Below are 114,072 nucleotides of genomic sequence, written 5' to 3' on the forward strand. Positions count from 1 at the left end.
GGCGACCCTGTTACCCAGTTGCACTCGCTGCTTGCGCAGCAATTCATCCACAGCCTTGAGCTTTGGCGGACGATAGAAAATGATCGGTTTGCACTGGCTGCAATAGAAGTGGTTCAACACTTCCCAGTTGCCGAGGTGGCTGGTGATGCCGACCACACCTTTGCCGGAGGCGAGGGCGTCTTTCAGGACGTCGAGCCCTTCAACTTCGCGCACCAGATCGATGGAACGCTGCGCCGGCCAGATCCACGCGCAGGCACTTTCGGTCAGCGACTTGCCGATGTCTTTCAGGCTCTGGCCGACCAGACGCTCGCGCTCGGCAGGGTCCATCTCCGGAAAACACTTGGCCAGATTGATCCGCACCACGTCGCGGGAACGGTTAGGGGTTTTCCACATTACCCAGCCAATGGCCGAGCCAACCACCTGCACTGCTCGCCAGGGAAGCAGGGCAAACAGCCGCAGAGCGCCTACCAGCAAGGCGCCTTTCAACTTATCCACAGGTCACTCCTGATCTTGTGCTGTGCGCGAGGCGGCTATTCTAACCGCCGATCGACAAGGTCGCGTAGCGATCGCAATCCTTGGTGTGGTCCATGACCATCCCCGAGGCCTGCATCAGCGCGTAGCAAATGGTCGGGCCGACGAAGGTGAAACCGGCTTTTTTCAGGCCTTTGCTCATCTCCACCGCGACTGGCGTGACCGCCGGGACTTCGGTGCGATCCTTGAAATGATTGATCACAGGCTTACCGCCGACGAAAGACCAGAGAAACTCGACCGGGTCTTCAAGTGCCAGCCAGGCCTGGGCATTGCGCCGGGCGGCGTTGAGTTTGAGGCGATTGCGGATGATCCCGGGGTCGAGCATCAATTCATCGATTTCGGCGTCGCTCATCTGCGCCACGCGCTGTACATCGAAGCCGAACAGCACCTCGCGATATCGCTCGCGTTTACGCAACACGGTGATCCAGGAAAGGCCGGCCTGGAACCCTTCGAGCAAAAGCAACTCGAACAAACCCTGCGCATCGCGTAGCGGCGTGCCCCACTCCTGATCGTGATAAGCCATGTACAGCGGATCTTCGGAACACCAAAAGCAGCGTGGCATAAGGCTCCAGGGGGCGTGCGCAGCAATGAATCGGGTATACTCCCGCTCTTTAAATCGCAGCCCAAGAAACAGGTGAATTTCGTGAGCCAGCCTACGCCAGCCGTGCGTACCTTCCAAGACTTGATCCTCGCCCTCCAGCAATACTGGGCCGAGCAAGGTTGCGTGGTACTTCAGCCCTACGATATGGAAGTAGGCGCCGGGACTTTCCACACAGCCACGTTTCTGCGCGCCATCGGCCCGGAAACCTGGAACGCCGCTTATGTGCAGCCCAGTCGTCGCCCGACTGACGGCCGCTACGGCGAAAACCCGAACCGTCTGCAGCACTACTATCAGTTCCAGGTGGTTCTGAAGCCGAACCCGGACAACTTCCAGGAACTGTACCTGGGCTCCCTCAAGCATGTCGGCCTGGACCCGCTGGTCCACGACATTCGCTTCGTCGAAGACAACTGGGAATCGCCGACCCTGGGCGCCTGGGGTCTGGGCTGGGAAGTCTGGCTGAACGGCATGGAAGTGACGCAGTTCACTTACTTCCAGCAGGCGGGCGGCATCGAGTGCTACCCGGTGACCGGTGAGATCACTTACGGCCTCGAGCGTCTGGCCATGTACCTGCAAGGCGTGGACTCGGTCTATGACCTGGTCTGGGCTGACGGTCCGTTCGGCAAAGTGACCTACGGCGACGTTTTCCACCAGAACGAAGTGGAGCAATCGACCTACAACTTCGAACACGCCAACGTCGAGAAGCTGTTCGAACTGTTCGACTTCTACGAAAGCGAAGCCAAGCGCCTGATCGAACTCGACCAGCCGCTGCCGTTGCCGAGCTACGAAATGGTGTTGAAGGCGTCCCACACCTTCAACCTGCTGGATGCACGCCGGGCGATCTCGGTGACTGCGCGTCAGCAATACATCCTGCGTGTGCGCACCCTGGCGCGTTCCGTTGCGCAAGCCTACCTGCTGGCTCGCGCCAAGCTGGGCTTCCCGATGGCGACCCCGGACCTGCGTGATGAAGTACTGGCCAAGCTGGAGGCTGCACAATGAGTGCTCAAGATTTCCTGGTTGAACTGGGCACCGAAGAACTGCCACCCAAGGCCCTGAACACCTTGGCCGAAGCGTTCCTGGCCGGTATCGACAAAGGCCTGCAAGCGGCTGGCCTGAACTACGAGACCAAAACCGTCTACGCCGCGCCGCGTCGTCTGGCTGTGCTGATCACCGCGCTGGCTACCCAGCAACCGGATCGCAGCATCAACCTCGACGGCCCGCCACGTCAGGCGGCGTTCGATGCCGAAGGCAACCCGACTCAAGCGGCACTGGGTTTCGCCAAGAAGTGCGGCGTAGAGCTGAGCGAAATCGATCAGAGCGGTCCGAAACTGCGTTACAGCCAGAGCATCGCCGGCAAGCCGACTGCGAGCCTGCTGCCGACCATCGTCGAAGACTCCCTGAATGACCTGCCGATCCCGAAGCGCATGCGCTGGGGTGCGCGCAAGGAAGAATTCGTTCGTCCGACCCAATGGCTGGTCATGCTGCTCGGTGACCAGATCATCGATTGCACGATCCTCGCCCAGAAGGCCGGCCGCGATTCTCGTGGTCACCGCTTCCATCACCCGGAAAGCGTACGCATCACCTCGCCAGCCAACTACCTGACCGACTTGCGTGCCGCTTACGTTCTGGCCGATGCCAACGAGCGTCGCGCAATTATCAGCAAGCGCACCGAAGAACTGGCGACGATGCAGGAAGGCACGGCGATCGTTCCGCCAGCCCTGCTCGACGAAGTGACTGCGCTGGTTGAATGGCCGGTGCCGCTGGTGTGCTCGTTCGAAGAGCGTTTCCTCGACGTGCCGCAAGAAGCGCTGATTACCACCATGCAGGACAACCAGAAGTATTTCTGCCTGCTGGATGCCGACGGCAAGTTGCTGCCACGTTTCATTACCGTGGCCAACATCGAAAGCAAAGACCCGCAGCAAATCATCGCCGGTAACGAGAAAGTGGTTCGCCCACGCCTGACCGACGCCGAGTTCTTCTTCAAGCAAGACAAGAAGCAGAAACTCGAAGACTTCAACCTGCGCCTGCAAAACGTGGTGTTCCAGGAAAAACTCGGCAGCGTCTACGACAAGGCCGAGCGCGTATCCAAGCTTGCTTCGTTCATCGCGCAACGCATTGGCGGCAACGCGGCATGGGCTTCCCGTGCCGGCCTGCTGTCCAAGTGCGACCTGGCGACCGAGATGGTCGGTGAGTTCCCGGAGATGCAAGGCGTCGCCGGTTACTACTACGCCCTGAACGATGGCGAGCCGGAAGAAGTCGCGCTGGCGCTGAACGAGCAATACATGCCGCGCGGTGCCGGTGCTGAACTGCCGACCACCCTGACCGGTGCGGCCGTGGCCATCGCTGACAAACTCGACACGCTGGTCGGTATCTTCGGGATCGGCATGCTGCCAACCGGTAGCAAAGACCCGTATGCCCTGCGCCGCGCTGCGCTGGGCGTATTGCGCATCCTGATCGACAAGAAGCTCGACCTCGACCTGAACGACGCCGTGGCCTTTGCCGTGAATGCGTTCGGCGCCAAGGTCAAGGCTGCTGGCCTGGCCGACTCGGTTCTGGAATTCGTGTTCGACCGTCTGCGTGCCCGTTACGAAGATGAAGGCGTGGACGTTGCGACTTACCTGTCGGTTCGTGCCCTGAAACCAGGTTCGGCACTGGACTTCGATCAGCGCGTACAAGCGGTGGAAGCGTTCCGCAAATTGCCTGAAGCGGCCGCCCTCGCTGCAGTGAACAAGCGCGTTTCGAACTTGCTGAGCAAGGTCGAAGGTTCTGTTCCTACAGTCGTTGAAGCCAAGTACTTCGACAACGCCAACGAATTCTCCCTGTACTCGGCGATTCAACAGGCAGACCAAGCGGTTCAACCGATGGCAGCTGCGCGTCAGTACAGCGAGTCGCTGGCACGTCTGGCAGCCTTGCGCGAGCCTGTGGATGCTTTCTTCGAAGCCGTCATGGTCAACGCTGAGGATGCCAAGGTCCGTGCCAACCGCTATGCGCTGCTGGCGCGTCTGCGTGGCTTGTTCCTCGGCGTCGCCGATATTTCGTTGCTGGGGTAAGACTGTTTGAAACTGCTGATTCTCGATCGGGACGGGGTGATCAATTACGACTCCGACGCTTACATCAAGTCGGTGGAGGAGTGGAAACCGCTCCCCGGTTCGATCGAAGCCATCGCGCAGTTGAGCAAGGCCGGCTGGACGGTAGCAGTCGCTACCAACCAGTCCGGCATCGCTCGCGGCTATTACGACGTCGCCACCCTGGACGCCATGCACGAGCGCTTGCGCTCGTTGGTCGCGGAGCAGGGCGGTGAAGTCGGGCTGATCGTCTATTGCCCGCACGGGCCGGACGAAGGCTGCGATTGCCGCAAGCCAAAACCCGGGATGCTGAAAACCATCGCCACGCATTACAACGTATCGCTGACTAATCTATGGTTCGTCGGCGACAGTCTTGGTGACCTGGAAGCCGCCAAAGCCGTCGATTCTCAGCCAGTTTTGGTAAAGACCGGGAAAGGCGAAAAGACTTTGGGCAAAACCCTACCGGTAGGCACTTTGATTTTTGACGATCTCGCGGCGATTGCCGCAGAACTTATCCACAATTAGAGCGTTTTCGAGATTCCTGACCAAGGATTGATCGGGAGTGCGCTTTATATAGACGGGCAGAGCCCGCACGGTAAACGTCGCCATGTCGATATTGCAGGCCATCAGAACCTTCCTCTTTTACCTGCTGCTGGGCACCAGCTCCTTGCTTTGGTGCAGCCTGAGCTTTTTTATCGCGCCTTTTCTGCCGTTCAAGGCGCGCTATCGTTTTATCAACGTGTACTGGTGCCGTTGCGCCTTGTGGCTGAGCAAAGTCTTTCTGGGCATCAGCTACGAAGTGAAAGGTGCCGAGAACGTGCCAGACCAGCCCTGCGTGATTCAGTCGAACCACCAGAGCACCTGGGAGACGTTCTTCCTCTCGGCCTATTTCGAGCCGTTGAGCCAGGTACTGAAACGCTCATTGCTGTTTGTACCGTTCTTCGGTTGGGCCATGGCCATGCTGCGGCCGATCGCCATCGACCGCGACAATCCGAAGGCTGCGCTCAAACATGTAGCGAAGCAGGGCGATGAACTGCTGAAGGATGGCGTCTGGGTACTGATATTCCCTGAAGGAACGCGGGTCCCTTACGGCACCATCGGAAAATTCTCACGAGGTGGTACGGCGTTAGCCGTCAACGCCGAACTTCCGGTGCTGCCGATTGCGCACAATGCCGGCAAGTTCTGGCCGAAAACCGGTTGGGCCAAGAAGCAGGGTGTCATCACTGTGATCATCGGCGAGCCGATGTACGCCGAAGGCAGCGGGCCCCGTGCGATTGCCAACCTCAATGACCGGGTTCAGGCCTGGAACGAGCAGATGCAACGGGAAATGGGCTCGCTCCCACCCGCTCCGCAAGCGCCGGCTGCCAATGATCAGATGGCTGTCTGAGATTCTGTGGATAACCTGTGTACCGTTTCGCTGAAAAGTAGCATATTTAGTTTGTAGGCTTATGATTTATATACATATTTCCTAAGCTCATAAAATATGGAAAAAGGTGCATAAGTTTTTTTCGGACGTAAAAAAACCGGCTGATATAGCCGGTTTTTTTATGCCTGCGAATTGAGCAGCGAGGCTTAGCTGATAATCGGAGCACGCCAGTCATCAGAACCGGAAGTACCGCAGGCTTCGTGAGTCCAGGTGATTTTTCGATAGGTGAAATACACGTCTTCGAGATGCGTAAAGTGGGCCATATTGGGATCCTGGCAGCTTGGCATTCTTGTCTGCACATCTACGATCACTGCGTCTTCCAGCTCGATGCTGAAGTAATGTTCCTGTTTCCCCGCCGACGAAGTCCGATACCAAGCGATATGGCAGCTATTCAACACTTCTCCGCTCGTTAACGCGTTAAAAATCAACGGTGATGATTTATCAAATACCTTTGAGATCATCAGCGGCTTATGCACACGCTGGCCCGTTGGCTGACCCGATTGGGGATCTCTCGGAATGATAATTTGGTGACTGAATGCCTGGACCAGGATTTGGTCTTCGTGCCCCTCCTGATAGACGTTACCAACCGACTCCGGAGTAAATGTCCCGGCAGTAATCATCCCTTGCCGATTTCCATTTATAACTAAATACGCGGGTGTTGGCATAACTGCATTCCCTGTTCGATATCCCAAAAATGATAGCTCCCGTCAGTCATACACTTGACGAAGAGGCTGTAGGATAAAGAGCACTCGGGATAGCGTATGTAGGACTTATCTGTGAGGATCCGAGGCAAAACGCCTGCGTTCCATACGATTTGGCACCGCCGCTGAAGGGCGAGATAGCGCAATAAAAAAGGCCAGCGCATTGCGCTGGCCTTTTTTATTGTTGGCAGAACCGCTGGATCAGAAGTCCAGGTTGGAAACCGCCAAGGCATTGCTTTCGATGAAGTCACGACGAGGTTCGACCGCATCACCCATCAGGGTGTTGAAGATCTGGTCCGCGCCAATGGCGTCTTCGATGGTCACTTTGAGCATCCGGCGCTGGCTTGGGTCCATGGTGGTTTCCCACAGCTGATCCGGGTTCATCTCACCCAGACCTTTGTATCGCTGGATGGTGTGACGCTTGGTGCTTTCAGCCATCAGCCATTCAAGGGCTTCCTTGAACTCGGTGACCGGCTTCCTGCGTTCGCCACGCTGGATGTACGCGCCGTCGTCCAGCAGGGTGCTCAGCTGAGCGCCCAGGGATACGACAGTCCTGTAATCGTTGCTGCCGAAGAAGTCGCGGTTGAACGTGACGTAGTTCGACAGGCCGTGGGAGATCAGTTCGACCTCTGGCAGCCAGACGTTACGCTCACGGTCTTCACGCAGGCTGGCCTTGTAGACCAGGCCAGACTTCTCGACGGTGCGCAGACGGACTTCATACTTGGCCAGCCAATCCTGCATCGCTGCGTGATCGGACAGTTGCTCCATGCTCACCGCTGGCAGGTAGATGAAGTGCTCGGTCAGTTCCTGTGGGTACAGGCGCGACAGACGCTTGAGGGTCTTCATCACCAGACGGAAGTCGTTCACCAGGCGCTCAAGGGCTTCGCCGGAGATACCCGGGGCTTCCTCGTTCAGGTGCAGGCTCGCATCTTCCAGGGCCGACTGCGTCATGTACTCTTCCATGGCGTCGTCGTCTTTGATGTATTGCTCTTGCTTGCCTTTCTTGACCTTGTACAGCGGTGGCTGAGCGATGTAGATGTAGCCACGCTCGATCAGCTCCGGCAGCTGACGGAAGAAGAACGTCAGCAGCAGCGTACGGATGTGCGAACCGTCGACGTCAGCATCGGTCATGATGATGATGTTGTGGTAGCGCAGCTTGTCGATGTTGTATTCGTCGCGACCGATACCGCAGCCCAGTGCGGTGATCAAGGTGCCCACTTCTTGCGAAGAGATCATCTTGTCGAAGCGCGCCTTCTCGACGTTGAGGATCTTGCCCTTCAACGGCAGGATGGCCTGGGTTTTACGGTTACGCCCCTGCTTGGCGGAGCCGCCAGCAGAGTCACCTTCCACGAGGTACAGTTCGGAAAGGGCAGGGTCTTTTTCCTGGCAGTCAGCCAGTTTGCCCGGCAGGCCGGCGATGTCCAGCGCGCCTTTGCGGCGGGTCATCTCACGGGCCTTGCGTGCTGCTTCACGCGCACGTGCCGCGTCGATCATCTTGCCGACGACCAGTTTGGCTTCGTTCGGGTTTTCCAGCAGGAAGTCGGAGAAGTACTTGCCCATTTCCTGTTCGACCGCGGTCTTCACTTCGGAAGAAACCAGCTTGTCTTTGGTCTGGGAGCTGAACTTCGGATCCGGCACCTTCACCGAGATGATCGCGGTCAAGCCTTCACGGGCGTCATCACCGGTGGTGGCGACCTTGTGCTTCTTGGCCAGGCCTTCAGCTTCGATGTAGGTGTTCAGGTTACGCGTCAGTGCGGAACGGAAACCCACCAGGTGAGTACCGCCATCACGCTGCGGGATGTTGTTGGTGAAGCACAACAGGTTCTCGTTGAAGCTGTCGTTCCACTGCAGGGCGATTTCCACGCCGATGCCGTCTTCACGCTGGATGTTGAAGTGGAACACCTGGTTGACCGCAGTCTTGTTGGTGTTCAGGTATTCAACGAACGCACGCAGGCCGCCTTCGTATTTGAACAGCTCTTCCTTGCCGCTGCGTTCATCCTTGAGGACGATGCCGACACCGGAGTTGAGGAAGGACAGTTCACGAATCCGCTTGGCCAGGATGTCCCAGCTGAAGTGGATGTTCTTGAAGGTTTCAGCCGATGGCTTGAAGTGAATCTGGGTGCCCGTGGTTTCGCTCTCGCCAACGATTTTCATCGGCTCTTGCGGGACGCCATGGACGTAAGTCTGTTCCCAGATCTTGCCGCTGCGGCGAACGGTCAGGACCAGTTCCTTGGACAGTGCGTTCACTACCGAAACACCTACACCGTGCAGACCGCCGGATACTTTGTAGGAGTTGTCGTCGAACTTACCGCCGGCGTGCAGCACGGTCATGATGACCTCGGCTGCCGAAACGCCTTCTTCTTTGTGTACGTCTACCGGGATGCCACGACCGTTGTCGCGAACGGTGATGGATTCGTCCGGGTGGATGATGATGCTGATGTCGTCGCAATGGCCGGCCAAAGCTTCGTCGATCGAGTTATCGACCACCTCGAACACCATGTGGTGCAGACCGCTGCCATCGTCGGTGTCACCAATGTACATACCGGGACGTTTGCGTACGGCATCCAGGCCTTTCAGCACTTTAATGCTCGTTGAGTCGTACGTATTTTCTTCGCTCAATGCCTTCACTCCCGATGGTCGTGGGTCTGGGTGATACGGCCCTGTTCCACGTGGAACAAGGCGACTGGCGTTTCCGTCTGCCAGCCTTCCCTCAATAATTCGTGATCTACACAGGTGATAAACACCTGGCAGCGTAAGTCTTCCAACAAGCGGCAAAGCGCGCGGCGGTGCTGCTCGTCCAGTTCGGACGGCAAGTCATCCACCAGATAAATACACTGGCCGCGTCGGGCCTGGCTGACCAGGTGCCCTTGGGCAATCCGCAATGCACAGACCACCAACTTCTGCTGACCGCGGGACAAGATGTCCGCGGCGTTATGTGCGCCCAATCTGAGGCGCAAATCAGCGCGTTGTGGTCCGGCCTGGGTATGACCCATCTGCTGGTCTCGCTGAACGGACCCAGCGAGCACTGCACTCAATTCGCGGTCTTTGTCCCAGCCTCGGTAATAGCTGAGCGTCAAACCTTCAAGCTCAACCAGTTCGCTCAAGGTCTGTTCAAAGACTGGTTTCAAGGCTTTGATATAGGCACGGCGGTATTCATCAATTTCAGCGCTGGCCTGGCACAGTTCCCTGTCCCAAACCGCTTGCGAAACGGCGTCAAGTGTACCATGCCGCAGCCAAGAGTTTCTCTGGCGCAGGGCCTTCTGCAAGCGCTGCCAGGTGGACATGAACCGCGGTTCCACGTGGAACACGCCCCAGTCGAGAAACTGCCGGCGAATCTTCGGTGCGCCTTCAAGCAGGCGGAAGCTATCAGGGTTGATCAGTTGCAGCGGCAGGATCTCCGCCAGCTGTGCCGCGCTGCGCGCGTTCTGCCCGTCAATACGGATCTGGAACTCGCCTTGGCGGTCCCGTGATATCCCCAGTGCGCTATGCCCGCCCTCAGCCAACTCAACCTGACCGAATACGGTACAGGCCAATTGCTCGTACTGAATAACCGGCAAAAGGCGGGTACTACGAAACGAACGGGCAAGCCCCAGCAGGTGAATGGCTTCCAGAACACTGGTTTTGCCGCTGCCGTTGGCGCCGTAAAGAATGTTGATTCGGGGGGAGGGGGAGAAGGTCACCGGGTGCAGATTGCGCACCGCGGTGACCGAGACGCGACTTAATGACATCTAGCTTCTGCTGAGCATGATTACAGACGCATCGGCATGACAACGTAGGCCGAGTCATCGTTGTCGGACTCTTGCACCAGCGCACTGCTGTTGGAGTCGGACAGGATCAGACGAACCTGCTCAGTGGTCATCACGCCCAGCACGTCTAGCAAGTAGCTCACGTTGAAGCCGATTTCCAGATTGCCGCCGTTGTACTCAACGCCCACTTCTTCTTCCGCTTCTTCCTGCTCCGGGTTGTTGGCCTGGATCTTCAACTGACCGCTGGCCAGTTGCAGACGGATACCGCGGTACTTCTCGTTGGACAGAATCGCGGTACGGCTGAAAGCTTCACGCAACGCCTGACGATCGCCGAGCACCAGTTTGTCGCCGCCCTTCGGCAGAACACGCTCGTAGTCCGGGAATTTACCGTCGACCAGTTTAGAGGTGAAGGTGAACTCGCCAGTGGTGGCGCGGATGTGATGCTGACCCAGGACGATGCTGACATTGCCGTCCGGCTCGGTCAGCAGGCGCGCCAGCTCAAGGATACCCTTGCGCGGCACGATGACCTGGTGGCGATCCGGCTGACCGATGTCGGCCTGCATCGAGCACATGGCCAGACGGTGACCGTCGGTGGCCACGGCCCGGATGATCCCGGCAGAGACTTCCAGCAACATGCCGTTCAGGTAATAACGCACGTCCTGCTGGGCCATGGCGAAGCTGGTGCGTTCAATCAGACGACGCAGTTTGCTTTGCTCAAGGCTGCAAGTCAGCGAACCCGGGCCTTCTTCAACGGTCGGGAAATCGTTCGCCGGCAGGGTCGACAGGGTGAAGCGGCTACGGCCAGCCTTCACCACCAGCTTCTGCTCGTCGACCTTGATGTCGATCAGCGCGTCGTTCGGCAGGCTTTTGCAGATGTCCATCAGCTTGCGCGCAGGCACAGTGATGGAACCCGGGTCAGCAGGCTCTTCGAGTTGTACACGACCGACCAGCTCGACTTCCAGGTCGGTACCGGTCAGCGACAGTTGCTGGCCTTCGACAACCAGCAGCACGTTGGAGAGCACCGGCAAGGTCTGTCGGCGCTCGACGACGCCTGCGACCAGTTGCAGGGGTTTCAACAGGGCTTCGCGTTGAATGGTGAAATGCATGGTCTAGTCCCTTGCCTTAATAAGCTGCGCTGGTGTTCATCAAGTTGTCAGAGTACGCAGCAGGTTCTTGTAGTCCTCGCGGATGTCCGCGTCGGATTCCTTAAGTTCGTTGATCTTGCGGCAGGCGTGCAAAACAGTCGTGTGGTCGCGGCCGCCAAACACATCGCCGATTTCCGGCAGGCTGTGGTTAGTCAACTCTTTGGACAACGCCATGGCAACCTGACGCGGACGAGCGACCGAGCGTGAACGACGCTTGGACAGCAGGTCGGAAATCTTGATCTTGTAGTATTCGGCGACAGTGCGCTGAATGTTATCCACAGAGACCAGTTTATCTTGCAGCGCCAACAGATCTTTCAGGGATTCGCGAATCAGCTCGATGGTGATATCGCGGCCCATGAAGTGCGAGTGGGCGATTACGCGCTTAAGCGCACCTTCCAGCTCACGGACGTTGGAGCGAATACGCTGGGCGATGAAGAACGCCGCGTCGTGGGGCAGATCGACTTTGGCCTGGTCGGCCTTTTTCATCAGGATCGCGACACGGGTTTCCAGCTCCGGCGGCTCGACGGCTACCGTCAGGCCCCAGCCGAAGCGGGATTTGAGGCGCTCTTCAAGACCTTCGATTTCTTTAGGGTAGCGGTCACTGGTGAGAATGACCTGCTGGCCACCTTCGAGCAGGGCGTTGAAGGTGTGGAAAAACTCTTCCTGCGAACGTTCCTTGCGGGCGAAGAACTGAATGTCATCGATCAGCAATGCGTCCACCGAACGGTAGAAGCGCTTGAACTCGTTGATCGCGTTCAGTTGCAGAGCCTTGACCATATCGGCCACGAAACGCTCCGAATGCAGGTACACGACCTTGGCATTCGGGTTCTTCTTTAATAGATGGTTACCCACAGCGTGCATCAAGTGAGTTTTACCCAAGCCAACACCGCCATAAAGGAAGAGCGGGTTGTAACCGTGCTTGGGGTTGTCCGCCACCTGCCAGGCCGCAGCCCGGGCCAGTTGGTTGGACTTACCTTCGACGAAGTTCTCGAAGGTGAAAGTGCGGTTCAGGTAACTGGTGTGCTTGAGCGCACCCTCGACCTGCACCGTGCGCTGCTCGGAACGCACCGGGGCCTGTTGAGAACTGGCGCCGGCCATTGGATCGAAGCTGTCGCGCGATGGCTCTTCACTGACTTCGGCAACTTTCTGGGTCGAACGCTTGCTCGGTGTGGCCGTCGGGGCAGGTGCCGGAGCACTGACAGGCGCTTGAGCCGCCTGTGCCTGAGACGCGGCGGCAGCCAGTGGCGCATTCGGGGCAGCCCGTGGAGCCGAACTGCGTTTGCTGCCTATTAATAAGGAAAGCGCCGGCGCCATGCCATTGCCATGCTCATCCAGCAGTTCAAGGACGCGGCCCAGGTACTTTTCGTTGACCCAGTCGAGAACAAAACGATTCGGTGCGTAGACACGCAACTCGTCGCCTTCGGCTTCGACCTGTAGTGGACGGATCCAAGTGTTGAATTGTTGGGCAGGCAGCTCATCGCGCAAAAGCTCCACGCACTGCTGCCAAAGTTCCACTGACACGGATATCCCCTAAGTTGAAAGCCGGTGAGGCAAAAACAAGCGGCCATTGTAGCGACCAGACGCCGACTTATCCACACGTAGGTGGGTCACTGACCAAGAAGAATCAACGTTTTATAGGTAAAAAAGACGACCAGTGGTCTGTGCATAAGCTCTGTGGATAACCGCCCTTGAGGTCGTTGCACAAGTGGGGGCGAAACTCGGTGGATAACCTGCCTGTGGATAACAGCCCCTTTCACACACAGCTTATCCGACAGCGCAGCACAGGCTGACCACCGTTTTCCACCGTAGTTGTCATTCTCTGTACATCACGTGATATAAGGCCTGAAGGTAGTTATCCACAGATGATCGGTGTCCTAGCTTTTATAAGCTTTACAGAAAAGCTTTAAATACTTTCCTTCTTTATTTTTATATTTGGCTGGAGGTGAAGACGAGCAAAACGTCTGGAGATCTATTTATAAGGAAACGTTGGTTGGAAATTGACCTAGAGGCTTGCTTTCTCTAGAATCCCCGGTCTCTTAAAACGGGGGCCATTCCGGCCCGTTGTGGACGAACCAGGTAACACGACAATGAAACGTACTTTCCAACCAAGCACTATCAAACGCGCTCGTACCCACGGTTTCCGTGCTCGCATGGCTACCAAGAACGGTCGTGCCGTTCTGTCGCGTCGTCGCGCCAAAGGTCGTGCGCGTCTGGCAGTTTGATAAGCCGGCACTGGAGGTGAGTCAGGACTTCAGTCGGGAAAAGCGTCTGCTTACTCCCCGGCATTTCAAGGCAGTCTTTGACTCCCCTACCGGCAAGGTTCCGGGGAAAAATCTCCTGCTCCTTGCGCGCAACAACGATCTTGATCACCCCCGTCTCGGGCTGGTTATCGGGAAAAAGAGCGTAAAGCTCTCCGTCGAGCGCAATCGCCTCAAACGTCTGATGCGCGAATCGTTCCGTCTGAACCAGGATTCACTGGTCGGCTGGGATATCGTTATCGTCGCGCGCAAAGGTTTGGGTGACGTAGAAAACCCCGAATTGATTCAGCATTTCGGCAAACTCTGGAAGCGTCTGGCACGCAGCACGCCGGTACCAGCAGTCAAAACCGAAACTGTAGGGGTAGACAGTCCCGATGCGTAAACTGGCACTCGTTCCGATCCAGTTTTATCGCTATGCCATTAGTCCCCTGATGGCCAGTCACTGTCGTTTCTACCCCAGTTGTTCCTGCTACGCGTTAGAAGCCATAGAAAATCATGGCCTTCTGCGCGGTGGCTGGCTGACCTTTCGTCGTTTAGGTCGCTGTCATCCGTGGAATCCCGGTGGTTATGACCCGGTTCCACCTATCCCTACCTCCCGTTCTTCTTCGATGGCCGAGTAATCATGGATATCAAACGCACGATCCTGATCGTCGCCCTGGCAATCGTGTCCTACGTTATGGTTCTTAAATGGAACCAGGACTATGGCCAGGCTGCCCTGCCGACTCAGAATGTTGCTTCCAGTACTTCCGCACCGGGCCTACCGGATACGGCGACTGGCAATAATGCTTCTGTCAGTGACGACATTCCGCGCGCCGCAAGCGATACCAGTGCCACTGCACCTGCTGAAACACCAGTAGCTGCAAGCAAAGACCTCATCCAGATCAAAACGGATGTGCTCAACCTGGCTATCGATCCACAAGGTGGCGATGTTGCACAGTTGACGCTGCCGCTGTATCCACGTCGCCAGGACCATCCGGAAATTCCATTCCAGTTGTTCGATAACGGCAACGAGCGGACTTATCTGGCTCAAAGCGGTTTGATCGGTACCGATGGTCCGGACGCAAGTCCTGCCGGTCGTCCGGTTTACTCCTCCGAGAAGAAGATCTACCAACTGGCCGACGGTCAGAACCAATTGGTTGTAGACCTGAAGTTCAGCAAGGACGGCGTCAACTACATCAAGCGTTTCACACTGAAACGTGGGCTGTACGACGTAACCGTTTCCTACGTGATCGACAACGAAAGCGCCAAGCCTTGGTCGGGTGCGATGTTCGCCCAACTGAAGCGCGACGCCAGCTCCGATCCTTCTTCCAGCACCGCCACCGGCACCGCGACTTACCTGGGCGCTGCCCTGTGGACAAGTAACGAGCCGTACAAGAAAGTGTCGATGAAGGACATGGACAAGGCTCAGCTGAAAGAAACCGTGAACGGTGGTTGGGTTGCCTGGTTGCAACACTACTTCGTGACCGCATGGATTCCGGCGAAGGGCGAAAACAACGTCGTCCAGACCCGTAAAGACAGCAAAGGCAACTACATCATCGGCTACACCGCCCCGGCAATGACTGTTGCGCCAGGTGCGAAAGCCGAAACCAGCGCTGTTCTGTACGCCGGTCCGAAAAGCCAGGCTGTGCTGAAAGAGTTGTCCCCAGGTCTGGAATTGACCGTCGACTACGGCATTCTGTGGTTCATTGCCCAGCCAATCTTCTGGCTGCTGCAACACATCCACGCGCTGGTCGGTAACTGGGGCTGGTCGATCATCTTCCTGACCATGCTGATCAAAGGGATTTTCTTCCCGCTGTCGGCAGCCAGCTACAAATCCATGGCCCGCATGCGCGCAGTGGCACCGAAACTGGCCGCGCTGAAAGAGCAACATGGCGATGACCGGCAGAAAATGTCGCAAGCCATGATGGAGCTGTACAAGAAAGAGAAGATCAATCCGCTGGGTGGTTGCTTGCCAATCCTCGTGCAGATGCCGGTTTTCCTCTCGCTGTACTGGGTTCTGCTGGAAAGCGTTGAAATGCGCCAAGCGCCGTTCATGCTGTGGATTACTGACCTGTCGATCAAGGATCCGTTCTTCATTCTGCCGATCATCATGGGTGCAACCATGTTCATCCAGCAGCAGTTGAACCCGACTCCTCCGGATCCGATGCAGGCCAAGGTGATGAAGCTGATGCCAATCATCTTCACCTTCTTCTTCCTGTGGTTCCCGGCTGGTCTGGTGCTGTACTGGGTAGTGAACAACTGCCTGTCCATCGCCCAACAGTGGTACATCACTCGTAAAATCGAAGCGGCTACTAAAGCAGCTGCCTGATTTACACTGTGGATAACCACTCAAAACGCCCCCTAGTGGGGCGTTTTGCTATCTGTCACTTTTGTCTGGATACCGGTTTATGAGCGCTCCTCGTGAAACCATCGCCGCCGTCGCCACCGCTCAAGGTCGTGGTGGCGTAGGCATCGTCCGTATTTCCGGGCCGCTGGCGAGCGTTGCGGCCAAGGCCTTCAGCGGTCGTGAACTCAAGCCGCGATTCGCCCACTACGGCCCGTTTTTCGATCAAAACGAAGAGGTGCTGGACCAGGGCATTGCCTTGTATTTTCCGGGCCCGAACTCGTTCACCGGCGAAGATGTGCTGGAACTTCAGGGTCATGGCGGCCCGATTGTTCTCGACATGCTGCTCAAGCGATGCCTTGAACTGGGGTGCCGTCTGGCACGACCAGGTGAATTCAGCGAGCGTGCGTTCCTCAATGACAAACTCGACCTGGCACAGGCCGAAGCAATCGCCGACCTGATCGAGGCCAGTTCTGCACAGGCCGCCCGCAATGCATTGCGCTCCTTGCAGGGGGCATTTTCCGATCGTGTGCATAACCTCACCGAGCAACTGATCGGCCTGCGGATTTATGTAGAAGCGGCCATCGACTTCCCGGAAGAAGAAATCGACTTCCTTGCCGATGGCCATGTACTGAGCATGCTCGACAAAGTCAGGGAAGAGTTATCCACCGTGCTGCGCGAAGCCGGGCAGGGTGCGTTGCTGCGTGACGGCATGACGGTGGTGATCGCCGGTCGGCCAAATGCCGGTAAATCCAGTTTGCTCAACGCACTGGCGGGTCGTGAAGCAGCGATCGTGACCGAGATTGCCGGCACCACCCGTGACATTTTGCGCGAACATATCCACATCGATGGCATGCCGCTTCACGTGGTGGATACCGCTGGTCTGCGAGATACCGATGACCATGTGGAAAAAATCGGTGTTGAACGGGCGTTGAAAGCCATTAGTGAAGCTGATCGAGTGCTGTTGGTGGTCGATGCCACTGCACCGGAAGCGCTTGATCCGTTTGCGTTGTGGCCAGAGTTCCTGGAAACCCGCCCGGATCCGGCGAAAGTCACGTTGATCCGTAACAAGGCCGACCTCACGGGCGAAGCAATTGCCCTGGAAGTCAGTGAGGATGGCCATGTGACCATCAGTCTGAGTGCCAAGTCGGCCGGCGAAGGCCTGGAACTGCTGCGTGATCATCTCAAGGCCTGCATGGGCTATGAGCAGACGTCGGAAAGCAGCTTCAGTGCTCGCAGGCGTCACCTTGAGGCGTTGCGTCATGCCAGTGCATCCCTCGAGCACGGCCGTGCGCAGCTGACTCTGGCGGGTGCCGGTGAGCTACTGGCCGAAGATTTGCGCCAGGCTCAACATGCCTTGGGCGAGATCACCGGTGCATTCAGCTCCGACGACCTGCTGGGACGGATCTTTTCCAGTTTCTGTATCGGCAAATAGCCCTATCGTTGTCCACAGACAGGCCATTCGCGCCTGTCTGTTCTCACCCCTTTTCCTGAATTGCCTCCAGTGCCGAGCAGATTCTTTCTGCCTGGGCGGATTTTCTGCGCCCGGGATTTGATCAATCGGCGCTTTTCTGTGGATTAAGCCCTGTGAATAACTGCCGCTAAGGGCAGTTGATAACAGGGCCTCAAAACTGAAGATAATCGCCTCTGTGGATAACCACCCCTTTCATCCACAGGCTTACACCGGTTATCCAAGGGCCTCATTGGCACATGACCACAGGGTTTTGATTCTCTGTACATATTGAAAACAAAGGGCTGTACGAATCTATCCACAGAAATGGTGCTCAGTAGAAATAAACATAAAAACAAAGATTTAATAAATTTCTTTCTTTTTAATTTCTATAACCCCGACTTCTCCACAGCTGGTTAAATTTTGTGCAAAGGGTTCTTTAGGAAGGGCGAAGTCCCTATACTTGTCGACCAGGTCCAAAAACCTGAGCTCAAACTATTCCTGAATTACCTACTTAAGCAGGCACGAGGTGCGTGGTGGATTTCCCTTCCCGTTTTGAAGTGATCGTCATCGGCGGCGGTCATGCCGGTACCGAGGCAGCACTGGCCTCAGCACGTATGGGGGCAAAAACCCTGTTGCTGACGCATAACGTGGAAACCCTCGGTGCCATGAGTTGCAACCCGGCCATCGGCGGGATCGGCAAAAGCCACTTGGTAAAAGAAATCGATGCCCTCGGCGGCGCGATGGCCATGGCTACCGATAAAGGCGGCATTCAGTTTCGCGTGTTGAACAGCCGCAAAGGCCCGGCCGTGCGTGCAACCCGCGCCCAGGCAGACCGGGTTCTGTACAAGGCCGCTGTCCGCGAAGCACTGGAAAACCAGCCGAACCTGTGGATATTTCAACAAGCGGCTGATGACCTGATCGTTGAACAAGAACAAGTGCGCGGTGTTGTCACCCAAATGGGCCTGCGTTTCTTCGCTGACTCCGTGGTGTTGACCACTGGCACCTTCCTCGGTGGACTTATCCACATCGGAATGCAGAATTATTCCGGTGGTCGTGCCGGTGATCCGCCGTCGATCGCCCTGGCTCGCCGTCTGCGCGAATTGCCACTGCGTGTTGGCCGATTGAAAACCGGTACGCCGCCGCGTATCGACGGTCGGTCTGTGGATTTCTCGGTGATGACCGAGCAAGCAGGTGATACGCCGATCCCGGTGATGTCGTTCATGGGTTCCAAAGAGCAGCATCCGAAACAGGTCAGCTGCTGGATTACCCACACCAACGCCCGGACCCACGAAATCATCGCAGCGAACCTCGACCGTTCGCCGATGTATTCCGATGCAGGGTTGATCGAAGGTATCGGCCCGCGTTACTGCCCGTCGATCGAAGACAAGATCCACCGCTTTGCCGACAAGGAAAGCCACCAGGTCTTCATCGAACCGGAAGGTTTGACCACTCACGAGCTGTACCCGAACGGGATATCCACATCCCTGCCGTTCGACGTGCAATTGCAGATCGTGCAATCGATTCGCGGCATGGAAAACGCGCACATCGTGCGTCCGGGCTACGCCATCGAGTACGACTACTTCGACCCGCGTGACCTGAAGTACAGCCTGGAAACCAAAGTTATCGGCGGTCTGTTCTTCGCCGGGCAAATCAATGGCACCACCGGTTACGAAGAAGCCGGCGCCCAGGGTTTGCTGGCCGGGGCCAACGCTGCACTGCGTGCGCAAGGCAAAGACGCCTGGTGCCCGCGTCGCGACGAGGCGTACATCGGCGTGTTGGTTGACGACCTGATTACCCTTGGAACTCAAGAGCCATACCGGATGTTCACATCCCGCGCCGAGTACCGTCTGATCTTGCGTGAAGACAACGCGGACCTGCGCCTGACCGAAAAAGGTCGCGAGCTGGGTCTGGTGGATGACGCGCGTTGGGCGGCGTTCTGCACCAAACGCGAAAGCATCGCGCTGGAAGAGCAGCGCCTGAAAAGTACCTGGGTTCGCCCCGGCACCGAGCAGGGCGATGCGATATCCGAGAAATTCGGCACGCCGCTGACTCACGAATACAACCTGCTCAACCTCTTGAGCCGTCCGGAAATCGACTACGCTGGTCTGATCGCCGTGACTGGCGGGGGCGCAGAAGATCCACAAGTCGCCGAGCAGGTCGAAATCAAGACCAAATACGCCGGTTATATCGATCGTCAGCAAGATGAAATCGCGCGTCTGCGGGCGAGCGAAGACACGAAACTGCCTGTGGATATCGATTACACGAACATTTCCGGTCTCTCCAAAGAGATCCAGAGCAAGCTCGGTGCGACCCGTCCAGAAACACTGGGCCAGGCGTCACGCATTCCGGGTGTTACACCGGCAGCCATTTCGCTGTTGATGATTCATTTGAAAAAACGCGGCGCTGGCCGTCAGTTGGAGCAAAGCGCTTGAGTTCGTTGGTCACCTCGCAACACGCCGAAGAGTTATCCACAGGTGCTCGCCAGCTCGGTGTCACATTGACCGAAACCCAGCACGCGCAGTTGTTGGGTTATCTGGCCCTGTTGATCAAATGGAACAAGGCCTACAACCTGACCGCCGTGCGCGATCCGGACGAAATGGTCTCGCGTCACCTGCTCGATAGTTTGAGCGTGATGTCGTTCATCGAAAACGGTCGCTGGCTGGACGTTGGCAGTGGCGGCGGCATGCCGGGCATTCCACTTGCAATCCTGTTTCCAGAGTCCCAAGTGACCTGCCTGGACAGCAACGGCAAGAAAACCCGCTTCCTGACCCAGGTCAAACTCGAACTCAAACTGGATAACCTGCAAGTTATCCACAGTCGCGTCGAAGCCTTCCAGCCTGCACAGCCTTTCAACGGGATCATTTCCCGGGCGTTCAGCAGCATGGAGAACTTCAGCAACTGGACGCGCCACCTTGGCGACGCCGATACACGTTGGCTGGCAATGAAGGGCGTTCATCCGGCCGATGAGCTGGTAGCATTGCCGGCAGACTTCCACCTCGATAGCGAACACGCCCTGGCCGTACCTGGTTGCCAAGGCCAACGCCATCTGCTGATACTGCGCCGCACGGCATGATTGGGAACACAAGCAAGAATGGCTAAGGTATTCGCGATAGCGAACCAAAAGGGTGGTGTGGGCAAAACCACCACCTGCATCAACCTCGCAGCTTCCCTGGTTGCTACCAAGCGCCGGGTGCTGTTGATCGATCTCGATCCACAGGGCAACGCCACCATGGGTAGCGGTGTGGATAAACACGGCCTGGAAAACTCGGTCTACGACTTGCTGATCGGCGAATGCGATCTGGCCCAGGCCATGCACTTCTCCGAGCACGGTGGTTACCAGCTGTTGCCGGCCAACCGCGACCTGACCGCGGCTGAAGTGGTTCTGCTGGAAATGCAGATGAAGGAAAGCCGCCTGCGCAGCGCGCTGGCGCCGATCCGTGAAAACTACGACTACATTTTGATCGACTGCCCGCCGTCGCTGTCGATGCTCACGCTGAACGCTTTGGTCGCGGCTGACGGGGTAATTATCCCCATGCAGTGCGAGTACTTTGCGCTCGAAGGCCTGAGCGACCTTGTGGATAACATCAAGCGCATCGCTGAACTGCTGAACCCGAACCTGAAAGTCGAAGGCCTGTTGCGCACGATGTATGACCCGCGCCTGAGCCTGATGAACGACGTATCGGCGCAGTTGAAAGAACACTTCGGCGAGCAGCTCTACGACACGGTTATCCCGCGTAACATCCGCCTGGCCGAAGCGCCAAGCTATGGCATGCCGGCGCTGGCTTACGACAAGACTTCGCGGGGCGCCATTGCCTATCTGGCACTTGCCGGCGAGATGGTTCGCCGTCAGCGCAAAAACTCACGCACTGCCGCTGCTCAGGCAACTTAAGGAATCCCCATGGCCGTCAAGAAACGAGGTCTCGGACGTGGACTGGATGCACTGCTGAGCGGTCCGACTGTCAGCTCGCTGGAAGAGCAGGCTGTACAAGCCGATCAGCGTGAGCTGCAGCATTTGCCCCTAGACCTGATCCAGCGCGGCAAGTATCAGCCGCGTCGGGACATGGACCCGCAAGCGCTGGAAGAACTGGCGCAATCGATCAAGGCCCAGGGCGTGATGCAGCCGATTGTGGTTCGCCCGATCGGCAGCGGCCGCTTCGAAATCATCGCCGGCGAACGTCGCTGGCGTGCCAGCCAGCAGGCTGGCCAGGAAACCATCCCGGCGATGGTGCGCGATGTGCCGGATGAAACCGCCATCGCCATGGCGCTGATCGAGAACATCCAGCGCGAAGACCTCAATCCGATCGAAGAAGCGGTGGCCCTGCAGCGTTTGCAGCAGGAATTCCAGCTGACTCAGCAACAAGTGGCCGAAGCGGTGGGCAAATCCCGCGTGACTGTGGCCAACCTGCTACGCTTGATCGCATTGCCGGAAGTTATCAAGACCATGCTGTCGCACGGTGACCTGGAAATGGGTCATGCCCGTGCTTTGCTTGGTTTGCCGGAGAATCAACAGGTTGAAGGGGCGCGACATGTTGTCGCACGGGGGCTGACTGTGCGCCAGACTGAGGCACTGGTTCGCCAGTGGTTGAGTGGCAAACAGGAGCCTGCCGAACCGGTAAAACCGGACCCGGATATCGCCCGACTCGAGCAGCGTCTGGCTGAGCGCCTAGGCTCTGCGGTGCAGATCCGACACGGAAAGAAGGGGAAAGGGCAGTTGGTCATTGGTTACAACTCCCTCGATGAGCTTCAGGGTGTGCTCGCACACATTCGCTGAAACATTTCCTCATGTAGCGTGCAGTCGGAAATCACTACCTGACAGTTGAATAGGGGCAGAACCGCCCCTATACTCTGCGCGCATTTTGTCGGCACAAATTATGCCAAGTTATTGAATTCTGGCAGCCGACCATTGGGGAGTATTAGTGATGGAAACCCGCACGCCAAACCGCTTGCCGTTCCATCGCCTGGCAGTTTTTCCGGTGTTGATGGCTCAGTTTGTCGTGTTGCTGATCGCCGCTTTGGCGCTGTGGCAATGGCACGGAGTCGTTGCCGGGTACTCAGGACTCTGCGGAGGCCTGATAGCCTTGCTACCCAATGTTTATTTCGCTCACAGGGCATTTCGGTTTTCCGGCGCCCGAGCAGCTCAAGCCATCGTCCGGTCTTTTTATGCCGGCGAGGCGGGCAAACTGATTTTGACGGCAGTGCTTTTTGCATTGACGTTTGCAGGTGTGAAGCCATTGGCGCCGCTAGCTGTATTCGGCGTCTTCGTGTTGACCCAACTGGTCAGCTGGTTCGCGCCCCTGCTGATGAGAACAAGACTTTCGAGACCTTAGGGCGTTTGAGGCAACCATGGCAGAAACAACCGCTTCGGGCTATATCCAGCACCACTTGCAGAACCTGACCTTCGGTCAGCACCCAACCGGCGGGTGGGGTTTTGCCCACACCGCAGCAGAAGCCAAAGAAATGGGCTTCTGGGCTTTCCACGTCGATACCCTCGGCTGGTCGGTCGCTTTGGGTCTGATCTTCGTTCTTCTTTTCCGCATGGCGGCAAAGAAAGCGACTTCCGGTCAGCCTGGTGCTTTGCAGAACTTCGTTGAAGTATTGGTCGAATTCGTCGATGGCAGCGTGAAAGACAGCTTCCATGGCCGTAGCCCGGTGATTGCACCGCTGGCACTGACCATCTTCGTCTGGGTCTTCCTGATGAACGCCGTCGACCTGATCCCGGTCGACTGGATTCCTCAGCTGGCCATCCTGATCACTGGCGATGCGCACATTCCGTTCCGTGCCGTATCGACCACTGACCCGAACGCTACCCTGGGCATGGCCCTGTCGGTGTTCGCGTTGATCATTTTCTACAGCATCAAGGTCAAGGGCATCGGCGGCTTCGTCGGCGAGCTGACCCTGCACCCGTTCGGCAGCAAGAACATCTTCGTTCAGGCCCTGCTGATTCCGGTGAACTTCCTGCTGGAGTTCGTGACGCTGGTAGCCAAGCCAATCTCCCTGGCACTGCGTCTGTTCGGCAACATGTACGCCGGCGAGCTGGTCTTCATTCTGATTGCTGTGATGTTCGGCAGCGGTCTGCTCTGGCTTAGCGGCCTGGGCGTAGTTCTGCAGTGGGCGTGGGCTGTGTTCCACATCCTGATCATCACCCTGCAGGCGTTTATCTTCATGATGCTGACCATCGTTTACCTTTCGATGGCGCACGAAGAGAACCATTAAGGCCAGTCTCGACTAGTCTGATGTCCCATCCGGTCAAACGGGTGGGGGCCCGAACAGGGCTATGAAACGATTTGTTTTACCGCTTTAAAATCTAAAAAACCTAAACCATACGACGTAAAAGTCGGGAGGAAAGATGGAAACTGTAGTTGGTCTAACCGCTATCGCTGTTGCACTGTTGATCGGCCTGGGCGCACTGGGTACCGCAATTGGTTTCGGCCTGTTGGGCGGCAAGTTCCTGGAAGGCGCAGCGCGTCAGCCAGAAATGGTTCCAATGCTGCAAGTTAAAATGTTCATCGTTGCCGGTCTGCTCGACGCCGTAACCATGATCGGTGTTGGTATCGCTCTGTTCTTCACCTTCGCGAACCCATTCGTTGGTCAACTCGCTGGCTAATCACTCGAACCTTCGAGTGATTGGTTTGATGTGCAACGAACGAGCGAGGTGTTGGCGTGAACATTAATGCAACCCTGATTGGCCAGTCCGTTGCGTTCTTCATTTTTGTACTGTTTTGCATGAAGTTCGTGTGGCCTCCGGTCATCGCGGCTTTGCACGAACGTCAGAAGAAGATCGCGGATGGACTGGACGCTGCCGCCCGAGCAGCTCGCGACCTGGAGTTGGCCCAAGATAAAGCGGGTCAACAACTGCGCGAAGCTAAGGCTCAGGCAGCTGAAATCATTGAGCAAGCCAAGAAACGCGGTAATCAGATCGTTGAAGAGGCTGTTGAAAAAGCCCGTATCGACGCTGACCGTGTGAAGGTTCAGGCTCAGGCCGAGATCGAGCAGGAACTGAACAGTGTCAAAGACGCGCTGCGTGCCCAACTGGGTGCACTGGCCGTTGGCGGCGCCGAGAAGATCCTGGGTGCCACAATCGATCAAAACGCGCACGCGGAGCTGGTAAACAAACTGGCTGCTGAAATTTAAGCGAGGGCGATCATGGCAGAATTGACCACGTTGGCCCGACCTTACGCTAAGGCAGCCTTCGAGCACGCCCAGGCCCACCAGCAACTGGCCTCTTGGTCAGCCATGCTCGGCCTGGCTGCAGCAGTGTCGCAAGACGACACCATGCAGCGCGTGCTCAAGGCCCCGCGACTGACGAGCGCAGACAAGGCCGCCACGTTTATTGACGTGTGCGGCGACAAGTTTGATGCCAAGGCACAGAACTTCATCAACGTCGTTGCCGAAAACGACCGTCTCCCGCTGTTGCCGGAGATATCCGCTCTGTTCGACCTGTACAAGGCCGAACAAGAGAAGTCGGTAGACGTTGAAGTGACCAGTGCTTTTGCATTGAACCAAGAACAGCAAGACAAACTCGCCAAGGTTCTCAGTGCACGACTCAACCGGGAAGTGCGCCTGCAAGTCGAGGAAGACAAATCCCTTATTGGGGGCATTGTCATCCGCGCCGGCGACCTGGTTATCGATGGCTCGGTTCGCGGCAAACTCGCGAGCCTTGCCGAAGCATTGAAATCTTGAGTTTGAAGGGGCAGCAGAGCAATGCAGCAACTCAATCCTTCCGAAATAAGTGAAATTATCAAGGGCCGCATCGACAAGCTCGATGTGACCTCCCAAGCCCGTAACGAAGGCACTGTCGTCAGCGTATCTGACGGTATCGTGCGGATTCACGGTCTGGCCGACGTAATGTACGGCGAGATGATCGAGTTTCCGGGCGGCGTCTTCGGTATGGCCCTCAACCTGGAGCAAGACTCTGTAGGTGCCGTTGTATTGGGCGCATACCAGACTCTGGCTGAAGGCATGAGCGCCAAGTGCACCGGCCGTATCCTCGAAGTTCCGGTTGGTAAGGAACTGCTGGGTCGCGTAGTCGACGCACTGGGTAACCCAGTTGATGGCAAAGGTCCGCTGAACAACACCGAGACCGACGCGGTCGAGAAAGTTGCTCCAGGCGTGATCTGGCGTAAGTCGGTAGACCAGCCTGTACAGACTGGCTACAAGGCTGTCGATGCCATGATCCCTGTCGGCCGTGGCCAGCGTGAGCTGATCATCGGTGACCGTCAGATCGGTAAAACCGCTCTGGCGATCGACGCGATCATCAACCAGAAAAACAGCGGCATTTTCTGCGTCTACGTAGCGATCGGTCAGAAACAATCGACCATCGCCAACGTGGTTCGCAAGCTGGAAGAAAACGGCGCACTGGCTAACACCATCGTCGTGGCAGCGAGCGCTTCGGAATCTGCAGCACTGCAATTCCTGGCACCGTACTCCGGTTGCACCATGGGTGAGTACTTCCGCGACCGCGGTGAAGACGCGCTGATCGTTTATGACGATCTGTCCAAGCAAGCAGTGGCTTACCGCCAGATTTCCCTGCTGCTGCGCCGTCCACCAGGCCGTGAAGCTTACCCAGGCGACGTGTTCTATCTCCACTCCCGTCTGCTGGAGCGCGCATCCCGCGTTTCGGAAGAATACGTAGAGAAGTTCACCAACGGTGCAGTGACCGGCAAAACCGGTTCCCTGACCGCACTGCCGATCATCGAAACCCAGGCTGGCGACGTTTCCGCGTTCGTTCCGACCAACGTGATTTCCATCACCGACGGTCAGATCTTCCTGGAATCGGCCATGTTCAACTCCGGGATCCGTCCTGCTGTGAACGCCGGTGTTTCGGTATCCCGTGTGGGTGGTGCCGCTCAGACCAAGATCATCAAGAAGCTCTCCGGTGGTATCCGTACCGCTCTGGCTCAGTACCGTGAACTGGCGGCATTCGCCCAGTTCGCTTCTGACCTGGACGAAGCGACCCGTAAGCAACTTGAGCATGGTCAGCGCGTTACCGAGCTGATGAAGCAGAAGCAATACGCACCAATGTCGATCGCTGACATGGCGCTGTCGCTGTATGCCGCTGAGCGTGGGTTCCTGACTGACGTTGAAATCGCCAAGATCGGCAGCTTCGAACAAGCGCTGATTGCTTTCTTCAACCGCGATCACGCCGAATTGATGGCGAAGATCAACGTGAAGGGTGACTTCAATGACGAAATCGACGCTGGCATGAAAGCCGGTATCGAGAAGTTCAAGGCCACCCAAACCTGGTAAGCCGCAGCGGGAGCCGCAAGGCTCCCGCTTGCTAACCTGATAGGTGTTACATGGCAGGCGCAAAAGAGATTCGCAGTAAGATTGCGAGCATCAAAAGCACGCAAAAGATTACCAGCGCCATGGAAAAAGTGGCGGTCAGTAAAATGCGCAAGGCACAAATGCGCATGGCTGCTAGCCGTCCTTACGCGGAGCGCATCCGCCAGGTTATTGGCCATTTGGCCAACGCTAACCCGGAATATCGCCACCCATTCATGATCGACCGTGAAGTAAAGCGCGTTGGTTATGTCGTGGTGAGCAGTGACCGTGGTCTGTGTGGTGGCTTGAACACCAACCTGTTCAAGGCTCTGGTCAAGGACATGGCGGTAAACCGCGAAAACGGCGTCGAGATTGATCTGTGTGTTGTTGGTAGCAAGGGTGCGGCTTTTTTCCGCAACTTCGGCGGTAACGTCGTAGCAGCTATCAGCCACCTGGGTGAAGAGCCGTCGATCAATGACCTGATCGGCAGCGTCAAGGTGATGCTGGATGCCTACCTGGACGGCCGTATTGACCGCCTGTCCGTGGTATCCAACAAGTTCATCAACACCATGACGCAAACGCCTACCGTGGAGCAGTTGATTCCACTGGTGGCAACCCCGGATCAAGGACTCAAGCACCACTGGGATTATCTGTACGAACCGGACGCCAAAGAGCTGCTTGACGGCTTGATGGTCCGTTACGTGGAGTCGCAGGTCTACCAGGCGGTGGTCGAGAACAACGCGGCTGAACAAGCTGCGCGGATGATCGCGATGAAGAACGCTACCGACAACGCCGGTGATTTGATCAGCGATTTGCAGCTGGTCTACAACAAGGCGCGTCAGGCTGCGATCACCCAAGAGATCTCGGAAATCGTCGGCGGCGCTGCCGCGGTTTAACGGTTCAAATATTCAGAGGATCCAGCTATGAGTAGCGGACGTATCGTTCAAATCATCGGCGCCGTTATCGACGTGGAATTCCCACGCGACAGCGTACCGAGCATCTACAACGCTTTGAGTGTAAAAAGCGATGCAGGCACCACTCTCGAAGTTCAGCAGCAGCTGGGCGACGGCGTGGTTCGTACCATTGCGATGGGTTCCACCGAGGGCTTGAAGCGCGGTCTGGAAGTCACCGACTCTGGCGCAGCCATCTCCGTACCGGTCGGTAAAGCGACTCTGGGCCGGATCATGGACGTACTGGGCAACCCGATCGACGAAGCTGGTCCGATCGCCACCGAAGAGCGCTGGGGCATTCACCGTCCTGCGCCAACCTTCGCTGAGCAAGCGGGCGGCAACGACCTGCTGGAAACCGGCATCAAGGTTATCGACCTGGTTTGCCCGTTCGCCAAGGGTGGTAAAGTTGGTCTGTTCGGTGGTGCCGGTGTAGGCAAAACCGTAAACATGATGGAACTGATCCGTAACATCGCCATCGAGCACAGCGGTTATTCCGTGTTCGCCGGTGTGGGTGAGCGTACTCGTGAGGGTAACGACTTCTACCACGAGATGAAGGACTCCAACGTTCTGGACAAAGTGGCACTGGTTTACGGTCAGATGAACGAGCCGCCGGGTAACCGTCTGCGCGTAGCACTGACCGGCCTGACCATGGCCGAGAAGTTCCGTGACGAAGGTAACGACGTTCTGCTGTTCGTCGACAACATCTATCGTTACACCCTGGCCGGTACTGAAGTATCCGCACTGCTGGGCCGTATGCCTTCCGCAGTAGGTTACCAGCCGACCCTGGCCGAAGAGATGGGTACTCTGCAAGAGCGTATCACTTCGACCAAAAACGGTTCGATCACCTCGATCCAAGCGGTATACGTACCTGCGGATGACTTGACTGACCCGTCGCCAGCGACCACCTTCGCCCACTTGGACGCCACCGTCGTTCTGTCCCGTGACATCGCTTCCCTGGGTATCTACCCAGCGGTCGATCCACTCGACTCGACTTCTCGCCAGCTGGACCCGAACGTAATCGGCCAGGACCACTACGATACCGCTCGCGGTGTACAGTACGTTCTGCAGCGTTACAAAGAACTGAAGGACATCATTGCGATCCTGGGTATGGACGAGCTGTCGGAAGCCGACAAGCAGTTGGTAAACCGTGCTCGTAAGATCCAGCGCTTCTTGTCGCAGCCGTTCTTCGTGGCTGAAGTCTTCACCGGTGCCTCGGGTAAATACGTTTCCCTGAAAGACACCATTGCTGGCTTCAAAGGCATCCTCAACGGTGACTACGACCACCTGCCAGAACAAGCGTTCTACATGGTCGGCGGCATCGAAGAAGCGATCGAGAAAGCCAAGAAACTGTAATCCCGGCGCCCGGCAACGGGCGCTAATTTAGGTTGAGGCAATCAGATGGCTATGACAGTCCATTGCGATATCGTCAGCGCGGAAGGAGAAATCTTTTCCGGCCTGGTCGAGATGGTGATTGCGCACGGTGCACTGGGTGATCTTGGTATCGCCCTGGGCCACGCGCCGCTGATCACTAATCTCAAGCCTGGCCCGATCCGCCTGGTCAAGCAGGGCGGGGAAGAGGAGGTGTATTACATCTCCGGTGGTTTCCTCGAGGTTCAGCCGAACATGGTCAAGGTTCTTGCCGACACCGTGCAACGAGCTGCCGACCTGGACGAAGCCTCCGCTCAGGAAGCCGTTAAGGCTGCCGAGAAGGCCTTGCATGAGCGGGGCGCGGAATTCGATTACGGTTCTGCTGCCGCACGTCTGGCCGAGGCTGCAGCTCAGCTGCGCACCGTCCAGCAGATCCGCAAGAAGTTTGGCCACTAACAGGCCATCACTTGTTGCGCGATTGATTAAAAAGGGTAGCCTCGGCTACCCTTTTTTCTTTTCCGATTTTCATAACCTGGTCGCAGCCGCTGACCATCCAGGATTGGTAGCCAGTCATGTCTCTTGAAATTGTTATCCTCGCTGCCGGCCAAGGCACTCGCATGCGTTCGGCACTGCCGAAAGTCCTGCATCCGATTGCCGGCAACTCGATGCTTGGCCATGTTATCCACAGTGCGCGGCAACTTGATCCACAGCGCATTCACGTGGTGATTGGCCATGGGGCCGACGCCGTACGTGAGCGACTGGCAGCCGATGATCTGAATTTCGTCCTGCAGGACAAACAGCTGGGTACTGGCCACGCGGTTGCTCAGGCAGTTCCGTTCATTGAGTCCGACACCGTCCTGATTCTTTACGGCGATGTGCCGTTGATCGAAGTCGAGACCCTTCAGCGTTTGCTCAAGCAGGTTGCGCCGCAGCAATTGGGTTTGCTGACCGTTCAGCTGGATGATCCAACCGGCTATGGCCGCATCGTTCGTGATGCTGCCGGCAAGGTGACGGCTATCGTCGAGCAGAAAGACGCCAACGAAGCCGAGCGTGCGATCACTGAAGGCAACACCGGTATTCTCGCGCTGCCGTTCGCGCAACTGGGCGGCTGGATGAGCCGTCTCTCCAACAACAACGCCCAGGGCGAGTACTACCTGACTGACGTGATTGCCATGGCAGTCAGTGATGGTCTGGTGGTGGCGACCGAGCAGCCTCACGATGCGATGGAAGTGCAGGGTGCCAATGATCGCAAGCAGCTTTCCGAGCTCGAGCGTCATTATCAACTGCGCGCGGGTCGTCGGCTGATGGCCCAGGGCGTGACCCTGCGCGACCCGGCACGTTTCGATGTCCGCGGTGACATCACTGTTGGTCGCGATGTGCTGATCGACATCAACGTGATTCTCGAAGGCAAGGTTGTCATCGAAGATGACGTGGTGATCGGCCCGAACTGCGTGATCAAGGACAGCACTTTGCGCAAAGGTGTGGTGATCAAGGCCAACAGTCATATCGAAGGCGCGATCATGGGCGAAGGCAGTGATGCCGGTCCATTCGCACGCTTGCGTCCCGGCTCCGTGCTTGAGGCTCGCGCGCATGTGGGTAACTTTGTCGAGCTGAAAAACGCTCACATGGGCGAAGGCGCCAAGGCCGGTCACTTGGCCTATCTGGGCGATGCCGAGATTGGCGCACGCACCAACATCGGTGCAGGCACCATCACGTGCAACTATGACGGTGCCAACAAGTGGAAAACCGTGTTGGGTGAGGATGTGTTCATCGGTTCCAACAACTCGTTGGTGGCGCCTGTGGATATCTCTAGCGGTGCGACCACTGCGGCCGGATCGACCATCACGCAGAATGTGGATAAAGAGCAACTGGCCGTCGGACGTGCGCGCCAGAAGAATATCGATGGCTGGAAACGGCCAGTGAAAATCAAGAAAAGCTGAGTTATCCACAGGCGTCTGCGGTGTTCGTTAGATCGCCTTCGCGGGCAAGCCTCGCTCCTACAGATAAAGTCGTACACATTATGTGGATTGACTACGATCCCGTAGGAGCGAGCGGTGCGGCGATCCGACTTGCCCGCGAAGCTTTTATCCACAGACCTTTTTATCGCCTTTAGCTTGACGAAGTTTCGCCAATAGGTTTTGATTGCTTCCGTTATCTTTCGAATCGAAACTTACCAGGTCATGTCGAAGCGCAATACACCTCAACGCCGTCACAATATCCTCGCCTTGCTCAATGAGCAGGGCGAAGTCAGTGTTGATGAATTGGCCAAGCGCTTCGAAACCTCGGAAGTTACGATTCGCAAGGACCTGGCGGCGCTCGAAAGCAATGGTCTTTTGTTGCGCCGGTATGGCGGTGCGATCACCATGCCTCAGGAACTGGTTGCCGATATCGGGCAGCCGGTTTCCAGGTACAAACAGGCGATCGCCCGTGCTGCCGTTGCGCGGATCCGCGAGCATGCCCGGATCATCATCGACAGCGGAAGCACCACGGCAGCGATGATTCCGGAACTCGGTCAACAGCCGGGCCTGGTGGTGATGACCAACTCGCTTCATGTCGCCAACGCCTTGAGTGAACTCGAGCACGAACCGGTGCTGCTAATGACCGGCGGTACCTGGGACCCGCATTCCGAGTCTTTCCAGGGGCAGGTCGCCGAGCAAGTGCTGCGCTCCTACGATTTCGATCAGTTGTTCATCGGTGCCGACGGCATCGACCTGGTACGCGGTACCACCACCTTCAATGAATTGCTGGGACTCAGCCGCGTCATGGCGGATGTTGCCCGTGAAGTGATTGTGATGGTGGAGTCCGACAAGATAGGCCGCAAGATTCCCAACCTGGAGCTGCCATGGAGCAGCGTCCATACCCTAATTACCGATGATCGCCTGCCGCTGGAGGCACGCGATCAGATACAAGCCCGCGGTATCACGCTGATATGCGCGGCTGTCAGTCAGGAGAAATAGCATGTGTGGAATTGTCGGTGCAGTCGCAGAACGTAACATCACTGCCATCCTCCTCGAAGGCCTCAAGCGCCTGGAATACCGTGGCTATGACAGCGCCGGTGTGGCGGTCTATACCAATGACCAACAGCTCGAGCGCATGCGTCGTCCGGGTAAAGTCAGCGAACTGGAACTGGCGCTCGAAGCCGAGCCGCTGGCCGGTCGCCTGGGCATCGCCCACACTCGCTGGGCCACTCACGGTGCGCCGTGCGAGCGCAACGCTCACCCGCATTTCTCTGGTGATCTGGCGGTGGTGCACAACGGCATCATCGAGAACTACGAAGCCCTGCGCGAACAACTCAAGGCATTGGGTTACGTGTTCACATCGGACACCGACACTGAAGTCATCGCCCACCTGCTGAACCACAAACTCAAAGATCTGAACGACCTGACCGTGGCCCTCAAGGCCACCGTTAAAGAGTTGCACGGTGCTTACGGCCTGGCCGTGATCAGCGCTCGGCAACCGGATCGTCTGCTCGCCGCTCGCAGTGGCAGCCCGTTGGTTATCGGCCTTGGCCTGGGTGAAAACTTCCTCGCTTCCGACCAGTTGGCCCTGCGCCAGGTCACTGACCGCTTCATGTACCTGGAAGAAGGCGATATCGCCGAAATTCGTCGCGATAGCGTGCAGATCTGGGACGTTAGCGGCAAGGTCGTCGAGCGCCAAACCGTGCAGTATCGTGACGGTGCCGACGTGGCTGACAAGGGCGAATTCCGCCACTTCATGCTCAAGGAAATCCACGAACAACCGGCTGTGGTGCAGCGTACCCTCGAAGGTCGTCTGAGCCCGGAAGGTGTGTTGGTACAAGCTTTCGGCCCACAGGCTGCCGAGCTGTTCGCCAAAGTGCGCAACGTGCAGATCGTCGCCTGCGGCACCAGCTACCACGCCGGCATGGTCGCCCGTTACTGGCTGGAAGAGCTGGCCGGCATCCCGTGCCAGGTCGAAGTCGCCAGCGAATTCCGCTATCGCAAAGTCGTGGTGCAGCCCGACACCCTGTTCGTGACCATTTCCCAGTCCGGCGAAACCGCCGACACCCTGGCCGCGCTGCGCAACGCCAAGGAGCTGGGCTTCCTCGCCAGCCTGGCGATCTGCAACGTCGGCATCAGCTCGCTGGTGCGTGAGTCCGACCTGACCTTGCTGACCCAGGCCGGTCGCGAAATCGGCGTGGCCTCGACCAAAGCCTTCACCACTCAGTTGGTTGGCCTGCTGTTGCTGACGCTGTCCCTGGGTCAAGTGCGCGGCACTTTGGCCAAAGGCGTCGAAGCCACCCTGGTCGAAGAACTGCGTCGTCTGCCGACCCGTCTGGGCGAAGCCCTGGCCATGGACAGCACGGTGGAGAAAATCGCCGAGCTGTTCGCCGAGAAACACCACACCCTGTTCCTCGGTCGTGGCGCGCAATTCCCGGTAGCGATGGAAGGTGCCCTGAAACTCAAGGAAATCTCCTACATCCACGCTGAAGCCTACCCGGCCGGCGAACTGAAACACGGCCCGTTGGCGCTTGTGGATAACGACATGCCGGTCGTGACCGTGGCGCCCAACAACGAACTGCTGGAGAAGTTGAAGTCCAACCTCCAGGAAGTGCGCGCCCGTGGCGGCCAGCTGATCGTCTTCGCTGACGAACAGGCCGGCATGACCAACGGCGAAGGCACCCACGTTGTGCACATGCCGCACATCCACGACATTCTGTCGCCGATCCTCTACACCATCCCGTTGCAGTTGCTGTCGTACTACGTCGCGGTGTTGAAAGGCACAGACGTTGACCAGCCGCGCAACCTGGCGAAGTCAGTCACCGTGGAATAAGTTATCCACAGCTGAATCGAGGGGCAGGGCTCCTGTTGTTCACAGGACCTTGCCCCTTTTACATTCAGCTCAGAATTTTTCCTCTATCAATCGCAGTGGATAATTCGGCTCTCGATAGCTGCCTGGTTTCTGGCGTTTGGGCAACTTCACAGGCTCCCTCGGAACATCCTTATAGGGAATGCGGCTGAGCAGGTCGGTGATGATGTTCAGGCGAGCCCGTCGCTTGTCATTGGAGTTGGCCACGAACCAGGGGGCATGTTCGGTGTCGGTCATCTTGAACATGTCGTCACGGGCGCGTGAATAGTCGTACCAGCGGCTGTATGACTTGAGATCCATGCCGGTGAGCTTCCAGATTTTGCGTCCATCCTTGATGCGTGCCTGAAGACGTCGTGTCTGTTCCTCTTGGCTGACCTCCAGCCAATATTTGATCAGGATGACGCCTGAATCGACGATTGCACGTTCCACCAACGGAATCGACTTCAGGAAACGGTCAACCTGCTCTTGGGTGCAGAACCCCATCACGCGTTCAACGCCCGCACGGTTGTACCAACTGCGATCGAAGATCACCACTTCGCCAGCCGCCGGCAGATGCGGCAGGTACCGCTGGACATACATCTGGGTTTTCTCACGTTCGGTCGGCGCGCTCAACGCCACCACCCGAAAGATGCGCGGGCTCACCCGTTCAGTCAGGGCCTTGATTGTCCCTCCCTTGCCGGCACCGTCGCGGCCCTCGAAAACAATGCACACCTTGATCCCTTTTTGCCGTACCCACTCCTGCAACTTGACGGTTTCGACGTGCAGTCGGCGCAGTTCTTCCAGGTAGTCCTTGTTAGTCATCTTCGAGCTGTCGGCAGCGTTCTGCTTAAGCGGGCGCTTCTTATCCTTTGCCATAATCAAGACCTCGCAAATTCCCGGTTATGTCAGACTAGATTGTTTTGAACGCCGTATTGGATTCGCAGCCTGACGGTAGCGATTATCTGAGTAGAGGACATACCCAGTGGACCGATTCCAGGAAATGCAGGTCTTCGCCGCCGTCGCCCAGGACCAAGGTTTCTCGGCTGCGGCGCGGCGTTTGGGCCTGTCGGCGGCCAGTGTTACCCGTGCCGTGGCCGCGCTGGAAAAACGCATTGGTGCACGGTTGCTGACGCGCACCACCCGCAGCGTGCATTTGAGCGAGGCGGGTCAGCGGTATCTCGAAGACTGCAGGAGGATTCTTGCCGAGGTGCAGGAAGCGGAGGATTCAGCTGCGGGCAGTCATGCCGAACCCCGTGGGCAACTGACGATCACCGCGCCAGTGTTATTTGGCGAGTTGTTCGTTACGCCGGTAATGGTGAGTTATCTGAAGCAGTTTCCTGAAGTCTGCATCAACGGCTTGCTGGTCGATCGGGTAGTGAGCATGGTCGAGGAGGGGATTGATGTGGCTGTGCGCATCGGTGAATTGCCCGACAGCAACCAGCACGCGATCCGCGTCGGCGAAGTACGGAGGGTGATTTGCGCTGCTCCGCCATTTCTGGAGACGCAGGGCAGGCCGGTGCATCCTCAGGATCTGGCGCGTGCACCGGTTATTTCGACGTCCGCTATTGGTCAGCTTAAAAGCTGGCCTTTTCAGGATGCGCGCGAGCCACTTAGCGTGCGGGTTGAATCGCGATTGGTGGTGACGGCGAATCAGGCAGCCATTACGGCTGCGTGTCTCGGGCTGGGATTCACCCGTGTCCTGTCTTATCAAGTCGCCAGTAAAGTCGCTTCCGGCGAACTGGAAATCGTATTGGCTGACTTCGAACTGCCGCCATTGCCCATCCATGTGGTGTATCAGGGCGGCCGCAATGCGCCGGCCCGGATTCGCAGTTTTGTCGACTTCACGGTGAAAGCGCTGCGGGAACACCCGGCCTTGCAGGGCTGATGGGTTATTGCACTGGCTGAAATAATTGATTGCGTTTGCTGGTTATTCTGTTGTTTTGGTTGGGAGTGGAAGATGGCTCCCATCGGCGCTGATCGTTTCAGAACGGCGCCACCACCCAGCGGAGTCGACCATGCAAGCGATCAAACTCTACAACTTCCCACGTTCCGGCCATGCTCACCGTGTGGAGCTGATGTTATCCCTGCTGCAACTGCCGACCGAGCTGATCCTGGTCGATATGGCCAAGGGTGCGCACAAACAGCCGGATTACCTGGCGATCAACCCGTTCGGACAGGTCCCCGCCATCGACGATCAAGGCGTGGTGCTGGCCGATTCCAACGCGATTCTGGTTTACCTGGCGAAAAAATACGGTAACGGTCGCTGGCTGCCAGACGACCCGCTCGGCGCCGCCAAGGTTCAACGCTGGTTGTCAGTGGCGGCTGGACCGATTGCCTTTGGCCCGGGCCGGGCCCGGTTGATCACGGTGTTTGGCGCGCCTTACAGGGCTGAAGAGACGATCGCTTACGCCCACGTCTGGCTCAAACTGATCGATCAGGAACTGGCGGATACGGTTTACCTGACCGGCAGCGAGCCGACCATTGCCGACGTGGCCGCCTACAGTTACATCGCCCACGCACCGGAAGGCAACGTGTCGCTCGAGGACTACGCCAACGTGCGAGCCTGGCTGGCGCGCATCGAAGCCTTGCCAGGGTTTGTCGGCATGCCGCGCACCGTCGCCGGCCTGCAAAAAACTGCCTGATACCTGCGGCCCGGCATTGTCGGGCCGTTCACACTGCGCCTGGCGCGCACGGGAGAAGCCGTAATGGACCAGTCACCTTGGCACGCGGGCGAAAAACAGTTGCAGGCACACGTCGGTGTTGCCCAGCGAATGGAGGAGTTGGGTCGTAGGGTGGTTCGCACTGAGATGCCGGACCAACACCGCAAATTCTATGAGCAACTGCCGTTCATGCTGTACGGCGCAGTGGATGCCGACGGCAATCCTTGGGCGAGCATTCTTGAAGGGCAACCGGGCTTCGCTCACTCGCCCGCGCCAGGTGCGCTGCAATTCAACAGCTTGCCGGGGGCGGATGACCCGGCGCAATTGACTGATGGCGCGGCGATCGGCTTGTTGGGGATCGAACTGCACACGCGGCGGCGCAACCGCCTCAATGGTCGCGTCGGCGCCGTGACGGCGAATGGCTTCGGCGTAATGGTCGAACAGTCCTTCGGCAACTGCCCGCAATACATTCAATTGCGGCAGTTTCGTTCGGTGCCGCTGGCGGATCCCTCGACGCGCATCGCGCAGCACCTGGGCGCTCTGGATGACGCTGCCAAAGCCATGATTGCCGACGCCGATACCTTCTTCGTCGCCAGTTATGTGGATGTCGACGGTCGGCGCTCAGTGGACGTTTCCCACCGTGGCGGTCAGACCGGTTTCGTACACGTGGAAGGTAATCGTCTGACCATCCCGGACTTCGCCGGCAATCTGTTCTTCAATACCCTGGGCAACCTGTTGATCAATCCACGGGCGGGTTTGCTGTTCATCGATTTCAACTCCGGTGACCTGCTGCACCTCAGCGGTCGTACCGAAATCATTCTTGAAGGCCCCCAAGTCGAAGCCTTTCAAGGCGCCGAGCGTCTGTGGACATTCGAGGTGGAGCAGGTGGTGCGTCGGCCCGCAGCACTGGCTCTGCGCTGGCGCTTCGACGGCGTATCGCCCACCAGTTTGCTGACGGGCAACTGGGAGCAGGCCAACGCACGCCTGCAAGCCCGGGCGCTGGGTGATCTTTGGCGGCCGCTGCGGGTGGTTCGCATCGAAGCGGAAAGCCACAACATCCGCTCGATCTATCTGGAGCCCGCCGATGGCGCCGGGTTGCCGCTGTTTCAAGCGGGGCAGCATCTACCGCTGCGGTTCAACATTGGCGGCGAGGTGCATATCCGCACCTACAGCCTGTCGAGCGCGCCGTCCGATGACTTTTTCCGCATCAGCGTGAAGCGAGAAGGGCGGGTGTCTTCGCATCTGCATGAGCAGGTTCGTGTCGGTGATCTGCTGGAAGCCCGCGCGCCGCAAGGGCACTTCACCGTGGCAACCCATGAACGTCGGCCGCTGGTGTTGTTGGCCGCCGGCGTAGGCATTACGCCTTTGCTGTCGATGGTGCGGGAGGTGGTGTATCAAGGCCTGCGCACCCGGCACATTCGGCCTACATGGTTTTTCCAGAGTTCGCGCACGCTGGCTGATCAACCGTTTCGCTCCGAGCTGGATCGTTTGCTGGATGACGCCGGTGATTCGGTGCGGGTGCTGCGTCTGCTCAGTCAGCCGGAGGCCGATGCTCACGAGGGTGAGGACTTTGACCTGACCGGACGGATAGACGCCGCGTTGCTGAAGAACATCCTTGAAGTGGAGGACTACGATCAGCTCGATTTTGTACTCTGCGGGCCGGGCAGTTTTACTCAAGGGCTGTACGACAGCCTGCGGGAACTGGACATCCGTGACAGCAGGATTCACGCCGAGACCTTCGGCCCGTCGACCTTGCGTCGCCGGCCGGACCCCGACGCGGTGGTCATCGAGCAACCGCCCGCCGCGACCACGTCAGTGCCGGTGGTGTTCGAGCGTTCGGCCAAAGAAGCCCGCTGGCAACCCGAGGGCGGCAGTTTGCTGGAGTTGGCGGAAAGCCGCGGTTTGCGCCCGGAGTTCAGTTGCCGCGGCGGTTCCTGCGGGACCTGTAAGACTCGCCTGATCAGCGGTCAGGTGAATTATCCACAGCCACCAGCGGAAGTGCCGGAAGTAGGACATGTCCTGATTTGTTGTGCGATTCCGGCGCAGGGCTCGCAGCCTTTGGTGCTCGACCTGTAGCATCTGACGCGGCGTGTAGGAGCGAGCGATGCGGCGACCCGACTTGCCCGCGAAGGCGTCCTAAACTCCGCCAAAAGCTTCGCGGGCAAGCCTCGCTCCTACAAATATGAGATTCAGGCTTAGGAGTTTTATGGTTTTTCTCGCTCGCCTGTCAGGCTTGCTGGTGATGCTGGCTTTGCTTAGCGGTTGCGAACAACAGGACGCACCGCCGCTCGATCAGCAACTTTATGTATGGCAACGACAATGGGCGCCGGCCCACGAAGCCGCACTCAAAGACAGCCGTGCGGATTTTTCGGCCTTGCGGGTGTTGGCCTTGCAAGCATTCCCCAAGGCGGGCTGGAACCGGGCGCGAATCGACCCGGTGCTGCTCAAACGGGATGGCCGGCCGCTGATTGCGGTGATTCGTCTCGATGGCCAGCTCAAGTCGCTGGATCAGGACGAGGTCGCTGCGCAGATCCTGCAAGTGCTCAGCGATTGGCAGGCGCAGGGGCTGGTGCTCTCCGGCGTGGAAATCGACCACGATGCGGGGAACGCTCGGCTACCGGCTTATCGGAAATTCCTCACGGATTTGCGCGCGGTGCTGCCGGCTTCCATGCCGTTGAGCATTACTGCGCTGCCGGCGTGGCTCGACAGTTCCGAACTGCCTGCATTGTTATCCACAGTCGATAGCAGCGTGTTGCAGGTGCATGCGGTGAGCGACCCGCGCATGGGATTGTTTGATCCGGATCAGGCTAGAAAATGGGCCAGCGCCTGGAGCCGCATCACTTCGAAACCTTTTTATCTGGCGCTGCCGGCCTATGGCGTAGCGTTGTTGCCGCAGGTCGGCGGCGCACTCGACGTGGAAAGCGAAGTGCCCATTGAGCGCGTCGGCGAGCGCCGGGAATTGCTGGCCGATCCGCAGCAACTGAGCACACTTGCCACCCAGTTGCGCAACGATCCACCGGCTCATCTGGCCGGGCTGATCTGGTTTCGCCTGCCATTGGCCAATGATCGCCGGGCCTGGAGCCTGACGACCTTGCGCGCCGTGGCCCGTGGCGATGCCCTCGATAGTCGCCTGACGCTGAAACTCTCGGCGCAGGATGGCCTCTATGACGTCAGCATCAGCAATCAAGGCAACCTCGACAGCGCCTGGCCCGAACGCCTGACGCTCGCCGCACGAGGTTGTGAGGGCGCCGATGCGCTGGCCGGTTATGCGTTGCAACAAAGCCCGGATCTGCTTACCTTCACCCGCCTGCGCGACGGTCGGATCCCGGCCGGTGGGCAGCGCGCCATTGGTTGGGCACGCTGCACAAACATTGATCAAGGAGGTTCGAATGTTCACCCGTAACTGGCCCCGCCATTTGCTTTGCCTGAGCCTCGGTTTTCCACTGAGTTCGGCAGTGGCCTGCGGGCCGGATTTCCCTATGCGCCTGCTCGATAACCGGGGTCAGTCGCTGGCGGAGCTGCCGGAAGGCAACTTCCGGTTCGAGATCAGTCGTCTCGGGCAGGCGATTACGGGTTTGAAGAACGTCAGCGAAATCGTCTACAGCATGGACGCGCCTGACTATGCCGTGCAGCGGGGCGACGCCGAACAGGCTGGTTTGACGGTGCCGCAGCAGGCGTTGGTCAAAGAACTGCGCACGCTGAGCGATGCTCATCAGGTCGAGGCGCAGGGCGCAAGCCTGCCGACCGAGCTCAGGCTCTATCTGGCGGGCGCCGTGGCGTTCAGCGCCGGTGACCATGGATTGGCCGCCGATTACTTCCAGAAAGTGCTCGCATTGCCGGCGGATCAACGCGCGTTACGCAGCACCTGGGCCGCTTACTCGCTGGGCCGGGCGCTGTTTGCCATGAGCAGCGAAGCGGACGCCGCGCCCGATCTGCTGACGCAGTCGCGCAAGGCCTTTGAGCAGGCGCGCCAGTTGAGCATCGACGGCTTCAGCGATCCATTGGAGCTGGGCGTCGCCAGCCTCGGTGAAGAGGCGCGTGTCGCTCGCACGGCGGGCGATTGGGACAGTGCCATCGGACTCTACGCCACGCAAAACCTCCACGGTTCCGCAGTGGGTTACACCTCATTGAAGCTGTTGATGGCCGATCTGGCAGCGATGCCCGACGAGCAACTGGCCGCGTTGCTTAAAGGCAAACCGGTGCAGCAGCTGGTCACGGCATCGTTGATCAGCCGGTTGGGTTGGTCATTTGGTGATCAACCGCCGAACGAGCAAAAACTGATCAAGCTGCTGCAAAACAGCACGCGCGGCAGCCTCGACAATGCTGATCGACTGGCGGCCGTGAATTATCAACAGGGCGATTACGCCAGCGCCAAGGCGTTCCTTGAACACGCCGGTGACGGTGGCCTGGCATGGTGGCTACGGGCGAAACTGGCGATGCGCGAGGGTGATAAAACGGCTGCCGCCGCCGCGTACGCCAAGGCTGCCCAGGCCTTCCCGCAGAACGAATCCTGGGGCGAGCGACGGACACCGGACTGGGATTTCGAAACGCTTCAGCCCAAGTGCCGCGTCGAGGGGGAAAGCGCGATCCTGGCGTTGCAACGTGGGGATTATTTGCAGGCATTCGATCAGCTTTATCGCAGCAACGACATTTACTGGTTCGACGCCGCGACCGTCGCTGAGCGTGTGCTGACCGTCGATGAACTCAAGCATTACGTCGACACCCAGGTGCCGGCGCCGCCAGCACTGACTCAACAGGATCGCGATAACTACGTGCCGTTATCGGTGGCGGCGAAGTTGCGCAACCTGCTGGGGCGGCGCTTGTTGCGTGAGGGCCGTTATGACGAGGCGCCCGCGTACTTCGACAGCGAGACGTTGCACCATCAGGCCAAGTCGTACGGGGAGTTGCGCCACGACGCCGAATCGAAATGGTGGCCGAGCAAACGTGCCTTCGCTTACTACAATGCCGCGACGCTGGCCCGTTTCAGCGGGATGGAGCTCTTGGGCTACGAGATGTCCCCGGATTACGCGACGTTCGGGGGCAATTACAGCCTTGAAAGCAACGAACTCAAGGTCGGTCCATTGGTGGCTGAAGAGGAGGTCAGGCGCCAACAGGCCAGTGCCGCTCAACCCGATCAGCGTTTCCATTACCGTTATGTCGCGAATGCCTTGGCCAGTCGCGCCGCTGATTACTTGCCACATACCAGTCAGGCCTTTGCGGCGGTGCTTTGCGCGGCGGCGGGATGGAACACGGGTCAGGAGGAGAAAAGCGCTTTCTATCAACGCTATGTCAAAGAAGGTCCCTACGTGGATTGGGCATTATTCTTCGGCGAGCGGTGCCCTTATCCGGATTTCCATAATGCAGACAAACGCTATGTCACCCAGGCATTGAGTCCGATCCGCGCGACGTTGCGACCTTACAAAAAGTGGCTGGAAATGGGCGCTGTCGTGGCAGCTACAGGCATTGCGCTGGTGCTGATCAATCGTCGCAAGCGTAGGCTGCGTCAGTAATCACGCCTGTTGAACAAAGGTCAGTCGCAGGGCAAAACCAATCAACAGGCTGCCAAACAACCACTGCTGTACGCGCTGGGCCGAAGGACTGCGTTGCAGCCAGCGGCCAAGCGCGGCGCCGGCCAAGGCGTACGCGCTGTCGAACAACAAACCGACACTGACCAGCACCACGCCCAGGGTCGCGAATTGTGCGAGCACCGGTCCTGCATGCGGATCGATAAACTGCGGCAGCAGCACCGAGCAGAACAGCAGCGCCTTGGGGTTCAGCAGGTTGGTCAACAATCCGCGCTGAATGGCTTCGCGCCAACGAGGTTTTCCACAGGTTGAATCTGCGCCGTTCAGGCTCGGGAGCATCGTGGTCCGCAGGCATTGAATGCCGATCCACAACAGGTACGCGGCCCCGGCCAGGCGCACCATATCGAACGTCCAGGGCGCGGCTTTGAACAGTGCCGCCAGCCCCAGTGCCGCCAACGCCACATGACAACCCCGGGCAATGCCCAAACCCACCGCCGTGGCCAGCGCCGCGCCTTTGCCCTGACGAGCGCCGGTTTGCAGCAGCAGAATCATGTCCGGGCCTGGGAGCAGGTAAACCACTGCCAGCGCCATGAAAAACAGCCAAAGCCCCGCCATGCTGCACCCCTTTCGTTGTCGATTCGGTAGCGCCAGTCTAGGGCTGAAACACAGGGCAGGTGGTTGCGTAGTTTGCTTCTAAACAGTCTTGAATTGGCATAACCTGCCATTCTCTGACGCCTATACCATCAGGATCTGCCAAACATGAAACTGGACGCTTACGACCGAAAAATTCTCGCGGCCCTGCAACGTGACGGTCGTTTGAGCAACGTACAACTGGCAGACGAGATTGGTCTGTCCGCGTCCCCCTGTTTGCGTCGGGTGCGGATGTTGGAGGAGGCCGGGGTGATTCGCGGCTATCAGGCCAATCTGGATCGCGATGAAGTCGGGTTGGGGCTGACGGTGTTTGTCGGGGTCAAGGTCGAACGCCACAACGACGAACAGGCCGAAGCCTTCCGCGTGGCGGTGATGGCGTTGCCCGAGGTGATTTCGGCGTTTCTGGTGTCAGGGGAATCGGATTTTCTGTTGCAGGTGGTGGTGCCGGATTTGCGTGCTTATGACCGCTTTCTCACCGGGCGGTTGCTGAAGTTACCGGGCGTGAGCGACATCCGCAGCAACTTTGCGATTCACACGGTGAAAACGCCTGGGGCTTTGCCGTTGGAACACTTACCGCTCTAGACCGGGTTGCCCCCTTCGCGAGCAAGCCCGCTCCCACATTGGTGTTGTGTACGCCACAGATCTAATGTGGGAGCGGGCTTGCTCGCGAAGGCGGTAGGCCCGGCACCGAAAATCTCCAGCCCTACATCTGCGTCGCCATCCCCTCAACATTCATCGCCGCCTGGCGCAACGCCTCGGAGCGGGTCGGGTGTGGATGACAGGTCAGGGCAATATCTTCAGCCGAAGCACTGAACTCCATAGCCACGCAATATTCGCCAATCATTTCACTGACGCTCGGGCCTACCAGGTGCACGCCGAGAATCTCGTCGGTGCGCTCATCGGCCAGCACTTTGGCGAAGCCTTCAGTCTCGTGGTTGATCTTCGCCCGGCTGTTGGCGGTGAAGGGGAATTTACCGACCTTGTACGCGCGGCCCTCAGCCTTGAGTTGCTCTTCGGTCTTGCCGACGCTGGCCAGCTCCGGCCTGGTGTAAATGACGTTGGGGATCAGGTCGTAATTGACCTCGCCTGCCTTGCCGACGATCTGCTCGATACAGGCCATGGCTTCATCTTCGGCCTTGTGCGCGAGCATCGGCCCCGACGTGACATCGCCGATGACCCATACGCCTGCCGCTTCAGTGCGATGACCCTTGTTGGCGAGCATGCCGCGTTTATCCGTGGCGAGGCCGACGTTTTCCAGCCCCAGCCCCTCGGTGTAAGGCCGGCGCCCGATGGCGACCAGCACGTAATCGGCTTCGAGTAGTTCGGCAGTACCGCCGGCGGCCGGTTCGACGCTGAGTTGAACGCCGTTCGCCGAGGATGTGGCGCGGGTGACTTTCGAACTCAGCTTGAAGCTGATGCCTTGCTTGCTCAACGAGCGTTGCAGGGTTTTGCCCGCCTCACCGTCCACACCAGGGCAGATCCGGTCGAGAAACTCGACCACGGTTACCTGTGCACCCAAACGCCGCCACACCGAGCCCAATTCCAGGCCAATGACCCCGGCGCCAATCACCACCAGATGCTTGGGTACTTCGGACAAAGAAAGCGCACCTGTGGAATCGAGGATGCGCGTGTTGTCGATGTCCACGCCGGGCAGGGGAGTGGGCTCGGAGCCGGTGGCAATGATGATGTCCTTGGCGCTCAGCTCAGTCTTGCCGCCCTGGCTGTCCGTCACCGTGACTTTGCCCGGCCCGTCGATATGGCCCCAGCCCTTGATCCAGTCGACCTTGTTTTTGCGGAACAGAAACTCGATGCCCTTGGTCAGCCCGGCAACACTGTCATCCTTCTGCTTCATCATTTGCGCGAGGTTCAGCGTGGGTTTGACCTCGATGCCTAAGTTGGCAAATTCCGCACCCATGGCTGCGTCATACAATTCAGAAGCATGCAGCAATGCCTTGGACGGCATGCAACCGACGTTCAGGCAAGTGCCGCCGAGGGTGGCGCGGCCTTCGACACAGGCGGCTTTAAGGCCCAACTGGCCGGCGCGAATCGCCGCGTTATAGCCGCCGGGGCCTCCGCCCAGTATCACGACGTCATAGTTGCTCATGGAGGTACTCCTGAATTGGATGGGAATCGGGCTGGATAAACGTAGTTCCTGAATAAAATTACGAGCGTAATATGTGCGCAGCCATGCCTTTCGGTCAAGGCTTCAGCCAAGTGACAGGTTGAGCGTCTTTAGATAAAGAGATTTAGTACGAAAATTTCACGGCTTTCGTTATATCGTAACGAATTGCGACGTGAGCAAAGAAAATCACTGGGGTGGTATGCAAGTCGATCTCGAGATTGAGGGCGCAACGGTAGCCGGGCTGCCGCGCTTTCAGCAGGCAGTCTTTCAAGGGCGGCGATTGCGGCAGTTGGCAATCGGCCTCGGCGCGCTCGCAGGGGCAGGCTGGGTGCTGGCGTTTTTCGTCGGGCTGTTTGCGCCGCAGTCGCTTTGGCCTGCGGTGCTGGTCAATCAGAGCGCCGGTTTGCTGGTGCTGGTCGCCGGGCTGCAATCGGCGTGGTGGGTGACGCAGTGGCGTGAAAGGGCGATGAACCCGGCGATGCTCCCTGTGGAAGTCGTCGCTGAATCGCCGCCGGAGGGCTGGTATGAACGGCTGCTGGAGCGGATCAGCCAGCGATGGTTGCGGCTGCTGGCGCAGATCGGCGCCTCGACGCTGTGGCTTGGCGCTTGGGCGCTGCTGGTAGTGTTCAGCATCAATCAAGTCTGGAACCTGGCCCTGCCTCCCGCTGCGCTCGGTTTTTCCGCGAGTGTCGCGGCGGCATTGTCGTTACTGTTGGCCTTCGGTTTGCTGGTGCTGGAACGGCAACTTGCCCAGGAAAACGTGGCCCAGTGGCCCGAAGCAGGTTCGCTGGCGCAGCTGACGCGCGTGGCAATCATCTGTCTTGTGCTGAGCGCGCTGTGCCTGTTGTTCGGCAGCGAAGCGTCGGTTTGGCCGGTACGTCTGGCTGTACTGATTGGCCTGCTGCCGGGTCTGGTCGCGGTCGAACTGCTGCTACGCGCGGTGTTGTCACTGTTCAGTCCGCAGCGTGAACAACTCGAACCTGCGTTGCTGGCGCGAAGTTTCGTCGCTGACATGCTGCGCTGGCCGCCCCAACCGTTGCTGGCGCTGCAACACGAATTACATAACCGCTTCGGCATCGATCTGCGACAGATCTGGGCCTTCACTTACATGCGCCGGGCATTCGTTCCGGTACTGGCGGTGGTGGCACTGGTCGGTTGGTCGCTCACCGGCATTCACGAAATTTCCCTGCAAGGGCGGGGCATCTATGAGCGTTTCGGCAAACCGGTGGAGGTCTTCGGCCCCGGTTTGCACGCAGGTCTGCCGTGGCCTCTGGGTCGAGTGTTGAGTGTCGAGAACGGCGTGGTCCACGAGTTGGCCACCAGTGTTGGCGAAGCGACGGCGCCGATTGTGGCTGAACCGGCTGAAGGTCCGGCGCCGGCGACGGCCAATCGCTTGTGGGACGCCAGCCACGTGAACGACAAGTCTCAGGTGATTGCCAGCAGTCGCGCCGACAAACAGAGCTTCCAGATCGTCAACATGGACGTGCGTTTTGTCTATCGCATCGGCCTCACGGATCAAGCGGCGTTGGCCGCGACGTACAACAGCGCCAACGTGCCGGCACTGATCCGCAGCACCGCCAGCCGGATTCTGGTGCACGACTTCGCGTCTCGTACCCTCGACGGACTACTCGGTGAGGACAGGGTAGGGCTCGCCGAAGAGATTGGCCGCGCGGTGCAAGCGGACCTGGAAAAACTCGACAGCGGCGTGGAAATTCTCGCGACCGTGGTTGAAGCGATTCACCCACCGGCCGGCGCGGCCAACGCTTATCACGGTGTGCAAGCGGCGCAAATTGCTGCGCAGGCCTTGATCTCGCGTGAGCGCGGCGCAGCCGCAGAGGCCACCAATCAGGCGCAATTGCAGGCCAGCATTGCACGGGATCAAGCGACAGCCAGCGCGCGTGAAATCAATGCAGCTGCGCAAGCTGCCGATCTGAAATTCAGCGCCGAGCAAAAAGCCTACGCCAGCGCCGGCCAGGCGTTTGTGCTGGAACAGTATTTCAGCCAGCTCTCCCAAGGCCTGACCAACGCCAGGTTGCTGGTTCTCGATCATCGTCTGGGCGGCAGCGGCAACGCGCCGACCATCGACCTCCGTACTTTCACGCTGCCGGTTGACCCTGCATCGGCGCGTAAAACTGCTCAGCCAGGAGCTGCCAATTGAGCCAGTCGCATACTCACGATCATGACGACCACGCCGGCCACGATCACGGCCATGGCGGGCATCACCACGGGCATCACCATCACCACCACGGCGATCCGCAGGAAGCGGGTCCATTCCCGTGGCGGCGCATGGGGTGGGCGGCGTTGCTGGTGGCGTTTGCCATCGCCGCCGCGAGCCTGGTGCAGGTGCGCTCCGGCGAAGCCACGGTGATCACGCGCTTCGGTAATCCGTCGCGGGTGTTGCTGGAGCCGGGGCTGGGCTGGCGTTGGCCAGCGCCTTTTGAAGCGGCGATTCCGGTCGATCTGCGTTTGCGCACCACGTCCAGTGGTTTGCAGGATGTGGGTACGCGCGACGGTTTGCGCATCATCGTTCAGGCTTACGTGGCGTGGCAGGTGCAGGGCGATCCGGACAATGTGCAGCGCTTCATGCGCGCCGTGCAGAATCAGCCGGACGAAGCGGCGCGGCAGATTCGCACCTTCGTCGGCTCGGCACTGGAAACCACGGCCAGCAGTTTTGACCTGGCCAATCTGGTGAACACCGATGCCAGCCAGGTGCACATCGCTGATTTTGAAGCGCAGTTGCGTCAGCAAATCGATCAGCAGTTACTCGCCACTTATGGCGTTCGTGTGCTGCAAGTCGGCATCGAACGATTGACCTTGCCGTCGGTAACCCTGACCGCCACCGTCGATCGCATGCGCGCCGAGCGTGAAACAATCGCCACCGAACGCACGGCCATCGGCAAACGTGAAGCGGCGCAAATTCGCTCTGCTGCCGAGCGTGATGCGCGAATCGTCCAGGCCGATGCGACAGTAAAAGCTGCCGACATCGAGGCTCAATCCCGGGTCGAAGCCGCACAGATTTACGGCCGCGCTTACGCGGGTTCGCCGCAGCTGTATAACTTGCTGCGCTCCCTCGACACCTTGGGCACCATCGTCACACCTGGCACCAAACTGATTCTGCGAACCGATGCCGCGCCGTTCCGGGTGTTGGTTGACGGTCCGCCGACGCTCGATAACAAGTCCGGATCGCAGCCATGAGTTTGGTTCCACGTGGAACAAATGAGTTAAGCAGCCCCTGGATTCAGGCCGGGCGATTGGCTTTTCTCGCCCTGTATGCGGTGACAGTCTTGGCCGCGTTGGCGTGGGCATTCTCCAACGTGCGGCAAATCGACCCGCAAAATCGCGCGGTGGTGTTGCACTTTGGCGCGCTGGATCGCATTCAGAATGCCGGTCTGCTGTTGGCGTGGCCGAGGCCGTTTGAGCAGGTGGTTTTGTTGCCGGCGGCGGATCGGGTGATCGAGCGTCGGGTCGATAATCTGCTGCGCAGCGATGCCGCGTTGCAGGCCGACCGAGCAGCCACTTTCGCCACGCCGCTCAGTGATGCGCTGGCAGGTTCCGGTTATCTGCTGACGGGTGACGCGGGTGTGGTGCAACTGGATGTGCGGGTGTTTTACAAAGTCACCGAACCGTATGCGTTCGTTGTTCAAGGTGAACACGTGCTGCCGGCACTGGATCGCCTGGTGACTCGCAGCGCCGTGGCACTCACCGCCGCACGAGATCTGGACACCATCCTGGTGGCGCGCCCGGAGTTGATCGGCGCGGATAATCAAGCGGCGGAAAGACGCGAGCGCCTGCGCGGGGATTTGGTACAAGGCATCAATCAACGACTCGCGCAATTGACTGCAACGGGGCAGGGACTAGGGATCGAAGTGGCGCGCGTGGATGTGCAGTCGAGTCTGCCAGGACCTGCGGTCAATGCTTTCAACGCCGTTCTGACGGCAAGTCAGCAAGCCGACAAAGCCGTTGCCAATGCTCGCACTGAAGCCGAGAAACTCACTCAGGCCGCCAACGAGCAAGCCGACCGTGCGCTGCAAGTCGCCCACGCTCAAGCCAGCGAGCGGCTGGCCAAAGCCTCCGCCGACACAGCCACGGTATTGAGCCTGGCCAAGGCGCAACAACAAGGTACCGACCCGCAAATGCTGTTGCGCATTTACCGCGAACGCTTGCCGAAAATCCTCGGTCAGGCCGGCTCGGTGACCACGGTCAATCCGAAAGACGATTCCCGCCTGATCATTCAGGGAGCTGCACAATGACCGCCCAAACAGCCGCCGCACCGAGCATGTTGTCCTCGGCCGAACAACGCAGCGCTGCACGCCAGCTGACCCTGGCCATGCTCGCGCTCGGCTTGCTGGCGCTCGGTTTGATCTGGCGCTGGTGGTCGCCGGAGCAGACGGGCGTCAGCCAATTGCTGCTGGGTTTTGCCTCGTTGCTGGTGGCCGTGCCGGTGATGCGTTCGGCCTGGTACAGCCTGCGTTATCCCAGCTTGCACGGGATCACCGATCAGTTGATTGCGTTGGCGATGTTGGGTGCCTGGGCGACTGGCGATCTGCTGACCGCTGCGTTGTTGCCGATCATCATGATCTTCGGTCATGTGTTGGAAGAGCGCAGCGTGATCGGTTCTCAGGAGGCGATTCACGCACTCGGCAAACTGACACGCAGCCATGCGCGCAAGGTTCAGGCGGATGGCTCCATCGTCGAAGTCGACAACGGCACGCTCAAGGCTGGCGACCGCGTGGAGGTCCGCGCCGGTGATCGAGTGCCGGCCGATGGTCGTGTGCTCTCCGGTCAGGCGAGTCTCGATACCGCATCGATCACGGGCGAGTCGGTGCCGGTGGAGGCGGGTGTCGGCATGACGGTGTTCGGCGGGGCGATCAACCTTGATGGCCTGCTGCGCATTGAAGTGACCCGTACCGGCAATGAATCGACACTCGGCAAAGTCATCGCGCTGATGCAAAGCGCCGAGCGTTCCAAGCCGCCAATCACCCGTTTGCTGGAGCGCTACGCTGGTAGCTATATGGTGCTGGTGTTGTTGCTGGCCGCAGTGACCTGGTTCATCACCAACGATGCGCAAGCGATGCTCGCGGTGTTGGTGGCAGCCTGTCCGTGTGCGTTGGTGTTGTCGGCACCGGCCACGGCGATTGCCGGCGTCGCGGTTGCCGCACGACACGGGATTCTGATTCGCAGTTCGGCGTTTCTCGAAGAGCTGGCGGATTTGACGTCGCTGGTGGTCGACAAGACCGGGACGCTGACCTTCGGCACCTTGCGCCTGCAATCGATCGACAGTCCGCTGGAAGATCGCAATCACGTGCTGAAACTGGCTGCCAGCCTGGGCTCCGCCAGCAGTCACCCGGTCAGTCGCGCGCTCGCCGGGTTGGTTAGCCAGGAACATTTTCTGCTGCTCACGGACATTCACGAACGTCAGGGCCTGGGCGTGGTAGCGATGACCGAACAGGGCGAAGCAGCACTCGGGCGGCCGGAGTTGTTTGCGCAATTGGCGATCGTCACTTCTGCTGTTCCCGAACACGATGGTCCGATTGCCGGGTTGGCGCTCAACGGTGAATTCCTGGCCTGGCTGTTGCTCGCGGACAGCGTGAAGCCTGAAGCGCGATTCGCCTTGAGTGAATTGCGAGAACTCGGGTTGGGCCGGCAATTGTTGCTCACCGGCGATCGCCAAAGCGTCGCGAATACGTTGGCCCTGGATGTCGGGATCAGCGATGTCGAAGCCCAGGCCTTGCCCGAGGACAAACTCAACCGAGTGCTGAAAGAAATCGGCAGCGGCTTCCGGCCGATGGTGGTCGGGGATGGCATCAATGATTCGCTGGCACTCAAGGCCGGTGTGGTGGGCGTCGCCATGGGGGCGGGCGGTGCGGATATTGCCTTGGCTTCAGCCGATATCGTGCTGATCGGCAGCGACCTGCGTCGGCTCGGCACTTGCGTACGTTTGAGTCGCCAATGCCGACAGACCTTGCAGGTCAACGTGATCATCGGTCTGGGCTGGACACTGGCAATTGTTGCTTTCGCTGCCTTCGGCTGGCTCGGTGCGGCAGGGGCGATGATTGCTGTGCTGCTGCATAACCTGAGTACGTTGCTGGTATTGGGCAACGCCGGGCGGCTGCTGCGTTTCCAAGAGCCGTTGCTCAAGATGAAGGATGACGTCTAAGCGATGTGAACATTTCAGAACTGTGCGCGAAATTCGCAGTCATCTAGTGTGAGGGCAATCACTTCTGTGATTTTGCGGCGCTTTTTTCCAGCGCTGCAAATCATAGAAAACGGCTATTAATTCGATAGCCTGCTATTTTTCAAGGATGGTCTACCCTCACATCAGACGTCTGAAACAAGGGGGATATTCCATGCTCGCGCAACTTCCACCGGCCTTACAGAATCTGCAGTTACCGCTACGCCTGCGACTCTGGGACGGCCATGAATTTAATCTGGGGCCGACGCCCAGCGTCACGATTGTGGTCAAAGACCCACAAATGGTTACCCAGTTGACTCATCCCAGCCTCGATGCGCTCGGAGCGGCATTCGTCGAGGGCAAACTTGAGCTGGAAGGCTCCATCAGCGAGGTGATCCGCGTCGTTGATGAATGGAGTCAGGCCTTGCTGGGCGACATCGACAGTCAGCCTGTTCGCACCGCTCACGACAAGGAAACCGACGCCAAGGCGATTTCCTATCACTACGACCTGTCCAACGCGTTTTATCAGCTGTGGCTCGACAGTGACATGGCGTATTCCTGCGCCTATTTCGAGACCGGCAGCGAAACGCTTGAGCAGGCCCAGCAAGCCAAATTCCGCCACCTGTGTCGCAAACTACGCCTGCAACCTGGCGAGTATCTGCTGGATGTAGGTTGTGGCTGGGGCGGTTTGGCGCGCTATGCGGCGCGGGAGTTTGGCGCGAAGGTATTCGGGATCACACTGAGCAAAGCGCAACTGGCCCTGGCCCGTGAGCGGGTGAAGGAGGAAGGCCTCGACGATCTGGTCGAGCTGCAACTGCTTGATTACCGCGATCTGCCTCAAGACGGGCGCTTCGATAAAGTGGTCAGCGTCGGCATGTTCGAACATGTGGGGCACGAGAACCTGGCCGAGTACTGCAAAACCCTGTTCGGCGCGGTGAAAGAGGGCGGCCTGGTGATGAACCACGGCATCACCGCCAAGCACACCGATGGCCGGCCAGTGGGACGCGGCGCGGGTGATTTTATCGAGAAGTACGTGTTCCCCAACGGCGAGCTGCCGCACCTGTCGATGATCTCTGCCGAGATCAGCGAAGCGGGGCTGGAGATCGTCGATGTCGAGAGTTTGCGCCTGCACTACGCGCGCACCCTGGACCATTGGAGCGAGCGCCTGGAGGACAACCTGGAAGCGGCCGCCCGGCAGGTGCCGGAGCAGGCCTTGCGAATCTGGCGGCTGTACCTGGCGGGATGTGCTTATGCATTCGCCCGGGGCTGGATCAACCTGCACCAGATCCTCGCAGTGAAAGCCCACCCCGATGGCAGCCATGAACTGCCCTGGACCCGCGACGACATCTACAACCCTTAAAGTATCGGTGAAATTAGCCGGGCGATCCGCATGCCGACCTGTTGCAGGCGGTGGGTCTCCCGGCTTTCTTCTTTGGCGACTTCATGCGCCTGGTCGAAGTCGTCGTTGAGCATCTGTTCCACCTCGCCGGCAAACACTCTGTCGACAGTCAGCAACATCACTTCAAAATTCAGCCGGAACGAGCGGTTGTCCATATTGGCGCTGCCGATGGCGCAGATTTCGCTGTCGATCAACACCACTTTCTGATGCAGGAAACCGGGCTGGTAGCGAAATACCCGCACACCGGCGCGCACGGCTTCGAAGGCATACAGGCTGGAGGCGGCGTAGACGATGCGGTGATCCGGTCGTGAAGGCAGCAGCAATCGCACATCCACGCCGCGCAGAACCGCCAGCCTCAAGGCGGCAAACACCGCTTCATCGGGGATGAAGTAGGGGCTGGTAATCCACACCCGCTCGGTCGCCGCGTGAATGGCTTCGACGAAGAATAACGAACAGGTTTCGTAGGAATCTGCCGGCCCACTGGCAAGCAATTGGCAGAGCACACCGTTGTCCGGATACGCGTCCGGCAGTATTAACGGCGGCAAGGAGCGCGCTGCCCAAAACCAGTCTTCGGCGAAGGACTCCTGCATGCACGCCACCACCGGCCCGCGCACCCGCACGTGGGTATCGCGCCAAGGGGCGAGGGGTGGTTTCTCGCCCATGTATTCGTCGCCTACGTTATGCCCGCCAACGAAGCCCAACACGCCGTCCACCACGACGATCTTGCGATGGTTGCGGAAGTTGACCTGAAAGCGATTGAGCCAGCCGCTACGCGTCGCGAAGGCTTTGACCTCGACACCGGCATCGCGCAACGGCTGCACATAACTGTGGGGCAGGGAGTGGCTGCCGATGCGGTCGTACAGTAAATAAACGGCGACGCCTTCGGCAGCTTTTTTCAGCAACAAGGTTTGCAGGCGTTGGCCCAGACGGTCGTCGTGGATGATGAAAAACTGGATCAGCACGGCTTCCTTAGCCTGGCTGATGGCCGCGAAGATCGCCTCGAAAGTGGCGTGGCCGTTGATCAGCAGGCTGACTTCGTTGTTCGCCAGGCAGGGCATTCGGCCCAGTTTTGGCATCGCCCTCAATGATGCGTAGGCGTTGGAGGCACGGGCGGTCAGTGCTTCTTCGACCCACGGGCGCCAGTTCAAATCGGAGATGGCCTTGCGCATTTCCTCGTTGGCCTGTCGCCGTGCCTTGATGTAGCCATCGAAGGTGCTGCGGCCGAAGACCAGATAGGGAATGAGCGTGAAGTAGGGAATGAACAGCAGCGACAAGGCCCAGGCGATCGAGCCCTGAGCGGTCCGAACGGTCAACACGGCATGAATGGCGGCGATCATGCCTAACGAGTGCAGCAGGGCGATCAGGTAACCGAAAATGTGCGGTCCAAAGTAATCCATGGGGGCAGCCTTGCTCCTGAAGATTCAGTGCTTAACAGACCATGTTCCGTGCAGAATGTCGCTATTTAATTGGCCCATGAACCGAAGCTCGTGGCTGACGTCTAACGGCCACTATCGATCAGGAGTTACTCAATGAACGTTCGTCTGCTGGGTTTGGCCGTAGCTTTAGGTTTAGCACTTCCGGTGGCCGCTCAGGCGCAGATGCTGCAGCCGGGTTTGTGGGAATTGACCTCGAGCAACATGAAAGTCGATGACCAGAACCTGCCGGATCTGCAACTGATCCTCGGTCAGATACAGAGCCAGATGACGCCTGAACAGCGCGCGCAGCTGGAGAAGCAGGGCATCACCATGGGCGGCAAGGGGATCCGGGCTTGCCTGACGCCGGAGCAAGTGAAGACTGACAACATTCCGCTGACGGATCCGCAATCGGGCTGCAAGCAGGAAATCACCGAGCGCACCGGTAACCAGTGGAAATTCCGCTTCAGCTGCCCGAAAGCGCAGGGTGCGGGTGTGGCCACATTCCTCAGTGATCGTGAGTTCACCACCAAGGTGAATGGCACGTTCAACGCTACCGGCATTCAGCAGAAGGGTAGCCTTGATACTCGCGCGGTGTGGTTGGGGCAGGATTGCGGGACTGTTAAACCAAGAGCTTAAAAGCTTCGCGGGCAAGCCTCGCTCCTACAGTGCACACAACCTGTAGGAGCGAGGCTTGCCCGCGAAGGCGTCCGTTCAGACACCCGCAATCCCCGTTGATCTCAGCCAATCACACACCGCCTCAATGGCCATCCGGCCAAAATCCTCCCCGGTGCGACTGCGCACGCTGACAAACCCGCCTTCTTTTTCTTTCTCCCCGATTACCACCAGATACGGCACTTGCTGGCTGTGTTCGCGAATCTTGTGGCGGACCTTCTCGTTGCGCAGGTCCGCACGGGCGCGTACGCCGCTTCGGCGCAAGGCCTCGGTCACCCACTGTGCGTAATCCGTTTGGCGATCATCCATGCTCACGACCATCACGTGCGGCGGTGCCCGCCAGTCGTCCAGTTCCTCCTGGCAAGACCAGCACGTGCCATAGATCCGCTGTGGCGCAAGGCCGCTGATGTGATCGAGCGCGAATGCCTGCAACACTCTGGTTGCCGGAGCATGCGGGCCCATCGACACACATTCGAAGTCCCCGAGCAGGTAGGTCGCAAGTTTTTCCATGTACTTGGAACGCGGTGACGGCTCGCGCCGGCGGATCGAATGATTGGTCGCCGCCAGGGTCTTCATGCGCGCTTCGATGCCCGCAAGGTCGTCCAGGTTTAACGGTCGTTCAAAGGCAAACTCGTAATAGAACCCGTCACCCAGTGCCGATCCGGTCTGCAATTGCGCTTTTGGATAGAGCTGTTTCACGGCCATCGCCAGCATCAACGCGCAGGAGCGGCGCAGTATCTCCAGGCCATCGGGCTCTTGGGGCGTGACGATGCTGACCCGGGCATCGGCCTCGATCAAGAACTGACAGTCCACCAATACGCCGTCCACCCGGCCGGCGACGGCTGCTTTGGCAAGCCCGGGACCAATGCTCGCGGCGAACTCGTACACCGACAACGGTTGGTCGTATTCACGCAATGAACCATCGCTCAGAGTGATGTGGATCATGTCGGTGCTCTCGAGTGCTGCACTAGCGTGTAAACCGTAGCGGTAAACCCTGGCAGCTGTCATTAAGACATTTGTCGTGCCACGCCATTTGCCCCGATACCAACGTAGTGCTCACGCTGTGGCGAAAGCGTCGTTGCGCGAAGGGCGTCCAGCCGCATTGAGACAGGATCGGCTGTTGGGAGACGGCAACGCCACCAGGTTCGGGTTTGATCAACACCAGGTCGGCCCAATACCCTTCGCGCAAATAGCCTCGGTCGGGAATCGCAAACAGATCGGCGACACGGTGACTGGTCTTGGCCACAAGGGTGGTGATCGGTAGAACGTCATCCGCCACCAACTCCAGCAGGGCGGGCAGGGCGTGTTGCACCAATGGCAAGCCGGACGGTGCCTGGCAGTAGGGACGTTGCTTTTCGTCCCAGGTGTGAGGCGCGTGATCGCTGCCGATGACGTCCAGTCGATCACTCATCAGGGCCCGGCGCAAGGTGTCTCGGTCGGCCTGAGTCTTGATCGCCGGGTTGCATTTGATCAAGTTGCCGAGCGTTGCGTAGTCGCGATCGTCGAAGAGCAGGTGGTGCAGACAGACTTCGGCGGTAATGCGTTTTTGTGTCAGTGGCTTGTCTTCGAACAACGCCAGTTCGCGGGCGGTGGTCAGGTGCAACACGTGTAGCCGGGTGCCATGCCGCTTGGCCAGATCCACGGCCATCGAGGACGAACGGAAGCAGGCCTCGGCATTGCGGATCAGCGGATGGGCTGCTGCGGGAATGTGCTCGCCGAACAGCTCTCGCAGGTTCACCGCATTGGCGTCGATGCTGGGCGTGTGTTCGCAGTGGGCCAACAGAATCGTCGGCACTTCAGCGAATAGCCGCTCCAGGACCTTGGGATCGTCTACCAGCATGTTGCCCGTGGACGCGCCCATGAACACTTTTACGCCGGCCACTTCGCAAGGATTGAGCGCGGCGACGGTGTCGAGATTGTCGTTGCTCACGCCGAAGTGAAAACCGTAGTTGGCCACCGAATTGATCGCTGCACGGCGCTTCTTGTCGGCCAATGCTGCCAGCGTCAGGGTCGCCGGGTTCGTGTTGGGCATGTCCATGAAACTGGTGATGCCGCCGGCCACCGCTGCTCGCGATTCGGTGTAGAAACTGCCCTTGTCGGGCGAACCGGGATCGCGGAAGTGCACCTGATCATCGATCATTCCAGGCATCAACCACTGGCCGTCAGCATCGATTTCGACGGCAGCATTTTCCCCTTCGATGCTGCTCGCGATCTTGATGATGCGACCATGGCCGACCAACAGATCACCGTCAAACTCACGTCCTTCATTCACCAGCCGGGCATTGCGAATCAGCACGTTGTTCATGGTCAGAACTCGTTTTGCAGGGCTTTGTAGCCACGCACCAGATCGACGTTGGTGCGCGCCACGTCTTCGGAAAACTCCGAGGCGCTGACGCTCACCGGCGGGAATTGCGACAGGTCGGTGTTGGGCCCGATGCGGGTGGTGGAGGGCACGTAGAAGTCGGCGGGCAAGTCGCGACCGTCGACCACCGAGTTGTGCCGCACCACGCAGCCATCACCGACGGCGCAGTTGAACAGCACGCTGTTGAACCCGATGAACACCCGGTCGCCCACGGAGCACGGACCATGAACGATGGAGCGGTGGGCGATCGAGCTGAACTCGCCGATCGTTACTGCTGCACCGGACTTGGAGTGGATCACCACGCCGTCCTGGATGTTCGAGTTGGCGCCGATGGTGATCGGCTCCATCTCACCCGAGGCGTCAACTTCGTCCGCGCGAATCACCGCGTAGGGGCCGACGAAAACGTTCTCGCCGATCACCACTTTGCCGCAGATGATCGCGGTCTTATCGACGTAGGCGGACTCCGCAATCAGTGGCAAATCACCTGAGGGATTCTTGCGGATCATGGCTTGCTCAAAGCCTCGTACAAGGTGTTGAGGTTGTACTCGAACAACCCGGTAAAGGTGCTCGCCGGACCGCTGGCGGCGAGCGCATCGGAGTACAGCGTGCCGCCAATGTGTGCACCGCTTTCATCGGCAATCTGCTTGAGCAGGCGGGCATCCTTGATGTTCTCCATGAACACCGCTTTGACCTTGGCCTGGCGAATCTGGGTGATCAGCGCAGCGACTTCGGCGGCGGAAGGTTCGCGCTCGGTGGACAGACCTTGTGGCGCCATGAAGTCGATGCCATAGGCCTGACCCAGATAACCGAATGCATCGTGGGACGTGACGATCTTGCGGTTGCCCGGTGGCAGCGAACCGAGCTTGGCTTTGGCTTCGGCGAGCAGCGCGTAGATCTGTTTCAGGTAGGCCTGGCTGTTGCGTACATAGTCGGCTTTGTTCGCCGGGTCGGCGGCGATCAGCGCCTTGGTGATGTTGCTGATGTACAGCTCGGTGTTCGCCAGGTTGTGCCAGGCGTGAGGGTCGGGGACGGTCTCGCCATCTTCATCCAGCGAGCGTGGGATGACGCCGTGGCTCGCGCTGATGACCGGGGCTTTGGTCTCGGTGCTGGTCACCAGGCGGTCCAGCCACGGCTCGAAACCCAAGCCGTTTTTGATGATGAGTCTGGCCTTGAGCAATGCCTTGGCATCGTCCGGAGTCGGCTCATAGGTGTGAGCATCGGCATCGGGGCCGACCATGTTGGTGATCTGGATGTGCTCGCCACCGACCTGATGGGTCATGTCGGCGAGGATGCTGAAGCTGGTGACCACCTGCAGTTTTTCCGCCGCAGACAACGACATCGACAGCATCAAACTGAACAGCACGAGTAAAGCGCGCATCGGGAAACACCTCATTGGGATGTGAGCAAGGGCGGGCGGCGCAGCAAGCCGTGCACCGGTCCGAACACCACGGACAGCAAATACCCACCGCCAGCCACCAGCACGATCGCCGGGCCGCTGGGCAGCGAGTAATAGAACGACAGCAACAAGCCGAGCCACACCGAGAGGCAGCCGAGCAGCCCGGCGATGGCCATCAACACGGGCAAGCGTCGACTCCAGAAACGCGACGCGGCGGCGGGCAACATCATCAGACCGACGACCATCAATGCACCAATGGCTTGAAATCCGATCACCAGATTCAGCACCACCAATGTCAGGAATACGCCGTGTGCCAGCGGACCAAGACGGCTGACGGTTTGCAGAAACAGTGGATCGAGGGTGTCCAGCAACAACGGTTTGTAGATGAGCGCCATGGCGATAAGGCTGAGCCCTGAGACCCACAACATGCCGGTCAACGTCGGGCCGTCGACCGCCAACGCCGAGCCAAAAAGCAGGTGCAGCAGGTCCAGGCGTTTGCCGGCGATGCCGAGGATCAGCACGCCGCTGGCGAGGGAGATTGGGTAGATTGCGGCGAGGCTCGCGTCTTCTCTCAGACCTGTTCGGCGAGTGATCCATGCCGCGAGCCCGGCCATGCTCAAGCCCGCACCGAGGCCGCCGAAGGTCAATGCCGGCAAGCTCAGCCCAGCAAACCAGAAGCCGAGCGCGGCGCCGGGCAGGATGCCGTGAGCAACTGCGTCACCGATCAGACTCATGCGTCGCAGGATCAGAAACACCCCGAGCGGTGCCGTGCTGCAGGCCAACACCAATCCACCGAGCAGTGCCCGGCGCATGAACACGAACTCGTGGAACGGTTGCCAAAGATGGGCAGCGGCGAGCATCAGGCCACCTGCGTCTGTGGTTGTTGGCGGATAAGGTCGGTGCTCGAACCGAGGACGCAGCCGCTGTTTTTGATCAGCAGCGTTTGAGGAATGTGTTGGCGCACGGCGGCGAGGTCATGACACACGACCACCAGGGTTCGACCTTCGGCGTGCCAGGCGTGGATGTTTCTCCACAGCAGTGATTGACCGAGTTCGTCGAGGGCAGCGTGAGGTTCATCGAGCAACAGCAAGGGCGCTTCGGCGAGGCTCAATCGGGCGAGCAGGGCGCGCTGCAATTCGCCGCCGGAGAGGGCCATCAATGGGCGCTGCTCCAGACCGGTCAGGCACCAGTTTTCCAGTGCGGCTTTAAGGCGTTGACTTCGGACGTCGGGGGATTGCTTGCTGCCCCAGAAACCCGCGGCGACCAACTCTTGCAGACTGATCGGGAATTGCCGGTCGAGGTGCTGTTGCTGGGGAAGGAACGAGAGTGAGCCTTTGCGTGGAACATCCAGGATCACTTTGCCGGTCAGTGGTTTTTGTAGGCCGGCGATGACTTTCAGCAGGCTGCTTTTGCCTGAGCCGTTGGCGCCGATCACGGCGGTCAGGCTGCCTTGGTTCAGTTCGAAATCTACCGGCGGCGTGAGCGGTTGGCCCGGTGCGCCCCAGCGCAACGCCTCGCAGCGAATCATGCGGCCTCCCAATTCCATCGGCTTTCGGCGACGGCGTCGTGGGCATGCAGGCTCTCGGCGTGGACGACTTTCAAGTGGAAGGCATTGATACCGGGGGAGCGCTTCAACGCCAGATTCAAACGGCGAGCGGCGTCTTCGCAGAACATCAGGTTTTGACCATTGGCCAGCGCGAAGGCTTGTTCGTCGGCACGCTTTACCGCGGTTTGCACGGCGGTGCCGAGTGCGGCTTCGGCGTCGTTGATCAGCGCAATCAGTGGCAGGTCATCAAGATAATCATCGAGACGCAGCCTCAGCTGCGCATTGCTGCGTTGGCTGTGAGGCGTGGCAACGATGCCTTTTGTGGTGCCGAGCCAAGCCAAAACATCGGCGTGTTGCAGTGGCTGGTTGGCAAAGTCGTCGACGAATTGCTGCTGAATCAACTGCCGCGCCAGTGCAGCTGAACAGGGGCAAGTTGAGGAATAGGGGATGTCGATGTTTAGTTCCACGTGGAACATCGCGTTTTTCAAACGCGCATTGATGCTGACTGGATAAGATTTCCAACCGGACAATGGACTGATCAGCGCTGGCCGTTTGAGCAGCAAATCTGCGTGAATGTTCAGGTAAGCGCTGTTGGATAGACCTTCATGGGTATCAAGAAATCGCTGCAAGACACGCCGCAACAGGGCGGGTGTCAGGCGTTCCTGTTCGAGCATTTCCAGCGCCAGGTACAGCCGCGACATATGAATGCCGCGCGCTTCTCCATCATCGAGGCTCACGCCCGCATCGGCCTTCGCGCTCAATCGCTGGCCATCGAATAAAACTGGAAGAGCAATGCCGCACATGCCCACCCATTCAAGTGGCAGGGCTTGGCGTGAGGCCTGCGCGGCGATATCCGGCAGAGTCAGCGCATTCATGAGCAGGTCCATCGTGGAAGTCGGTTCGACATGTTATGTTATTACATTAAAATCGACTACGCCTTTTTCACGAGCGGCTTTCACCATGCACAGACGTCACTTGCTCAACTTGATCCTGGCCAGCGCGGCCTTCGCATTGCCTTTCGGTGTTGGCGCCACGCAAATTCGCAACGCGCGGCTCTGGCGCTCGGACGACAAGCTGCGCCTGGTGTTCGATCTGAGCGGGCCGGTGCAGTACAAAACTTTTTCACTGAGCGCGCCTGAGCGGCTGATCATTGACCTGAGTGGCGCCAACGTCAGTGGCGACTTCAGTCAGCTGGTGCTTGGCAACACGGTCATTCGCTCGATCCGCTCCGGGCATTTTGGTCAGGGCGATACGCGGATCGTCCTCGACCTTAGCGCCCCGGTGCAGCTCAACAGCTTTTTGCTACCGCCGCAGGACGGGCAGGGTCATCGGCTGGTGCTCGACCTGAAGACAGCGGCACCCTTGCAAATAGCCGCCGCGCCCGTGGCAGCCATCGACAAGGCTCACCCGAAACGGGACATCATCGTGGTGGTCGACCCCGGCCATGGCGGCAAAGACCCGGGCGCGGTCGGCGCCAAAGGTGAGCGTGAGAAAGACGTGGTGTTGTCCATCGCTCAGCTGTTGGCCAAACGGCTGAAACGGGAGAAGGGCTTTGACGTGAAACTGGTGCGCAACGACGACTTCTTCGTCCCGCTGCGCAAGCGCGTGGAGATCGCCCGCAAACACAACGCCGATATGTTCATCTCGGTGCATGCCGATGCGGCGCCGCGTCTCACGGCTTCTGGCGCGTCGGTGTATTGCTTGTCTGAGGGCGGAGCGACGTCGGCCACGGCGCGTTTCATGGCGCAGCGAGAGAACGGCGCGGACCTGTTGGGCGCCACCAGCCTGCTCAATCTCAAGGACAAGGACCCGATGCTGGCCGGGGTGATTCTCGACATGTCGATGAACGCCACCCTCGCCGCGAGTTTGCAGTTGGGCAACACGGTGCTCGGCAGTCTGGCGGGCATCACCACGTTGCATCAGAAGCGCGTGGAGCAGGCAGGATTTGCCGTGCTGAAATCGCCGGACGTGCCGTCGATCCTGGTGGAAACCGGCTTCATTTCCAACGCTCGCGACAGTCAGCGGCTGGTCACGGCGCGGCATCAGCAGGCCGTGGCTGACGGATTGTTCGAAGGATTACAGCGCTACTTCCAGAAGAATCCGCCGGTCAACAGTTACATCGCCTGGCAGCAGGAACAGCAAAAAGCGCAGGCCTAGCAGCCGGTGATCCGGCTGCAAGTGAACCTGGCACTGCTGCCACCGGAACTGGAAAACCGGTTGATGGTGGTCCAGCCAACCCGACGGTTGTAGCCCACCCAGGCTTCGCCGTCGGAAGCGATCCCTGTGAAGAATGTCAGTTGCCCGTAGCGACTGTTGGTTTGCGCCCAATAGCGCTTGCCCGCCCGTTCGAAGCCTCGCAAGTAGATCGTGCTGCCGACGGTGTTGACGCTGTAAGCGTTGCCGTCGGCATCCACGCAGGCCAGCAGGTTAGCGCTGCGGGTGCAGCTGGCCAGGCTCGGGATTTGCGCCCAGGCGTCTACGGCGAGCAGCAACGAAACGCTCATCAGCGTTAATTTCAAGGCAGTGCGCATGGGGTTTCTCTCGGGGCGAACGGGCTTCAGCATCCTGCCCTTTGTCACTGCCGGCAAGAGGGGAGTGGTTTAATTGCATTGTTATACTATAACATTGAATTAAGCCCGACACTGCGACCGGGCATCTCCTGTGAGGACTACCTGATGCCCAATCGTCTCCCCGTGACCGTTTTGTCGGGCTTTCTCGGCGCCGGCAAAAGCACGCTGCTCAACTACGTGCTGCGTAACCGCGACAACCTGCGAGTCGCCGTGATCGTCAACGACATGAGCGAAATCAACATCGATGGCAGCGAAGTTCAGCGTGATGTCACCCTGAACCGCGCCGAAGAAAAACTCGTGGAAATGAGCAACGGCTGCATCTGCTGCACCTTGCGCGAAGACCTGCTCGAAGAAGTCAGCCAACTCGCCAGGGACGGCCGCTTCGATTACTTGCTGATCGAATCCACCGGCATTTCCGAACCCCTTCCCGTGGCGGAAACCTTCACCTTCCGCGACGAAGAAGGGCAAAGCCTGGCCGACATCGCACGTCTCGACACCATGGTCACTGTGGTCGATGGCATGAACTTTCTGCTCGATTATCAGGCCGCCGAAAGCCTCGCCTCTCGTGGCGAAACCCTTGGCGAAGAGGACGAGCGCTCGATCACCGACCTATTGATCGAGCAAATCGAATTCGCCGACGTGATCCTGATCAGCAAGATCGATTTGATCAGCAGCCGCGAGCGTCAGGAGCTGATCGCGATCCTTGAACGATTGAACTCGCAAGCCGAAATCATCCCGATGGTCATGGGCGAAATCCCGCTGAAAAAGATCCTCAACTCCGGTCGTTTCGACTTTGAAAAAGCGGCACAGGCGCCAGGCTGGTTGCAGGAGCTTCGCGGTGAGCACGTGCCGGAAACAGAGGAATACGGCATCGCTTCCACGGCGTATCGAGCACGCAGGCCCTTTCATCCACAGCGCTTTTTCAGCTTCATCGACCGTCCGTGGGTGAATGGCAAATTGCTGCGCTCGAAAGGTTTTTTCTGGCTGGCGAGCAAACCCATGGACGCGGGCAGTTGGTCTCAGGCGGGCGGTTTGATGCGCCATGGTTTTGCCGGCCGCTGGTGGCGTTTCGTGCCGAAAACCCAATGGCCGCAGGACGAGGAGAGCACCGCCGGGATCATGGAAAACTGGACCGCCGCCACTGGCGATTGCCGGCAGGAACTGGTGTTCATTGGCCAGAACATCGACTTCAACTTACTCACTGCGGAACTCGACGACTGCCTGCTGAGTGATGAAGAAATGGCGTCCGGCGTCGAGGGCTGGCGATTGTTGCCCGATCCATTCGGCCCCTGGCATGAAGAGGAAGCCGCGTGATGCTGGCGCCGACCTTGAAGTTACGACCGGTCATTTGCCAGGTTCAGGGCGAGACGCCGCAAGCCCTCGCGCGAATTCTGGACGACGGCGTGAACCTCGCCATTTGGCAGCGCCGACTCCCGGTGCACATCGCCGATTTCGGCCGTTTGTTGCTGTCCCTGAACGAGCCATTGGCCGAGTCGCTGGTTCTGGAAATGCCCGCTGACGACACCGAGCCCAATCTGCAAGGACTGGCCTCGGGCTTCAACGATCTTGAAGGCTACGAAGGCTTTATCGCCGACGTTTCCTGGTTGGTCAGCGCATTCGCCTGTCTGTTGGGCGCCAAGCGTATCGGCGTGCGTCTACGGGTTCTGGACAAAGCCATGTGCCCGCGTTTTCACGTCGATCATGTGCCCGTGCGCTTGATCACCACGTACGCTGGAATCGGCAGCGAATGGCTGAAGGAAGGGGCAATGGATCGCCGCCAATTGAGCAAACCCGAAGCTGAACCTACGGATGATTCGCTGATCCAGCACATCGGCAGCGGTTACGTGGCTTTACTCAAGGGCGAGAAATGGCACGGCAACGAAGGCTTTGGCCTGATCCACCGCTCGCCGCAACCCGCGCCGGGCGAGCGCCGTTTGATCCTGACCCTCGACTGGTTGGGTTAGCGAATCAAGGCTTGAGCCAGTTGCCCTGGCTCTGGCCTTCGCAAAACGGCTTCAGATACGCCGCGTCGGTGGCCACGCCGTAATAGTGAATATCCTGTCGGTAAGGCATATTGGCGACTTGGGCGTTGCTGCACACACCGAATGCACCGCCGGGGCATTGGTCGACGTATTGCACGTCGACTTTCTGGCCAGCAAGGTTGGGCTGGCAGAACCCGTCGGCGAAGAGCTTTTCCGGGATGTTGCGGTTCTGCTGGCAGACCTTTACGTCGAGGCGCTCAGCTGTGCTATGTACTACGCAAGCCTGGGCCAGCGCCTCGCCGCAAACCAGCGCCAGAAGCAACGTCCAGCCAATCAACCGCATCCTTTACCTCCTCAGAAAACACCGACCATGTTGCAGAACATTCCCACGCACGTCATTGCCGGTCCATTGGGTGCAGGCAAGACCAGTTTGATCAAGCATCTGTTGGCGCAGCGGCCGGCGAACGAGCGCTGGGCGGTGTTGATCAACGAGTTCGGCCAGATCGGCCTAGACGCCGCGTTGCTGACCCGGGACGCCGATGGTATCGCACTGGGCGAAGTGGCCGGGGGCTGTTTGTGTTGCGTCAATGGTGCGCCGTTTCAGATTGGCCTCGGACGCTTGCTGCGCAAGGCGCGGCCGGATCGGTTGTTTATCGAGCCGTCCGGGCTGGGCCATCCGGCGCAATTGCTCAGGCAATTGCAAGAGGCGCCGTGGTTGGGTGTGCTGGCCGTCCAGCCCAGCGTGCTGGTGCTGGATGCCCAAGCGCTGGCAGCCGGCAAACCGCTGCCTGTGACGCAGCAGGAGGCGTTGGGCAGCGCCGGGCTGTTGCTGCTGAACAAGTCGGAAAACCTCGACACAGGTGATCGTGAGCGAATCGTTGCGCAGTTGCCGGCGCGCCGCGTGTACTGGACACAGCAGGCCCGGTTGCCATTGAGCGAGTTGCCCGGCCTGGAGGCGAAGGCTGTGGCGGGTGTGGATAACTTCATCCAACCCAAAGGAATGGCGCAGATGCCGACCGTCTGGACCGATCCCGAGGTGCCGATTTGCTTGAGTCAGGAGCAGGAGGGGGGCTGGAGCATTGGCTGGCGCTGGCATCCGAGCCAGACATTCGATTCCGCGCGCGTTGGTCGATGGCTTGAAAGCCTTGCGTGGCGGCGGGCGAAGCTGGTTATCCACAGCAGCGACGGCTGGGTTTCAGCGAATGCCCTGGATAACTCGCCATTGGCGTGGCAGCCCAGTGAATGGCGCCGGGATTCGCGAATCGAGCTGATCTTCAGCGAGCCGCAGCAGGTTGATTCATTACAGAGCGCACTGGCCGACTGTCGGTTGAATTAAGGACGCCATTTTGTGTGTTCTTGCCGCCACTGACTAAGCTCAATCACTTCAGCGCGAGGCTTCGCCACGTCGACCACCGGAGGCGTGTCGTCGAACGGCATCGGGTAGGGCGCCAGTTCGATCTGCGCGCTGTGGGCGCCGAACTGGGTGATGGTGCCGTTGTGGCGGGTTTCACCGGTCACCGTGAATTCGAAGTTATACACGCGGGCCAGGCGTCGCCGCCCGTTGGCATCCTTGATGAAGGCGATTTTTTTCAGCGCCACGTTGCCGTCCAGCAACTCGATGCCGAGCTTGACGCAGTGCAGCTTGACCCGCTCCAGCGCACGCTCGCGCAAGCCATGGTTGTGCCACAGCCACGCGCCGCCAGTGGCGAGCAGCATCAACACGAAGATATTTCCGAGGGTCAGCATCAACAGGGTGCTCCAACTAGATAGTGTCAGCTTAACTGCGTCGCCGGTCTGTCGTACAGGCTGCGTTTAGTCGCATACTGCGCGGCTTGAATTTCAATCGGTTTACGGAAAACTCACCGCATGAAACGTACGCCCCATCTGCTCGCCATTCAGTCCCACGTGGTGTTCGGCCACGCTGGCAACAGCGCCGCGGTTTTCCCGATGCAGCGGGTCGGGGTGAATGTCTGGCCGCTCAATACCGTGCAGTTCTCCAACCACACCCAATACGGGCAATGGGCGGGCGACGTGCTGGCACCGCAGCAGATTCCCGAATTGGTCGAGGGCATCGCAGCGATTGGCGAGCTGGGCAATTGCGATGCGGTGTTGTCCGGTTACCTCGGCAGTGCAGCCCAGGGCCGGGCGATCCTGACGGGCGTGGCGCGGATCAAGTCGATGAATCCCAAGGCACTGTATCTGTGCGACCCGGTGATGGGCCATCCAGAGAAGGGTTGTAGCGTGCCGGCCGAAGTCAGCGATTTTCTGCTGGAGGAAGCGGCAGCCATGGCGGACTTCATGTGCCCGAACCAGCTTGAGCTGGACAGCTTCTCGGGCCGCAAGCCGCAGTCGCTGTTCGATTGCCTGGCCATGGCGAAAGCGTTGCTGGCGCGTGGTCCGCAGGCGGTGCTGGTCAAGCATCTGGCCTATCCCGGCAAACCGGAGGATGTGTTCGAGATGTTGCTGGTGACAAGCGAAGGCAGCTGGCACCTGCGACGTCCAATGCTGGCGTTTCCGCGTCAGCCGGTGGGCGTTGGCGACCTGACATCCGGCCTGTTTCTGGCGCGTGTACTGCTGGGCGACAGCCTGGTGGCGGCGTTCGAATTTGCTGCGTCGGCGGTGCATGAAGTGCTGCTGGAGACCCAGGCGTGCGCCAGTTACGAGTTGGAGCTGGTGCGGGCGCAGGACCGGATTGCGCATCCGCGTGTGCGGTTTGAGGCCACCGCGATCAGCCTTTAAAAGCTTCGCGGGCAAGCCTCGCTCCTACAGGGATCGCATACAAACTGTAGGAGCGAGGCTTGCCCGCGAATGCGATTTAACGGTCAAACGTATCAGGCGTCGCCCTTGATCTCCTGATACCGCTTTTCCAGCTCCTGACGAATCTGCCGACGCTGCTGGGCCTGCATGTAGCGGCGTTTGTCTTCGCTGTTCTGCGGTTGCAGCGGCGGTACGGCGGCCGGTTTGCGGTCGTCATCCACCGCAACCATGGTGAAGAAGCAGCTGTTGGTGTGGCGCACCGAGCGCTCGCGGATGTTTTCGGTCACCACCTTGATGCCGACCTCCATGGAGGTGTTGCCGGTGTAGTTGACCGACGCCAGGAAGGTCACCAGTTCGCCGACATGGATCGGCTCGCGAAAAATCACCTGATCCACCGACAGGGTCACCACGTAGCGGCCGGCATAGCGGCTGGCGCAGGCGTAGGCCACTTCGTCCAGGTACTTGAGCAAGGTGCCGCCGTGGACATTGCCAGAGAAGTTGGCCATGTCGGGAGTCATCAGTACCGTCATCGACAGCTGGGCGTTTCCGGGTTCCATAACGTTCTCACGGTTCAAGGCAGGTTTCGGAGGAGTGCACCTCTGCGGGTGCCTGTTCGGTTTTTTCAAACCACAGTTATCGGGACGCCGGGCGGGTGATTGCCGTCACGCCAGATCGATCTGTTTCCATATATTGCACCGCCTTTCTGGCGGAAGTCGCGGTGTTAACCTCCGAAAGTCGACCTTAAGGAGCCCCACACCATGCATGCCATCAGTTTTATTCAGGATCTGGCAGTGATCATGCTGGTCGCAGGCGTGGTGACCGTACTGTTTCACCGCCTCAAACAACCGGTCGTCCTCGGCTACATCGTCGCCGGGTTCATCATCGGCCCGCACACGCCACCCTTCGGCCTGATCCACGACGAAGAAACCATCAAGACCCTCGCCGAACTCGGGGTGATTTTCCTGATGTTCTGCCTCGGCCTGGAGTTCAGCCTGCGCAAACTGTTCAAGGTCGGCGCCACGGCGTTTATCGCGGCGTTCCTGGAAATCGTGCTGATGATCTGGATCGGCTACGAAATCGGCCGCTGGTTCGACTGGAACACCATGGACTCGCTGTTCCTCGGCGCGATCCTGGCCATCTCATCGACCACCATCATCGTCAAGGCGCTCAATGACCTGAAGATGAAAAACGAGCGTTTTGCGCAGCTGATTTTCGGCGTATTGATCGTCGAGGACATTCTCGGCATCGGCATCATCGCCTTGCTGTCGAGCATCGCGGTCAGTGGCACGGTCAGTTCCGGCGAAGTGTTTTCCACGGTCGGCAAGCTCTCGCTGTTCATGATCGTCGCGCTGGTAATCGGGATTCTGCTGGTGCCGCGCCTGCTGGCCTACGTGGCCAAATTCGAAAGCAACGAGATGCTGCTGATCACCGTGCTGGGCCTGTGTTTCGGCTTCTGCCTGTTGGTGGTCAAGCTCGAATACAGCATGGTGCTCGGCGCGTTCCTGATTGGCGCGATCATGGCCGAGTCGCGGCAATTGCTGAAGATCGAGCGACTGATCGAGCCGGTTCGCGACCTGTTCAGTGCAATCTTTTTCGTCGCCATCGGGCTGATGCTCGACCCGATGATCCTGCTGCAATACGCCTGGCCAATCGCAGTCATTACCGTCGCTGTGGTACTCGGCAAGATGCTGTCCTGTGGCCTCGGCGCCTTTATCGCCGGCAATGACGGACGCACCTCACTGCGCGTGGGAATGGGTCTTTCGCAGATTGGCGAATTTTCTTTCATCATCGCGGCACTGGGGATGACCCTGCAGGTCACCAGCAACTTCCTCTACCCGGTCGCTGTGGCGGTGTCGGTGATCACTACGCTGCTGACGCCGTATCTGATCCGCGCGGCTGATCCGCTGTCGATCAAACTGGCTGGCGTGATGCCGCAGCGGTTGGGCCGCGTATTGGGGATGTATGGCGAATGGCTGCGCAGCATCCAGCCTCAAGGCGAGGGTGCGCTACTGGCGTCGATGATCCGGAGGATTCTGTTGCAGGTGGGGGTCAATCTGGCGCTGGTGATTGCGATTTTCTTCTCGGGCGCTTTTTTTGCCGAGCGAATGTCTCCCTATTTGCAGGACTGGATCAGCGACCCGAGCTGGCAGAAGGCGTTGATCTGGGGAGGGGCATTGCTGTTGTCGCTGCCGTTCCTGATCGCCGCCTATCGCAAGCTCAAGGCGCTGTCGATGTTGTTGGCGGAGATGGGCGTGAAACCGGAGATGGCCGGCCGTCACACGCAGCGAGTGCGTCGGGTGATCGCCGAGGTGATCCCGATCCTTTCGCTGTTGGTGATCTTCCTGCTGTTGGCAGCCTTGTCGGCCAGTATTCTGCCGACCAACAAGTTGCTGGTGCTGATTGTCGTGGTCGCGGCCGCCGTGGCGGCGCTGCTCTGGCGCTGGTTCATCCGCGTGCACACGCGGATGCAGGTGGCCTTGCTGGAAACCCTGGACAATCACAAGGAATCTTCGGGGCATTGACCACGCGGCGCGTCAGACGGCTCAGCTTTCCAGCCAGACGTCTCGTGCCCAGTGCCACACCGATTCCCAGGTTTCTTCGGCGATCAGCTCTTCTTCGGCTTGCCACAGCACTACAGTGCCGTCTTCTTCGACGCAGTAGTAGTCGTCACCGTCCTGGCAGATCGGGATCAAGCTGCGATCGACACCGGCGTCCCAGGCGTTGGCGGCAACGTCCGGCAGGTAGGTGTGGGATTGCGGGTCGGTGACGGTCACCGGCTCCAGGCTGCCGTAGACCACGTCGCTGACGGTCAGCAAAAACTCTCTGAAAACAAATGGGATGTCGATGAACAGTTGTTCTTCGATTTCGACCAGCAGATCTTCGTCGGGCAGCTCCAAGGGGACCGGTACCGGTTCGTTGGCTTCACGCAGTTGTTCGATGATTTCTTCCACGTCCGGGATCCTCTTGCTTGTATGGCGCGGTTTAGTTGGGGCGGTTTATACAGTAGCTCGCTATAGATGCAACCGTGAAATAGAAAACCCCGGCCGAGGCCGGGGTTTTTGTTGCGACACATTTAACGCAGGTCGGTTCAGCCGTTCTGGCGGATACCGGCAACCAGCCAAGGCTGGTTTTCACCCTGTGGACGTTCCATGTTCCAGCTTTCGCTGAACACTTCGCCCTGGTCGAAACGCGAGGTTTTCGACACGCCGCTGAAGGTCAGGGTGGCGATGGTCTTGTCGGCGCGATCATCGACGCCATCCAGTTGAACATTGAGGTTATCAATGTAGGTGGACTGGAAACCCTCACCCAGATCGGCACGTTCGCGCTTGAGGAACTCAAGCAGCTGCGGGGTCACGAACTCGGCGATCTTGTCCATTTCGTTGGCGTCCCAGTGTTGCTGCAGGGACTGGAAGTGGTTGCGGGCCGCTTCAATGAAGTTCTTTTCATTGAACCAGGCTGGCGCGTTGATGACCGGACGGGCGGCAACCGGAGCGGCCGAACCACCGAAGATCGAACCCATGGCGCTTGGCTTCTGCTCGAACACTTCACGCTGCATCGGGGCGCCAGCCGGAGCCAGGTGCTCCTGTTGCTTGCGACGACGAGCGGCGATGAAACGGAAGACCAGGAAGGCAATGACGGCCATGATCAGAATGTCGAAGATCTGCATGCCTTCGAAGCCGCCGCCCATGAACATGGAAGCCAGCAGGCCACCGGCCGCGATACCGGCCAGAGGGCCGAGCCAGCGCGAAGCACCGCCGGCCTTGGCGGCAGCGCCAGCGGCACCGGCCGCGCCCGCAGTGGCAGCAGCGCCACCTGCAGCAGAAGAAGGAGCCATTTGGCTGGTCTGGTGAGTCGGCGCAGCGCCGGAGCTCTTGCCGCCACCAAAGCGCTTGGCGTTGGCGTCGAGGCTCATCGTCAGGCCGATGCACAACGCCATGGCGATGCTAAGAAAACGTTTCATAAAGGGAATTCCCATTTGTGGATGGCACGCGCGCCATGTTGCACAGCTGAAGTGTTACTGGCTAGCGGCAGAGTGTTTCGGGCTTTTGCCTGACAGGTCGTGTTCAGCTTCAGTCAGGGCAATAAGGCCTGTTAACTTCGGTCCGTAGGACGAGTGGATAGGTTCTGTAGGAAGGGGCCTAGCGTCGTAGCGCAAGCATGACCACACCGGCCGTGATCAGGCCGATTCCGCCCCATTGGCGCAGGTCGAGTTTTTCACCCAGCAAGATCACGCCGAGCACCGCCACCAGCACCACACTGAGTTTGTCCACCGGAGCGACCAGCGAGGCCGGCCCCAGTTTCAATGCGCGGAAGTAGCAGATCCACGAGGCGCCGGTGGCCAGTCCCGACAGCAGCAGGAACAGGTAGCTCCTGGCCGAGATCGATCCTAATGACTGATATTGGCCCGTTGCGTACAAAATCAAGGCCAGGCTGACCAACACCACCACGGTGCGCAGCAACGTGGCGAAGTCGGAGTTGACGTTTTCGATGCCGATTTTGGCAAAGATCGCGGTCATGGCGGCAAAGGCTGCCGACATCAGGGCCCAGAATGTCCAGGAAGAAAAGAAACCTGAGCCCATGGTTCGCGCCTTTATAAGATCAACCTGCCGAGGTGGATTAACCACAAACCCCTGTGGGAGCGAGCCTGCTCGCGATAGCCGCACCACGGTTTTCTGGATAAACCGCGGCGCCCTCATTCGCGAGCAGGCTCGCTCCTACAGAAAAGCCGATAACCCTTAGATCGCTTCCAGTTTCGCGTAACCCAACATCAGCCACTTGCTGCCTTCGCTGAAGTTCACCTGCACCCGGGCCTGCGCGCCGGCACCTTCGAAGTTCAGGATCACGCCGTCGCCAAACACCGAATGCCGTACGGTCTGACCGAGGCTGAACCCGGTGTCGGGAATCTCGCTGCCGCCAAACAGGCTGCTGGAACTCTGCTGCTGACCACCGCCAAACGGGCGACTGACACTGTTGGACAGGCGCACTTCCTGGATCAGGCCTTTCGGCACTTCACGTACGAAACGCGAGACCTTGTTGTAGGTTTCGCTGCCATACAGGCGTCGGGTTTCAGCATAGGTCATCACCAGGTTCTGCATCGCCCGGGTAATGCCGACGTAGGCCAAACGGCGCTCTTCCTCAAGGCGACCCGGCTCTTCCAGGCTCATCTTGTGCGGGAACAGGCCTTCTTCCATGCCCACCAGGAACACGTAAGGGAATTCCAGGCCTTTGGCGCTGTGCAAAGTCATCAGCTGAATGCTGTCTTCGTGCTCGTCGGCCTGAGTATCGCCAGCCTCCAGCGACGCGTGACCGAGGAACGCCGCCAGTGGGGTCAGGTCTTCGTCTTCTTCAGCGTTTTCGAAGTTGCGTGCGGCGCTGACCAGTTCCTCAAGGTTTTCTACCCGGGCCTGGCCTTTTTCGCCTTTTTCCGCTTCGTGATAGGCAATCAGACCGGACTGCTCGATGACGGTCTGGGTCATCAGGTGCAGCGGCATTTCCATGCACTTGGCGGCGAGGTTCTCGATCAGCTCGATAAACGCGCCAAGCGCACCCGCTGCGCGACCGGTCAGGCCTTTATTGGCGACCAGCAAGCGCATGGCTTCCCACATCGACACATCACTGTGGCGCGCATGATCGCGAATCGCTTCAACGGTTTTCTCGCCGATGCCGCGTGCCGGAACGTTGATCACCCGCTCCAGCGCCGCATCGTTGCCACGACCTTCCAGCAAACGCAGGTAAGCCATGGCGTTCTTGATTTCAGCCCGCTCGAAGAAGCGCTGACCGCCATAGATGCGGTACGGGATACGCTCGCGCAGCAAGGCTTCTTCCAAAACGCGGGATTGGGCGTTGGAGCGGTACAAAATCGCGATATCGCTGCGAGCCAAGCCGGTTTTCAGCGCGCTTTCGATGGTTTCCACCACGTAGCGTGCTTCATCGTGTTCGTTGAAAGCGGCGTACAGATTGATCGCTTCGCCTTCGCCGCCGTCGGTCCACAGCTCTTTGCCCATGCGCCCGGTGTTGTTGGCGATCAGGGCGTTGGCTGCCTTGAGGATACCGGCAGTGGAGCGGTAGTTCTGCTCCAGACGAATGGTCTCGGCGTCCGGGAAATCGTCGGAGTACTGATAGATGTTCTCGATTTTCGCGCCGCGCCAGCCGTAGATCGACTGATCGTCGTCGCCCACCACCATCAGGCTGTCGCCGCCCTTGGCCAACAGTCGCAGCCAGGCGTACTGCACGGCGTTGGTGTCCTGGAACTCGTCCACCAGGATGTGCCGGAAGCGCTTCTGATAGTGCGCCAGCAAACCCGGGTGATCGCGCCACAAGTCGAGGGCTCGCAGCAGTAATTCGGAGAAATCGATCACGCCAGCGCGCAGGCACGCGGCCTCGTAGGCCTCATAAATGCTGCGCATGGTCGCCAGGAACAGGTCGCCGCTGGCTTGAATGTGCTGCGGACGCAGACCTTCGTCTTTCTGCCCGTTGATGAACCATTGGGCCTGACGGGCCGGCCAGCGTTGCTCGTCCAGACCCAATTCGCGAATAACGCGTTTGACCAGACGTTGCTGGTCGTCGCTGTCGAGAATCTGGAAGGTCTGGCTCAGGCCGGCTTCCTGCCAGTGCGCCCGCAGCAAGCGGTGCGCCAGGCCGTGGAAAGTGCCGACCCACATGCCGGCCGGGTTAATACCCATCAACTGCTCGATGCGATGACGCATCTCGGCAGCGGCCTTGTTGGTGAAGGTCACCGACAGGATTGAGTGGGGCGAGGCGTTTTCGACCTGGATCAACCAGGCGATACGGTGCACCAGCACTCGGGTTTTACCGGAACCAGCACCGGCCAGGACCAACTGACGACCCACGGAGGCTGCTACGGCCTGGCGTTGGGCATCGTTGAGGGAGTTCAGCAGAAGGGAGAGATCATCGCGCATCGGGGCATTCTAGGGGGCGGCGCCACACCGGGCAAACCCCGCTTTGCTTTAGCCGATGAAAGATACGCGAAGGACGACCGGTCGGTCACTGGCTGCAGGCGTTGGCGGGGCTCGCTTCCAGCGTTTCCAGGGGGTAAAAGGGCTCCGGGCTTTTGCAGAAATTATGATCTGGAGCAGTTTGGTAAGGGCATTGGCTTGTGTATGCTCCGTCCACGTTTCGGGCTCATGCTCATCATTATAAGAACAAGAACATTGCCTATGACCCTCAGCTCCGACCTGTCGGGCCCCACTGTGGAGCCCCGGGTTATCCGCAAACAGTACGCCATGGAAATGGCGGTCGAGCGCACGCGCCTGCTTTATCAAGGTTCGTTGCTGCCGACGCTGTTCATGCTGATCAATGGCCTGGTGTGTGCGGGATTGCTCTGGAGTCCGCAGCGCTACTTCCTGGTCAGCGTCTGGCTGGTGTGGCTGTTGTCGCTGGTGGCGCTGCGGGTGATTCAGGTCGCCGCTTTCGATTCGGCCATTCCCAACCGTCAGGCCCATCCGGTCTGGCGTCGCATGTTTTTGCTCGGTTCGGCCATGACCGGCCTGACCCTGGCCGGCGCCGGCATCGCCCTGGTGCCCGCCGACAATTTCATCCAGCAAGCCTGGGTGTTCGGCCTGATCGGCGCGGCAGCCCTCTCGGCCAGCGTCGCTTATGCCGTCAGCCTGCCAGCCTTCCTGTCCTTCACCTTGCCGTGCCTGTTACCGGCCATCGCCTACCTGTTCTGGGGCGGTGACGAGCAGGAGCAGGGCTGGGGCTGGTTCGGCCTGATTTTGCTGGGAGCGTTGAGCGTGGTCGCCTGGCAGGTCAATCGGCTGATTGATCGCGGCTTGTTGCGCCGCTTCCAGAATCAGGCATTGATCGAGCACTTGCAGCAGGCCCAGAGCCGTAGCGACCAGCTGAACCATGATCTTGCCAAAGAAATCGATCAGCGCCGTCGTGCCGAAGACGAGTTGCGAGAAATTCAGATTGGGCTGGAAAGCCGCGTCGCCCAGCGCAGCCTGGAGCTGGATGCTGCCAACCAGGCCCTGAGCAAAAGCGAGGCGCGCCTGGCGCTGGCCTTGAAGGCCAGTGAACTGGGGCTGTGGGACTGGAACCTGCAAACCGACGAAGTCCATCACACCCATATTCAAGAGTTGTTCGGCCTGGAGCCGGAATTCGTGACGGCCATGCTGCGTCACCTCAAGCCGCGCCTGCATCCCGAGGACTTGCCGTCGCTGAGGCGCGCACTGGTCGAGCACCTGAAGGGCCGCAGCGAGGACTATCAGATCGAATACCGCGTGCGCCATGGCGATGGTCATTGGGTCTGGATCGAGGACCGCGGTCGAGCGGTGGAGCGCAGTGACGGCGGTCGGGTGATCCGCATGGTCGGCACCCGCCGCGACATCAGTGCCAGCAAGATGCTGGAAGCCCAGCAGCAACTGGCGGCGACGGTGTTCGAGGCCGCCAGCGAAGGCATCATGATTTTCGATCCGAATTACGCACTCATCGCGGTAAACCAGGCGTTCAGCCGCTTAACGGGCTACGACATCGACGACATGCTCGGGCGCAACGTCGTGGAGCTGCCGTGTAGTCGCGATGCCCGTCGCCACTACGGGGCGATTCATCAGGCGCTGGAGCAACACGGCAGTTGGCAGGGCGAGCTGGTGGAAACGCGCAAGAACGGCGAGTTGTATCCGCAATGGCTGCAATTGAACGCCGTGCGCGATACGCGGGGAAATGTCAGCCATATCGTCGGCTTCTTCGCCGATCTCTCGGCGCGGCGCGAATCCGAAGAGCGCATGCGCTACCTGACTCACTACGATGAACTGACTGGCCTGGCCAACCGTTCGTTGTTCCGCGAAAGGTTGCGTGAAGCCCATCAGCGCGTGCGCCAGGGCGGGCGCAGTCTGGCGTTGTTGCACATCAATCTTGATCGCTTCAAGTTGCTCAACGACAGCCTTGGCCATGAAATCGCCGATCAGCTGTTGCAGAAAATGGCCCGGCGGCTGGTCAACGCACTGCCGGAAGCAGACACCATCGCCCGATTGTCCGGCGATGAGTTCGCCGTGCTGTTCGACGCTTACGGCAACCTTTCGAGCCTGGCGCGGGTGGCGACTCGCCTGTCGGCCAAGCTGCGTTTGCCGGTGACCGTCGAGGGGCATGAGCTGGTGGTCAGCGCGTCCATGGGCATCAGCATGCTGCCGGACAACGCACGGGAAATCTCCGCGCTGGTGAGTCAGTCGAACATGGCCATGCAACATGCCAAACACTTGGGCGGCAACAATTTCCAGTTCTACACCGACAGTCTGCAAGCCAGCACACTTGAGCGCTTGCAGCTGGAAAACCAGCTGCGTAAAGCCATCGAAGAAAAACAACTGAAAGTGTTTTACCAACCCAAGCTTTGCCTCGCCACAGGCCGGTTGAATGCCGCCGAGGCATTGGTGCGCTGGGATCACCCGACCATGGGCCGCGTGCCGCCGTCGGACTTCATCGGCCTGGCCGAAGAAACCGGGCTGATCGGCCCGATCGGCGAGTTCGTGTTGCGACAGGCGTGCTGGCAAGCCTGCGAATGGCAGCGTCAGGGGCTGGAGCCGATCCGGGTGTCGGTCAATTTGTCGGTGCATCAATTGCGCCAGGGCAAGCTGGTCAGTCTGGTGCGTCAGGTATTGGAAGAAACCGGGCTGGCGCCGCACTACCTCGAACTGGAGCTTACCGAAAGCCAGTTGCTGGACAGCGTTGAGCACATCATCGCGACGTTCCAGCAGCTGCGTGATCTTGGGGTGAAGCTGGCCATCGACGATTTCGGCACCGGCTATTCGTCCCTGAGCTACCTCAAGCGCATTCCGGTGGATTACGTGAAGATTGATCAGGCATTCATTCGCGGCCTGGGGGAGGGGAGCGTTGATGCGGCGATCACCCGGGCGATCATTGCGATGGCCCACGGGTTGTCGTTGAAGGTGGTGGCTGAAGGCGTGGAGCGGTCGGAGCAGCTCGAGTTTTTGCAGGCTGAGCGCTGCGATGAAGTGCAGGGGTATTTGATCAGTCGCCCGATAGAAGCGGGTGGGTTGGCGGACCTTCTGCGAGCGCAATCCGCCTACTGAAGGTGTGTCGCACAATCACACCTTCCCGCCACTAAAATGACGGGAAGGTGTTTATAGGCTTAGTTTGTAATCAGAACTTTATCGATGTGGTGAATTTTTTCACCTTTATAAAAGATGCTCACGCCGGAAACATTAGAGTCCCCCAGTGCTTTATATTCGACAACTTTGTCTGTTTCAACTTGCAGCGAAATTTCGTTGGAGTTTTCAAGAATCAACTCCAGTCGCAGATCAAAGGATTTATCCTGAAGATCGGTCATTACCAGCTTGGGGGTAATGCCTGTGTGTGCAACGGTTACGGTGCCGAAAGCGCGGAAAGAAGCTGCGCCAGGCATACGGTCAATTTGTGCGGTCCAGTCTTTGGTTTTAATGCTCATAGTGTGTAACTCCTTTAATTAAGTTTGATTGCTTCCTGCACGATCAAGGTAACTAGGTGAAGTTGTTTTTGGAAGAGGGTTGTTATTTGCATTTGTAAGTTTGAGTGTTTTATTTTTTGCTCTTGTAGCAACTAAGACCCTGCTGCTTTGAGTGAGTCGATCAGGGAGGGTTGTTAGCCTAAGGGTATGCTTCGGTTGCGCTGCAGCTCTGATAATGAGTGCTACATGAAGCGCGCACGCCTGAAAACGAGGGATTCGGTTGCGCATTGAGCAGGCAAAAAGCCAATTCATGTAGTATAACTACAAGCTTGCTACATCCCCGGCGCCTGCCAATAACAAAGAGTCCAGCCCCTTGAATCTGCTGCAACACATCGCCCAGTCACGCCACCTGTTACGCAAGTCGGAGCTCAAGGTCGCCGACCACGTGCTGCTTGACCCGGCGGCGGTGATGCACAGCTCCATGGCCGACCTGGCCCACAGCGTGGGCATCAGCGAGCCGACCATCGTGCGGTTCTGCCGCGCCATCGGTTGTTCCGGGTTTCAGGATCTGAAACTGAAGCTGGCGCAAAGCCTGGCGGCCGGTGCGAGCTTCGGTCAGTTCGCGATCCATGAAGACGATTCGGTCGCCGACTACAGCCTGAAGATTTTCGACACGACCCTGCACACCCTGATGGAGGTTCGCGAGAAGCTCGACCCGGTGGAGTTGCAGCGAGCGGTATCGCTGATGTCCCAGGCCCAGCGTGTCGAGTTTTATGGCTTTGGCGCGTCAGGTGCGGTGGCGGCGGATGCCCAGCATAAATTCTTCCGGTTGCTGCTGACGGCGGCCGCGTATTCCGACCCGCACATGCAGGCGATGTCGGCGGTCACCTTGAAGCCGACTGACGTGGCGATCTGCATTTCCCAGTCCGGGCGTTCCAAGGATCTGTTGATTACCGCGAATCTGGTGCGTGAAAGCGGTGCCTCGTTGATCACCTTGTGCCCGAGCCAGACGCCGTTGGCCGAGCTGTCGACCGTCAACCTGGCCATCGACGTGCATGAAGACACCGAAATCTATACACCGCTGACCTCGCGCATCGCCCATTTGGTGGTGATCGATGTGTTGGCGATGGGCGTAGCCATGGCGCGCGGGCCGAGCCTGGTCAACCACCTCAAGAGCGTCAAGCGCAGCCTGCGCAGCTTGCGGTTGTCGCCCAAGTCGGTGAAAGCCCTGGACGACTGATTCGTCTTGAGGGCGCCTTCGCGGGCAAGCCTCGCTCCTACGGGTATGCGCTGTCTGTAGGAGCGAGGCTTGCCCGCGAAGGCGTCCTCAAGCATGACAACTTTCATCTGCCTGTAACGCACAAGCCGCCAAACCGTCATCCCTCGCGCCCATTCTGTAACTCCCGTAATCGCCTTGGGAGACTCGAAATGGCCCAGCCCTACGAAGAACGCAACAGCGCCGTCAAAACCCGTCGTCAGCAAGAAGACCAGCGCCGCATGGAATTCCGTCGCGCTATCGAAGATCGCTGCGAACGCCGCCAGTTGCTGGCCGAGATCGGTGATTTTCCCGAGCTGGAACTCAATTACTGGCAGGCAGCTCCCGCAACTTCCCGTCGAAACGCTCAACCAGGGCGCTGATCTGCACCCGTTCGCTGCGGATAAACGCAAGGAATGCGTGGGCCACCGGCGACAGCCGTTTGGCCTTGGCCTGCACCAGGCACCAGCTGCGAAACAGTGGCAGTTCTTCGACCGGTAACTCGATCAGTCCGCCGGTCGCCAACTCCAGGTTCAGGGCGTGGCGCGTCAACAGCGCGACGCCCAGACCCGCCAGTACACATTCACGCTGAGCTTCGGCCGATGCGACCTCTTGGGTCTGGTTGAAATGCACGCGCTTCTCTTTGAAATACTCTTCGCACGCCAGCCGCGTACCCGAGCCGGGTTCGCGCAGTAGCAGCGTGTAGGGTTCGAGGTCCTGCAAGCGCAACGGTCCCATATGGCACAGCGGATGATCCGGCGGCGCCACGGCCACGATCGGATTGTTGAGGAACGGCAGGAACTCCAGCCCCATGTCCTGCGGCACCATGGACATGATCACCAGGTCGTCGCGGTTGTCGGAGAGACGGCGGATCACTTGCCCTCGGTTGACCACGGTCAGTTGCAGGTTCACTTCCGGATGCTGGCGCTTGAACGCGGCAAACAGATGCGGCACGAAATACTTGGCGCTGGATTCCACCGCCAGTTTCAGTTGCCCCTGCAGTGATCCCTGCATGTCCGACAGCTGCATGTCGAGGTTTTCCAGGCGCCCGAAAATATCCCGGCTGGCCCGCTGAAGCGCTTCAGCCGCTTCGGTCATGTAGAGTTTTTTGCCGACGTAATCGAACAAAGGCTGACCAATCAGCTCCTCAAGTTGACGAATCTGCAGGCTCACGGCAGGTTGTGTGAGCGACATTTCGTCCGCCGCACGGCTGTAAGACCGTAAATCACAGACCTCATTGAAGATCTGCAATTGACGCAATGTCATACGCATCAATGACTTACGCATTATCTGAAAGCTCCCGCCGCAGGCTGATGCATCAACTATAAGTCTTTACTTATGCCTGACCCAATAATTAATCATTTTTGTTAATCCCTTGCGGGGGCTAGTGTGGACCTGCGACTGAATTGAAACATTTGGTCACGCGTCGACCTGGTCTAGCAGGTCGTGGGTACCACCGGCTCAAGGGAAACTCCAAGTGATAACAAAGATCCTGATCGCCAACCGTGGTGAGATTGCCGTACGAATCGTGCGAGCCTGCGCCGAGATGGGCATTCGCTCGGTTGCGATCTATTCCGACGCCGACCGCCATGCCTTGCATGTGAAGCGTGCGGATGAAGCCCACAGCATCGGTGCCGAGCCACTGGCCGGTTACCTGAATGCGCGCAAGCTGGTGAATCTGGCAGTAGAAACCGGTTGTGATGCGTTGCATCCCGGCTACGGTTTCCTCTCGGAAAACGCTGAGCTGGCAGATATCTGCGCAGAACGCGGCATCAAGTTCATCGGTCCATCGGCTGAAGTGATTCGCCGCATGGGCGACAAGACTGAAGCCCGTCGCAGCATGATCAAGGCTGGCGTACCTGTCACCCCGGGTACCGAGGGCAACGTCGCGGACATCGCCGAAGCCTTGGTCGAAGGCGACCGCATCGGATATCCGGTGATGCTCAAGGCGACTTCCGGTGGTGGTGGCCGTGGTATCCGTCGCTGCGACAGCCGAGAAGAACTTGAACAAGCATTCCCTCGGGTCATTTCCGAAGCCACCAAGGCCTTCGGTTCGGCGGAAGTGTTCCTGGAAAAATGCATCGTCAACCCGAAGCACATCGAAGCGCAGATCCTCGGCGACAGCTTTGGCAATGTGGTGCACCTGTTCGAACGTGACTGCTCGATCCAGCGCCGCAACCAGAAGCTCATCGAAATCGCCCCGAGCCCGCAACTGACCCCGGAACAGCGTGCCTACATCGGCGACCTGTCGGTGCGCGCAGCCAAGGCAGTGGGTTACGAGAACGCCGGCACCGTGGAGTTCCTGCTCGCCGAGGGCGAGGTGTACTTCATGGAGATGAACACCCGGGTGCAGGTTGAACACACCATCACCGAAGAAATCACCGGCATCGACATCGTGCGTGAGCAGATCCGCATCGCGTCCGGCCTGCCGCTTTCGGTGAAACAGGAAGACATCCAGCACCGCGGTTTCGCGCTGCAATTCCGGATCAACGCCGAAGACCCGAAAAACAACTTCCTGCCGAGCTTCGGCAAGATCACCCGTTACTACGCACCCGGCGGTCCTGGCGTGCGTACCGATACGGCGATCTACACCGGCTACACCATTCCGCCGTTCTACGACTCCATGTGTCTGAAACTGGTGGTGTGGGCGCTGACCTGGGAAGAGGCAATGGACCGTGGCTTGCGCGCCCTCGACGACATGCGTCTGCAAGGGGTCAAGACCACCGCCGCGTACTACCAGGAAATCCTGCGTAACCCGGAATTCCGTAGCGGCCAGTTCAATACCAGCTTCGTTGAAAGCCACCCTGAACTGACCAATTACTCGATCAAGCGCAAACCCGAAGAGCTGGCCCTGGCCATCGCCGCCGCCATCGCCGCCCACGCAGGCCTGTGAGGAATAGAACAATGAGCAAGCAAATCTACGTTACCGACACAATCCTGCGCGACGCCCACCAATCGCTGCTCGCCACCCGCATGCGCACCGAAGACATGCTGCCGATCTGCGACAAGCTCGACAAAGTCGGCTACTGGTCGCTGGAGTGCTGGGGCGGCGCGACGTTCGACGCCTGCGTACGCTTCCTCAAAGAAGACCCGTGGGAGCGTCTGCGCCAACTGCGCGCGGCGTTGCCTAACACCCGTTTGCAAATGCTGCTGCGTGGCCAGAACCTGCTGGGCTACCGCCATTACAGCGACGACGTGGTCAAAGCCTTCGTCGCCAAGGCAGCGGTCAACGGCATCGACGTGTTCCGCATCTTCGACGCCATGAACGACGTGCGTAACCTGCGCGTGGCCATCGAAGCGGTGAAAGCGGCGGGCAAACACGCCCAGGGCACCATCGCCTACACCACCAGCCCGGTGCACACCATCGAGGCATTCGTGAACCAGGCCAAGCAAATGGAAGCCATGGGTTGCGATTCGGTGGCAATCAAGGACATGGCCGGCCTGCTGACGCCGTACGCGACTGGCGAACTGGTCAAGGCACTGAAAGCCGAGCAGTCGCTGCCAGTGTTCATTCACTCGCACGACACCGCTGGCCTGGCTGCGATGTGCCAGATGAAGGCCATCGAAAACGGTGCCGACCACATCGACACCGCGATCTCCAGCTTCGCCTGGGGCACCAGCCACCCTGGCACCGAGTCGATGGTCGCCGCCCTTAAAGGCAGCGAATTCGACACCGGCCTGAACCTGGAATTGCTGCAAGAGATCGGTCTGTACTTCTACGCCGTGCGCAAGAAGTACCACCAGTTCGAAAGCGAATTCACCGCCGTCGACACCCGCGTGCAAGTCAACCAGGTACCGGGCGGCATGATCTCCAACCTGGCCAACCAGCTCAAAGAGCAGGGCGCGCTGAACCGCATGAGCGAAGTGCTGGCCGAAATCCCGCGCGTTCGTGAAGACCTCGGTTTCCCGCCGCTGGTAACCCCGACCTCGCAGATCGTTGGCACCCAGGCGTTCTTCAACGTGCTGGCCGGTGAGCGCTACAAAACCATCACCAACGAAGTGAAGCTCTACCTGCAAGGCGGCTACGGCAAGGCGCCAGGCACCGTAAACGAAAAACTGCGCCGCCAGGCCATCGGCAGCGAAGAAGTGATCGACGTTCGTCCGGCTGACCTGCTCAAGCCGGAAATGACCAAGCTGCGTGCCGAAATCGGCGCCGTGGCCAAGTCTGAAGAAGACGTTCTGACCTACGCGATGTTCCCGGACATCGGCCGCAAATTCCTCGAGGAACGCGCTGCCGGCACCCTCACTCCAGAAGTGCTGTTGCCGATTCCGGAAGCGGGCGGCGTTGCCTCTGCCGGCGGTGAAGGCGTGCCAACCGAGTTCGTCATCGACGTCCACGGCGAAACCTACCGCGTCGACATCACCGGTGTCGGCGTCAAGGCTGAAGGCAAGCGTCACTTCTACCTGTCCATCGACGGCATGCCGGAAGAAGTGGTGTTCGAACCACTCAACGAATTCGTCAGCGGCGGCAGCAGCAAGCGCAAACAAGCCACGGCACCGGGCCACGTCAGCACCACCATGCCAGGCAACATCGTCGACGTGCTGGTCAAGGAAGGCGACGTTGTGAAAGCCGGCCAGGCCGTGCTGATCACCGAAGCGATGAAGATGGAAACCGAAGTGCAGGCAGCCATCGCCGGCAAAGTCACCGCCATCCACGTGGCCAAGGGCGACCGGGTCAACCCGGGCGAAATCCTGATCGAGATCGAAGGCTGAGTTAACAGCCTCGATACAACGCTTTAAACCTCGGGGGGGCATGTGCTCCCCTTTTTTTTCGCCTGTTATTCAAGGCACCACATGACCCATGTGGGAGCGAGCCTGCTCGCGATTACGGTGTGACACTCAGCCTCTTCATTGGCAGATTCTCCGCTAGCGCGAGCAGGTATGGTGATGTGTCAGTGGTTGATCAGAACGCCATCCGCCACTGACCCATTACGCCATGAGTGCGGCTATCGCTGCCCATTTCACCCGAGAGCCCCACTCCAATCGTGTTACGTGCTGAAAGCCTGAGGTCCACACCCGCATCGACCATAAATTTGTCCCGATCCTGTGGCGCACTGTAGACGCTGTAGTCGTTGCCGCCGGTGACAAGGCGTTGCCTGGTTTCTGTGTAGACCTTGCCATACGTGTGTTTCCAGCCTGCGCTGAAACGCGGCGTTAGTTGCATTCCGTTATCCAGCGTATTGAGCTTCGCCAGACGCAGGCCGAATGTGCTGCTGAAGTTTTCCTCGGATTGATCGTGGACTTTCAGCGAAGCATCGCCTCCTTTCTCAGTGAAACTGTCGCGTTGATAGCGCTGGTACCCAAGACTGGCAAACGGTTCGATGATGACGCTGACGCGGCCAAGGTTGAAACCCACCTCTGCGAAGGCTTGTTGGGTATTGGCCTCGTAACGGCCCTTGGGTCGATCCTTGAAACCGTAAAATTCGACCCGGCGCGTGCTGCTGCCATCATGGTTGTTGTAAGTCGCGCCCAAGCGCAGGGACATTGGCCCGTTCTGGCGAAGTGCGTAAGCCCCCAAGTGCCAGCTGTCCAGATTGCCGTCCAACTCGCGGCTCTTCTGGCGAGTGCGGGATTGACCGCCCATCAGACCTAGACGCCATTGCTCATCAATTTGCCAGTCGGCACCTATCACCAATCCGTGGGTGGAATGCTGCAGCGGGTCATAGTCGCGATCCAGTTTCCCACTGTGTCCCAGCGCCTGGAGCCAGACTCGGCCATTGGCATCGCTGCCGGCTGCCAGTCGAGGCGCACCATTCTGATTATTGGAAACACTGTTGCTATCGAGCTGGCGCATGGCCGAGAGCAGGGTGGCGCTTATCGGGCCGTCACTGTTCAAGGTCGCCTTGGCGAGGTTGGCGTTGCTGTCGCCGGCCAGAATTTCGAGGGCGTGGGCAGCGGTAGCTCGATCGGATCCGAGCAGGGCGGTGACGGCGGCATTGGTCGTGCTGGAGGTTTTTTGTTCGGTCTGGGTGGCCGTTGGCTCTTCAATGCTGGCACCGAACTGCTTGCCACTTTCCGTATCCGCGATGCTCTCGAAAGATACATCGTTACGTGCGTAGGTCAGGCTGACAATTCTCGGGTCGTCGTAATTCAGTTCAGGTGTCATGAAAACAAGGTTGTTTTCGATGTCGCCGAAACGCCCCACGACGTTGGTCGCCTCAATGAGGGTGTACTGGCTGGTTTGCGGGAAATCACCAGTTGCGGCAATTTTCAGGGTTGCATCGCCAAGGCTCGCCGTGCCATCGACTTTGATCGTCTCGCCTCGGCCATCGGCATTTACTTCATAGGTCAGAACTGCGGTCCTGGACAGTTTCATGTCGCCCGCTACGACAGGTGCGCCGAGTTGTCGATTGACGACGAGCCCGCCGCTTACGTCCAGCCCTCCTACACGGCCCTTGCCACTGAAGGTTCCCGACTCATACACCTCGACGTTTCCGCCGATGCTGCCGTTGTTCACCAACGTGCCTTGAGCGACTGCGCGCCCTTGGATATGTCCGTTATTGGTGAGCATCGCCTGAGGGCGCACTAAGGCACCGATCTGGAAGTCTCCGGAGTCCTTGCCGCCATTCAGGGTCCACGTACCCTGTTTGATATCCAGGCCAGCGAAATCCCGGGTTTCGCCCAATGTGCCCCCTTTGGTGTGATCGAGTCTGATGACGTTGATGCCACCACCGCCGTCCAGTCGCTTGGTCATGCCCCCTCCGGAAAGGACGCTGACCAGATCGTTACGCTCATCCAACTGCAGATTTCGCCACTCCGCGATTTTGTTGATCAAGTGGGGTTGGGTATCGGCAGCTCCGATGAACGCATCGAGTTCCATAATCAAGTCTTCGGACGTTTCGAAAGGTGCGGAAGTTTGATCGGTACTGGTTTGTTGGGCCGCCGCGAATTCAGCGCAGCCCACGGCAAGTGCTATCGAAAATGCGAGGTGTTTGGGTCGGTATTTGTGTTGAACGGGCATCGAATTCGGCCTCTTTTGACAGGAGGCCAAACTCTAAAAGGGAGGCTATATGTGCCGATGTCAGCTGCGTCCGGCAGCGATGCAGGCGGCGTCGGATGGTTGCGTGGAAAAAGAACAGCCAAATGGGGATGGCCGTATTTATCGGTTTTGCCAAGGCGCTTTTTCTTACAGGAATTCTCAACGAATGTTAGAAACGTCAGAAGTGCCCATACCCGAAGACGGTGATTTTTTACCTAACTACGACTCAAATACGCCTTCCCATAATGCCGCTCCATCCGCGCCTGAATCAGCTCCAGCCCAATCGACATCACCCAGTAAATCACCGCCGCCGTCGTCAGCATCTCGATGTAGCGATAGCTCGAGCGCCCATACGACTGCGCCAGAAACATCACCTCCCAAACACCCATCACCGAGATCAGTGACGAGTCTTTGAGCATCGAGATGAATTGATTGGTGGTCGGCGGGATGATGGTGCGCATGGCTTGCGGCAGGGTGACGCGCCAGAAGATCACGGTTTCGCGCATGCCCAGTGCCAGCGAGGCTTCGCGCTGGCCGTGGGGGACGCCGAGGATGCCGGCGCGGAAAATTTCGCTGAGGTAGGCGCCGTAGTTCAGCGACAGGGCGATGATGCCGGCGACGACGGCGCCCGGCACGATGCCGAGTTGCGGCAGGCCGAGGTAGATCAGCAGGATCTGGATCAGCAGCGGAGTGCCGCGAAAGAACGAAGCGTAGAAACTTGCTATGCCGAAGGCCACGGCGCTTTTCGACAGCCGTGCGAGGGCGGTGATGAAGCCCAGCAGCGACGACGCGACGATTGAGCACAGGCACAAAAACAGGGTCAGCGCCGCGCCTTGCAGAAAGCCGTTTGGCGCCAGGTGCAAGCCGATCAGGTTGGGCAGTTTGTCGAGGATGATCGAGAACTTCAGGTCGAAGCTCAGGAAGAAACTGGCGAACAGACCCAGCATTGCCGCCCAGGTCAGGTACAGCCGCGTGCGAAAACCGAAGATCCGTTGCAGCCGGGACTCAGCCACCGGTTGTGGCGGCTGAGGTGGGTTGGGGAAGGAAGTCATTTGCTGATGTCGGCGCCGATCCATTTTTGCGAGAGTTTGCTCAGGGTGCCGTCCTGTTTCAGTTGCGCGAAGACGTCACGCACCTTGGCGTCCCACTGAGCATCGCCTTTTTCGATGGCCACCGAGTTCGGCTCCGAGTACAGCGGTTCGCCGGCAAGCTTGAAGCGTTTGTCTTCGGTCAGGCGCGGCTGCGCGGTGACCAGGTTGGTGAGGACCGCATCCAGTCGCACGCCGGCGCCCAGCCCTAGGTCCTGGAACGCCACGTTGTCGGTGTCGTACGGGGCGATCTGCACGTTTTCAAACGGGTACTGCAACTGCGTGTCTTCGGCGCCTTCGATCACCAGGTTTTTGTTCAGGTAGCTTTCGTAGCTGGAAGCACTGGTGAGGCCGACTTTCTTGCCGCTCAGGTCCTTGGCGCTGTGGATGCTGTCGTCCTTGGCGTTGACCACGATCACCGCGGGCGAGGCGTAGTACTCGACCGGGAAATCAAAGACTTCGGCGCGGGCCTTGCTCGGGGTCATGGAGCAGATGCAAATGTCGTAGCGCCCGCTCCAACGGCCGGCAGCGATCACGTCCCAGGAAGGTGTTTCGAGGCGCAGTTTGACCCCGAGTTTATTGGCCACGGCTTTGGCCACATCAACGTCGAAACCGTCGAGCTGGTTCTGGTCATTGAGGAACGAGAAGGGCGGATAGCTTTCCATCAGCACGCCGACCAGTTCTTTCTTTTGCTCGATGCGGTCCAGCGTGGCGCCGCCGAAGGCTTGGGTGGAGGCAGCCAGAATCGTCAGGCCCAGGGCCAGTAGTGGTTGAAGTTTCACAGTCGACCCCTGATAAAAAAATGGTTGTTATTAACCGGATGGTGCGTATTAAATAGTTATAAGAACTACTCTGGTAGTGAGTTATTTTCATAAGCATATGAGTAAAAAGCATATGAGCGCAGCAAGCACAGTGATTCTGGATGGCGGCATGGGTCGTGAGTTGCAACGCCGGGGGGCGCCATTCAGACAGCCTGAATGGTCGGCGCTGGCCTTGAGCGAAGCGCCGCAGGCCGTCGAGGCGGTGCATGCGGCTTATATCGAAAGCGGCGCGAACGTGATCACCAGCAACAGCTATGCGGTGGTGCCTTTTCACATTGGCGAAGAACGTTTTGCGGCTGAGGGTCGAGCCCTCGCGGCGCTGGCCGGGGAGTTGGCCAGGCGTGCGGTGGACGCTGCGGGCAAACCGGTACGTGTGGCGGGTTCATTGCCGCCGTTGTTCGGTTCCTATCGTCCGGATTTGTTCGATGCAGCTCGGGTGACGGAATTGCTCGCGCCGCTGGTCGAGGGGCTGGCCCCGCATGTCGACCTGTGGCTGGCCGAAACCCAGAGCTCGATCGTGGAAGCGCGAGCGATTCACGCCGGTCTGCCGAAGGACGGCAAGCCGTTCTGGCTGTCGTTTACCCTGAAGGATGAGGACACGGACGAAGTCCCGCGTTTGCGTTCCGGCGAACCTGTGGCCGAAGCCGCTGCAGTGGCTGCGCAGCTGGGTGTCGAGACGTTGCTGTTCAACTGCAGCCAGCCGGAAGTGATCGGTGCGGCGATTGATGCGGCGCGGGAAACGTTCGAGCGTCTGGGGGTGAAGATTCACATCGGCGCGTACGCCAATGCCTTCCCGCCGCAACCGAAAGAGGCGACAGCCAATGATGGTCTGGACCCGTTGCGCGACGATCTGGACCCGCCGGGCTACCTGCATTGGGCGGCGGACTGGAAAGAGCGCGGTGCCAGCCATTTGGGTGGGTGCTGCGGGATTGGGCCGGAGCATATTGCGGTGCTTGCCCAGAAATTGGTGTGATGCCATTCGCGGGCAAGCCTCGCTCCTACAGGTTCGTATGATCCCGTAGGAGCTAGGCTTGCCCGCGAAGGCGTCCGTCCAGGCGCCGCTGATTTACCCGCGACACTCAGCCAGAGTTTTCACCTGCCCCGACCCCGTCTGATTCTCATCACTCAACCACCGCTCAAACCCCGCCCCAACCACCGGCCATTCCGAATCCAGAATCGAATACCAGGCCGTATCCCGGTTCTGCCCCTTCACCACCATGTGCTGGCGGAACACCCCTTCAAAACTGAATCCCAACCGCTCCGCCGCGTACTTGGAGCGAGCGTTACCGTTGTTGCACTTCCACTCCAGACGCCGGTAGCCAAGGGCAAACGACTCTTTGGCCAGCAAATACACCGCCTCGGTACTTTTCGGCGAACGCTGCATCGGCGCGCCAAACGTGACGTGGCCGATTTCAATACGGCCCTGAGACGGTACGATGGACATCAAGCTGAGAATGCCTTGCACATCGCCGCTGGCACGGTCGATCACGCTGAAGAAATACGGGTCGCTGTTGGCCGCGTGATTGTTCAGCCAGTCGTTGAAAACGCTGCGCTCCGGGAAAGGACCGTAAGGCAAATAATCCCAGAGTTTCGGGTCGGCGCCCGGGCCTTGCAGGGCTTTGAACAAACCGTCGCCATGGCGTGCCGGGTCGAGTTTTTCCAGGCGGATGAAGCGCCCTTCGATGGTTTGCACCGTTGGCGCCGGGACGCCTTTCCAGTCTGCGAGTGAAGTCGTCATGTCGTTCTCCTTGAACCTTAAAGGGCTTTGCGGAACTGGATGAAACCAGGGCGCTCGGCGATGCGCTCGTAGAGCTGGATCGCGGTGGCGTTGGTTTCGTGGGTCAACCAGTGGACCTTGCAGCAACCGTCCGCTTTGGCGGTCGCGTAGACAAATTCGATCAGTTTGCGGCCGACGCCGGTGCCGCGGGTTTCAGGTGTTACCAACAGGTCTTGCAGGTAGCAGGAGTTTTCGATGCTCCAGTTCGACCGATGGTAGATGAAGTTCACCATGCCGACCGCTTTGCCGTCGCTCCACGCCAATGCCGAATGCGTCGGTTCATTCGAGTCGAGCAGGCGTTGCCATGTGCTGTCCGTGACCGCCTCAGGCAGTTCGGTGTTGTAGAAGCGCAGGTAGGCTTGCCACAACGGCAGCCACGCAGCGTGATCAGCAGCGGTGACCTGGCGGATTTCAATCTGACTCATGTTCAATCCTTAGCGCATCAAGTGGGCGAGGGCTTGGTCGTGCACGTTGGGGCTGGCGGCGAGCCCCTCGCGCACACCGGCGATGTCTGCGGTGCTGCGGTTCTGGCTGAGTTTGCGTTTGCCTTCCAGGCGCTGGATCGGCAGGGCAAACCCGACGATGGCCTTGAGCATGCCGTCGATGTAGTCGGCGGGTGCATCAGCGACTGTCCATGGCTGGGCGCGACCGGCTTCATGGCGATCGGTCAACGTACTGACCAGGTTAAGCAGGCGGTCGGCGTCGGTGAAAACCTCTGCGGTGCCGTAAGCGTGTACGGCGACGTAGTTCCAGGTCGGTACGACTTTGCCGTGCTCGGCTTTGCTCGGATAAAAGCCCGGGCTGATGTACGCGTCGGCACCGGCGAAAATGACCAGCGCTTCGGCACCGTTTTGCAGTGCCTTCCAGTGCGGGTTGGCCCGGGCGAAATGACCGTACAGGGTGCCATTCGGACCTTGGTCAGGGCTGAACAACAACGGCAGGTGACTGGCTTGCAAGCCTTGCTCGTCGTGGGTGATCACCACGGCCAGGCGTGTGTCGAGTATCTGCTGCTGCAGTTCATGCAAATCTTTGATGGCAAAGCTGCTGGGGTTGTACATGGAAAAATTCCTTGGCGAATGCATCCATCCTAGGCAGGCTATTGGTCTGTTGTAAGAGCCATTAACGACCAATTTCATAGGTCCATTGCCATGAGCGAAGCGCCGCTTTCCCTGTCGTTCAACCCGGCCGGTATCGAACTTGACCGCCGTCAGGGGCTTAGTCGTCAGCTCTATCAGGCCTTGCGCCTGCGGGTGCTCGACGGGCGCTTGGCCAGTGGCACTCGATTGCCGGCCAGCCGGGACTTGGCGGCGGCGTTGGCGATTTCCCGCAACAGCGTGGTTCGCGCCTACGATCAGCTCTATGCAGAGGGCTTCATCGAGGGGCGTGTCGGGGACGGGACTTACGTCGCGCAATTGCCTCAAGCGGCGTTGCCCACGAAAAAACTATCCACAAAAGTATCCACAGGGTTGTCAACAGGGTTACCCACAGCCTTATCCACAAATTGGCTGGATTTACCTGTGGTTTCATCCAGTAAAGTTATCCACAGCGGAGCGCTGGGGCGCGTTGAAAAGAACCATTTGGCCACGCCGCCCAGCGGTCCGCCTCGGGCTTTTCGGGTGGGCGTGCCGGCGTTTGACCTGTTTCCCTTCGAGGTGTGGGCCAAGCTGAATGCGGCTTTCTGGCGTAAACCGGATTTGCAGCAGCTGTGTTATGGCGATCCGGCGGGTGATGCGCGCTTGCGCGGCCTGATCGCCGCTTATTTGCGCAGCTCGCGGGGGATGCAGTGCACGGCTGAGCAAATAGTGATCACCAGCGGCGCACAGCAGGGGATTAGCCTTTGTGCACAGCTGCTGGTGGAGCCGGGCGACGGCGTGGCGATTGAAAATCCGGGGTATCGGGCGGCGGGTCATGCGTTCGCCGTGGCCGGGGCAAAATTGCATGGGGTGGCGGTGGACGGCGAGGGCATCGACTGCACCGAACTGGCCCGGCTCAGCGATTGTCGACTGGCCTATGTCACGCCTTCGCATCAATACCCGACCGGCGTGGTAATGAGCCTGGCGCGGCGTCTTGAATTACTCGCTTGGGCGGAGCGTAACCAAGGCTGGATCGTCGAGGACGACTACGATGGCGAGTACCGTTACAGCGGCGCACCCCTGGCGCCGTTGGCGGCGCTCGATCGGCAGGGCCGGGTCTTGTACGTCGGGACCTTTGGCAAAGTTGCATTCCCGGCGTTGCGCCTGGGTTATCTGGTGTTGCCGCCGGCACTGGTGCAGGCGTTTTCTCAACGTCGAGCGGTGGACGTCCGGCATTCCGAAGTCAGCACCCAGGCGGTGATGGCCGAGTTCATGGCCGCCGGACATTTCCAGCGGCACATCCGCCGCATGCGCCGTGCCGCCCTGAGTCGACGCAATACGTTGCTGGCGGGCTGGCCGCAGAACATCCCCGGCATCGGCAGCCTGCCGAGTGTCGCGGCAGGGTTGCATCTGACGGTGGCGGTCGACTCACAGGCGCGCGAGTACGAGCTGATAGAAAAAGCCGCCAGCGTCGATGTCGAGATCAATGCGCTGAGCAGCTATTGGTTGCCGGACACGCAGAAACCGGTGGACCAGCGTGCCGGGCTAGTCCTGGGTTTCGCGGCCGTGCCCGAGGCGGCCATCAGCACCGCACTCGGGCGACTGGAAAAGGTCTGGCGGCGTTAAGCAGTCACGGCTCACCCCGACGCAAGACTTACGATTTTGAGGCCGATGGCAGCACCTTCGCGAAAAACAGTGCAGTCGCCAGTTGTGGGCTGATTTCGCTGCGATAAATCGCTATCGCGTGGAGGTCGTCATTTGCACCGCGCGCCTCGGATGCGCCGCCCAGCAGCCGTTGCTGCACGGTTTTCAGATGCGCCGCCGTGAACGTCTGGACAGGCGACGCTGGCTGCGCGTAGTGAAAGTGTGCATACCACAGAACATTTTTGCTGGTGTGGTCACGGACCTCATATTCCTCGAGGTAGTCTTTTTTACGGCTTTTGAGCAAGCGTCGGCCGGGGTTCCTGACGATGTCGACCTGACCTTCGCTTTGCAGCCACTGGACCCGCTCTGCCGTCGGCGGCTGTAGTTTTGTCATGCTGATTCGCGTTGCGCGTCCCTGGCTGTAGAGGCGGGTTGCTCCGTCATTCAGCTGCTTGACCAGTGTCACGGCAGACCCCGGACCGTCATCGGTGGCGTTGCTGGAAATCAGCGCTTCGTCGATTGCCTTGGCGGCCTCCTGCAGTCGATGGGCCTGTTGATGGAACATCTCCTCGATTTCCACGGGAATTCGCCGCGCTCCTTTTGCATGGGCTTCTGTTCGACGAATGAAACCCTCCAGCCCGTCCAGCATTGCCTGACCTTGAACAATGCTTGTACCCAAATCGGGTTGGACGACGGCAGGGGAAACCGGTTTCGCGGCCACTCGTTCAACCCAGACACCCGGGGTTTTCTCATGAAAGGTCGAGATGACTTTGCCTGTCAGCGTCGAGGTTACGTCGACCAGTTCTGATCCGTCCGCCACGGCATCGGCGCGTAGTTGGCCGACCACCGTGCCGTTGTAACGGGTCTTGATGATGCGTTTGGCGGGCGCGGTCGGCAGACGGGAAGGGCCAGGTTGCGGTTCGAGCGCCTGGCGCTCGCGCAGCAGGCTCGCCAGGTGTTTCACGGTGCGCTGTTGAAACGCGTCGATGCGTTTGCGCATCAGGTCGAGCGCGGGTTGCAGGAACTGACCGGGGAACTCGCCGGGCAGATCGATGATGCGCTGATCGGTGACCGTGAGTTGCTCCACCAGATCACTGAGCCCCTCGATTCGCCCCGGCAAGCGCAATACGTCTTCGTCAGCGGCCAGATCCAGTGACGCCTGGATGGCGAGCGCTGCGTTTTCGACAACGCTCTCCAGCGCCGGGCGTGCTTCATGCGTGAGCGCAACCGAGGGTGCGAGGCACAACTCTTGGGCCAGCGTGATCTGGAACAGTTTGAGGTCCTGTAAATCGAACGTCGGTATGTTGGCCTTGACGTCGCGGATCACTTCCACGGCTTCTTTGCCGAGCAGGTTCAGTTGCTCGAAGCGCGATTGCGCGAATTCGATTTTGTTGATGTAGCCCTCGGTCAGATCGCTCATGTGTTGAAAGGTCTGTCGGGCGGCCTGCGTGTTTTCCGTTGGTTGTGTGTCGAGAAGATCGAGGGAGAGACGCATTTGATTGTCGAAAACAGGACGCTGGTGGTCGAACCATTTCTCCAGCAGCGATAGCTGGAAATCCAGGCGGCTGATCATCGCTTTTCGGAAATTGGGAATGGCTTCGCGAGCATTGAACGCTTTCATCTGTTCAATGTTGGCGCCGATGAATGACATCTGCGCATCGAGCATTTCAAGGTACAAGCGGCGATGGGTGTCGGTGGCGCTCGGAGCCTTCGCGTTTTTTTCAGCGTCCTTGAGTTCTGTTTCCCGGCTTTTGACCTGGCTTTCGAACGCTGTCATTTGCTGTTTCAGTTCAGCCAGACGCACTTTGTTTTGCTGTTCCAGCCGCTGCCTCTCCCTGCCCCCGCCCCGCAGCCTCAGCCGCGTATCGATAAACCATTCGCCGCTGGCGTTCTTGATCAGCAACGGCCCGGTGCGCGGGGGGGGCTGGCGTGAGTCAATGATTTGCACGTCGTTATTGTCGTTGAGGGTGACTTCGAACCATCGCTGGCCGACCTTCGCATACCATTTTCCGTTTAGTGAACTGAGGTGCTGGTGAGGGCCGGCCACGCTGGAGGCAACGGCCATTCCCTTGGGTTCGGCGATGGCCAGTTCATCCAGCAAGGTGCCCAACGCTACAGGCGGCAGCGTGGCGACGGCGTGCAAAGACGTCTCATGGTCGCGAGGCAGTTGATTGAGGTCGGGCAGGCGAGTGACCGTGATTGTGTGCGCTGGCTTGGTGGGCGGCGTGACCGGTAGCGGCTCGAGTTTCTCGGCCAACCGCGAGTCCGGTTTATGGCGAGCGGCAGCCCGATGAGCCAGTACCATGCCGAGCGTCAACAGCAAATCGGTCAGGGCAGACCAGGCAAGTTGGCTGTCTTCGCTTTCTGCGGCATCGGTGATTTCCTGCAAGTCGTCCACGATCTGCCAGATCCACGCGGCAACCCCGGCAGTGCGCCCGAGGAAGGGCAAGGCGACGTTGAACAGCATCCATGCGCCGTGCTTGAGCGTTTCCCAGCGAGCTTGTGCATTGGACACTGATTGACGGTCAGCCAAGGTGATCATGGCGTTGGCGTTCGCTTTGAACAGCGGCGCCAGTGAATCATCATCAAGGGCTGCCGCACTGAGCGACACCACGCCCATCTTGCCCAGCGCCGAGGTGGGATCGACCAGCAATTGGGTCAGGGTCCAGACCGAAGGCAACTCACCGGAAAACACGTACTGGGAATAGTTGAAGCGCACGTCGTCGGCCAGCCACGCCAGGACCGATTGGCGAAGGGGTTTTTCATGCTTGATCGCGTACAGCAGATTGGCTTCGTTCGGGTACTGCGTCAGTGAGGGCACGAGCAATGGCCGGTAGAGCAGGCACGGTCCCTGATCAGTGGAGCGCGGGCCGATGACGAACATATTGGCAACTTCGTCGCCCTTGCTGTCGGCGCTTTCACTGCTGATAAAAGCCAGCGGGCGAATGACAATCTCGTGCCCGTTCACTCGGCGGTCGGCCGCGCCTTGCTGCAGGGCTGCGTTGACGAATTGGTAGCCTTGTTCATCAATGCCGGCTTCGCCGCGCATCTTGTGTTGCAGCGCCTGCAAGGGCAACTGGGTGCGCAGATGACGCGTGTAGAGCGTTTGTCGGCGCAACGATTCTCGCGAGTCATCCAGCAGCTTGCGCTTGATCAACGCCGGGTAAACCGCGCCGATATCAACCTGGGTCACGAGTTTTTCCAGGTAGGCGGGTGTCATCCAGGCGGGCACTTGGTCGCCGTTTTTGTACTGTACCGTTTTGTTGCCCAGCGGAACGGCAATCAGGTTTTGCAGTGCCAATTCGATCAGCGACAACGTAACAGTCTGCGTCTTGCCAGGGACCACGATAGCGCCCAGCACGATGACGCTGGTGATGCTGATTTGAATGTCCTTCAGATTCAGGTCCGCTGCCGTTGGATGATCCTTGATCATCTGCTCTCGCAGGGTTTGCAGGGTAAATTCCGGCAGTGAAGCGATACCTTCGTCGAAGGTTTTTCCCGCGTCCTGCTCTCGCAACTGCGCCAGGTCCATCAGGTGTCGGCTGTAACGGGTCAGGTCCGCCGAAGATGCGTTACTCAGCCAGTCGGTCAGTAACCCCTGAACCTGGTTGAAGCGCGACGAAGGCAGGGCTTCAAATTCAGTGAAACTCTTCGCCGCCGCGCTGATTTGCGGTGAAAGCCTGGCGGGCGTAGTGCTCTGGAATGTATTGAAGGCCCCGATGGCTTCGGCTTCGAGTGCGATCAGCGCACACGCTTGATGATGGAAGAAGTTGCCCTCGGGTTCATACAGGCGCCATTGCAGGGTCTGCCCGGTGCTTGACGCCCCAGGGTTTGCAAACAATGTTTCGCCCAGTGCCGCAACAGAGTCGTAACGCCTGAACCCTTCGGTAATCGAGTGGGTCAGCACCAGTGTTCGGGTGCCCAATGTGCCCACAAACACCGCGATATCCAGAACCCGCAGATGTTTGCTCTGCGCGCTTTCAACGTGTTCGGTGTCGATCAGGCAGGCCTTGGTCAGGTACTTGTCCTGTGAGCGCCGTATTGCCCGATCCGGATGAGTGAACACGGCAAGGGCCATTGCTTTTTGATCGGCATCCCAATCGGTGGCCTCGTCGAGGTTCCAGATATCCTGCAGCGCCTGCGAGAGCTGATGCCAGCGTGGGGTCGAAGGGCTTGTCTGCTGATTCCAGTAATCCAGTTGCTGTTGCTGGTAGGCGATGAATAGCTGCGGTGCGAGCGTATTGATCAGCGAACCGATGGCCGTGATGTTCACCGGCAGTTGAGCCGGCGGGGCAACGCCCGGTTGCAGGGTCAGGAAATGCTCGCCATCGATGAACGTCACCGTCGAACCTGACAACCCGAGCCGCACCAACACATCGGTGAGCGATTCATACAGATTATTGCCCGGCACGACCTCGCTGCCGGTATCGACCCAGGTCGGAGTGACAACCGTGGCGAGCGTCGGATCTATCTTCAACTGCGGGTAAAGCGCGTTGAGTGCAGGCGCCAATGCAGTCGCTGCAACCTCTCTGATCGAGGGGCCGGTGACCAGTTGGGTCAGTACATTTTCTGCACTCGGGGAAAGGGTATCGGACATGGTCGTCTCCTGATTGAGGGTGCGCTGTTGTTGATTGCGCAGCGCTGGATCAGGGGACGGTATCGGGCGGGCTCAGGTGTCTGGCGGTACATAAATATCGCAGGCAAAAAAAAGACCCGCATCACGGCGGGTCTTCGTTTTTCAGGAAGGGGCTTCAGGTCCCTGACTTGATTTTGGTCCAGGCCCGCGTGCGCGCACGTTCGGCATCACGCGGCAGCGGTTGCAGGGTGTAAAGCGTGGCCATGGCCGTTTCGGTCGGGTACAGGTTCGGGTTGTTGCGGATCGCCGGGTCGACCAGTTCCGTAGCGTCCTTGTTCGGGTTCGGGTAACCGACGAAGTCGCTGACCGGCGCGATCACCTGCGGTTGCAGCAGGTAGTTGATGAAGGTGTAGGCGTCCTCGGTGTTCTTCGCGCCCTTCGGAATCGCGAGCATGTCGAACCAGATCGGCGCCCCTTCTTTCGGCAGGCGCATGTCGACGGTCACCCCGTTCTTCGCTTCCTTGGCGCGGTTGGCCGCCTGGGAGAAGCTGCCGGAATAACCGACCGCGACGCAGATGTCACCGTTGGCGATGTCGGCCATGTATTTGGAGGAGTGGAAGTACGTGACGTACGGCCGGATCTTCATCAACAGCGCTTCAGCCTTTTCGTAGTCCGCCGGCTTCTTGCTGTTGGGGTCCAGGCCGAGGTGTTGCAGGGCCAGGGGCAGGATTTCCGACGGCGAATCGAGCAGGGCGACGCCGCACTGCTTGAGCTTGCTGATGTTCTCTTCCTTGAAGATCAGGTCCCAGCTGTCAACCGGCGCGTCGGCGCCCAGCGCGGCTTTGACCTTGTCCGGGTTGAAGCCGATCAGGATGGTCCCGTACATGTACGGCACAGCGAATTTGTTGCCGGGGTCGTTGGCTTCGATCAGCTTCATCAGCTTCGGATCGAGGTGGTTCCAGTTCGGCAGTTTGCTGCGGTCCAGCGGCTGGAAAACACCGGCCTCGATCTGCTTGGCGAGGAACACGTTGGACGGCACCACCGCGTCGTAGCCGGAGTTGCCGGTCAGCAGCTTGGCTTCCAGCGCTTCGTTGGTGTCGAAAATGTCGTAGATCAGCTTGGTCTGGGTGTTCTGCGCCTTGAAGTCTTCCAGCGCTTTGGGGGTGATGTAATCGAACCAGTTGTAGACGCGCAACGTGCGCTCTTCGGCGTGAGCGGCTCCGCTGAGCACCGTGGCGCAGAGCGCGGGCACGATGAAACGCTTGAGTGTGTTCATTGTTGTTATTTCCCTTGGGCGCTTTCAAAACCTTCAAGAACGTTCACGGCATTGATGCCGATTTCTTCGACCGCGTAACCGCCTTCCATCACGAACAGGGTCGGCACGCCCAGCTTGGCGATGCGCTCGCCCATCGCCAGGTAGTCCGGGCTGTCGAGCTTGAACTGGGAGATTGGATCGTCCTTGAACGTGTCGACGCCCAGGGATACGACGACGATCTCGGCGCCGTACTTTTCGATCTCTTTGCAGGCTTGTTCCAGCGCTGCGCACCAAGTGTCCCAACCGCTGCCGGCGGGCAACGGGTAGTTGAAGTTGAAGCCTTCGCCCGCGCCTTCTCCGAGCTCGTCTTCATAACCGAGGAAGAACGGAAACTCGGCTTCCGGATGGCCGTGGATCGAAGTGAACAGCACATCGCTGCGCTCATAGAAAATCGATTGGGTGCCGTTGCCGTGGTGGTAATCGACGTCGAGGATCGCGACTTTCTTGTGGCCCTGATCGAGGAACGCCTGAGCGGCGATGGCGGCGTTGTTGAGGTAGCAATAACCGCCCATCAAGTCGCTGGCGGCATGGTGTCCCGGTGGACGGCACAACGCGAAGGCACTGCGCGCGCCACGCTGGATTTCCGCCTGGGCGGTGAGCGCCACTTGGGCTGCGCTGTACGCGGCCTGCCAGGTGCCGGCGGTGATCGGGGCGCCGCCGTCGAAGCTGTAGTAACCCAGTTCGCCGTGCAGGCTGGTGGGTTTGATGCGGCGCAAGGTACGAGCCGGCCAGGTGTAAGGCAGCAAGTCGCCGTCGGTGTTGAACTCGGTCCAGCGTGCCCAGGCGCCTTTGAAGAAGTCGAGGTAGTCGCGGCTGTGGATGCGTGCGATCGGGTCGAGGCCGAAATCCTTCGGCGCTTCTACCGGGCCGAGCTTTTGGTTTTGCACCCGTGACAGCACATGGTCGGCGCGCGAGGGCATTTCGAAGCAGGGCTTGAGTTGCCCGTCTATCAATTCACAACGGCCGTGGTGCAGGTGGTGATCGTCCGAGTAGATCGTCAGCATTTCTTGTTCTCCGCAGGCTGATTCGGTTGAACACAGTCTTGCGGCGGATGGCGATTCGGAGAACGGCAGGAAAGGCCAAAAGGGGATCGATGTGGCCAAAATAGTTGACCGAAATTCGCCCCTTTTCGACACGACAGCGCCCCGAATGACGCAGAACCTGTAGGAGCGAGGCTTGCCCGCGAAGGCGTCCTCAGGTACGCCAAGAGCTTCGCGGGCAAGTCGGGTCGCCGCATCGCTCGCTCCTACAAGGGGATGGTGTCGGTCAGGGGCGGAACTGGCTGGGCGCCACGCCGCTCCAGCGCACAAAGGCATGGCGGAAGCTCGCGGTCTCGCTGAAGCCCAGCACTTCGGCGATCCGGTAGATCGGCATCTGGTCTTCGCAGAGCAGTTGCTTGGCCTGCTCGAATCGCAGTTCATCCAGCAATTCCTGATAACTGCACCCCAGATCCTTGAGGTGCCGGCGCAGGGTCCGCGCCGAGCAATTCATCTGCTCGGCCAATCCTTCGAGCCCCGGTGCGGCATTCAATTGCGCGCTGAGCAACTGACGAATCCGCCCCAGCCACGCCTGACGTCCGGTGAACTCAAGGTTCTGCTTGCGGCAGCGTTCGGCCATGGCCTGATGGGTGATGACATCCGCGAGCGGCAGGGGTTGGTCGAGCCAGCGCTTGTCGAAGGCAAAGGCGTTGTCCCGCGCCTCGAAGTGCAGCGGGCAGTTGAAGTGTGCGGCGTAGGTCGCTTGATAGTCCGGCGCGGCATGTTCGAAGCGCGCGGCGATCAACGGCAGCGGGTGACCGAGCAGGTCGTCGCAGGTGACTTTCAATGACACCAGGCAGAACTCGGCATTGAACACCGCCATCGCCGGGCTCTCCCGGTAGTCGGCGGCGACGAACCAGATGCGTTCGCCGTCGTCCTCCAGGCTCAGCTCGAAAAGTGTTCCCAACAGCGCCGGAAAACGTATCGCCAGGCGCAAAGCGTCACCGAAGGTGGCACTGGTGAGCAGCGCATAACCGAGCATCCCGTAGCAGGAAACGTGCATGCGCCGACCCAGCTCCAGGCCGATGTCACGCTTGAGCGCGACCGCGTTGGCGCAGACCTGCATTTCCTGGTTGGTGGTGATGCGCGTGTCGGCACGGTTCAAGTCCGCTGCGCTGATGCCGCTCCCCGCGAGCAAGGCGTCGCTGGACAGGCCTTCGGCCTTGAAGGCGTTGAGCACCAGGGAGACAGCGTTGAGAGTGGTGAGGTGGGAGTGCAGCATGAGCGGCTTCCAGCCTTGGGATGGCTGGAACGCAGCAAATTACATGCCGAGCACTTGTAGGAGCCGGCTTGCTGGCGATCCAGTCGACGCGGTTTTCCAGACACACCGCGTTGCATGAATCGCCAGCAAGCCGGCTCCTACAGGGTCAGGTGAGTTCGCCGCAGAGGTCGAGTTCGACGAGGCGGCGCACTTCAGCGGTGTCCAGACCTGCACCCAGCAACCCATGCAGCTTGCCGAACGCCGCTTCACGGGTCATGCCGCCACCGGACAATACACCGACACCCCGCAACCGGCTGCCGGCCTCGTAAACGTCCAGCTCAACGCCACCTTCATGGCACTGCGTCACTGCAACGACCACCACGCCGTTGTCCCGTGCCCGCGAAAGCGCGGCCAGAAACTCGGGGTTGTCGCTCGGCCCGGTGCCGCTGCCGTAGCACTCAAGCACCAGGCCCTGGATGCCGCTGTTCAGCACGCCATCCAGTTGCTCGGCGCCAATGCCGGGGAACAGCGGCAATACAGCGACTTTCGCCAGTTGCTTGCTCTGGTTGTAGTTCAACGCTGCGGGCAGTGACGGGGCCTTCGCTCCGCCGCCTTGACGCTCCAGGCGCTTGAACGGATGCCGACCGAAACTGCGCACCTTCGCGCAGCGGGTTGGCGCCAGCAGCTCGCCGTGGAAGTACAGATGCACACCCGGCGCCAGACCTTGGCCCAAAGCAACCAGAGCACCACCGAGGTTTTCCCAGGCATCGCTGTCGGTCACGCCGGCCGGCAACATCGAACCGGTGAAGCACACTCGCGCATTCAGGCCGAGCAATTGAAAGCTCATGGCCGCTGCGCTGTAGGCGAGGGTGTCGGTGCCGTGCAGGATCAACACGCTGTCGCAGCCCTGAACGTCGACGGCATCGACCACTGCTTCACGCAGTTGCTGCCAATAGGTCGGGGACATGTTGGCGCTATCGATCAGCGGCGACATCTCGCGAAAGCGCCACTGCGGCACTACCAGCTCAGGCTGGCTGTGCAGGTATTCACGCATCCGCGCTTCAAAACCGGAGGCCGGAGCCAGGCCGTGTTCGCTGGCTTGCATGCCGATGGTGCCGCCGGTGTAGAGCACCATGACGTGCTGGGCGGCAGGGTAGGTCGAGGAATTCATGGCGTTCTCCGAAACAATGACTCCCTATGTGGGAGCGGGCTTGCTCGCGAATGCGGTTGATCAATTCAACATTGAAGTCGACTGACACACCGCTTTCGCGAGCAAGCCCGCTCCCACAGGAATTTCGCACTTTAACCGATCAGCGTTGCGCTGCGGGTACGCCTTGCGCTTCAGCTTCAGCCTTGGTGGCAGCAGCTGGCGGGTTGGCTGGCCAGGCGTTCAGGTCCAGGTCCAGGTCCGGGAACTTGCTCGAATCGAACACTGGGGTCTTGATGCCGGCAGCGCGCTGGTCATCGTAGTCACGCAGGATGCGCATGCCGACCTTGAACAGCAGGAACAGCGCGATCAGGTTCACGAACGCGAGCAGGGTCATGGTGATGTCGGCAAACGCGAACACCGTGCCGAGGTTCTCGATCGCCCCCCAGAAAATCAACACCAGTACCAGCGCGCGGTAGCCGATCAGCGCCTTGCGGTTTTCACCGATCAGGAAGCGCAGGTTGCTCTCGCCCAGGTAGTAGTTGTAGAGAATCGAGGTGAACACGAACAGCGCCAGTGCCACGGAGATGAACATCCGGCCCCAGTCACCCACCACAGCGGCCAGAGAGTTCTGGGTCAGAGCAATGCCGTCGCCTTCGAAGCCCGGGGTGTAGAAACCCGAGAGCAGGATCAGCAACGCGGTGCAGGTGCAGATTACAAAGGTATCGAGGAACACGCTGAACGCCTGAACCACGCCTTGTGACACCGGGTGTTCAACCGACGCCACGGCCGCTACGTTTGGCGCACTGCCCAGGCCTGCTTCGTTGGCGAACACGCCACGCTTCACGCCCATGACGATGGCGCTGCCGATCAGGCCGCCGAACGCCTGGTCCAGACCGAACGCGCTTTTTACGATGGTCATCAGCATCGCCGGTACGTGGTCGAACTGCAGCACGATCACGTAGATGGTCACGCCGATGTACACCAGGGTTTTCACCGGCACCAGCAGGTCAGCGACCTTGGCGATGCGCTTGATCCCGCCGATGAACACCAGGCCCAGCAGCACCGCCAGGGCCAGACCGGTCCAGGTGGTGTCGAAGCCGAACGCGTTGTTCAGCGAGTGAGTCACGGCGTGGGATTGCAGGCCGTTGAAGGCAAACCCGAAGGTGATCAGCAACAGGAACGCCATGATCATGCCCAACCAGCGTTTCTGCAGGCCGTGCTGGATGTAATAGGACGGGCCGCCACGGTAAGTGCCGTCGGCGTCGGCGCGTTTGTAGAGCTGGCCGAGGGAGCATTCGAAGAAGCTGCTGGACATGCCGACCAGCGCGGTCACCCACATCCAGAACACCGCACCTGGCCCGCCGAGGGTCACGGCAATGCCGACACCGGCGATGTTGCCCGCACCGACGCGGCCGGCGAGGCTGAGCATCAGGGCCTGGAAGGAGCTGAGTTGCCCGGCGCTGCTTTTGAGGCTGTCGCGGAACACCGCGAACATGTGGAAGAAGTGACGCAATTGAACGAAACGCGAGCGGATCGTGAAGTAGCTACCGAGCCCGACAATGAGCACGATCAGTACTTTCCCTGAGAGGAAGTCGTTAATGACTTCGAGCATGGATTATTCCTCGCTGTTTTTTTTGTGTAGGCAAATGCTGGACGGTCGGAAACATCGCGTTACACCGCTGTGCGCACGGCACAACAGGCGAGGCGAAGGTTCGTCCCGATTTCATATTGCGGGTTTGTTATTAGTTCGGGTTTCGCATGGGTTTGGGCCTCGTTACCGACGACCGCTCACGCGAAGAGGGGCGGCACTATACCGATGACAGTGCCGTCCGTCTGCACGATTGTGGTGCATTCGGTGAAGCGAAGCCTTTGAAACACCCGACGTTACCGGCGCCGGGCTTATGCGGGATCTGCTTTTCTGTGGGAGCGGCGGTGCGACGATTCGACTTGCTCGCGAATGCGGTCTGACATCCACTATTTATGGTGACTGACACATCGCTTTCGCGAGCAAGCCCGCTCCCACATTTCTCAGCCCCCAGACATTCTGATTTACTGGCAAAGAGTTAAAAAAAAGGGCCTGGGGAGTAAATCCCCAAGCCCTCAAAAGGTGAGAGGTGTCTAGTCCCTCGACCTGGTGAGCGGTGCTACAAGTAACGCGTCGGTTCAGGCTTTAAGCGGAACCAGACGCGGAGCAATCATGTTTTCCGGGCGCAGGATGTCGGCGAGCATTTCTTCGTCGAGCAAGCCTTCTTCGCGCACCAGTTCCAGCACGCCACGGCCGCTTTCAAGGGCGATACGGGCGATGCGGGTGGCGTTTTTGTAGCCAATGTACGGGTTCAGTGCGGTGACCAGACCGATCGAGTGTTCGACCAGTTCACGGCAGCGCGCTTCGTTGGCGGTGATGCCGACGATGCAGTGCTCGCGCAGCATGTCCATGGCGCGTTGCAGCAGGCGGATCGAGTCGAGGATCTTGAAAGCGATCAGCGGCTCCATCACGTTCAGTTGCAGTTGGCCGCCTTCGGCTGCCATGGTCAGCGCCAGATCGTTACCGATGACCTGGAACGCAACCTGGTTCACGGCTTCCGGGATCACCGGGTTGACCTTGCCTGGCATGATCGAGCTGCCTGGCTGACGCGCCGGCAGGTTGATCTCGTTGATGCCGGTGCGTGGGCCGCTGGACAGCAGGCGCAGGTCGTTGCAGATCTTCGACAGCTTGACCGCGGTACGCTTGAGCATGCCGGAGAACAGCACGAAGGCGCCCATGTCGGAGGTGGCTTCGATCAGGTCGGCGGCTGGAACCAGCGGTTGACCGCTGATCAGCGCCAGACGCTGTACGGCCAGAGCCTGATAACGCGGGTCGGCGTTGATGCCGGTACCGATCGCGGTGCCGCCCAGGTTCACTTCGGTCAGCAGTTCCGGGGCCAGCGTCTTCAGACGGGCCAGGTCTTCGCCCATCGTGGTGGCAAAAGCACGGAACTCTTGACCCAGGGTCATCGGCACGGCGTCTTGCAGCTGGGTACGACCCATCTTCAGGACGTGGTTGAATTCTTGACCCTTGGCCGCGAATGCCTGAATCAGGCTGTCGAGGCTGGCCAGCAGAGCGTCGTGACCCAGCAGCAGACCCAGGCGGATCGCGGTCGGGTAGGCGTCGTTGGTCGACTGCGCCATGTTCACGTCGTCGTTCGGGTGCAGGTACTGGTATTCGCCTTTCTGGTGACCCATGGCCTCCAGCGCGATGTTGGCGATGACTTCGTTGGCATTCATGTTGGTCGAAGTGCCAGCGCCGCCTTGAATCATGTCCACCACGAACTCTTCGTGGAAGTCGCCGCGGATCAAACGTGCACAGGCTTCGCTGATGGCAGCGTGCTTGGCTTCGCTCAGGTGACCCAACTCACGGTTGGCGTCAGCAGCGGCCTGTTTAACCATGGCCAGGCCGACAACCAGTTTCGGGTAGTGCGAAATCGGAACGCCCGAAAGGCGGAAGTTATTCACCGCTCGCAGGGTCTGGATACCGTAATACGCTTGAGCCGGTACTTCGAGAGCGCCAAGCAGGTCATTTTCTGTGCGGAATGATGCAGCGGAGGACATGATAGAAATCATCTCAATATGGACCCGGTCTGTGCCGGAACACCGCAAATGCTAGGCTTGTAGAGAATTTTCGGCCAATGCTGTTAAACACTGGCCTATGCATATTCGGCATAATGCCCGTGTGACGCCGTGTCTGTGGCGAACGTGTGACCTAATTTGGTGCGTGTCCGGGAGGACTTGATGAATCTGGAAAGCAAATGGCTTGAGGACTTTAGTGCTCTGGCCGCCACCCGCAGCTTCTCCCAGGCTGCCGAACGCCGCTTCGTGACGCAGCCGGCGTTCAGCCGACGGATCCGCAGCCTTGAGGCCGCGCTGGGGCTGCAACTGGTCAATCGTTCGCGCACGCCGATCGAGCTGACGGCGGCGGGGCAGTTGTTCCTCGTCACCGCGCGGACGGTGGTGGAACAGCTCGGCGAAGTGCTGCGCCATCTTCATCACCTGGAAGGCGGGCAGGGCGAAGTGATGCAGGTCGCTGCCGCACACTCCTTGGCTTTGGGTTTCTTTCCGCGCTGGATCGCGCAGTTGCGTAATGAAGGGTTGAACATCGCCACGCGGTTGGTGGCGACCAACGTTGGCGACGCAGTACATGCCTTGCGCGAAGGCGGTTGCGACTTGATGCTGGCGTTCTACGACCCGGACGCCGCGATGCAGATGGACCCGGAAATTTTCCCGTCGCTGCACCTTGGACACACGGAAATGTTGCCGGTGTGCGCAGCAGATGCCGACGGCAAGCCGCTGTTCGATCTGGAAGGCGAAGCCAGCGTTCCGTTGCTCGCCTACAGCGCCGGCGCCTTTCTCGGGCGTTCGGTGAACGGCTTGCTGCGCCAGCGTGCGCTGCGGTTTACCACGGTGTATGAAACCGCCATGGCCGACAGCCTGAAAAGCATGGCGCTGGAAGGGTTGGGCATCGCCTGGGTGCCGCAACTGAGTGTGCGTGCCGAACTGGCGCGCGGTGAGCTGGTGGTCTGCGGCGGCCCGCAATGGCATGTGCCGCTGGAGATTCGCCTGTATCGCTGTGCGTTGGTGCGCAAGGCTAACGTACGTTTGCTATGGCGCAAACTCGAAGGCGGCGCCGCCCAGACCCCCACCGGACTGTAGGAGCCGGCTTGCTGGCGATCCAGTCGACGCGGTTTGTCTGATACACCGAGTTGTCTGGATCGCCAGCAAGCCGGCTCCTACGAGGGATTGGGGATTGACCTTCAGGTCAATAAAACCGGGGTTTTGCGCCGTATGACAGATGGTCGCATCGGGGGCTGTTTATCTGCTTCATTGAGGTATACTGCGCGGCCTTCGGCCGGTTCGTCCGGCCATTTTTCGTACAATCAAGCCACGCATTTTGCGTGGCTTGTTGTTTTTTGACGCGCCTGCGGGCGCCCAGAGAGAAGAGGCACGACGATGAGTGCACTGGTTGGCGTGATCATGGGCTCCAAGTCCGATTGGTCCACCCTTAGCCACACCGCCGATATGCTGGAAAAGCTCGGCATCCCTTACGAGGTGAAAGTGGTCTCTGCCCACCGCACCCCGGACCTGCTGTTCCAGTACGCCGAAGAGGCCGAGGCGCGTGGCATCGAGGTGATCATCGCCGGTGCCGGTGGCGCGGCCCACTTGCCAGGCATGTGTGCGGCCAAGACCCACCTGCCGGTGCTGGGCGTGCCGGTGCAGTCGGCGATGCTCTCGGGCGTCGATTCGCTGCTGTCTATCGTGCAAATGCCAGCAGGCATTCCGGTTGCCACTTTGGCCATCGGCAAGGCCGGCGCGATCAACGCCGCGCTGCTGTCGGCGAGCATCCTCGGCGCCAAGCACCCGCAGTTCCACGAAGTGCTGAAGACTTTCCGCGCTGAGCAGACAGACAGCGTCCTGGACAATCCAGACCCACGCATCGCCTGAGGTTGTTGACGATGAAGATCGGTGTAATCGGTGGCGGCCAGTTGGGTCGCATGTTGGCGCTGGCGGGCACTCCGCTGGGCATGAACTTCGCTTTCCTGGACCCCGCGCCGGATGCTTGCGCAGCCGCGTTGGGCGAACACCTGCGGGCCGATTACGGCGATCAGGATCACCTGCGCCAACTGGCCGATGAAGTCGATCTGGTGACCTTCGAGTTCGAGAGCGTCCCGGCTGAAACCGTGGCGTTCCTGTCGCAATTCGTTCCGGTCTACCCGAGCGCCGAAGCCCTGCGCATCGCCCGTGACCGCTGGTTCGAGAAGAGCATGTTCAAGGACCTGGGGATTCCGACCCCGGCGTTCGCCGACATCCAGTCGCAAGCCGATCTGGACGCCGCCGTGGCCTCCATCGGTCTGCCGGCCGTGCTGAAAACCCGCACCCTGGGTTACGACGGCAAGGGCCAGAAAGTCCTGCGCACCGCTGAAGACGTGGTGGGCACCTTCGCTGAACTGGGCAGCGTTGCCTGCCTGCTGGAAGGCTTCGTGCCGTTCACCGGCGAAGTGTCGCTGATCGCCGTGCGCGCCCGCGATGGCGAAACGAAGTTCTACCCGCTGGTTCACAACACCCACGACAGCGGCATCCTCAAGCTGTCCGTGGCCAGCACCGACCACCCGCTGCAAGCCTTGGCCGAAGACTACTCCAGCCGTGTGCTCAAGCAGTTGAACTACGTTGGCGTGATGGCGTTCGAGTTCTTTGAAGTCGACGGTGGCCTCAAGGCCAACGAGATCGCCCCGCGCGTGCACAACTCCGGGCACTGGACCACTGAAGGCGCCGAGTGCAGCCAGTTCGAAAACCACCTGCGCGCCGTAGCCGGCCTGCCGTTGGGTTCGACCGCCAAGGTCGGCGAGAGCGCGATGCTCAACTTCATCGGTAAAGTGCCGGACACCGAAAAGGTCCTGGCCATCGCCGATTGCCATCTGCATCACTACGGCAAGGCGTTCAAGGTCGGCCGCAAGGTCGGTCACGCCAACCTGCGTTGCGCGGACCGCGAGACGCTGGCGGCACAGATCCTCAAGGTCGAAGCCCTCATCGCCGAATAAATAGTTTCATGTGGCAGCGGCGGAACCATTCAGGGGCCGCCGTTCTCTCATGGCAGGATGCGAAAGTCTGACTAGGCTTCTGCATAGCCACTTACTCAGAGGGAAATGCCATGGGAATTATCGGAACCATCTTTATCGGCTTGATCGTTGGCCTGCTGGCGCGGTTCCTGAAACCGGGCGATGACAGCATGGGCTGGATCATGACCATCCTGCTCGGTATCGGCGGTTCGCTGGCGGCCACTTACGGCGGTCAGGCCCTGGGCATCTACCAGGCCGGCCAAGGCGCGGGCTTCATCGGTGCGCTGGTCGGCGCCGTGGTGTTGCTGGTGATCTACGGCTTGATCAAAAAGAACTGATTCAGGCGACAAAGTCCTCTCGGCTGCGCAGTCCGGGAGGACTAGAATGCTCGGCGACTTATCGTCCTTCCTTTACCGAGCACCTCCATGCGCCGTCTTCTATTGACTGTCCTTTTACTGGGTTCGGGCCTTGCCCATGCCGGCGAACTGCCGGAAACCGACTGGCTCGAACTGATGCCCAAGTCGGACCAGAAAGCCCTCGAGGCCATGCCCGAAATCGATCACAACTCCCCCGAAGCCAATGGCACCTTTACCGAAAAGGGTGGCATGAAGCAGAGCAAGGGCTTGCCGGCGGTGATGTACTCGACCAAGACCGTGGCGTCGATGAACGACAAGAACATCCGCATCGGTGGTTATCCGGTGCCGCTGGAGTCCGACGCCAAGGGCCGCAGCACGTTGTTCTTCCTCGTGCCGTATCCGGGCGCCTGCATCCACGTGCCGCCACCGCCGCCTAACCAGTTGGTGCTGGTGCGATATCCGAAAGGGTTGAAGCTCAATGATATCTACACGCCGCTGTGGGTGACCGGCACGTTGAAGATCGAGAAGGTCATCAACGACCTGGCCGATGCGGCGTATGCGCTGGATGCGGCGCAAGTGCGTGTGGTGAAGGAATCGGATTTGTAGTGTTTGATCGATCCATTCGCGGGCAAGCCTCGCTCCTACAGGCCGGTGTAAATCCTGTAGGAGCGAGCGGTGCGGCGATCCGACTTGCCCGCGAAGCTTTTAAAGAGGGGTGCTGGCGATGCTTACGCCGAGGGTATGGCTCGCACCCGGCGCCAGCGTCACCACATCATCCATCACATTCGCCGTCTCGATGCACAGCATCCGTTGCCAGCCATCATCGGCCATGTCGCTGAACGCCGCTGCACGATCAATCCACGGGTTCCAGATCACCGCCGAGCGCGAACCGCTGCTGGTCAGCTCGATGCGCCGTTCCCAGGCCGGGTCAACAATGCTCAGCTTCGCCGGGGTATTGAGGTAGATGCGATCGGTCTCGCCGGCAAAACGCAGGTCGCCGGTCTGAGTCTTGGTTTTCCAGTCTTCCAGCGTCTCGATGTACTTCAAGCCATCCAGCCCATCAACATGCACATTGCGCACATCGCTGACCGCGAAATAGCTGTGCAGCGCCTGGCTGATCGTGACTTTTTCCGAGCCCTGGTTGTGGCTGGTCAGGCTGATGTGCAGTTGCTCATCCAGACGAATGCTCAACTTCAGATCCACCTGATGCGGCCAGCCGGGGAAGCCGCCATCGGGGTAGGGCAGGACGAATTCCACCTTCAGGCTTTCACCTTCGGTTTCGATGCCGCTCAGTTCCCAGTCCATCGCCCGTACAAAACCGTGGGCACTCGGCGGTTCGTTGCTGACGCGCATCGCCTGAACGCCCTGCGGGTTGCGCGCAAGGTTGCCGAACCACGGCCAGCACACCGGCACGCCGGCGCGGATGTTCTTGCCGGTCTTGAACACGGCCTCATCGTTGAGCCAGATCAGCGGCGGTTGGCCGGCCAATTGATAACTGAGGATGTGCGCACCTTGCTGGGCGACCAGCAATTCAGCCTGACCGTGGCGGATGCGCCAGCAGTTCAGTTCATCCAGTTTCACGGCTTCAACGTTGGGCGTGCTCATGGGGCAATTCTCGATCAGGAACAATGACTGCAATGGACCGCAAAACGCTCGCCGTGTTTAACGTGCGCGTGGCGGAACCGAACGGGTGCGACCGCTGCCGTCGATGGCCACGAACACAAACACGGCTTCAGTCACTTTACGCCACTCGCTGGACAGTGGATCGTCGCTCCAGACCTCGACCATCATCTGAATCGAGCTGCGGCCGATTTCCAGCGCCTGGGTATAGAAGGAGAGCTGAGCGCCCACCGCCACCGGAACCAGGAACGCCATACGGTCGATCGCCACGGTCGCCACGCGTCCGCCCGCGACTTTGCTGGCCATTGCGGTGCCGGCCAAATCCATCTGCGCCACCAGCCAGCCGCCGAAAATATCGCCGAAACCGTTGGTTTCACGCGGAAGCGCGGTGATTTGCAGGGCCAGGTCGCCTTGCGGGATTGGATCTTCTTGTTCGAGCTCTATCATTCCGGGGGTGCCTCTGACCCGTGACTCTTCATTGGTACTTCAGGTGAATAGCCGTCTCAGAAAAAACGATTCAGCCCCGAACATACTACGTTCGTCACGTTTTTCGTAAGGCGCCTAAAGGGAAACTCTGCGAAATCGACTGGTAGGCCAGCAGCGTCTTCGCACAGCAACCCTTTCAAACTGTTGCAAGATCCCGAGTATATCGGTCGGTAGACTCCGAGACGACCGTCCGGTTCTCATTTTGACCGTCAAATACGCACCTCTATGTGCTTTTTCGAACAATTTGCTATCGTGCCGGACCTGCCCAAGCCTCCGCCAGCGTTGTTGAGGTTGCAGATCCGACTATAAGAGAAGCCTTGCCATGACCACAGCGCCCTCGAGCATCGCGCAGCCGACCCAGCCCGCACGTCCGTTGACCCGCAATGACTACAAGACTTTATCGCTGTCCGCCCTTGGCGGTGCGCTGGAGTTCTACGATTTCATCATCTTCGTGTTTTTCGCCACGGTGGTCGGCAAGCTGTTCTTCCCGGCCGACATGCCCGAGTGGCTGCGCCTGATGCAGACCTTCGGCATCTTCGCCGCCGGTTACCTGGCGCGTCCGCTGGGCGGCATTGTGATGGCGCACTTCGGCGACCTGCTGGGTCGCAAGAAGATGTTCACCCTGAGTATTTTCATGATGGCGGTGCCGACCCTGATCATGGGTTTGCTGCCAACGTACGCGCAAATCGGCATGTGGGCGCCGATCCTGTTGCTGCTGATGCGCGTGATTCAGGGCGCAGCGATTGGCGGTGAAGTGCCCGGCGCGTGGGTCTTCGTTTCCGAACACGTGCCACAACGGCATATCGGCTACGCTTGCGGCACCCTGACGAGCGGTCTGACGGCGGGGATCCTTCTGGGGTCGCTGGTCGCCACCGCGATCAACAGCATTTACACCCCGGTGGAAGTGTCGGATTACGCCTGGCGGATCCCGTTCCTGCTCGGTGGCGTGTTTGGCCTGTTCTCGGTTTACCTGCGCCGCTGGCTGCACGAAACCCCTGTTTTCGCTGAGCTGCAACTGCGCAAGGCCCTGGCCGAAGAAGTGCCGCTGCGTGCCGTATTGCGCGACCATCGCGGCGCGATCGCGATTTCCATGCTGCTGACCTGGTTGCTGTCCGCCGGCATCATCGTGGTCATCCTGATGACCCCGACCGTGCTGCAGACGGTTTACCATTTCGCACCGACCACCGCGTTGCAGGCCAACAGCCTGGCGATTGTGTTCCTGAGCCTGGGTTGTGTGGCTTCCGGCGCGTTGGCTGACCGCTTCGGCGCGGGCCGGGTGTTCGTGTTCGGCAGTGCCGCGCTGCTGATCAGTTCGTGGACCTTCTATCACAGCCTGTTCAACCACCCGGACTGGCTGTTCCCGATGTATTCCCTGACCGGTCTGTTGGTCGGCACCATTGGTGCGGTGCCGTATGTGATGGTCAAAGCCTTTCCAGCAGTGGTGCGCTTTAGCGGGTTGTCGTTCTCCTACAACCTGGCCTATGCGATTTTTGGTGGCCTGACGCCGATGGTGGTGACGTTGCTGCTGAAGGAGAGCCCGATGGGACCTGCGTATTACGTGGCGATCATTTGTGGCGTCGGGATTGTGGTCGGCGGTTATCTCTGGAAAAAAGGGCGCTAAGACGACTGACGCCTTCGCGGGCAAGCCTCGCTCCTACAGGCCGCATAGACCTGTAGGAGCGAGGCTTGCCCGCGAAGAACGATAACGCGGTAATACGTTGAAACACGGAATACTGGCCTTTCATCCAATTGTCATATTTCAGCCATAGAGTGTTCACACGGCCTGCTGATACTTGGCCCCGACTAACACACTCTATCTGCTAGGAGTAAGGCATGAAACTGAAGCGTTTGATGGCGGCAATGACTTTTGTCGCTGCTGGCGTTGCGACTGCCAACGCGTTCGCCGCTGTTGACCCTGCTATCCCGAGCTACACCAAGACCACTGGTGTGTCGGGCAACCTGTCCAGCGTCGGCTCCGATACCCTGGCCAACCTCATGACCCTGTGGGCTGAGAACTACAAAAAAGAATACCCGAACGTAAACATCCAGATTCAGGCCGCTGGCTCCGCCACTGCGCCACCTGCGCTGACTGAAGGCACCTCCAACCTGGGCCCGATGAGCCGCAAGATGAAGGACACCGAACTGGCTGCCTTCGAGCAGAAGTACGGCTACAAGCCAACCGCTATCCCGGTTGCCGTGGACGCCCTGGCTGTCTTCGTTCACAAAGACAACCCGATCCAGCACCTGACCATGGAACAAGTCGACGCGATCTTCTCGTCCACTCGTCTGTGCGGCGCTAAAACCGACGTGAAAACCTGGGGTGACCTGGGTGTGACCGGCGACCTGGCCAACAAGCCGGTTCAACTGTTCGGTCGTAACTCGGTATCCGGCACCTACGGCTACTTCAAAGAAGAAGCCCTGTGCAAAGGCGACTACAAGCCAAACGTCAACGAACAACCAGGCTCGGCTTCGGTCGTGCAGTCGATCAGCTCCTCGCTGAACGGCATCGGTTACTCGGGCATCGGCTACAAGACCGCTAGCGTGAAGACTGTGGCCCTGGCCAAGAAAGGCAGCCAGGACTTCATCGAAGACACCGAAGAAAACGCCCTGAACGGCAAATACCCGCTGTCGCGTTTCCTCTACGTTTACGTCAACAAGGCCCCGAACAAGCCTCTGGCCCCGCTGGAAGCCGAGTTCGTGAAACTGGTTCTGTCCAAACAGGGCCAGGAAGTTGTAGTGAAAGACGGCTACATCCCACTGCCGGCCAAAGTTGCTGCAAAAGCACTGGCTGACCTGGGTCTGCAAGAAGGCGGCGCTGAAGTCGCAAAAAAGTAAAACCCTAGGTCCGGGTTGATCCCGGACCTGTAGGAGCAAAGCTTGCTCGCGAACGCGGTGGGTCAGTCGACATTGATACTGAATGTGACGACCCATTCGCGGGCAAGCCTCGCTCCTACAAGGCTCAGGGTTGCCATTTCCGGCAGCCCGGCCTCCCCAAATTTTTGATCCACTGCCAGTTCCCGCTGGCGGCGGATTTGTTGCGTCACTGCATTGTCATCTTTCTGTCATACAGGATCGCTAGGGTGTGCGCATGAATGATCTGGCCAATTCCACCATGACTACAAATCCCCCCAAGCGAATTGATTTCAATACGCCTGAGTTGCAACGCAAGCGCCGCATCCGCGCGCTCAAAGATCGCCTGACCCGCTGGTACGTCCTCGTTGGCGGCCTTGCCGTTCTCGGCGCGATCACGCTGATCTTCTTCTTCCTTGCCTACGTCGTCCTGCCCCTGTTCCAGGGTGCCGACCTGACCGCCAAGGAATCCATCACGCCCGCCTGGATGCAGGACGCCGGCAAGCCGCTGATGATCTCCCTGGAAGAACAGAACCAGGTCGCCATGCGGGTTTCCGACAAAGGGCAGGCATTGTTTTTCGACATCGACAGTGGCGCCGAACTCAAGCGCGTCGATCTGCCGGTTCCGGCCGGCGCTACCGTGACCTCCATCGGCGAAGACCAACCGGGCCATCCATTGGTGGCGGTGGGCTTCTCCAATGGTCAGGCGCTGGTGTTCCGTCACACCTATAAAGTCAGTTACCCGGACGGCAAGAAGACCATCTCGCCGGCCGTCGAATATCCGTACGGCGAAACCCCGATTGCGCTGAACGAGGCGGGCGGTGCGCTGGAGCACGTCAGCCTCAACGCCACCGATTCGACCCTGATGCTGGTCGGTTCCACCGGTTCGCAACTCAATGTTCTGTCGCTGACCAGCGAAGAGAACATGATGACCGGCGAAATCACCAACGAGCAGAAACGCATTGATCTGCCGCAGATGACCGAGCCGGTGAAGAACA

At 59.3% G+C, this 114,072-nt stretch carries 102 protein-coding genes (2 of these 102 only partly in view); 58 read left to right on the forward strand and 44 right to left on the reverse strand.

Going from position 1 to position 114,072, the window contains the following annotated elements; all coding sequences use genetic code 11:
* Both ACM6IO_RS07245 and tag read right to left on the reverse strand, forming a co-directional pair.
* Positions 1–495: the 5' portion of a lysophospholipid acyltransferase gene (locus ACM6IO_RS07245; RefSeq protein WP_192228140.1), read on the reverse strand. 393 nt of this gene lie to the left of the window's left edge; 495 of the gene's 888 nt are visible here — the first part of the coding sequence; its start codon is at positions 493–495; the stop codon falls past the left edge of the window.
* A 40-nt stretch (positions 496–535) separates the two neighbouring features.
* Positions 536–1,093 carry a DNA-3-methyladenine glycosylase I gene (gene tag / locus ACM6IO_RS07250; protein WP_008041464.1) on the reverse strand — a complete coding sequence of 186 codons (558 nt, stop codon included), beginning with the start codon at positions 1,091–1,093 and terminating at the stop codon, positions 536–538.
* An 81-nt stretch (positions 1,094–1,174) separates the two neighbouring features.
* Here tag and glyQ point away from each other — a divergent pair, with 81 nt between their 5' ends.
* The 4 genes from glyQ to ACM6IO_RS07270 all read left to right on the forward strand — a co-directional run bounded on the left by glyQ (position 1,175) and on the right by ACM6IO_RS07270 (position 5,581).
* A complete protein-coding gene (gene glyQ, locus ACM6IO_RS07255; protein ID WP_003213601.1) occupies positions 1,175–2,128 on the forward strand; it encodes a glycine--tRNA ligase subunit alpha in 954 nt (317 codons plus the stop codon).
* Positions 2,125–4,179: a glycine--tRNA ligase subunit beta gene (glyS, locus tag ACM6IO_RS07260; protein ID WP_414911228.1), complete on the forward strand. Its 2,055-nt coding sequence runs from the start codon at positions 2,125–2,127 to the stop codon at positions 4,177–4,179. Before glyQ ends, glyS begins: the two co-directional genes overlap by 4 nt.
* Positions 4,180–4,185: 6 nt before the next feature.
* On the forward strand, positions 4,186–4,719 hold the full coding sequence (gene gmhB / locus ACM6IO_RS07265) for a D-glycero-beta-D-manno-heptose 1,7-bisphosphate 7-phosphatase (protein WP_008027564.1): 534 nt from the start codon (positions 4,186–4,188) through the stop codon (positions 4,717–4,719).
* An 82-nt stretch (positions 4,720–4,801) separates the two neighbouring features.
* A complete protein-coding gene (locus ACM6IO_RS07270; protein WP_008027562.1) occupies positions 4,802–5,581 on the forward strand; it encodes a lysophospholipid acyltransferase family protein in 780 nt (259 codons plus the stop codon).
* 185 nt (positions 5,582–5,766) lie between these two features.
* On the opposite strand, the gene ACM6IO_RS07275 is transcribed toward ACM6IO_RS07270, so the two are convergent.
* From ACM6IO_RS07275 to dnaA, 5 genes are all read right to left on the reverse strand, one after another.
* Positions 5,767–6,285 carry an Hcp family type VI secretion system effector gene (locus ACM6IO_RS07275; protein WP_032832632.1) on the reverse strand — a complete coding sequence of 173 codons (519 nt, stop codon included), beginning with the start codon at positions 6,283–6,285 and terminating at the stop codon, positions 5,767–5,769.
* A 237-nt stretch (positions 6,286–6,522) separates the two neighbouring features.
* Entirely contained in the window at positions 6,523–8,940 is a 2,418-nt protein-coding gene (gyrB, locus tag ACM6IO_RS07280; protein WP_192228142.1) for a DNA topoisomerase (ATP-hydrolyzing) subunit B, read from the reverse strand.
* Positions 8,941–8,945: 5 nt separating this feature from the next.
* On the reverse strand, positions 8,946–10,049 hold the full coding sequence (recF, locus tag ACM6IO_RS07285; RefSeq protein ID WP_008041454.1) for a DNA replication/repair protein RecF: 1,104 nt from the start codon (positions 10,047–10,049) through the stop codon (positions 8,946–8,948).
* Positions 10,050–10,069: 20 nt separating this feature from the next.
* Positions 10,070–11,173 (reverse strand): DNA polymerase III subunit beta, encoded by a 1,104-nt coding sequence (dnaN, locus tag ACM6IO_RS07290; protein ID WP_008027555.1) that lies wholly within the window; start codon positions 11,171–11,173, stop codon positions 10,070–10,072.
* A 39-nt stretch (positions 11,174–11,212) separates the two neighbouring features.
* Positions 11,213–12,733, reverse strand: coding sequence for a chromosomal replication initiator protein DnaA (gene dnaA / locus ACM6IO_RS07295; RefSeq protein WP_192228143.1), 1,521 nt, complete (start codon positions 12,731–12,733; stop codon positions 11,213–11,215).
* Positions 12,734–13,299: 566 nt separating this feature from the next.
* Here dnaA and rpmH point away from each other — a divergent pair.
* From rpmH to glmS, 21 genes are all read left to right on the forward strand, one after another.
* Positions 13,300–13,434, forward strand: a complete 135-nt coding sequence (gene rpmH / locus ACM6IO_RS07300) for a 50S ribosomal protein L34 (RefSeq protein ID WP_003213577.1) — start codon at positions 13,300–13,302, stop codon at positions 13,432–13,434.
* 16 nt (positions 13,435–13,450) lie between these two features.
* Positions 13,451–13,852, forward strand: coding sequence for a ribonuclease P protein component (gene rnpA, locus ACM6IO_RS07305; RefSeq protein ID WP_028620331.1), 402 nt, complete (start codon positions 13,451–13,453; stop codon positions 13,850–13,852).
* Positions 13,845–14,090, forward strand: coding sequence for a membrane protein insertion efficiency factor YidD (gene yidD, locus ACM6IO_RS07310; RefSeq protein ID WP_010207715.1), 246 nt, complete (start codon positions 13,845–13,847; stop codon positions 14,088–14,090). The genes rnpA and yidD overlap by 8 nt, the downstream gene beginning before the upstream one ends.
* Before the next feature lie 2 nt (positions 14,091–14,092).
* Positions 14,093–15,778: a membrane protein insertase YidC gene (gene yidC / locus ACM6IO_RS07315; RefSeq protein ID WP_192228144.1), complete on the forward strand. Its 1,686-nt coding sequence runs from the start codon at positions 14,093–14,095 to the stop codon at positions 15,776–15,778.
* Between the two features lie 79 nt (positions 15,779–15,857).
* Positions 15,858–17,228: a tRNA uridine-5-carboxymethylaminomethyl(34) synthesis GTPase MnmE gene (gene mnmE / locus ACM6IO_RS07320; RefSeq protein ID WP_192228145.1), complete on the forward strand. Its 1,371-nt coding sequence runs from the start codon at positions 15,858–15,860 to the stop codon at positions 17,226–17,228.
* A 551-nt stretch (positions 17,229–17,779) separates the two neighbouring features.
* On the forward strand, positions 17,780–19,678 hold the full coding sequence (gene mnmG, locus ACM6IO_RS07325) for a tRNA uridine-5-carboxymethylaminomethyl(34) synthesis enzyme MnmG (RefSeq protein ID WP_414911229.1): 1,899 nt from the start codon (positions 17,780–17,782) through the stop codon (positions 19,676–19,678).
* The gene (gene rsmG, locus ACM6IO_RS07330; RefSeq protein WP_007948096.1) at positions 19,675–20,319 is read left to right on the forward strand and encodes a 16S rRNA (guanine(527)-N(7))-methyltransferase RsmG; all 645 of its coding nucleotides are present in this window, start codon (positions 19,675–19,677) and stop codon (positions 20,317–20,319) included. Before mnmG ends, rsmG begins: the two co-directional genes overlap by 4 nt.
* 18 nt (positions 20,320–20,337) lie before the next feature.
* Complete coding sequence (locus ACM6IO_RS07335; protein ID WP_008027543.1) at positions 20,338–21,135, forward strand: ParA family protein; 798 nt, start codon at positions 20,338–20,340, stop codon at positions 21,133–21,135.
* A gap of 9 nt (positions 21,136–21,144) precedes the next feature.
* Positions 21,145–22,017 carry a ParB/RepB/Spo0J family partition protein gene (locus ACM6IO_RS07340; protein WP_008027541.1) on the forward strand — a complete coding sequence of 291 codons (873 nt, stop codon included), beginning with the start codon at positions 21,145–21,147 and terminating at the stop codon, positions 22,015–22,017.
* Between the two features lie 148 nt (positions 22,018–22,165).
* Positions 22,166–22,573 carry a F0F1 ATP synthase subunit I gene (locus tag ACM6IO_RS07345; RefSeq protein ID WP_008027539.1) on the forward strand — a complete coding sequence of 136 codons (408 nt, stop codon included), beginning with the start codon at positions 22,166–22,168 and terminating at the stop codon, positions 22,571–22,573.
* 16 nt (positions 22,574–22,589) lie between these two features.
* Positions 22,590–23,459, forward strand: coding sequence for a F0F1 ATP synthase subunit A (atpB, locus tag ACM6IO_RS07350; protein ID WP_008027537.1), 870 nt, complete (start codon positions 22,590–22,592; stop codon positions 23,457–23,459).
* Positions 23,460–23,592: 133 nt separating this feature from the next.
* Positions 23,593–23,850 (forward strand): F0F1 ATP synthase subunit C, encoded by a 258-nt coding sequence (atpE, locus tag ACM6IO_RS07355; RefSeq protein WP_002555987.1) that lies wholly within the window; start codon positions 23,593–23,595, stop codon positions 23,848–23,850.
* Positions 23,851–23,906: 56 nt separating this feature from the next.
* Positions 23,907–24,377 (forward strand): F0F1 ATP synthase subunit B, encoded by a 471-nt coding sequence (locus ACM6IO_RS07360; RefSeq protein WP_008027535.1) that lies wholly within the window; start codon positions 23,907–23,909, stop codon positions 24,375–24,377.
* 12 nt (positions 24,378–24,389) lie between these two features.
* Entirely contained in the window at positions 24,390–24,926 is a 537-nt protein-coding gene (locus ACM6IO_RS07365) for a F0F1 ATP synthase subunit delta (RefSeq protein WP_008027533.1), read from the forward strand.
* A gap of 21 nt (positions 24,927–24,947) precedes the next feature.
* Complete coding sequence (gene atpA / locus ACM6IO_RS07370; RefSeq protein ID WP_008027530.1) at positions 24,948–26,492, forward strand: F0F1 ATP synthase subunit alpha; 1,545 nt, start codon at positions 24,948–24,950, stop codon at positions 26,490–26,492.
* A gap of 50 nt (positions 26,493–26,542) precedes the next feature.
* Positions 26,543–27,403 carry a F0F1 ATP synthase subunit gamma gene (gene atpG / locus ACM6IO_RS07375; RefSeq protein WP_008027528.1) on the forward strand — a complete coding sequence of 287 codons (861 nt, stop codon included), beginning with the start codon at positions 26,543–26,545 and terminating at the stop codon, positions 27,401–27,403.
* 27 nt (positions 27,404–27,430) lie between these two features.
* Positions 27,431–28,810 (forward strand): F0F1 ATP synthase subunit beta, encoded by a 1,380-nt coding sequence (atpD, locus tag ACM6IO_RS07380; protein WP_008027526.1) that lies wholly within the window; start codon positions 27,431–27,433, stop codon positions 28,808–28,810.
* A 45-nt stretch (positions 28,811–28,855) separates the two neighbouring features.
* Complete coding sequence (locus ACM6IO_RS07385; protein WP_007969909.1) at positions 28,856–29,281, forward strand: F0F1 ATP synthase subunit epsilon; 426 nt, start codon at positions 28,856–28,858, stop codon at positions 29,279–29,281.
* A 116-nt stretch (positions 29,282–29,397) separates the two neighbouring features.
* Positions 29,398–30,765, forward strand: a complete 1,368-nt coding sequence (gene glmU / locus ACM6IO_RS07390; RefSeq protein WP_192228149.1) for a bifunctional UDP-N-acetylglucosamine diphosphorylase/glucosamine-1-phosphate N-acetyltransferase GlmU — start codon at positions 29,398–29,400, stop codon at positions 30,763–30,765.
* Positions 30,766–31,005: 240 nt separating this feature from the next.
* Positions 31,006–31,782, forward strand: coding sequence for a DeoR family transcriptional regulator (locus tag ACM6IO_RS07395; protein WP_008027522.1), 777 nt, complete (start codon positions 31,006–31,008; stop codon positions 31,780–31,782).
* A 1-nt stretch (position 31,783) separates the two neighbouring features.
* Positions 31,784–33,616 carry a glutamine--fructose-6-phosphate transaminase (isomerizing) gene (gene glmS / locus ACM6IO_RS07400; protein ID WP_414911230.1) on the forward strand — a complete coding sequence of 611 codons (1,833 nt, stop codon included), beginning with the start codon at positions 31,784–31,786 and terminating at the stop codon, positions 33,614–33,616.
* Positions 33,617–33,685: 69 nt separating this feature from the next.
* Here the strand turns inward: glmS and ppk2 are convergent, their stop codons facing one another.
* Positions 33,686–34,507, reverse strand: a complete 822-nt coding sequence (gene ppk2, locus ACM6IO_RS07405; protein WP_192228150.1) for a polyphosphate kinase 2 — start codon at positions 34,505–34,507, stop codon at positions 33,686–33,688.
* A 106-nt stretch (positions 34,508–34,613) separates the two neighbouring features.
* Here ppk2 and ACM6IO_RS07410 point away from each other — a divergent pair, with 106 nt between their 5' ends.
* The 5 genes from ACM6IO_RS07410 to ACM6IO_RS07430 all read left to right on the forward strand — a co-directional run bounded on the left by ACM6IO_RS07410 (position 34,614) and on the right by ACM6IO_RS07430 (position 41,801).
* The gene (locus ACM6IO_RS07410; protein ID WP_414911231.1) at positions 34,614–35,516 is read left to right on the forward strand and encodes a LysR family transcriptional regulator; all 903 of its coding nucleotides are present in this window, start codon (positions 34,614–34,616) and stop codon (positions 35,514–35,516) included.
* Positions 35,517–35,646: 130 nt separating this feature from the next.
* Positions 35,647–36,273, forward strand: coding sequence for a glutathione S-transferase family protein (locus ACM6IO_RS07415; RefSeq protein ID WP_008041372.1), 627 nt, complete (start codon positions 35,647–35,649; stop codon positions 36,271–36,273).
* A gap of 63 nt (positions 36,274–36,336) precedes the next feature.
* Positions 36,337–38,367 carry a pyridoxamine 5'-phosphate oxidase family protein gene (locus tag ACM6IO_RS07420; RefSeq protein ID WP_414911232.1) on the forward strand — a complete coding sequence of 677 codons (2,031 nt, stop codon included), beginning with the start codon at positions 36,337–36,339 and terminating at the stop codon, positions 38,365–38,367.
* A gap of 130 nt (positions 38,368–38,497) precedes the next feature.
* Positions 38,498–39,694: a DUF3142 domain-containing protein gene (locus ACM6IO_RS07425; protein WP_414911233.1), complete on the forward strand. Its 1,197-nt coding sequence runs from the start codon at positions 38,498–38,500 to the stop codon at positions 39,692–39,694.
* A complete protein-coding gene (locus ACM6IO_RS07430; protein ID WP_414911234.1) occupies positions 39,681–41,801 on the forward strand; it encodes a hypothetical protein in 2,121 nt (706 codons plus the stop codon). Before ACM6IO_RS07425 ends, ACM6IO_RS07430 begins: the two co-directional genes overlap by 14 nt.
* Here ACM6IO_RS07430 and ACM6IO_RS07435 read toward each other — a convergent pair whose 3' ends face one another.
* The gene (locus ACM6IO_RS07435; RefSeq protein WP_414911235.1) at positions 41,802–42,431 is read right to left on the reverse strand and encodes a LysE family translocator; all 630 of its coding nucleotides are present in this window, start codon (positions 42,429–42,431) and stop codon (positions 41,802–41,804) included.
* A 144-nt stretch (positions 42,432–42,575) separates the two neighbouring features.
* Between ACM6IO_RS07435 and ACM6IO_RS07440 the strand changes: the two genes are divergently transcribed.
* Positions 42,576–43,049 (forward strand): Lrp/AsnC family transcriptional regulator, encoded by a 474-nt coding sequence (locus ACM6IO_RS07440; protein ID WP_008027506.1) that lies wholly within the window; start codon positions 42,576–42,578, stop codon positions 43,047–43,049.
* A 121-nt stretch (positions 43,050–43,170) separates the two neighbouring features.
* On the opposite strand, the gene lpdA is transcribed toward ACM6IO_RS07440, so the two are convergent.
* The gene (lpdA, locus tag ACM6IO_RS07445) at positions 43,171–44,571 is read right to left on the reverse strand and encodes a dihydrolipoyl dehydrogenase (RefSeq protein WP_414911236.1); all 1,401 of its coding nucleotides are present in this window, start codon (positions 44,569–44,571) and stop codon (positions 43,171–43,173) included.
* A gap of 217 nt (positions 44,572–44,788) precedes the next feature.
* Here lpdA and hflK (ACM6IO_RS07450) point away from each other — a divergent pair, with 217 nt between their 5' ends.
* From hflK (ACM6IO_RS07450) to cfaB, 5 genes are all read left to right on the forward strand, one after another.
* Complete coding sequence (gene hflK / locus ACM6IO_RS07450; RefSeq protein ID WP_414911306.1) at positions 44,789–46,747, forward strand: protease modulator HflK; 1,959 nt, start codon at positions 44,789–44,791, stop codon at positions 46,745–46,747.
* The gene (hflC, locus tag ACM6IO_RS07455; RefSeq protein ID WP_032828679.1) at positions 46,744–47,784 is read left to right on the forward strand and encodes a protease modulator HflC; all 1,041 of its coding nucleotides are present in this window, start codon (positions 46,744–46,746) and stop codon (positions 47,782–47,784) included. The genes hflK (ACM6IO_RS07450) and hflC overlap by 4 nt, the downstream gene beginning before the upstream one ends.
* On the forward strand, positions 47,781–48,839 hold the full coding sequence (gene hflK / locus ACM6IO_RS07460; RefSeq protein ID WP_008027495.1) for a protease modulator HflK: 1,059 nt from the start codon (positions 47,781–47,783) through the stop codon (positions 48,837–48,839). Before hflC ends, hflK (ACM6IO_RS07460) begins: the two co-directional genes overlap by 4 nt.
* On the forward strand, positions 48,836–50,746 hold the full coding sequence (locus ACM6IO_RS07465) for a cation-translocating P-type ATPase (protein ID WP_414911237.1): 1,911 nt from the start codon (positions 48,836–48,838) through the stop codon (positions 50,744–50,746). The genes hflK (ACM6IO_RS07460) and ACM6IO_RS07465 overlap by 4 nt, the downstream gene beginning before the upstream one ends.
* A gap of 190 nt (positions 50,747–50,936) precedes the next feature.
* Positions 50,937–52,121 carry a C17 cyclopropane fatty acid synthase CfaB gene (cfaB, locus tag ACM6IO_RS07470; RefSeq protein WP_008041360.1) on the forward strand — a complete coding sequence of 395 codons (1,185 nt, stop codon included), beginning with the start codon at positions 50,937–50,939 and terminating at the stop codon, positions 52,119–52,121.
* Here the strand turns inward: cfaB and cls are convergent.
* Positions 52,118–53,557 (reverse strand): cardiolipin synthase, encoded by a 1,440-nt coding sequence (cls, locus tag ACM6IO_RS07475; protein ID WP_192228158.1) that lies wholly within the window; start codon positions 53,555–53,557, stop codon positions 52,118–52,120. The two genes, cfaB and cls, sit on opposite strands and share 4 nt — an antisense overlap.
* A gap of 132 nt (positions 53,558–53,689) precedes the next feature.
* On the opposite strand from cls, the gene ACM6IO_RS07480 reads away from it, so the two are divergent.
* Positions 53,690–54,211 carry a DUF3617 domain-containing protein gene (locus ACM6IO_RS07480; RefSeq protein WP_008027488.1) on the forward strand — a complete coding sequence of 174 codons (522 nt, stop codon included), beginning with the start codon at positions 53,690–53,692 and terminating at the stop codon, positions 54,209–54,211.
* A gap of 75 nt (positions 54,212–54,286) precedes the next feature.
* Here ACM6IO_RS07480 and ACM6IO_RS07485 read toward each other — a convergent pair whose 3' ends face one another.
* From ACM6IO_RS07485 to folE2, 7 genes are read right to left on the reverse strand one after another with little or no spacing between them, the layout of a single operon-like run.
* Positions 54,287–55,192 carry a His/Gly/Thr/Pro-type tRNA ligase C-terminal domain-containing protein gene (locus ACM6IO_RS07485; RefSeq protein WP_414911238.1) on the reverse strand — a complete coding sequence of 302 codons (906 nt, stop codon included), beginning with the start codon at positions 55,190–55,192 and terminating at the stop codon, positions 54,287–54,289.
* Between the two features lie 22 nt (positions 55,193–55,214).
* Complete coding sequence (locus tag ACM6IO_RS07490) at positions 55,215–56,552, reverse strand: dihydroorotase (RefSeq protein WP_414911239.1); 1,338 nt, start codon at positions 56,550–56,552, stop codon at positions 55,215–55,217.
* Between the two features lie 2 nt (positions 56,553–56,554).
* Entirely contained in the window at positions 56,555–57,115 is a 561-nt protein-coding gene (locus ACM6IO_RS07495) for a DapH/DapD/GlmU-related protein (protein ID WP_150630614.1), read from the reverse strand.
* Entirely contained in the window at positions 57,112–57,987 is an 876-nt protein-coding gene (locus ACM6IO_RS07500; protein WP_192228161.1) for a metal ABC transporter substrate-binding protein, read from the reverse strand. Before ACM6IO_RS07500 ends, ACM6IO_RS07495 begins: the two co-directional genes overlap by 4 nt.
* 11 nt (positions 57,988–57,998) lie before the next feature.
* Entirely contained in the window at positions 57,999–58,865 is an 867-nt protein-coding gene (locus tag ACM6IO_RS07505; protein ID WP_008041350.1) for a metal ABC transporter permease, read from the reverse strand.
* Positions 58,865–59,533 carry a metal ABC transporter ATP-binding protein gene (locus ACM6IO_RS07510; RefSeq protein ID WP_414911240.1) on the reverse strand — a complete coding sequence of 223 codons (669 nt, stop codon included), beginning with the start codon at positions 59,531–59,533 and terminating at the stop codon, positions 58,865–58,867. The genes ACM6IO_RS07505 and ACM6IO_RS07510 overlap by 1 nt, the downstream gene beginning before the upstream one ends.
* Positions 59,530–60,426 carry a GTP cyclohydrolase FolE2 gene (gene folE2 / locus ACM6IO_RS07515; protein WP_008027475.1) on the reverse strand — a complete coding sequence of 299 codons (897 nt, stop codon included), beginning with the start codon at positions 60,424–60,426 and terminating at the stop codon, positions 59,530–59,532. Before folE2 ends, ACM6IO_RS07510 begins: the two co-directional genes overlap by 4 nt.
* Positions 60,427–60,511: 85 nt before the next feature.
* Between folE2 and ACM6IO_RS07520 the strand changes: the two genes are divergently transcribed.
* The gene (locus tag ACM6IO_RS07520; RefSeq protein ID WP_414911241.1) at positions 60,512–61,708 is read left to right on the forward strand and encodes an N-acetylmuramoyl-L-alanine amidase; all 1,197 of its coding nucleotides are present in this window, start codon (positions 60,512–60,514) and stop codon (positions 61,706–61,708) included.
* Here ACM6IO_RS07520 and ACM6IO_RS07525 read toward each other — a convergent pair.
* Entirely contained in the window at positions 61,705–62,082 is a 378-nt protein-coding gene (locus ACM6IO_RS07525; RefSeq protein WP_207284987.1) for a glutamine synthetase, read from the reverse strand. The two genes, ACM6IO_RS07520 and ACM6IO_RS07525, sit on opposite strands and share 4 nt — an antisense overlap.
* Positions 62,083–62,226: 144 nt before the next feature.
* Here ACM6IO_RS07525 and zigA point away from each other — a divergent pair, with 144 nt between their 5' ends.
* Complete coding sequence (gene zigA / locus ACM6IO_RS07530; RefSeq protein WP_414911242.1) at positions 62,227–63,435, forward strand: zinc metallochaperone GTPase ZigA; 1,209 nt, start codon at positions 62,227–62,229, stop codon at positions 63,433–63,435.
* A complete protein-coding gene (locus ACM6IO_RS07535; RefSeq protein WP_414911243.1) occupies positions 63,435–64,085 on the forward strand; it encodes a DUF1826 domain-containing protein in 651 nt (216 codons plus the stop codon). The genes zigA and ACM6IO_RS07535 overlap by 1 nt, the downstream gene beginning before the upstream one ends.
* Positions 64,086–64,089: 4 nt before the next feature.
* Here the strand turns inward: ACM6IO_RS07535 and ACM6IO_RS07540 are convergent, their stop codons facing one another.
* The gene (locus ACM6IO_RS07540; protein ID WP_008027465.1) at positions 64,090–64,446 is read right to left on the reverse strand and encodes a hypothetical protein; all 357 of its coding nucleotides are present in this window, start codon (positions 64,444–64,446) and stop codon (positions 64,090–64,092) included.
* Positions 64,447–64,473: 27 nt separating this feature from the next.
* Between ACM6IO_RS07540 and ACM6IO_RS07545 the strand changes: the two genes are divergently transcribed.
* On the forward strand, positions 64,474–65,439 hold the full coding sequence (locus ACM6IO_RS07545) for a CobW family GTP-binding protein (RefSeq protein WP_414911244.1): 966 nt from the start codon (positions 64,474–64,476) through the stop codon (positions 65,437–65,439).
* Here the strand turns inward: ACM6IO_RS07545 and ACM6IO_RS07550 are convergent.
* Positions 65,436–65,849 carry a DUF3301 domain-containing protein gene (locus ACM6IO_RS07550; RefSeq protein WP_008027461.1) on the reverse strand — a complete coding sequence of 138 codons (414 nt, stop codon included), beginning with the start codon at positions 65,847–65,849 and terminating at the stop codon, positions 65,436–65,438. The two genes, ACM6IO_RS07545 and ACM6IO_RS07550, sit on opposite strands and share 4 nt — an antisense overlap.
* A gap of 120 nt (positions 65,850–65,969) precedes the next feature.
* Between ACM6IO_RS07550 and pdxY the strand changes: the two genes are divergently transcribed.
* Complete coding sequence (gene pdxY, locus ACM6IO_RS07555) at positions 65,970–66,842, forward strand: pyridoxal kinase PdxY (RefSeq protein ID WP_008041336.1); 873 nt, start codon at positions 65,970–65,972, stop codon at positions 66,840–66,842.
* Positions 66,843–66,934: 92 nt separating this feature from the next.
* Here pdxY and ACM6IO_RS07560 read toward each other — a convergent pair whose 3' ends face one another.
* Positions 66,935–67,417 (reverse strand): acyl-CoA thioesterase, encoded by a 483-nt coding sequence (locus ACM6IO_RS07560; RefSeq protein WP_008027457.1) that lies wholly within the window; start codon positions 67,415–67,417, stop codon positions 66,935–66,937.
* 201 nt (positions 67,418–67,618) lie between these two features.
* Between ACM6IO_RS07560 and ACM6IO_RS07565 the strand changes: the two genes are divergently transcribed.
* A complete protein-coding gene (locus ACM6IO_RS07565; protein ID WP_008027455.1) occupies positions 67,619–69,382 on the forward strand; it encodes a cation:proton antiporter in 1,764 nt (587 codons plus the stop codon).
* Positions 69,383–69,403: 21 nt separating this feature from the next.
* Here ACM6IO_RS07565 and ACM6IO_RS07570 read toward each other — a convergent pair whose 3' ends face one another.
* The 4 genes from ACM6IO_RS07570 to uvrD all read right to left on the reverse strand — a co-directional run bounded on the left by ACM6IO_RS07570 (position 69,404) and on the right by uvrD (position 73,780).
* A complete protein-coding gene (locus ACM6IO_RS07570; RefSeq protein ID WP_003187120.1) occupies positions 69,404–69,811 on the reverse strand; it encodes an SMI1/KNR4 family protein in 408 nt (135 codons plus the stop codon).
* 137 nt (positions 69,812–69,948) lie between these two features.
* Entirely contained in the window at positions 69,949–70,821 is an 873-nt protein-coding gene (locus ACM6IO_RS07575) for a Tim44 domain-containing protein (protein ID WP_414911245.1), read from the reverse strand.
* A gap of 178 nt (positions 70,822–70,999) precedes the next feature.
* A complete protein-coding gene (locus ACM6IO_RS07580; protein WP_007934436.1) occupies positions 71,000–71,440 on the reverse strand; it encodes an EamA family transporter in 441 nt (146 codons plus the stop codon).
* 156 nt (positions 71,441–71,596) lie between these two features.
* Positions 71,597–73,780, reverse strand: a complete 2,184-nt coding sequence (uvrD, locus tag ACM6IO_RS07585) for a DNA helicase II (RefSeq protein WP_008027451.1) — start codon at positions 73,778–73,780, stop codon at positions 71,597–71,599.
* A 258-nt stretch (positions 73,781–74,038) separates the two neighbouring features.
* Here uvrD and ACM6IO_RS07590 point away from each other — a divergent pair, with 258 nt between their 5' ends.
* Positions 74,039–76,906 carry an EAL domain-containing protein gene (locus tag ACM6IO_RS07590; RefSeq protein ID WP_008038172.1) on the forward strand — a complete coding sequence of 956 codons (2,868 nt, stop codon included), beginning with the start codon at positions 74,039–74,041 and terminating at the stop codon, positions 76,904–76,906.
* 59 nt (positions 76,907–76,965) lie between these two features.
* On the opposite strand, the gene ACM6IO_RS07595 is transcribed toward ACM6IO_RS07590, so the two are convergent.
* Positions 76,966–77,280, reverse strand: coding sequence for a hypothetical protein (locus tag ACM6IO_RS07595; protein ID WP_008038170.1), 315 nt, complete (start codon positions 77,278–77,280; stop codon positions 76,966–76,968).
* 352 nt (positions 77,281–77,632) lie between these two features.
* Between ACM6IO_RS07595 and hexR the strand changes: the two genes are divergently transcribed.
* Both hexR and ACM6IO_RS07605 read left to right on the forward strand, forming a co-directional pair.
* On the forward strand, positions 77,633–78,499 hold the full coding sequence (gene hexR, locus ACM6IO_RS07600; protein WP_008027445.1) for a transcriptional regulator HexR: 867 nt from the start codon (positions 77,633–77,635) through the stop codon (positions 78,497–78,499).
* A 188-nt stretch (positions 78,500–78,687) separates the two neighbouring features.
* Positions 78,688–78,897, forward strand: coding sequence for a PA3496 family putative envelope integrity protein (locus ACM6IO_RS07605; RefSeq protein WP_008030742.1), 210 nt, complete (start codon positions 78,688–78,690; stop codon positions 78,895–78,897).
* Here ACM6IO_RS07605 and ACM6IO_RS07610 read toward each other — a convergent pair.
* A complete protein-coding gene (locus tag ACM6IO_RS07610; protein WP_192228172.1) occupies positions 78,839–79,801 on the reverse strand; it encodes a LysR family transcriptional regulator in 963 nt (320 codons plus the stop codon). The two genes, ACM6IO_RS07605 and ACM6IO_RS07610, sit on opposite strands and share 59 nt — an antisense overlap.
* Positions 79,802–79,991: 190 nt before the next feature.
* Between ACM6IO_RS07610 and ACM6IO_RS07615 the strand changes: the two genes are divergently transcribed.
* Positions 79,992–81,407 carry an acetyl-CoA carboxylase biotin carboxylase subunit gene (locus tag ACM6IO_RS07615; RefSeq protein ID WP_008030739.1) on the forward strand — a complete coding sequence of 472 codons (1,416 nt, stop codon included), beginning with the start codon at positions 79,992–79,994 and terminating at the stop codon, positions 81,405–81,407.
* Positions 81,408–81,418: 11 nt separating this feature from the next.
* Positions 81,419–83,227, forward strand: a complete 1,809-nt coding sequence (gene oadA / locus ACM6IO_RS07620) for a sodium-extruding oxaloacetate decarboxylase subunit alpha (protein WP_223553530.1) — start codon at positions 81,419–81,421, stop codon at positions 83,225–83,227.
* A 190-nt stretch (positions 83,228–83,417) separates the two neighbouring features.
* On the opposite strand, the gene ACM6IO_RS07625 is transcribed toward oadA, so the two are convergent.
* The 3 genes from ACM6IO_RS07625 to ACM6IO_RS07635 all read right to left on the reverse strand — a co-directional run bounded on the left by ACM6IO_RS07625 (position 83,418) and on the right by ACM6IO_RS07635 (position 87,363).
* Positions 83,418–85,475, reverse strand: a complete 2,058-nt coding sequence (locus tag ACM6IO_RS07625) for an autotransporter domain-containing protein (protein WP_223450087.1) — start codon at positions 85,473–85,475, stop codon at positions 83,418–83,420.
* A 233-nt stretch (positions 85,476–85,708) separates the two neighbouring features.
* The gene (locus tag ACM6IO_RS07630) at positions 85,709–86,545 is read right to left on the reverse strand and encodes an amino acid ABC transporter permease (RefSeq protein WP_008030736.1); all 837 of its coding nucleotides are present in this window, start codon (positions 86,543–86,545) and stop codon (positions 85,709–85,711) included.
* Positions 86,542–87,363 (reverse strand): ABC transporter substrate-binding protein, encoded by an 822-nt coding sequence (locus ACM6IO_RS07635; protein ID WP_008038142.1) that lies wholly within the window; start codon positions 87,361–87,363, stop codon positions 86,542–86,544. The genes ACM6IO_RS07630 and ACM6IO_RS07635 overlap by 4 nt, the downstream gene beginning before the upstream one ends.
* A 112-nt stretch (positions 87,364–87,475) precedes the next feature.
* Here ACM6IO_RS07635 and ACM6IO_RS07640 point away from each other — a divergent pair, with 112 nt between their 5' ends.
* Positions 87,476–88,375, forward strand: a complete 900-nt coding sequence (locus ACM6IO_RS07640) for a homocysteine S-methyltransferase family protein (RefSeq protein ID WP_414911246.1) — start codon at positions 87,476–87,478, stop codon at positions 88,373–88,375.
* A 93-nt stretch (positions 88,376–88,468) separates the two neighbouring features.
* Here the strand turns inward: ACM6IO_RS07640 and ACM6IO_RS07645 are convergent, their stop codons facing one another.
* Genes ACM6IO_RS07645 through ACM6IO_RS07655 form a run of 3 tightly spaced genes read right to left on the reverse strand, consistent with a single transcriptional unit; the run spans position 88,469 to position 90,237 of the window.
* A complete protein-coding gene (locus tag ACM6IO_RS07645) occupies positions 88,469–89,140 on the reverse strand; it encodes a GNAT family N-acetyltransferase (RefSeq protein ID WP_008030727.1) in 672 nt (223 codons plus the stop codon).
* A 17-nt stretch (positions 89,141–89,157) separates the two neighbouring features.
* Positions 89,158–89,604 carry a GNAT family N-acetyltransferase gene (locus ACM6IO_RS07650; protein ID WP_008038140.1) on the reverse strand — a complete coding sequence of 149 codons (447 nt, stop codon included), beginning with the start codon at positions 89,602–89,604 and terminating at the stop codon, positions 89,158–89,160.
* 9 nt (positions 89,605–89,613) lie between these two features.
* Entirely contained in the window at positions 89,614–90,237 is a 624-nt protein-coding gene (locus ACM6IO_RS07655) for an FMN-binding negative transcriptional regulator (protein WP_414911247.1), read from the reverse strand.
* 90 nt (positions 90,238–90,327) lie between these two features.
* Between ACM6IO_RS07655 and ACM6IO_RS07660 the strand changes: the two genes are divergently transcribed.
* Positions 90,328–91,878, forward strand: coding sequence for a PLP-dependent aminotransferase family protein (locus tag ACM6IO_RS07660; RefSeq protein ID WP_192228175.1), 1,551 nt, complete (start codon positions 90,328–90,330; stop codon positions 91,876–91,878).
* A gap of 28 nt (positions 91,879–91,906) precedes the next feature.
* Here the strand turns inward: ACM6IO_RS07660 and ACM6IO_RS07665 are convergent, their stop codons facing one another.
* The 7 genes from ACM6IO_RS07665 to aspA all read right to left on the reverse strand — a co-directional run bounded on the left by ACM6IO_RS07665 (position 91,907) and on the right by aspA (position 104,763).
* Positions 91,907–96,493 (reverse strand): dermonecrotic toxin domain-containing protein, encoded by a 4,587-nt coding sequence (locus ACM6IO_RS07665; protein ID WP_414911248.1) that lies wholly within the window; start codon positions 96,491–96,493, stop codon positions 91,907–91,909.
* 154 nt (positions 96,494–96,647) lie between these two features.
* Positions 96,648–97,748, reverse strand: coding sequence for a polyamine ABC transporter substrate-binding protein (locus ACM6IO_RS07670; RefSeq protein WP_008038136.1), 1,101 nt, complete (start codon positions 97,746–97,748; stop codon positions 96,648–96,650).
* Positions 97,749–97,753: 5 nt separating this feature from the next.
* A complete protein-coding gene (locus tag ACM6IO_RS07675) occupies positions 97,754–98,791 on the reverse strand; it encodes a histone deacetylase family protein (RefSeq protein ID WP_192228177.1) in 1,038 nt (345 codons plus the stop codon).
* Between the two features lie 262 nt (positions 98,792–99,053).
* A complete protein-coding gene (locus ACM6IO_RS07680) occupies positions 99,054–100,046 on the reverse strand; it encodes an AraC family transcriptional regulator (RefSeq protein WP_008030718.1) in 993 nt (330 codons plus the stop codon).
* A gap of 145 nt (positions 100,047–100,191) precedes the next feature.
* Positions 100,192–101,196: an asparaginase gene (locus ACM6IO_RS07685; protein ID WP_192228178.1), complete on the reverse strand. Its 1,005-nt coding sequence runs from the start codon at positions 101,194–101,196 to the stop codon at positions 100,192–100,194.
* A gap of 139 nt (positions 101,197–101,335) precedes the next feature.
* Positions 101,336–102,787: an alanine/glycine:cation symporter family protein gene (locus tag ACM6IO_RS07690; RefSeq protein ID WP_207284975.1), complete on the reverse strand. Its 1,452-nt coding sequence runs from the start codon at positions 102,785–102,787 to the stop codon at positions 101,336–101,338.
* Between the two features lie 551 nt (positions 102,788–103,338).
* Positions 103,339–104,763 carry an aspartate ammonia-lyase gene (gene aspA, locus ACM6IO_RS07695; protein WP_008030715.1) on the reverse strand — a complete coding sequence of 475 codons (1,425 nt, stop codon included), beginning with the start codon at positions 104,761–104,763 and terminating at the stop codon, positions 103,339–103,341.
* A 180-nt stretch (positions 104,764–104,943) separates the two neighbouring features.
* Between aspA and ACM6IO_RS07700 the strand changes: the two genes are divergently transcribed.
* The 5 genes from ACM6IO_RS07700 (at position 104,944) to ACM6IO_RS07720 (ending at position 108,724) form a co-directional block, all read left to right on the forward strand.
* Entirely contained in the window at positions 104,944–105,861 is a 918-nt protein-coding gene (locus tag ACM6IO_RS07700) for a LysR substrate-binding domain-containing protein (protein ID WP_008030714.1), read from the forward strand.
* A 297-nt stretch (positions 105,862–106,158) separates the two neighbouring features.
* The gene (purE, locus tag ACM6IO_RS07705; RefSeq protein WP_008030713.1) at positions 106,159–106,650 is read left to right on the forward strand and encodes a 5-(carboxyamino)imidazole ribonucleotide mutase; all 492 of its coding nucleotides are present in this window, start codon (positions 106,159–106,161) and stop codon (positions 106,648–106,650) included.
* 11 nt (positions 106,651–106,661) lie between these two features.
* Positions 106,662–107,744, forward strand: a complete 1,083-nt coding sequence (locus tag ACM6IO_RS07710) for a 5-(carboxyamino)imidazole ribonucleotide synthase (protein WP_008030711.1) — start codon at positions 106,662–106,664, stop codon at positions 107,742–107,744.
* Between the two features lie 110 nt (positions 107,745–107,854).
* Entirely contained in the window at positions 107,855–108,100 is a 246-nt protein-coding gene (locus ACM6IO_RS07715) for a GlsB/YeaQ/YmgE family stress response membrane protein (protein WP_008030708.1), read from the forward strand.
* A gap of 87 nt (positions 108,101–108,187) precedes the next feature.
* Complete coding sequence (locus tag ACM6IO_RS07720) at positions 108,188–108,724, forward strand: DUF3299 domain-containing protein (protein WP_414911249.1); 537 nt, start codon at positions 108,188–108,190, stop codon at positions 108,722–108,724.
* A gap of 99 nt (positions 108,725–108,823) precedes the next feature.
* Here the strand turns inward: ACM6IO_RS07720 and ACM6IO_RS07725 are convergent, their stop codons facing one another.
* Positions 108,824–109,723 carry a D-hexose-6-phosphate mutarotase gene (locus ACM6IO_RS07725; RefSeq protein ID WP_414911250.1) on the reverse strand — a complete coding sequence of 300 codons (900 nt, stop codon included), beginning with the start codon at positions 109,721–109,723 and terminating at the stop codon, positions 108,824–108,826.
* Positions 109,724–109,780: 57 nt separating this feature from the next.
* Positions 109,781–110,185 (reverse strand): acyl-CoA thioesterase, encoded by a 405-nt coding sequence (locus tag ACM6IO_RS07730; protein ID WP_007896491.1) that lies wholly within the window; start codon positions 110,183–110,185, stop codon positions 109,781–109,783.
* Between the two features lie 361 nt (positions 110,186–110,546).
* Here ACM6IO_RS07730 and ACM6IO_RS07735 point away from each other — a divergent pair, with 361 nt between their 5' ends.
* Together ACM6IO_RS07735 and ACM6IO_RS07740 are read left to right on the forward strand one after the other, a co-directional pair.
* On the forward strand, positions 110,547–111,845 hold the full coding sequence (locus tag ACM6IO_RS07735; RefSeq protein ID WP_008030702.1) for an MFS transporter: 1,299 nt from the start codon (positions 110,547–110,549) through the stop codon (positions 111,843–111,845).
* Between the two features lie 212 nt (positions 111,846–112,057).
* A complete protein-coding gene (locus ACM6IO_RS07740; protein WP_008038131.1) occupies positions 112,058–113,059 on the forward strand; it encodes a phosphate ABC transporter substrate-binding protein PstS in 1,002 nt (333 codons plus the stop codon).
* Positions 113,060–113,121: 62 nt separating this feature from the next.
* Here ACM6IO_RS07740 and ACM6IO_RS07745 read toward each other — a convergent pair whose 3' ends face one another.
* Positions 113,122–113,268 carry a hypothetical protein gene (locus tag ACM6IO_RS07745; protein ID WP_157222763.1) on the reverse strand — a complete coding sequence of 49 codons (147 nt, stop codon included), beginning with the start codon at positions 113,266–113,268 and terminating at the stop codon, positions 113,122–113,124.
* Positions 113,269–113,312: 44 nt separating this feature from the next.
* On the opposite strand from ACM6IO_RS07745, the gene ACM6IO_RS07750 reads away from it, so the two are divergent.
* Positions 113,313–114,072, forward strand: partial view of a phosphate ABC transporter permease gene (locus tag ACM6IO_RS07750; RefSeq protein ID WP_414911251.1) — the 5' end (the start) only. It continues 1,523 nt past the right edge of the window; only the first 760 of its 2,283 coding nucleotides appear in the window; its start codon is at positions 113,313–113,315; the stop codon falls past the right edge of the window.

Origin of the sequence: Pseudomonas sp. IT-P44, from assembly GCF_949768225.1 — a bacterium.
Taxonomy (GTDB): domain Bacteria; phylum Pseudomonadota; class Gammaproteobacteria; order Pseudomonadales; family Pseudomonadaceae; genus Aquipseudomonas; species Aquipseudomonas migulae.

What these genes read in the sequence shown, in the direction of transcription:
- dnaN (WP_008027555.1), bottom strand. Translation starts at nt 11,173, where the DNA reads ATGCATTTCACCATTCAACGCGAAGCCCTGTTGAAACCCCTGCAACTG.
- ACM6IO_RS07580 (WP_007934436.1), bottom strand. Translation starts at nt 71,440, where the DNA reads ATGGGCTCAGGTTTCTTTTCTTCCTGGACATTCTGGGCCCTGATGTCG.
- ACM6IO_RS07500 (WP_192228161.1), bottom strand. Translation starts at nt 57,987, where the DNA reads ATGCGCGCTTTACTCGTGCTGTTCAGTTTGATGCTGTCGATGTCGTTG.
- ACM6IO_RS07430 (WP_414911234.1), top strand. Translation starts at nt 39,681, where the DNA reads ATGTTCACCCGTAACTGGCCCCGCCATTTGCTTTGCCTGAGCCTCGGT.
- recF (WP_008041454.1), bottom strand. Translation starts at nt 10,049, where the DNA reads ATGTCATTAAGTCGCGTCTCGGTCACCGCGGTGCGCAATCTGCACCCG.
- ACM6IO_RS07595 (WP_008038170.1), bottom strand. Translation starts at nt 77,280, where the DNA reads ATGAGCATTAAAACCAAAGACTGGACCGCACAAATTGACCGTATGCCT.
- glyS (WP_414911228.1), top strand. Translation starts at nt 2,125, where the DNA reads ATGAGTGCTCAAGATTTCCTGGTTGAACTGGGCACCGAAGAACTGCCA.
- yidD (WP_010207715.1), top strand. Translation starts at nt 13,845, where the DNA reads ATGCGTAAACTGGCACTCGTTCCGATCCAGTTTTATCGCTATGCCATT.
- ACM6IO_RS07540 (WP_008027465.1), bottom strand. Translation starts at nt 64,446, where the DNA reads ATGCGGTTGATTGGCTGGACGTTGCTTCTGGCGCTGGTTTGCGGCGAG.
- ACM6IO_RS07690 (WP_207284975.1), bottom strand. Translation starts at nt 102,787, where the DNA reads ATGCTCGAAGTCATTAACGACTTCCTCTCAGGGAAAGTACTGATCGTG.
- ACM6IO_RS07650 (WP_008038140.1), bottom strand. Translation starts at nt 89,604, where the DNA reads ATGAGTCAGATTGAAATCCGCCAGGTCACCGCTGCTGATCACGCTGCG.
- ACM6IO_RS07425 (WP_414911233.1), top strand. Translation starts at nt 38,498, where the DNA reads ATGGTTTTTCTCGCTCGCCTGTCAGGCTTGCTGGTGATGCTGGCTTTG.
- ACM6IO_RS07485 (WP_414911238.1), bottom strand. Translation starts at nt 55,192, where the DNA reads ATGATCCACATCACTCTGAGCGATGGTTCATTGCGTGAATACGACCAA.
- ACM6IO_RS07495 (WP_150630614.1), bottom strand. Translation starts at nt 57,115, where the DNA reads ATGATCCGCAAGAATCCCTCAGGTGATTTGCCACTGATTGCGGAGTCC.
- ACM6IO_RS07565 (WP_008027455.1), top strand. Translation starts at nt 67,619, where the DNA reads ATGCATGCCATCAGTTTTATTCAGGATCTGGCAGTGATCATGCTGGTC.
- ACM6IO_RS07625 (WP_223450087.1), bottom strand. Translation starts at nt 85,475, where the DNA reads ATGCCCGTTCAACACAAATACCGACCCAAACACCTCGCATTTTCGATA.
- yidC (WP_192228144.1), top strand. Translation starts at nt 14,093, where the DNA reads ATGGATATCAAACGCACGATCCTGATCGTCGCCCTGGCAATCGTGTCC.
- ACM6IO_RS07480 (WP_008027488.1), top strand. Translation starts at nt 53,690, where the DNA reads ATGAACGTTCGTCTGCTGGGTTTGGCCGTAGCTTTAGGTTTAGCACTT.
- atpE (WP_002555987.1), top strand. Translation starts at nt 23,593, where the DNA reads ATGGAAACTGTAGTTGGTCTAACCGCTATCGCTGTTGCACTGTTGATC.
- ACM6IO_RS07680 (WP_008030718.1), bottom strand. Translation starts at nt 100,046, where the DNA reads ATGCTGCACTCCCACCTCACCACTCTCAACGCTGTCTCCCTGGTGCTC.
- ACM6IO_RS07605 (WP_008030742.1), top strand. Translation starts at nt 78,688, where the DNA reads ATGGCCCAGCCCTACGAAGAACGCAACAGCGCCGTCAAAACCCGTCGT.
- ACM6IO_RS07685 (WP_192228178.1), bottom strand. Translation starts at nt 101,196, where the DNA reads ATGAATTCCTCGACCTACCCTGCCGCCCAGCACGTCATGGTGCTCTAC.
- ACM6IO_RS07645 (WP_008030727.1), bottom strand. Translation starts at nt 89,140, where the DNA reads ATGACGACTTCACTCGCAGACTGGAAAGGCGTCCCGGCGCCAACGGTG.
- ACM6IO_RS07550 (WP_008027461.1), bottom strand. Translation starts at nt 65,849, where the DNA reads ATGCTGACCCTCGGAAATATCTTCGTGTTGATGCTGCTCGCCACTGGC.
- ACM6IO_RS07630 (WP_008030736.1), bottom strand. Translation starts at nt 86,545, where the DNA reads ATGACTTCCTTCCCCAACCCACCTCAGCCGCCACAACCGGTGGCTGAG.
- glmU (WP_192228149.1), top strand. Translation starts at nt 29,398, where the DNA reads ATGTCTCTTGAAATTGTTATCCTCGCTGCCGGCCAAGGCACTCGCATG.
- ACM6IO_RS07545 (WP_414911244.1), top strand. Translation starts at nt 64,474, where the DNA reads ATGTTGCAGAACATTCCCACGCACGTCATTGCCGGTCCATTGGGTGCA.
- ACM6IO_RS07385 (WP_007969909.1), top strand. Translation starts at nt 28,856, where the DNA reads ATGGCTATGACAGTCCATTGCGATATCGTCAGCGCGGAAGGAGAAATC.
- ACM6IO_RS07720 (WP_414911249.1), top strand. Translation starts at nt 108,188, where the DNA reads ATGCGCCGTCTTCTATTGACTGTCCTTTTACTGGGTTCGGGCCTTGCC.
- ACM6IO_RS07510 (WP_414911240.1), bottom strand. Translation starts at nt 59,533, where the DNA reads ATGATTCGCTGCGAGGCGTTGCGCTGGGGCGCACCGGGCCAACCGCTC.
- ACM6IO_RS07575 (WP_414911245.1), bottom strand. Translation starts at nt 70,821, where the DNA reads ATGAAACGTTTTCTTAGCATCGCCATGGCGTTGTGCATCGGCCTGACG.
- lpdA (WP_414911236.1), bottom strand. Translation starts at nt 44,571, where the DNA reads ATGAGCAACTATGACGTCGTGATACTGGGCGGAGGCCCCGGCGGCTAT.
- ACM6IO_RS07505 (WP_008041350.1), bottom strand. Translation starts at nt 58,865, where the DNA reads ATGCTCGCCGCTGCCCATCTTTGGCAACCGTTCCACGAGTTCGTGTTC.
- folE2 (WP_008027475.1), bottom strand. Translation starts at nt 60,426, where the DNA reads ATGAATGCGCTGACTCTGCCGGATATCGCCGCGCAGGCCTCACGCCAA.
- ACM6IO_RS07715 (WP_008030708.1), top strand. Translation starts at nt 107,855, where the DNA reads ATGGGAATTATCGGAACCATCTTTATCGGCTTGATCGTTGGCCTGCTG.
- ACM6IO_RS07675 (WP_192228177.1), bottom strand. Translation starts at nt 98,791, where the DNA reads ATGCTGACGATCTACTCGGACGATCACCACCTGCACCACGGCCGTTGT.
- atpG (WP_008027528.1), top strand. Translation starts at nt 26,543, where the DNA reads ATGGCAGGCGCAAAAGAGATTCGCAGTAAGATTGCGAGCATCAAAAGC.
- purE (WP_008030713.1), top strand. Translation starts at nt 106,159, where the DNA reads ATGAGTGCACTGGTTGGCGTGATCATGGGCTCCAAGTCCGATTGGTCC.
- ACM6IO_RS07520 (WP_414911241.1), top strand. Translation starts at nt 60,512, where the DNA reads ATGCACAGACGTCACTTGCTCAACTTGATCCTGGCCAGCGCGGCCTTC.
- uvrD (WP_008027451.1), bottom strand. Translation starts at nt 73,780, where the DNA reads ATGCGCGATGATCTCTCCCTTCTGCTGAACTCCCTCAACGATGCCCAA.
- ACM6IO_RS07365 (WP_008027533.1), top strand. Translation starts at nt 24,390, where the DNA reads ATGGCAGAATTGACCACGTTGGCCCGACCTTACGCTAAGGCAGCCTTC.
- hflK (WP_414911306.1), top strand. Translation starts at nt 44,789, where the DNA reads ATGCAAGTCGATCTCGAGATTGAGGGCGCAACGGTAGCCGGGCTGCCG.
- ACM6IO_RS07440 (WP_008027506.1), top strand. Translation starts at nt 42,576, where the DNA reads ATGAAACTGGACGCTTACGACCGAAAAATTCTCGCGGCCCTGCAACGT.
- ACM6IO_RS07640 (WP_414911246.1), top strand. Translation starts at nt 87,476, where the DNA reads ATGAGCGCAGCAAGCACAGTGATTCTGGATGGCGGCATGGGTCGTGAG.
- rpmH (WP_003213577.1), top strand. Translation starts at nt 13,300, where the DNA reads ATGAAACGTACTTTCCAACCAAGCACTATCAAACGCGCTCGTACCCAC.
- atpD (WP_008027526.1), top strand. Translation starts at nt 27,431, where the DNA reads ATGAGTAGCGGACGTATCGTTCAAATCATCGGCGCCGTTATCGACGTG.
- ACM6IO_RS07610 (WP_192228172.1), bottom strand. Translation starts at nt 79,801, where the DNA reads ATGCGTAAGTCATTGATGCGTATGACATTGCGTCAATTGCAGATCTTC.
- ACM6IO_RS07730 (WP_007896491.1), bottom strand. Translation starts at nt 110,185, where the DNA reads ATGATAGAGCTCGAACAAGAAGATCCAATCCCGCAAGGCGACCTGGCC.
- ACM6IO_RS07590 (WP_008038172.1), top strand. Translation starts at nt 74,039, where the DNA reads ATGACCCTCAGCTCCGACCTGTCGGGCCCCACTGTGGAGCCCCGGGTT.
- ACM6IO_RS07560 (WP_008027457.1), bottom strand. Translation starts at nt 67,417, where the DNA reads ATGGAACCCGGAAACGCCCAGCTGTCGATGACGGTACTGATGACTCCC.
- pdxY (WP_008041336.1), top strand. Translation starts at nt 65,970, where the DNA reads ATGAAACGTACGCCCCATCTGCTCGCCATTCAGTCCCACGTGGTGTTC.
- ACM6IO_RS07335 (WP_008027543.1), top strand. Translation starts at nt 20,338, where the DNA reads ATGGCTAAGGTATTCGCGATAGCGAACCAAAAGGGTGGTGTGGGCAAA.
- ACM6IO_RS07490 (WP_414911239.1), bottom strand. Translation starts at nt 56,552, where the DNA reads ATGAACAACGTGCTGATTCGCAATGCCCGGCTGGTGAATGAAGGACGT.
- ACM6IO_RS07465 (WP_414911237.1), top strand. Translation starts at nt 48,836, where the DNA reads ATGACCGCCCAAACAGCCGCCGCACCGAGCATGTTGTCCTCGGCCGAA.
- glmS (WP_414911230.1), top strand. Translation starts at nt 31,784, where the DNA reads ATGTGTGGAATTGTCGGTGCAGTCGCAGAACGTAACATCACTGCCATC.
- atpA (WP_008027530.1), top strand. Translation starts at nt 24,948, where the DNA reads ATGCAGCAACTCAATCCTTCCGAAATAAGTGAAATTATCAAGGGCCGC.
- mnmE (WP_192228145.1), top strand. Translation starts at nt 15,858, where the DNA reads ATGAGCGCTCCTCGTGAAACCATCGCCGCCGTCGCCACCGCTCAAGGT.
- ACM6IO_RS07655 (WP_414911247.1), bottom strand. Translation starts at nt 90,237, where the DNA reads ATGTACAACCCCAGCAGCTTTGCCATCAAAGATTTGCATGAACTGCAG.
- cfaB (WP_008041360.1), top strand. Translation starts at nt 50,937, where the DNA reads ATGCTCGCGCAACTTCCACCGGCCTTACAGAATCTGCAGTTACCGCTA.
- ACM6IO_RS07395 (WP_008027522.1), top strand. Translation starts at nt 31,006, where the DNA reads ATGTCGAAGCGCAATACACCTCAACGCCGTCACAATATCCTCGCCTTG.
- ACM6IO_RS07710 (WP_008030711.1), top strand. Translation starts at nt 106,662, where the DNA reads ATGAAGATCGGTGTAATCGGTGGCGGCCAGTTGGGTCGCATGTTGGCG.
- ACM6IO_RS07740 (WP_008038131.1), top strand. Translation starts at nt 112,058, where the DNA reads ATGAAACTGAAGCGTTTGATGGCGGCAATGACTTTTGTCGCTGCTGGC.
- ACM6IO_RS07270 (WP_008027562.1), top strand. Translation starts at nt 4,802, where the DNA reads ATGTCGATATTGCAGGCCATCAGAACCTTCCTCTTTTACCTGCTGCTG.
- ACM6IO_RS07420 (WP_414911232.1), top strand. Translation starts at nt 36,337, where the DNA reads ATGGACCAGTCACCTTGGCACGCGGGCGAAAAACAGTTGCAGGCACAC.
- ACM6IO_RS07415 (WP_008041372.1), top strand. Translation starts at nt 35,647, where the DNA reads ATGCAAGCGATCAAACTCTACAACTTCCCACGTTCCGGCCATGCTCAC.
- ACM6IO_RS07345 (WP_008027539.1), top strand. Translation starts at nt 22,166, where the DNA reads ATGGAAACCCGCACGCCAAACCGCTTGCCGTTCCATCGCCTGGCAGTT.
- ACM6IO_RS07535 (WP_414911243.1), top strand. Translation starts at nt 63,435, where the DNA reads ATGCTGGCGCCGACCTTGAAGTTACGACCGGTCATTTGCCAGGTTCAG.
- cls (WP_192228158.1), bottom strand. Translation starts at nt 53,557, where the DNA reads ATGGATTACTTTGGACCGCACATTTTCGGTTACCTGATCGCCCTGCTG.
- ACM6IO_RS07665 (WP_414911248.1), bottom strand. Translation starts at nt 96,493, where the DNA reads ATGTCCGATACCCTTTCCCCGAGTGCAGAAAATGTACTGACCCAACTG.
- ACM6IO_RS07735 (WP_008030702.1), top strand. Translation starts at nt 110,547, where the DNA reads ATGACCACAGCGCCCTCGAGCATCGCGCAGCCGACCCAGCCCGCACGT.
- tag (WP_008041464.1), bottom strand. Translation starts at nt 1,093, where the DNA reads ATGCCACGCTGCTTTTGGTGTTCCGAAGATCCGCTGTACATGGCTTAT.
- zigA (WP_414911242.1), top strand. Translation starts at nt 62,227, where the DNA reads ATGCCCAATCGTCTCCCCGTGACCGTTTTGTCGGGCTTTCTCGGCGCC.
- ACM6IO_RS07525 (WP_207284987.1), bottom strand. Translation starts at nt 62,082, where the DNA reads ATGCGCACTGCCTTGAAATTAACGCTGATGAGCGTTTCGTTGCTGCTC.
- ACM6IO_RS07660 (WP_192228175.1), top strand. Translation starts at nt 90,328, where the DNA reads ATGAGCGAAGCGCCGCTTTCCCTGTCGTTCAACCCGGCCGGTATCGAA.
- ACM6IO_RS07700 (WP_008030714.1), top strand. Translation starts at nt 104,944, where the DNA reads ATGAATCTGGAAAGCAAATGGCTTGAGGACTTTAGTGCTCTGGCCGCC.
- ACM6IO_RS07435 (WP_414911235.1), bottom strand. Translation starts at nt 42,431, where the DNA reads ATGGCGGGGCTTTGGCTGTTTTTCATGGCGCTGGCAGTGGTTTACCTG.
- atpB (WP_008027537.1), top strand. Translation starts at nt 22,590, where the DNA reads ATGGCAGAAACAACCGCTTCGGGCTATATCCAGCACCACTTGCAGAAC.
- oadA (WP_223553530.1), top strand. Translation starts at nt 81,419, where the DNA reads ATGAGCAAGCAAATCTACGTTACCGACACAATCCTGCGCGACGCCCAC.
- ACM6IO_RS07275 (WP_032832632.1), bottom strand. Translation starts at nt 6,285, where the DNA reads ATGCCAACACCCGCGTATTTAGTTATAAATGGAAATCGGCAAGGGATG.
- ppk2 (WP_192228150.1), bottom strand. Translation starts at nt 34,507, where the DNA reads ATGGCAAAGGATAAGAAGCGCCCGCTTAAGCAGAACGCTGCCGACAGC.
- hflK (WP_008027495.1), top strand. Translation starts at nt 47,781, where the DNA reads ATGAGTTTGGTTCCACGTGGAACAAATGAGTTAAGCAGCCCCTGGATT.
- aspA (WP_008030715.1), bottom strand. Translation starts at nt 104,763, where the DNA reads ATGTCCTCCGCTGCATCATTCCGCACAGAAAATGACCTGCTTGGCGCT.
- ACM6IO_RS07725 (WP_414911250.1), bottom strand. Translation starts at nt 109,723, where the DNA reads ATGAGCACGCCCAACGTTGAAGCCGTGAAACTGGATGAACTGAACTGC.
- ACM6IO_RS07340 (WP_008027541.1), top strand. Translation starts at nt 21,145, where the DNA reads ATGGCCGTCAAGAAACGAGGTCTCGGACGTGGACTGGATGCACTGCTG.
- ACM6IO_RS07670 (WP_008038136.1), bottom strand. Translation starts at nt 97,748, where the DNA reads ATGAACACACTCAAGCGTTTCATCGTGCCCGCGCTCTGCGCCACGGTG.